Genomic DNA, 115343 nt, shown 5'->3' with positions numbered 1-115343 from the left:
AAATCGCGATCGCCATAAATATCCGGTTCCTTTAAACAGTTAATTAGTTTTCGCGTGCCTCGGCCATGAGAGCCAATTTTGACCGTTTCAAATTCTCGGAGTAAGCGCAAGAATTCCGGGTCTGTTTCATCTAAAGGGTGACCTTGTTTGCGCTGGTAGGCGAGTTGGACACAGTGGCGATCGAAGGCAACTCCGGCCGAATCTAACCCGCGATCGCCTTCTCCATCAAAATAAAGCACCTCCACCTTTTTATCCCCATAAATCCGGCACAGACTCACATCAAAAGTCCCGCCTCCCATATCGCAAACCAGCAAATTACCACTAAACGGAGCAACCCCCTCTTGTCGAGCGCGGCGTTGGATTTCCCAAGCATAATAAGCCGCTGCTGCCACAGGTTCACTCACCAGATGAATCAGGGGTAATCCTAACTCTTTAATTAAAGTTTGGAGCGATTCGCGGCCCCGGTTATAAATATCTCGTTGCCAAATTTCTGGAACCGAAACCACCAACGCATTCACCGCCCCTTGTTGGTTGATGAAACTATAGGGATTCTCCTCAGAAATCAGCAATTCCCGCAGGTAATCTGCCGTCACTGTACTCGGCGTCCGATTCCCGGCAAAATACTCGGAAAAATCAGCCAACGGCAACCGCATTTTAAAATTGCCATAACTTTCTACCTCCGGATGATTCGCTGCCGTGGTGCGTGCCGCCATGCCAATTTCCACAAATCCCTCATCGTAGGCGATAAACGAAGGGACATATTTATGACCGTCTGGCCCCCCATATTGGAAAGCATCCAGTTCTCCAGTCGGACCCATGTAGGAGACGATCGAGTTAGTAGTGCCGAAATCGAGTCCGATATTGTAGCCTGTCATGATTCCTAAAGCGTTAGGGGTGATAGTCCAATCTCGCTGAGCGCTCCCGGGTCACTCTTCCATCAATGGGACTAGAAAGCCGGTTTCTGGCCCTCCTGGGGTGCAAATGGCCACAGCGTTTGTGAAGAACCCCGGTTTCTCACCGCTGTGCCGACCCCATAGAATAGTTTATTTTAAATGGCGACAACGCCTGCTGACTTCCTGGGGTGAGCTTCTGTACTCAAGGACTCGATTGGCGAATCCCTGGGGATGCCTCTTCCCAAACCCCACCGGACGGGGAGAGAACTGACCCAATCTTTAAGATTAACCTTAAAATGTAGCAGCGAGGACTTATGAAATCTTTAATATTAAAACCTAAATATAACTCTTGCAAAATAGTGGTTTTATCCGCCTTTCCTGCTTCCTTAAAAGCCCCCCTTAACAAGGGGGGTTGGGGGGAACACTCCTTTTTTTTGCAAACGGTGTAATGTATTTCATAACGGTGGGAACTGCTATAAAGAGGGTGAATCCCGAAATCGGGTCTAAAGTGGTGTCTAATAGTGGCAGGACTATCGTTGAAGGGGAATCCCCCGTGGCATTTAGTCCCCACTCTCTCTGTTTTGGACTGTTCAGGACTTTCTACCTATGTTTAAATTCCAGTATTGGCGATTTCTGCGGGTGTTCCTACTGAGTCTGTCTCTAATTCCCTTGGCAACGCTACCGACAAGGGCGCAATCTTCTTTTACGGATGTGCAAGGACATTGGGCAGAATCTTGCATTGAAAATCTGAAAACTCGGCGGATTATTAATGGGTATGAGGACCGGACGTTTCGACCGAATGCGCCAGTGACGCGGGCAGAATTTGCCACCATGTTGGATGTGGCTTTTCCCACTGCGACAGCGGGACGGGATGCGGTTACTTTTATGGATGTTCCTAGCAGTTATTGGGCAACTCCGGCGATTCGTAGTGCTTATCAACGAGGATTCTTATCTGGATATCCCGGAAATCGATTTAATCCGACGCAAAATATCCCTCGGGTTCAGGCATGGGTGAGTTTGGTGAGTGGATTGAATTATGCTCCACAAGGAGAACCCCAGAAGTTGTTATCTGAGATGTTTGATGATGCGGGACAAATTCCGAGTTATGCGCGTAATGCGATCGCTGCAGCAACGGAAAAACGCTTGATTGTTAATTATCCTAATCTCCGCCGTTTAAATAGCGATCGCCCTGCCACTCGGGCAGATGTCTCGGCTTTCCTCTGTCAAGCCCTAATGGGACGCACTTCTCCTCTGCCCTCGGACTATGTTGCCCTGGCGCCTATTCCTATCCCCAATTCAGAAATTAGAGGGGTGTGGTTAACCAATATTGATAGCGATGTTCTCTTTTCTACCAGTAATCTGGAGCGGGGGATGAAACGACTGGCTGACCTTAATTTTAATACGGTTTATCCCACGGTTTGGAATTGGGGATATACCTTATATCCCAGTCAAGTTGCGCAACGGGTGACGGGGAAATCTATGCAGTTAGTGCCGCCCATTGATCGCAATCATAACCCCAATTTGGGACAAGGACGGGATATGCTCAAGGAGGCGATCGCCGAAGGAAAAAAAAATGGATTGCGGGTGATTCCTTGGTTTGAATTTGGCTTTATGGCCCCGGCAGATTCTGAATTAGCCCGTCGTCATCCCCACTGGCTTACTCAACATAGCGATGGCACAGAAGTCACGATGGAAGGAGAACATCCTCGGGTTTGGTTGAATCCCTTTCACCCCGAAGTCCAGCAATTTATCCTGGATTTACTCCTAGAAATTGTTACAAATTATGAGGTAGATGGCATCCAACTGGATGACCATTTAGGATTACCTTCGGAATATGGCTATGATGATTATACTGTTAGTCTCTACAAACAAGAACATAACGGCAATTCTCCGCCGCTAGACCCCAAAGACCCGGCTTGGTTACGCTGGCGGGCGGATAAAATTACGGCTTTTAAGCAGCGGATGTTCCGAGAAATTAAAGCGCGCAATCCCAAGGCGATCGTCAGTTTATCTCCCAATCCCCAAGAGTATTCCTATCAATACTATTTAGCAGACTGGGCCACCTGGGAACAAAAGGGATTAGTGGAAGAAATCGTATTGCAACTTTATCGCAATGATATTAATGTGTTTATTCAGGAGTTAGACCGGCCTGAAGTGCAAGCGGCCCGACGTAATATTCCCGTAGGAATTGGGATTCTGAGTGGGTTACGGGGTCGCCCTATTCCAATGAAGCAAATTCAAGAACAGGTAGAAGTGGTTCGGGAAAAAGGATTTGCTGGGGTTTCTTTCTTTTTCTATGAAAGTATGTGGAGGTGGTCCGATGAAACGCCCACTCAACGGGAACGGGGGTTCGGGGAATTGTTTCCGAATCGGGCCGATCGCCCCAGTGTGATTGATAACGAGAATTGGCCATCTAACCCCTAATCGGTTTGCCCTAAAGTCAACATTTGTTGATAATTTCCCCCAATTTTCCAAAGGGCGATCGCCATGCCTTAGATCCTCAAACCCGGGTTTTTGTCCTATCTAACCTACACTGTCCAGGCTTTCTGCCTGGGGGACGGACTGAAGCGAAAACTTGGCTGATCAACCCCTTGGAACTTTTCCGACCCCCTGGGGGTCAATCCCCGAGAAAAGATAGATCCCAATTTGGCTAAATGCCGAAGAGGGATTATTTTGTAATAATTCGTCGATCCTTTTTCCTTAAAATACATGAAAAATTCAGGCAAAATTCAGGCCATTTTATTGGGTATCGGACTGGTCCTCACCTCGGGTTTCAGCTTCCCGCAAGCAGCATCGGCACAAAGACCCCTGGAAGCTTTGACCGAACGCATGATCACCTACCAAGGTGTAGTCTATCCGGTGATTCGCTCTTTACCCGTGATTCTCGATCGCACTGGGGGTGTCGCCGCTCGGGGAAATATTATCACCACCGACAGCAGTTCCGATGGCCGTTATGAATTAGTCGAGTTAATTGGCGATATGAGTTCGCCGAGTATTTTCTCTTATACTGGACGCACCGCCTTCCGCCAAGCCCGCGTGAAAGATACCGTCACCGGAGACACAATGGAAGCTTTAGTTCCCCTGATGGTCCGCTATTTCTAAAATACTGTTCTTGGCAGGGGAAAACCCCTGTGCCTATCTCCTCACCTTAAAAAATGAACCATAAAACCTCAGCACAATGCTGGGGTTTTGTGCGTTGAACCGAAATTATCCCGGGAGTCACCCTTTAAAAATTCACGAGCACATTTGCCACTCGCCGTCCGCGACTGATGGTGAACACTGCTGAATTCGGGCGGGTATTTAAAAACGCCATCAGTTGCTCGATCCGCCGTAAACGAGTGCCATTCACCCCTAACAAGCGATCGCCAGTACGCAACCCTATTTGCGCGGCAGGAGAACCCCGTTCCACAGACTGAATCACTAATCCTGCATTCACCTCCACCCCTAATCGAGGCGGGGGAGAAGTTGACTCAGAGGGCGATGGGGAGGGCGATGGCGTCCTAGAAGTCCCTTGGGCCACGGTCCGCGAGCGATTTGTGGCGATAAAATCCTGGGCAACTGTAGCACTGGTAGCAAAGCCAATCCCAATATTACCCCCACGACCCGGGCTTAAAATTGCCTTATTGACCCCAATGAGTTCGCCATTGGAATTGAGCAAAGGACCGCCGGAATTACCGGGATTGATGGCGGCATCGGTTTGTAAATCCCCGTTATCAGAAATTCGGCTGAGAATTCCGGTTGTAAAGGTTCCAGAGAGTCCAAAGGGACTGCCGATCGCATAAACCCGTTGACCGACCTGGATCCCATCTCGACTCGCTATCGGTAACGCAGGCAAGGGATCGCTGGTTCTGAGTCGGACTAAGGCTAAATCATTGCGGCGATCGGTGGCAATCACATCCCCGGTGTAAGTCTGTCCCGTACTGGTGAGCACCTCCACTCTGCCATTACGCGCCGAACTCACCACGTGATCGTTGGTTAAAACGAGGCCATCAGCACTGATAATACTTCCAGACCCAGCACCTCTGCCCACACGGATGGTCACTACTGAAGGACTCGCCTGCTGGTAGACATTGATGCTGGTTTGTTCATCCGCACTAAAGGCGGTGGCAACGGTGGAGAAAGGAAGACTCACCAAACTCGACGTGGCGATCGCCCCAGCGGTGAGAATACTCAATAATAACCTCTGTGGTTTCATGCCTTTAACTGCTCTCGCGGTATAGACTCAAAATATTAACTCAAAATATAGAATTTGTAGACGTTGCTAGATCCGAGTTGTTCCATCTCCTCAGTGCGATCGCCTCGGAGTTTCAGGTATTATTAAGATTGCCTTTGGCAATTTTCATTACAATTTACTGACCTAGACCGTGAGATCGTCGTTAGATGAGTCAGGGTCACAGTCCCACTCCTGGCTCATGGGCCCGTTCCCTGGCGAGCAGTCCAATCGTTTTAAATTTTAGCCTTTTTAGCCATGACTTTAAACCGGCGAACCTTTAACAAAAACGCGCTGCTCTTTTTAATGGGTTCTTCACTGCCGCCCATTCTACAAGGATGTCGCACCAACAACATCCCGACTGCACCTCCGAGGAATCTGTTACCCACAGTTACCGAAACAGTCAATCAGGCGATCGCCAAACTCTCCCCAGACACCGAATTATTAATCCCAACCTTTCTCGGCAACGACTACCGGAGATTTTATGGCAGAGGAATTCCCCAAGGATTAAATCTCCTCGATAAATTTGCCCTAGGAACCGGCAGAACCCGCGTCGGCACATCCTGGCGAACCTGGAGTGGTGCTGGATGGACGGGACAACCCACCCTCACCCGAGACCAAGGCAAAGTTTATCTCACTATTGGCGCTTATGATCACAGTTTAAGAAAAATTGATATTGCAACCAACGAAGTCTTATGGCGCTATCAGTTTGATGATGTCCTTAAAGGGAGTTCCAGTCTTTATATCGATGAAAAAGCCCCGGAAGAAAATCGCATCGTCATCCTCCAAGGGAGTCGATTAGGCATTCAAAATTCCTCTGCTTCTCCCGGTCCTCTTCCCAGCTTTCGGGCCATTTCCTTTAGAACGGGCAAAGAACTCTGGAAACTGGATATTAGACAAACCGCTAGTTATAGCCGGGATAACGACAGCAGTGCCTTAGATTTAGGCAATGGTATCTTATTCAATGCCGGAGAAAATGGCATCGGGTATTTTCTGAATAGTGCCACCGCTGCCGCTACCCTCAAATCTGGCATTCTTCAACCGGAAATTTTAGGCGAAGTTCAACTCTACGAAGCCCAGGATAGTCGCCGCCAAGGAGGCAATCTCGTCACTGAATCTTCCCCCGCCCGACTCGGAAATCACATCTTTGTAGCCTCCGGTTCCGGTCATATTTATGGCATCAACTTAGAGACAAAAAAAATTGTCTGGGATTTCTTTACCGGGTCTGATATTGATGGTAGCGTCGCGATTTCTAAAGAAAATAAACTTTTTTGTGCCATTGAACGGCAATATATTCCCGGCAAAGGGGGAGTTTTTAAACTGGACCCAAACCAACCGGAAGAAAATGCGGTTCAGTGGTTTTTTCCCACAGGAAATCGCAACTTTAGCGGATGGGAAGGGGGAATTGTTGGGTCCGTTTCCCTCAATGATGAATATAATCCTAATGGAGATTTTCCGGCTTTATTTGCTACCAGTGCGATCGATGGTTACCTCTATATCGGGTCTCAAACTCAAATCACGGGTCAAAAAGTTAAAGGACCTTGGCTAGAAAAAGACTATGAAACGCCTGTGATTTTATTTAAAACAAATATTGGAGGTTCGATTTCTACGCCCATTTTCACCGAAGGGAATAAACTGATTGCAGCGGGATATAATGGAGTATATTTGTTTGAATTACATTTTGAAGAATCCCCGGGCCAACAGGTAAATGCAGTCCCGAATCAACGGGGAGAATTTTATGAGGTTAATGTAAAACAATCGGGACATTTTTTACCGGGGATTTCGTTTGAAGCTACCCCCATTGTCTGGGATGGAATTGTGAGAATTTGCGCCCGAGATGGCTGGATGTATTCGCTTGGATAATTATATTATTGTGTTATAAATAACCCCTGAAATTGTTACGACAAACTTAAGAAAACGACAGCCAGTCGTGAGGTTGAACAGGGAGAACAAAGGGAGGGGTTATTCAGAAATGAAAATTCAAGATATACTGAAGGGGAAAACATGGGATGGTATGGAGGTGGCAAGTTATGATTAAGTCTTGGATGGCGATCGCGGCGATCGGCGTTTTAGTAGCGGGTGTGGGGAGTGCATTGACGGGGGCTGATATTCGCTGGTTTAAGCGATTGCAGCGTCCGCGATGGTTAACCTTTGAATGGGCTATTCCCATCATTTGGACTGTCATTTTTATCTGTGGTGGTTGGTCCGCTTATTTGGTTTGGGAAGCCGACCCGGGAAGTCAACTGACCTGGGTTTTAATGGGGTTTTATTTAGTCTTAGAAATTATCACGATTTCTTATACCCCAGTGATGTGTAAATTGCGAAGTCTCACCGTAGGTACAATTATTGGCGCGACGGGAGGATTACTGAGTTATTTGTTAGGATTAAGTGTTTGGCCGGTTTCCATTTGGGCAGTGGTTTTATTAATTCCTTATATGATTTGGAGTCCGATTGGTACTTATACCACTTGGGCAATGGTTCAGCTCAATCCAGAAGACCGCTAATAAAACAACAGAAAAGAGTCAGGTGCGTAAGCAGGCGTCACGCACCCAGTTTGGTAATTTGAATTAAGCTACAGCAGACTCTTCTCGTTCCAGTTTATATGCTTCAATCTGCTTTTGTTCCGCTAAATATTCAGCTAGTTGACTTTCAATTTGGTCTCGAACAATGGTTCGATATTCGCTGAAATGTTCAAAGAGTCCGCACACGGCTAAATAATGATCCACTACCCGGGGATTATGGCGCAGAAGAGTAACCAAATAAAGCCAGAATTTCCAACGGGTAGGACGCACAATTCCTTGTCGCCAGCAAATGGTTAAAAATGCCCGAATGGTGGGCCAGTTGAGGCGACGCCTCGGGACGGGATTCCGGGGTTTACCCATGATCATAAAATGGCGGTAGGTGCGGTCTAAATAGCGTTGGGCATCGTAGAGTTGCCAAAATCCCTCAATGTATTCCCGGGCAATCTCTTCCAGAGGTCGGGTGGGAATGAAGTTCATTAAGGTGGTTTGGTTCCCGTTGGCAATTTCGGTATTTAAGCGACCTTCTTTTTGTAATCGATGCCAGAGGGCGGTATGGGGAAGGGCTTGCAACATACTGAACATCGCCATCGGAATGGAGGTATTTTCGACAAACTGGACGATGCGATCGCCCGCCCCCGGTTTTTCTCCATCAAAGCCAATAATAAATCCCGCCATCACACGCATTCCCGCTTGGGTAATCGTTTGGACTGAATCACTCAGAGAATCTCGGGTATTTTGAAACTTTTTAGTCAGGGTTAGGCTTTCTTCGTCGGGGGTTTCAATTCCTAAAAATACTACATAGAAATTGCACTCCACCATCATGTCTAGCAATTCGGGATCTTGACCCAAATCAACCGAGGCTTCTGTAATTAACCGGAAGGGATAGCGATTTTTTTCTTGCCAAATTTTCAACTCTTTGAGCAAAAGTTTAACGTTCCGCTTATTGCCAATAAAGTTGTCATCGACCAGAAAAACTGCTTGAGTAAACCCCAACTCTAAGAGGCGATCGAGTTCGGCTAAAATTTGGGAGGGATGTTTAGTGCGAGATTTGCGTCCGTAGAGGACAATAATATCGCAGAATTCACATTGAAAAGGACAACCCCGAGAAAATTGAATCGCCATCGTATCATAGGCATAACGATCCAATAAATCAAAGCGGGGTATGGGGGTTTGCGTCACGTCGGCTTTTTCACCGTTAGCGCTGAAAGTGCCAGTTTTTTCTCCTCGTTTGAGGGCTTCAATAAACAGGGGAAGAGTGATTTCCCCTTCATCTAAAATCAGGTAATCCGCACCGGCTGCAGCGGCTTCTTTGGGGAGGGATGTCACGTAAGGACCCCCAACAGCTACGGGCTTAGAGCGGCGTTTAGCTTCGCGAATCAGGGCCAGAAAATCTTCTTGTTGAACAATCATGGCCGATAAAATTACTAAATCTGCCCATTCCCATTCTTCCTCGGTGATGTCACGAATATTGCGATCGGCGAGTTTATATTCCCATTCCTGGGGTAACAAGGCGGCAACGGTGACTAGACACAGGGGCGGCAGGAGGGCTTTGCGATCGACTAAAGCTAAAGCTTTTTCAAAGGACCAGAAACTTTTGGGAAAAAGTGGATATAAAAGTAAGACACGCATGAGTTGTTTCCGATATACAATAAGGACCCGGAATGCAAAGACTTGAAAAGTGGTTCTTGCCCTTCAATATAGGCGAAATTTTAGAAAATGGCCGGTATTTTAAAAAAGGCTATCTTAAAAATAGGGGTTTTAAGCGGAACATCCTGGGTAAATAGTCTTTTCCAGGTGATGGGAGAGGATGGGTACTGGAGAGTAGAGAAGGGACAAGAAACCCATGCAAAATTAAAAAAGAGCTGAGGATTTACCACTCAGCTCTTAGACAGAAACGGTTAAGGGATCTATTATGGTATGGATTTAGTCGCTTATTTTCTTTTTCAAATCAGGATAGCTGCTGCGATCGCCGGGTCGAACAATCCGACTTTCTCCATCGGTGGCGGTGACATTTTCATAAACCCCATCCTCCCGTTTGACCAACTTGCTGAACCCATGACTTTTTAGTTCACTGTTGCCTGTGGGAAACATCACCGCTGGGGCGCTGATCAGACGTCGCACGGGTGCAGATAGAGGCGTCTGCCCGGGTTCGAGGTTTGCCAACTGGCACAATTCTCCCCAAGTTTGCGCTTTATCTTTAATGGAGTGAGTCACGTCCAGTTTTTGATTGGTACTAGGACAGAAATAAGTATAGAGCGGCATAATCTGTCTGTTGCAGTTAGCGGGTATATGGTTTGGCACTTGAGTGTTAGTTTGCTTTAATCATAGCAGATGGGGGGGTGGGGTATTGGTCATTGGTCATTGGTCATTGGTTATTGGTCCTTTGTTGATGGTTGATGGTTGATGGGGAAGAGACGGGAGAGGTTCAACGTCCCAACTTGCTGTCGTTTCTTCTCCCCCATCCTCCCCATCCCCCCCATCCTCCCCATCCCCCCCATCCTCCCCATCCTCCCCATCCTCCCCATCTCCCCCATCTCCCCCATCCCCCCCATCCTCCCCATCCTCCCCTCCAAGCGCTAAAATTTAAGCGCTCAATACGCAAAGGTGCTATGACGAAACTAATTATTCAAATTCCCTGTTATAACGAAGAACAGACCCTGGGGCTTACTCTCAGTGAACTGCCGCGTCAGTTACCGGGGATTGATAAAATTGAGTGGTTGGTGATTGATGATGGGAGTCGCGATCGCACCCTGGAAGTGGCCAAAGCTTGTGGGGTGGATCACATTGTTCGCCTTGCTAATAATCAAGGTCTGGCAAAGGCATTTATGGCAGGATTGGAAGCTTCTCTAAAAGCAGGGGCTGATATTATTGTAAATACCGATGCAGATAATCAATATTGTGCAGAAGATATCCCGGCTTTGATTCACCCTATTTTATTAGGAAGTGCGGAAATTGTAATCGGTGCGCGACCGATTCAAGATATTGAACATTTTTCTCCCATTAAAAAATTCTTGCAACGCCTGGGAAGTTGGGTGGTGCGTCTGGCTAGTAATACGAGAATCCCCGATGCACCGAGTGGCTTTCGGGCCTTTAGTCGGGAAGCGGCGATGCAGTTAAATGTTTTTAATCAATATACCTATACGTTAGAAACGATTATTCAAGCGGGGCAGAAAGGAATGGCGATTACTTCGGTTCCTATCCGCACCAATGGAGAGTTACGACCTTCTCGATTAGTCAAGAGTATTCCGAGCTATATTCATCGCTCTATTTTAACTATTTTCAGAATTTTCATGACTTATAAACCCCTGCGGTTCTTCCTGATTTTAGGAAGTTTTCCCTTGGGTTTAGGGGTGGCCTTGGGGTTGCGCTGGTTAGGTTTCTTTTTAATGGGAACTGACCGGACCCGAATTCCTAGCTTGATTTTAGCAGCTATTTTAATTCTAATTGGCGTGCAGCTTATTATTTTGGGTTTGGTGGCTGATTTGTTGGCGGTGAACCGCAAGTTATTAGAAGATATTCAACTGCGGATGCGTCGGGCTAACTATGCTAAACCGGAGGAAAAATGAAGGGCGATCGCTGAAAGATTTGCTTTGCGGGTCCAGATTTGCCAGTTCGGTTAAGCCCGGGGGTTATCAAGGTGAGGACGTTGAAGCGCCGGGGAGTCCTCTGTTGATAAGAGGGTACATCGCGGGGTTTAAATATAGCAATAGGACCTAATAAGGGTAAGCCCGATTACTGAACTCAGGGTTCACTTCGGGCTCAAACTCCATTGGTCGGTGGGTATCCGCAGGTGATTTGTTGTTTTACACTTATTGGTATGATGCCTCACCGTGAGCTGGGAGTTTTCACGGCGATCGCCCTCGGGCCAGTTTAATGGACCGGAAGCAGGGTAAGGCAGAAAACTATTTTTTAGGGAGCTGAGTCAAGGGGAATAAATCTCTCCATGAATGAATAATATAGAACAGATTTTTCCAGAAAAAATGTAATCTAAATTACGTTTAGGGGGTGAAATCTAATCATTTTACAGAGACTTGATCAGAATCACGGAAGTGAGAATATTTAAAGAAGTTTAAGATTTAATTAAGCTTTGAACCCTGGGAGCGGGGGTTTAAAATTAGTGGTAAAATTAGCCCAAACCTAAACTATTCGTAAAAAAATAAACAGTAAGCGTCATCTTCCTAACGGTAGATTAAAAGGCTTCCCGGGAGAAATATAGTGCGCCTTTCGGGGTGAGGAGGGAAAACCCGAAGCCGACGGGTATCAAAAGTTGAGGAAAAGGTAGAGAGAAGGACAGGAAGGCTAGAAAGAAGTTCGTGGGCTGTGATCCGGGAAATGTATTCAATATCAAAGTGATTTGTATGCTCCAGGGAATGGGAATCAATCGCTATCGCGAGACGGTGTTAAACGGCAGCTACGATCCTCACATAGTGGGGCTGTCAATGGGGATGGCGATCGCGGTGTTTGATCGGGAGATCGCCTTGGATGGACTAATTCAGACAGAACCGCGATCGCACCGAGGTGAGTTGACAAGGGGTGTCGCCATCCCCTCAACTGGGTTTGCTGGAATGTATTTAACCGGATCCACCCTCGGGAGAGGAACCAGCCCTTTACCGGGGAGGTTAGGATAATGCTGTCCCTGTTGGTGATGGCGATCGCTGCTGGGATAGGTGTTGCGGTTATTAATGGTGAAGTCATGAAACGGGACCTATTGAGAGTTGAGCATCAAATCAGGGGAGGGGCGATGGCGACCCCGGTTCTCTGGATCCTCGCTGTAGCCCCAGGGGTTAGCCTAATCCTCTTCACCATCTTAGATTGGGCTGGAATCGCCCCCCCATTTTTCGGACGTGATGGGGACTCTCTGGCAATCGCGACGGCGATCGGCAACCTGATCCTAGTCAGCACCATCCCTCGTTCCACGTTTGTCAAACCGGACATCAGCGAACCTCCACAAACCCCCATTCCCGAGAAGATGGGCGATCGCCCAGACCCTCCCGACGGATCCGGCTTTGAACTCACCCCCCGTCCAGAAGTTGAAGCCGAATTAGCACAAACCAGAACCTTTCTCAATTCAATCATTGAAAATATGCCCCTCGGCTTATTTATCAAAGACGCCACCACCTTAGAATTTATTCGATGGAATAAAGCCAGTGAACAACAATTTGGCTATTCCCAAGAGGAAGTTTTAGGCAAAACCGACTATGACCTGTTTCATCCAGAAGAAGCCGATTTTTTTACTCAAAGCGATCGGCAAGCACTCTTAACCCAACAAATGGCAGATATTCCCTTAGAAATTGTTCAAACTCCACATCAAGGGATGAGATTGCTTCATACCCGTAAAGTCCCGATTATCGATGACACTAACACCCCAAAATATCTCATGGGAATTTCTGAAGACATTACCGATTGGGTTGAAGCCCAGGAGGAAATTATCAAGCAGAATCAACGGGCTCAACTCTTTGCGGAATTGACCATCAAAATTCGTCAATCCTTAGATATAGGAGAAATTCTTCAAACCACCGTTGAAGAAGTCCGACAAGTTCTCCACGCCGATCGGGCGATCGTCTTTCAACTGATGGCGGATGGCACAGGAATTGTGGTCAAAGAAGCTGTCGTTGAAAGCTGTCAGCCCCTATTAGGAAATCAGATTACCGATAGTTGCTTTCCCAAAACCTATTTAGAACAATACAAACAAGGGCGAGTCAATGCCATTTCCGATATCGAATCGGCAAATATTCACTCTTGCTATCAGGACTTGCTCAGAAGAATTGGGGTCAAAGCTAACCTAGTCGTGCCATTACTCCAACGGGATGCCCCAGAGGAGCCGCTGCGGGAACGATTGTGGGGATTACTGATAGCCCATCAATGCTCCACCCCCCGCCACTGGACACAATTTGAAACCGAACTTTTGCAACAACTTGCTAATCAAGTCAGCATTGCCCTGTCTCAAGCTCAACTGTTGGCAGAGCAAACCCGCATCTCCCAAAAGCTGGCAAAACAGAACACCATTTTAGCGCAGATGAAACAGGCTGCGGTTGCTGCTAATCGGGCAAAAAGTGAGTTTTTGGCCAGTATGAGCCATGAAATCCGCACTCCCATGAATGGGGTACTGGGAATGACGGGATTGCTCCTGGCAACGGAGTTAAATCCGCAACAAAAACACTATGCTCAAACAATTTTTTCCAGTGCAGAAAATCTGTTAACAGTGATTAACGATATTCTCGATTTTTCTAAATTAGAAGCGCGAGAAATGCATCTTAACCCGATTGATTTCGAGTTAGATGAATGTATAGAATCCGTGGTGGATTTGATGGTTGCGCCCGCCCAGGAAAAGGGACTGGATTTGGGAATTTGCATCGATCGCAACGTTCCTCGCCATCTGTTTGGAGATCCGGCGCGGTTGCGGCAGATTTTGCTGAATTTAGTCAATAATGCGATTAAATTTACCGAAGTTGGGGAAGTGGCGATCGCCGTCTGTGCCGTCTCAGAAGATTCCGCCTCGGAAGCAGATTCCGTACCCCCAGCGCAGCGCAATCCCGTCACCCTGCGATTTGCCGTCACTGATACGGGAATTGGGATTTTACCCCAGGATCAAACCAAGTTGTTTCAATCTTTTTCCCAAGTGGATAGTTCCTCAACCCGCAAGTATGGCGGTACCGGGTTAGGACTGGCTATTTCTAAACAATTGGTGGAACTGATGCAGGGTAAGATAGGCGTTGAAAGTGAATTGAATCAGGGTTCTACCTTTTGGTTTACCGTTACCTTGCCGGTACAGCAAAATCGTACAGAACGGGAAAATTCCCGGAGTACACCCTTGGAGATGAAGTCTCTGAAACTGCTGGTTGCGGATGAGAGTGCGATGCATCGTCAGTCGGTGCAGCATTTTGCCGATCGCTGGGGAATTACAGTGGATCAAGTCATGGACCCCCAGAGTGCCGTGAATGCCTTGCGCGCAGCAGCCGCGCAGGGAACCCCCTACCATGCACTCCTAGCGAGTGTGAACCTACTGGAGGGCGATCAATCAATCCTGTTACAGGCCCTCAAGAATGAGCCAAATTTGGCGACAACCCGGACGATCGCCTTAGCTCAGTTTAATCAACGGGCGATCGCCGAAGCCTTAGCACCCCATTGGGTCAGTGCTTATATCATCAAACCCCTACGGGGCTCTCAGTTTATAGCAAGTTTGCAGCAGGTTTTAGAACCCACAGGAACTTTGAGCGATCGCCCCCGAGGGGCGCAGGGAGAGTCCTTCTCCTTGGCCCCTCCCCCTTCGGCCCCCCTGAAAATCTTAATTGCCGAAGATCACGAGATCAATCAACAAGTGATTGTGTTTCAACTCAATACCTTGGGCTACCATGCCGATTGTGTCAATAATGGTCTCGAAGCCCTCGATCGCCTTGCCTGTGAAGATTATGATATCGTCTTTATGGATTGCCAGATGCCCCTGAAAGATGGCTATGAGGTGACCCGAGAACTGCGACGGTGCGAGGGAAACCGCCGTCATACCATCGTCATCGCCCTGACGGCTCATGCGCTCAATAGCGATCGCCAAAAGTGTCTAGCAGCCGGAATGGATGACTACATTAGCAAACCCGTCCTCCTCGAACAATTACAGGCAGCATTGGATCGCTGGATTCCCCAGATCACGCCCCTTCAGCGCCCGGAATCCAATTTGATAACCAACTCCCCAGGGGAAGCCACTTTCAGCCCCGATGTGAGCAGTTCTGACACCTTGGGACCACTCGGATCCCTATCCCCGAGAGATTTACCCCAGGGAACCCTTGAAGATTCCCCCATTGATTGGAATCGTCTACAGCAGATTTCCCGAGGTAAACTGGAATTACAAGAACGCCTGTTAAGAGCCTTTGTCGATAGCCTGCGGGGGGATATTGAGGTGATTCGTTCCGCCTGCGATCGCCAGGATTGGAATACCGTGGAGTTAAAAGCTCACCGGATTAAAGGAGCCAGCCTAAATATGGGGGCGCGGGCGATCGGGGCCATTTCTACCCAAATCGAGGACCAAGTGCGGGACCAGATGTTTGAAGAAATCACCCCCTTATTGTTGAGTTTAGAATCTCAGGTCGATCGCCTAGGAACTTGCACTCAATCTCTCCCCCGGCGCTCCGTTAACCCTCGCTCAGGCTAGGCTTTTTATAACTTGCGCCCTTGAATCAGTGTCAATCTACCTCCGGTCCCCTCCCCGGTGTGTTGGGGAGGGCGATGGGAAACCTACAGTCAAAAAGCTTACTGCCTAAGCTTTACAACATTGTGGTCAAAAATCTAGCCCAGTCAGCAGGGGAGGGGCTTTAATTGCCCATCATCCTTGATAACAGGTAATACAGGAGTCCTAAAATAGAGATACCCTCCGGTTTTTGTGGAGATCTCATTCTCCACCGGAGGGTTAATTACAGGGGTGTAGAAATTGAACCCTTGCCAACAGAATTCCGAGGTGGATGAGCCACTGAATTGATAATCTATGTGTGACCAAACTGTCGTGACCCCATTTAAACTGCCTTCTTGCTTGTCTGTGTTGCGATCGCCTATTTGGATTTTCGATCTCGAACAGTTGCAACTGTGGTGGGCGAACCCTGCCGCTTTGCAACTCTGGGGTGCAGCGACTTTGGAAGAACTCAGACAGCGAGATTTTCGGGAGATTTTAGGGGCAACCCGCCCCCGATTGAAGGGCTATTGCAAACGGTTTAAGTCTGGGGAAACGGCGATCGAACAGTGGACATTTTATCCCCAGGGAGAAGCGGTGCAGATTGCCTGCCTTTGTTCTGGGATGGAAATTGACCAAGGGCGTTTGGCCCTCTTGGTAGAGGGGGTGAGTCCCGGGATTTTCCCTCACACCGGCGTTGTCAACCCAATCCGATCCGAGAAGGCGTTACCGCAGAAAACCGATATAGGACCCCAGGCAATTGTCGTCCGTCAGATTACCGATCCCCTCACGAGCAAAACCATTGCTCTAATTCAGGACAATGATTTTCCTGATACGGGGGGCGATCGCCTGCCATCCGCCCATCCCACCGAGGTGGTGAACCCTCCTGCCACGGATGTGCCCAACCGGGGTAAACAACAGTCCCGTGAGAAGAGCCTGGAAGCAACCATCACCCTGCAACAGGCTATTTTAGATAGTGCCAACTACTCGATTATTTCTACGGGGATGGATGGGATTATTTATACATTTAATGCCACCGCTGAACGGTGGCTGGGTTATACAGCCGAGGAAATCGTGGGGAAAATGACTCCGGCAATTCTCCATGACCCGATGGAAGTGGTCCACAGAGCGCAGGAACTGTCGGAAGAACTGGGGGTGGAGATAGCGCCAGGGTTTGATGTGTTTACGGCTAAAACCCGGGACGGGAAACCGGATGAATATGAATGGTCGTATATCCGCAAAGATGGCAGTCGGTTTCCGGTATTGTTGTCCATCTCGGCCCTGCGCGATGGCACGGGAGAAATTACTGGATTTTTGGGGATTGCCAGCGACATCAGCGATCGCAAGCGGATCGAAGCGCAACAGAACGAAACCGAGGTGGCGTTGCGATCGCTCATTGAGGTGCAAGCAGCGGTAGATTTAAGCCTGCAAGAGCGTCTTGAGCGGATGTTAGTAATGGGTTCTCAGCGATTTAACTTAGAAATTGGGATGTTAGGTCGCGTTGAGGGCGATCGCATCGAGATCCTCGCCACTTGCTATCCTCCAAGCAGTTTGTTTAAACTCTTTCCCGGGGATGCGTTCAATTTAAGTCAAACCTATGACGCCTATCCCCTCTCCCAACAAGCGACACTTTGTATCGAATCCGCTGGACAATCGGAGGTATGGCAAACCCATACAGCCTATCAAGTCCGGAAACTTCAAGCCTATATTGGCACGCCGGTTTTCGTTGCCTCAGAACTGTACGGGACTCTCAGTTTTACTAGCCATACCCCCCGGGATACTGCATTTAAAGACAGCGATCGTCAACTGGTAACCTTAATGGCGCAGTGGATCGGCGGGGAAATCGAACGAGATATGGCTCAGAATGCATTCCGTGCTGAATATCAGCGCACTTTGTTACTGGGGCAGATTACCCGAGAAATTCGCCAAAGTTTAGATACTCAACAAATTTTACAAACTGCCACGGATTTAATGGGTCGGGGTTTTCATCTGAATCGTTGTGTGATTCTCTCTTATAGCCCGGAAGCGAGTACGGTAGATACCGTGGCTGAATATCTAGAGCCTGGGTATCCATCGATGAGGGGTATTCAAATTCCCGTGCAAGGGAATCCTTATATTCAAAAGGTGTTTGCCCTCGATCACGGTGTGGCATCTGATGATGTGAATACAGACCCCTTGCTAAGGGAGGCACTCCCCCTGTGCCATCAAGCTCAAATTAAGTCGATGTTAGCCGTTCGCACCTCCTATCAAGGAGAACCAAATGGGACCATTGGCTTGCATCAATGCGATCGCTTCCGCCATTGGCAACCCCAGGAAATTGAACTACTCGAAGCAGCAGCAGTGCAAGTGGGCATTGCTTTAGCTCAATCGGAATTACTTGAGCGCGAACGAGCAGCGCGATCGCAACTCGCCGAACAAAATCAAGCCCTAAAACAAGCGCGAGAATCCGCTGAAGTCGCCAACCGTGCCAAAAGCGAATTCCTCGCCACCATGAGTCATGAAATCCGAACTCCCATGAATGCCGTGATAGGCATGACGGGGTTATTACTGGATATGAATTTAACCGAGGAACAGCGGGATTATATTGAGACAATTCGCACCAGTGGCGATGCCTTACTGACGATTATTAATGATATCCTCGACTTCTCTAAAATTGAGTCCGGCAAACTCGAACTGGAAAATCATCCCTTTAATTTGCAAAATTGCATCGAAGAAGCCTTAGATTTATTTGCTCCAAAAGCCGCAGAAAAAGGGCTGGAGTTATTATATCAAATGGAAGTCACCACGCCCAAACAAATAATCTCCGATGTCACTCGGGTCCGGCAAATTTTAGTCAATTTAATTGGAAATTCGGTCAAATTTACCCACAGTGGCGAAATCGTCGTATCTGTCGTTGCCACGCCCTTAACTCCTGCTGATTCTCAAGCCCAACTTGCCACTTTTTTAGACAGCGCTAATGGGAAAATTTCTTCGGGTTTACCGCCACTCTCCCTAGATGAGTCCACCCCCGATGCTTATGAGTTCCAGTTTTCCATTCGCGATACAGGAATTGGGATTCCCCCCCATCGTCTCGATCGCCTCTTTCTGCCCTTTTCTCAAGTCGATGCCTCAACCACTCGTCAGTTTGGCGGGACTGGACTGGGACTGGCAATTTGCAAGCGTTTAAGCGAATTAATGGGGGGTCGAATGTGGATTGAAAGTGAGGAAGGGGTAGGTTCTACTTTTTACTTTACCTTAATTGCTCACGCCAACCCCAAGGCGATCGATTTCCCTGAATATGAGCATAGCGATCAGTCCCTGCTGAAGGGTAAAAAACTTTTAATCGTCGATGATAACGCCACAAATCGACAAATTTTGCTCAAACAAACTCAAAATTGGGGAATGTTCCCTCACCATGCTGCATCCGGATCCGAAGCCTTAGCCATTTTAGAAGTCAGCAATCATTTTGACCTCGCCATTTTGGATATGCAAATGCCAGAAATGGATGGACTAACCCTCGCCGCGCGGATTCAAAGCCAACCGCAATGGCAATCCCTCCCTTTGGTCATGTTCACCTCAATGGGTAAACCAGAATTATTAGAAGTCGAGGGAATTTCTGTTAAATTTGCAGCGTTTATTAATAAACCTATTAAACAGTCCCAACTGTATAATACCTTAATTCAAGTTTGGAATGAAACAGCCTCCAACAGTCCGGTAAAATATCACTCTATCCCCCGTTCCAAGAAGCCGCTGATTGATGCGGAAATGGGGAACCGGCTTCCCTTAAAAATTTTATTAGCCGAGGATAATATCGTCAACCAGAAAGTGGCCCTCCGCATCTTGGAACGCATGGGATATCGTGCCGATGTCGCCAACAATGGACTTGAAGTCTTAGAATCGTTGCAGCGGATATCCTATGATGTCATCCTCATGGATGTGCAAATGCCCGAAATGGATGGGTTAGAAGCGACTCGTCAAATTTGCAAAAAATATGGAGAACGTTTGCACTTAAATAAACCAAAAATTATTGCAATGACTGCCAATGCTATGCAAGGCGATCGCGAAATTTGTCTGCAAGCGGGAATGGATGATTACATCACCAAACCCATTCGCATAGAAGAGTTAATCAAAGCATTATCTTTAGTCAAAACAGCATAATAATGAGTAGACCCCTTGCCAAATGCTCTCAAGCCGATTAGCCTTAATAAGGGGTAAAAAGGGGGAGCAATCCTTTTTTTTGCAAGAGGTCTAGTATCAATCCCTGTAGGAAGTCTTCTAATCAATCATGAAATTTTATTCCCAGGTTATTCTACCCAAGCTGATGGATATTACCATGTCCGATCCGCGAATCTCCCAGTATAGAGAAGAGGTTTTATCTAGCGTATCCGGCAATGTGTTAGAAATAGGGTTTGGGACGGGATTAAATTTGCCTCATTACCCAGAAACAGTCCAAAAGCTCACCACGGTGGATCCGAATCCAGGCATGAATCAGTTGGCTCAAAACCGGATTGAGTCCTCGAATATCGATGTAGAAGTTCGGGTCATCAGTGGGGAGAATTTACCCTTTCCCGATGAGAGTTTCGATAGTGTTGTTAGCACTTGGACCTTGTGTAGTATCGCCCAAGTGGAACGGGCTTTAGCAGAAATTCACCGGGTTCTGAAATCCACAGGAAAATTCTTTTTTTTGGAACATGGATTGAGTGAGGAACTGAAGATTCAAGGTTGGCAAAATATCCTCACTCCTCTGCAAAAAATGGTGGGGGATGGATGTCATCTGAATCGTCCGATTCAAAGTTTAGTAGAAAATCAGTTTCAGATTCTGGAACTGGAGCGCTTTTATGCGCCTAAGATTCCTAAAACTGTGGGTTATTTCTACAAAGGGGTTGCGGTAAAAGGATAGGAGGGGAAACGACAGCAAGTCGTTACTAAGAACATGGAGAAATTTTCGTTTCCCGCTTTTTTGGTGATTAAACATCGCGCAAAATTCACTCAAGCCGATTGCCGTTATTAAGGGGGTTGATACCAAATCCGCTTGTTAAAAGTCGTTTTTATCCCATAGCGGGCTGAGGCAGGCTTTGTCCCTGTAGACCCACCCTTGAGGGTGTGGGTTTTTATAGGTCTTTGAAAACCGGATTCCGTATGAATCCGGTATTTTGCCCGATGTTGATTATGATACTCCTGGGATGGGGGGTAATTTTTTTAACTGGGGCTGGATTTGCTTTTGCCAAAAGGGGTTAAAGGTTTCGGGAAAGGCCATTTTCCACATAAAGCCGAGGACGGTAATCATGAATGCTGCCATGACTAGGGCGACAAGTGCGGTACTTAGTTGAGCGAAAATATTGGATTTCTTGGGTTTGACGTAAAATCCGTGTCGGCGATTTTGGAGAGCATAAGCCGAATCATCGATGATTTCTTCCTGGATGGGGATGGGTTTGGGTCGCTTGGCTGCTGCGGGACGTTTGGCGGCAGGTTTGCGGGAGGCGGGGGCTTTTTTGTGGCTTTTGGAGGGCGATCGCGCTTGGGATGCGGTACTCATTCCCGAGGTGTCATCACTTTCTTCCCTTCTCTCCACCTGCTGAGTCACCACCTCCGGTTCCTTATTCGCCCGAGACCACTGTAACAACATCGCTGAGGTAATCCCACAAAGATTATTTTGGCGTAAGGCAGCGATCCGTTTAAGCAGGGGTTGTCCATTGCAGACAAAGACGACGATCGCATCTTCCCGCTCTAGGGCCACACCATAAGCAGCCTCGGCTATTTCTAAACTTAACCGGGCAGTGGAACTCAGGGCAGCCCCTTCAGGGGGTGTTAACTTGCGATGGGTAGCTGTGGCGGTGGTTTGCTGCCATCCACTTTTAGGCCAAAATCTCATAAACTCTTTGGCTGCCTTCTCCTGTCCCGGTTCGGCAGCACTATCGGCGAAATCTTGCATCGCTTCAAAGACAACGTTGGGGACAAAACAACTCCCCACCCGTTTGTAATCTTTCCAAACCTTGGTATCACCGGCTAACAGAGAGGTTGTATCAAAAACAAGTAGTATCTGGGGTCGCGCACTCATGATGTTAAAGGGGGGGTAAAAAAGGAAAAGGAAAGCGGGAAAGCCGGAACGCGATCGGGTCGGTTTTTTAAAAAAAAGAGAACAAGAAACCGGGTTTCTCGCCCAAACTTGTTGCTCATGACGTAAAGATTTTTCAAGAAACCCGGTTTCTAACTTCTAGGGTATCGAGGACCTCAGTATTGTTCTGCGGTCCGGTGCCCTTGCTTTCTCCTTCTATTATTATCCGCCAATTCCTAAACGACCGGCCAAGGAGGTACTCAGGGGGAGTAAGGTTGCGATCGTTAAAAATAAGGCTAACAAAGCCAAGGCTGCCCGGGCGTCATCGGGTTCTTTAATTTCGTTCAAACTGGGGCGTTCTAAACCCCGTTGTAGGAAGAGAATCACGATCGCCCAATATAAGGCCAATGGATTGAAGAAGGCGGCGATCGCCAAGACAATTGCCGTGGCGATCGTGGCCCGTCCCGCAATGGTCCGTCCGTAGACCGCTTGGACAATTCGGCCCCCATCAAGTTGACCCGCAGGCAACAGGTTAAGTGCGGTAATCACTAATCCCAGCCAACCAATCACCATCATTGGATGAACCGGGACCAAGGGCTGATTCAATGCCGGACCCAGCACAACTTTTGCTAAAGAACCGACTAACACAGACCCTTGGAAAAACTCTGCTGGAATTTGGAACAAGCTGCCTTCATGGGACAGAAGTAAACCCAGGATTAACATCCCCAGGGAGACTAATCCACCGGCAGCAGGTCCGGCAAAGGCCACATCAAACAACACTGTTCGGTTCGGCAAGAGGGTTTCAAAGCGATTGATTGCCCCAAAGGAACCTATTTGCCAAGTAGGGATGAAAAAGGGCCAGCTTAAGCGGACGTTATTTTTCTGGGCGATGATCCGATGGGCAATTTCATGAGAAAGCAAGACTGCCCAAATTCCCAAGGTCAGGGGGAGCACTTCCCCAAGGCGTTGGGGATTGGTAAAGAAGTCGAATCCGAGGAATAATCCAGCGGTTTCTAAACTGGTGAGGATAGTAGCGACAAATAACACTACCGCTAGAATTTTTTGTCCTCGGGTGGAGGGTTTGGGGTCGGAGGTACTGGGTAAGACGATCGCCACGGGTTTTTCGTCAGGATTGGGGACTAAAAATAGCCGATAGCGATCGCATAAGCGTTCTTGGAGGGTCTCGGCGAGGCGATGGTAAGCCTCATCCGGATCCCCGCGCAGATTTCCTTTAAAAATTGCCCCTTCTTGATAGGAAATCGTTTCTGTGGCAAAGAAGGTATCAATGCCAAAAATCCCCTGGATCTTTTTGAGGTCTTCTTCGGGAATTCGGACGAACTCCGGGGCGATCGACTTGAGTTGATCTTCCACACCGGGACTCGTTGGGTTCTCAGAGTTGGCCCCCACAGGATTTTGATCAGACTGCAAGCGTTTGGCGGCCCGTTCTCGCAGGACCTCATCCTGACCCGCTGCCCGCAGTTGTTTGCCCAAATAGATGTACAATCCCGCAGAGGCGAGAACCAGCAGCAGAATCCCCACTAAGTTGAGGTAGATTCCGGCGGAGAATAAGCCAAAGAACAACAGCCAAGGGAGCATCAGTACCGCAGACTGTAACCAGGCTAAGATGCCGAGTTTTCCAAAATCCCTAGCACGATAATATCCCCACCCCAAGATTCCGAGGGCGACCAACACGATAGCAATTGTTGCAGCATTCTCTGTTGCGATATCCATGTCCTCAATGTAAATGCTTGTCAGACACCGCCCGGGCGATCGCTCATGATCGTCCCACTCCGACAAATCAGGCGGTTGAACCCGCTATTTGTCGCAGAGGTACGCTGTGAAAAACGCCGGGGGATCGATTCCATCTTACCGAGTCATCTACACTCCCCGATAATCCCCCGCACAAATTCTCTACAGGGATGAGTTTTAAGGGATCAGTGGGTGTTTATAGACCCTGGTGATTCTCCGGTCCCCTCCCCTGTGTCTTGGTCCGGGTTAGGGTGGGGTTCTTCTTGGGCGATTCCCTACGGGAGAGCTTCCGCTTACCGCTACCTCACACACTCATAAGGAGGCGATTCCCTACGGGATAGCTCCGCTTACCGCACCTTTCTGGAGGCTGGTCCAACTTCTTTCTACGCGCAAGCGCGATTGTGCGTGGACCCTTTGGACCCTTGACCCACCCATTCTACGCGCAAGCGCGATCGCGCGTGGACCCCACCCTAACCCGGACCAAGACACAGGGGAGGGAACCATCAGGTGCAGTTAATAGTAAGGCAAATCACCATGAGCGTAAAAACCCTGCCGTTGTAAGCTCTTGCCCCCTGGGGTTCCGAGAACCCCATTGTTTTGGATAATGGAAAGGCGAACCTCAACCCTTTGTTTTTGTAAGTCTTATGGCTGATCAAACTCCCGATTCCCCTACCGGGTCCTCCCGCAGTTCGGATCCCACCCGCCCTCCTTCTGGCAACCCTACACCCCGGGGTAAAGAATCCCTCCCGCCGGAAAAATATGCTCGGTTAAGGGCTGAAGCTGCTGCGCCCTATAAGGGACTGCGTAAATTTGTTTACCTAGTCTGTGGAGCCTCCGGTGGCATTGGCGCTTTTGTGTTTCTGGCGCAACTATTAGCAGGTCGGGAAGTTGGTTCGGCACTGCCTAATTTTGCTTTGCAACTTGGGATTATCGCCCTAATGGTGTGGCTCTTTCGGTTAGAAAAGTCAGACTGAAGTCGCTGCCAATGCTCGATTGTTCCGCTCCAGTGGGGAGGACGATCGCGCTTTTACTCTACCGTGCTGGGGACCATTTGTGCGGATCAAGTCTTTTTCTGGCTTAGCGCTGTTAATGCTCCCCCGGTGGGTTTCTCTTAAATGTTTCTGATCCCTTGATAAGAATATCTAATTTCTCCTGCACTTGCCCGTGAGGTAAAATCTTCCTAAGAACACTATCCATTGAGGGCAATGGAGCTTATAATTAAAAATTTTTTAAAAATCGGGAGTGGTTCCCTGAGTATAAATCTAAAGAAAAGATTACGAAATTCTAGGTCTACCAAAATTTCGGTCATAATCAAATCCATAAAGTTCAAATGGGGTCAGCCAATATAAAGACCCTAAACATAAAACCTTAAAGATAAGGAAAGCGCCGGTTGCTGCGATCGCAGCAACCGGCGCTTTCCCTTTGAACCTGTTGGCCCAAATTAAGGAGCCATCACCAGATAAGGAGAGGCGATCGCCTCGGCTTGACCGGCATTAACTAAAGCTTGGTAAACAAATGCCGCAACATCGGCGCGGGTTGCCTCTTGGCTGGGATTGAGGCGATCGCGAATCGGATAATTTACGACTAAGCCGCTTTCCGTCGCCCCGGCGATCGCCGACTGCGCCCAATCCGGAATCCCACTCGTATCCGAAAACACCGATAACACCCCCATATTCTCAGAACGTAATCCCAACCCACTGGCTAGGGCCACAAGCACCTGAACCCGAGGAATCTGCTGTTCCGGGCGGAACTCATTTCCCGGGTATCCCGCTAAAAACCCTCCTCGACAAGCCGTTTGAATCGCCTCAAAGCCCCAGAAATTACTTCGGACATCGGAAAACGCCGAACAAGCCTGATTCGATCGCGGGGTAAATGCCTTATTCACGATCGCCGCAAACTGCGCACGGGTCACCCGCTCATTCGGACGAAATGTCCCATCATTAAATCCCGCAATCACCCCTTTAGCCGCCAACGCTTCAATATAAGGTTGCGCCCAGTGACCCCCAATATCTCGAAATCCTGCGGCGATCGTTGTCGCTACAAACTCCACCGCCCCGGAGATTCGACTACCATCAATATCATTCCCCACCGCCAAAATTGTATTGGTGCGGGTGGCATTATAAAGGTCATAGCGGGTGTTACCCCGGATGTAATTTTTGCCTTCCGATTCGGCAGTCCCTAAATCGGGCAACGCATCCCCGATCACCACAATCCCATCCCGTTCATTATTCTCAATCACGTTATTGCGAAAGATCGGTTTTGCCGAATTGGACACCACCACCCCATCAATATTTTGTAGAATCCGGTTATCCACAATCATTGGGGCGGATGAATCCCCGATCGCCAAGCCAAAACCCGTGTCCTGAAAGACATTTCCCCGAACTTCCCCTTTTGCCGATCGCGCAATGGAAATCCCATTCCCATCGTTTTCGCTAAAGACGTTATTTTCAATCAAGGGCGTGGAAGTCCCCGTGACAAAAATGCCCTCGCGCAGATTACTGGTAAAGGTACTATTACGAATCGTTGCTGCTCCCGATTCGATCCAGATGCCAGTTCCCCGGGTGTTAGGGTTGGTTACCCCGACCCCGGCGATCGTGCTATCGGTGGCGGTGACAATTGCTACACTTTGAACTGCAAAGGTGGGACTGCTAAAGCTACCACCGCCAATAATCCGCACGTTCTGCCCTTTCTTATCTTCATCCCCGCGCAGAATGACCCCCGGGCGGAGGGTCAGAGGAAAAGTTTCGGTGTCCTTGGTGTAACTTCCAGGGGCCAACTGAATCACCGTGCCCGGGGTGGCTTGGGAGAGGGCATAAGTAATACTCTGATAAGCAGCCTCTTCAGTGGTGCCTGCATCAGGGCGATCGCTCCCTAAGACCGGATTAACATAGACAACTCTAGCATTCGCCGGAATTTGGGCCGTCTGCACTCCCGAGGACTGTGGCATCCGGGGGACCATGTTGGCCCAGGATCCGGGAACAGCCACTACTCCCACCCCCAAAACCAGGGCGGTTACCAGGGTCAGGCTAAATTTCTGGGTCACGGGACCCTGCTCCAAACTCGCGGGTTGTAACCTGAAAGAAGAAAGTCGCTTGATCATCTGCTGATGAGTCCTACTCTGGTAAAACATGAAAGTTGTTAGACTTAGGTTAACCCCACAGGCGCTTACATTAACGCAGTGGCCATGAAATTAAATCCCTAGGAGGCCGCTACAGTAGAGGGAAGACCAACCCCGGTTTTTCACAAGATTCAGGCTGGCTTGGCCGCAAATAAATGGCCAAAAAGCCGCTTTCTTCTGCCGGTTATCCCCTCCTGCCTGGATGTATCTCCTTCAGACTTAATTCTGATTCAATCAACTCGTTCATTCCTGTTGTTTTCCGGGAAATTTGACTGGGGGTTTTAGGAAAATTCCAAGCGGTTTAGGGGATTAAAACTCAAAGGGAATCTCCTTTACCAAGCCCGAAACCTCTTCTATCAATTCCTCGTCTTTAGTCGGTAAACTCATCTATTAAAATGGTAAAAATGCGCCTATCCATGTTGTCTGTTTTGCGTCGGATTATCCAGGTGGGAACTCTGGGGATTGCTCTAGTGGGAGTGGGGGAAGGAATGCTTTCCCCAAACAGCGCTACTGCGGCTGAAGAAATTATTCTCAAGTATGGACCCATGCGTGCACCTGTCTCTGTGGCTGACTTATCTAGGTTTGCTGAGACGGGAGATCTGTCTTTCTCGTTGCGATCGTATATCCGGTTATCTAGTCAAAACCCGGATGAGGTTCGGAATCATTTAAACCGCTCAATTTCCCTGAGTCCAGAATTTTTGGATCAGGCGCTGAATCATCGTCTGGGTAAGCGCGTGTTAGATGAAATGGGGGACATGATTCAGACCCCTTCGGGCCAGTTGAGCGGGCAGGCTCTGCGTGCTTCCTTGGTTCTGTCAGCAGCAGAAGATGGGCAGATTAGTGTGGTGGAATTGATTGAAAATTACCCCGCACAGACTATAGAAGTGGATGTGGCGAGTTTAATACGAGTCTATGACAAGCTGAGTTTTCTGGACAAGTTACCGTTTTAAAGGGGAAGAATAAAATTAATTTAGGCTGAAGAAACCCGAGTTTAATTTCAAGGTTTTAAACCTTTTTAGAGACGCTAAATTTGGCGGCTCTACTTTTTTATCGGGGGGCATTTATAGAGTCGTCTAAGTCATGAGGAAGGATGAAGAAGTGCCAGCATCGGGTTCACTACGGTTGTAGTCAGCGAAGCACGATGCTCACACTCCTTTGAAACAGCATCTGACGAAGTGCCATGTGGGGTTAGGGTTCCGAATTTTCAGGGGGAACCGGAGAGTCCACCGGGGGCGGGATGGGGTCAGAAAGGGGTTGAGGGGAAGCCAATTCGACCGGGATGGGGGGTAGGGGTAAAATTTTCTGGACTTTCCATCCGGGGATTGTAAAGGTCCGGGGAAGTTGGTCCACAGGAACGGGGGATGTGGCGGCAAAGATAGGTTCTGGGGTGAGCAAGACGGCGAGGACGCTAATGGGGACCTGTAAAAAGAGATTAGCGCCGAAAAAGCCAAGGGCTGCGATCGCCAGTCCTAAAAGATGCGATTGGGGTAAATAAGCAGCAATCCCCGCAGCAACGGGGGACCACAGATAAAGATTCCAGAGAATGGCCACTAATCCCACCGGAACCAAGAGGGCCAGCCAACGGTTCCGGGCTCTTAAAAATAAGCTGAGGATCCGTCGTTGTTCTTCGGTCAGATACTGGGGGGCGATCGCCACAAATAGCAAACTAAAAATATAGAAGGGGCGCGTCCATTGCATCCACAACAGGGGCAACAGGCCCACTGCCGCAACCAACAGCAATTCCAAACCACCCGAGAACAGAGGGTCACCCACGGACAAACCGACCCAAGTCAGTTCCAGAAACAGGGGGACCGCCGCCACACCCGCTAGATGAATCCAAAAATAGGGATCAGAACGAAAAGACACCATGAACCGATGTTAAAGATGAGGAACGACGAATCAGGGATGAAGGATGAAGGGGGAAGGATGGCAAATGACCCGATGTCATTTGTCATTGGTCTTATGTCTTATGTCCTTTGTCCTTTGGATTGTTGAAGACTCACCAACCCCGAACCAATGACATAAGACCAACGACCAAGGACCAACGACCAATGACCAATGACATAAGACCAATGACCAATGACCAATGACCAATCTCCTTTACCCTTCACCCTTAAGCGGTGACACTGTCTGTCCACCGTTAAGCGGGAGTAAGAGTGCGGCGCTTGGTGACCATCCGATAGGCTTCGATCGTGTCTCCTTCGAGCCAGGTACTGAACTTATCAATACCGATACCGCATTCAAAGCCACTATTGACTTCCTTGGCATCATCCTTAACCCGTTTGAGAGAGTCGAGAGCACCTTCATAGATGACCTCTCCCTTGCGATGAACCCGCACCTTACAGTTACGGATCATTTTACCGGAGAGCACATAACAGCCTGCGACGGCACCGCGACCGATTTGGAAGACCACCCGGACTTCTGCCTGACCGAGGGGTTCCTCAATCAATTCAGGATCCAGCAGACCTTCCATTGCTGCTTGGATATCATCGAGCAGGTTATAGATGATGTTGTACTCGCGAACATCAACCCCAGCGCGGTCAGCTGCCTGACGTGCACCGCTGGCGAAGGTGGTGTTAAATCCAACAATGACCGCATCAGAAGCGGCAGCCAGGTCAACATCTGTTTCGGAGACTTCTCCAGGAGCAGCCAACAGGACGCGAACTTGCACCTCATTTTGAGGAAGTTGTTTTAAGGAGCCAATGATGGCTTCGATGGAGCCTTGAACGTCGGCTTTTAGAATCAGGTTGAGTTCTTTCAACTGACCTTCTTGAGCACGAGCGCTGAGGCTGTTGAGGGTGACCCGACGAGAGTTGAGGGCTTGATTGAGACGAGTTTCGCGATTGACATCGGCGCGATCGTCGGCAACGGCCCGAGCATCTTTTTCATTCGGGAAGACATCGAACTCATCCCCGGCAGAGGGGACCTCGTTTAAGCCCAAGACTTCGACAGCAAAGGAAGGGGTAGCGACTTCTACGCGATCGCCGCGATCGCCCACCATTGCCCGGACTTTACCCATTGTGGAGCCTGCGACCAAAATATCCCCTATATGCAGGGTGCCATTTTGTACCAGCAGGGTAGCCACCGGACCCCGAGCTTTATCCAAATGGGCCTCAATCACGGTCCCTTTCGCAGCGCGATTGGGGTTAGCCGAGATTTCTTCGATTTCTGCCACCAAGATAATCATCTCTAGCAGAGTATCCAAATTCTGCCCTTGAATCGCACTCACGGGAACCATAATCGTGTCGCCGCCGAATTCTTCGGGGACCAGACCGTAATTCATTAGTTCCTGCTTAACGCGGTTTAAGTCGGAGTCCATCTTGTCAATTTTGTTGATGGCGACCACAATTGGCACTTGAGCCGCTTTCGCATGGCTGATGGCCTCAATGGTTTGAGGTTGGACCCCATCATCGGCAGCGACCACCAGAACGGCAATATCCGTCACCCGGGTCCCGCGAGCACGCATGGCGGTAAAGGCTTCGTGACCTGGAGTATCCAGGAAGACGACTTGGTGCATCTTGCCTTTATGTTCCACATCCACATGATAGGCCCCGATATGTTGGGTAATCCCACCAGCTTCTCCTTGGGCCACCTTCGTTTTGCGGATGGAGTCGAGGAGGGTAGTTTTCCCGTGGTCCACGTGGCCCATAATCGTGACCACTGGCGGACGAATCTGGAGGCTTTCCAGGTCGCTGATATCGATCATCTCGCTGACCTTTTTCGCTTCGGATTCGGCGACAGCGATCTCGACGGTGACCTCTAGTTCTTCGGCGACCATTTTGGCCGAGGGAATATCGAGGGTTTGAGTAATGTTAACCGCAATTCCTTTGAAGAAGAGGGTTTTGACGATATCGGTTTCCGGAACAGCCAGGGCATTAGCCAGTTCTCGCACGGTCATCGCTTGAGTGATGACAATATGGTCTGGACGTTCTTTTTTCTCAGTTTTTTCTTGACGACGGCCCCGAGATTTACTACTGCCCGAAGAGTCGCGATTGGTATTCGGTTTTTTGGTTTGACGGGCGGTGATGATGGTGCTAGTCCGGGGAGCCGGGGCAGTTTTGGGTTTAGGCGGACGGGCGATCGACAGGCTCAGAGCGGTATCTGACGATTCATCCGTATCTAAATCGCTTTCATAATCATCATCATCTTCATCGGCCAGAGGCTTGAGTCGCCGCTTAGATTTGGTAAGGCCCTTACCTGCTTTTTCATCTAAGTCTTGCATCTCGTCTTCTTCTTCCTTGCGTTTTTTCAAACGCTTGGGAGGACGAGGGGGAGCTTTCAGTTGAGGACGTGGAGTTTCGTTATCGTCCTCTACGAAGGGTTCGGCCTCAGTGGTAGAGATATCTTCATCCGACGAGGCGCGATCGCGCAAATCCTTGGCTTTGGCAATAGCCGTATCACCTTCCCCGGAGCGACGGGGGCGGACGAGTTCCGTTACAGGTTTAGGCTTAGGTGCAATTCCAGCCTGGGGACTTTCTCGACGGGAATCGCCTTCCTTACTGACCGAGGGGGTCGGCGCAGAGGGCGCGGAGGGAGAGGGACGAGAGGGAGCAGCGGGCTTGGCTGCACGCGGCGCTCCTGGGCTAGTGGGGCTAGGAGTTTTCGCCACCACTGGGGAGGGGCTGTCGTCTTTCTTGGACAGGGGTTTGAGTACAGGTCGGTCCAATTTACCAGACTCAATTTTCCGGTCAGAGGAGCGGACGGGGCGGACGGGGGGAGCTTGCAGTTCTTGCAATTCTTCCTCAGAGAGCGGATTATTTCCGTCTCTGTGGTCCCCTTGGGGTTCCGAGACCCGCTCTGGATTGCGCTCTGGGGCGAGGGCCGGGGTATTGGCCTCATCCTGAGCTGAGAATTCCTCTTCGAGGTTTTGGGAGTCCGGTAGACTGGGATCGCTGTCGTTACTACGCACAGGTCGATTCAACATCATCTGCTTATTTTGATTGGCATCGGATGAGCTGTGGGCATTGGGGAAGGCACTGTCTTCTAATAGGGTTTGTCCCCCAACTTGATTGTTATTATTGCGGTAAGGTTGTTTTCGGATTTCCAAAATTTCCTGTTTTTTCTTAGCGTTTGAGGGGTTTCCCAGTTCGGAGGCCGCTTGTTTTTCTTTGGTTTTGGCGGCTCCATTCGCTTTTTCTGGATGATTCATGACAAATTTTTCGATGCGCTGGGCCTCATCTTCTGAGATGGTACTACTGTGGCTTTTAACTGGAATGTTCAGTTGTTCGCAAACTGCCAAAATGTCTCTGTTTTCCAAATTCAATTCCCGTGATAACTCGTATATTCTCACTTTTCCGTTGTTCATAAAACCTCCGAACGGCGGATCCCGCCCTTCGATTGTGGATTCTTGGATTTTTAACGCTGAGTTTTCAGGTTTTTCCCAAGCTTAATGTTTGAATCGAAGAGGGTCGAGCCGGTCTTTTAGTGCGATCGCCGCCGGGAGACCGACAGAACCCGTTAATGGCATCGGCTTTTTGGGCGTTATTGTTGACCGGCTGGGATACCAACGGACAACCGCATATCGAGAGAGCCGCACGCTCGTCTCCCACATCAGGCACGGCACGCCGGTTGAGGCGAAACCGTGTCTTCTGTTCTAGTCTTGCACGAATTTCTATAGAACTGGGGATGTTAGGGTCTATAGGGGGGGGTTGTTTTTTGGGGTTCAAAGGAGGGGGATAACTCCGGGAGGTCTAATTGAGTTGGGGTTGTTATTAGGTTGGGGTTGCTGCCCGGTGCTCGGATTGAGCGCTCAGGGGTAACCGTTGCCATAGGTTGGAATACAGTTCTGGGGGAACCGCCGCTTTAAGCGATCGCCCCAGTCTATTTTTCTTTTGAGCCGTTTTCAGGCAAGAGGCTTCTGGACAAAGATAAGCCGAACGCCCCATACCCGTATCTAATTGTACCTGATCCGATGGGTAGAGTTTGACGATACGCCAGAAGGCTTCTTTCGGTGCAACTTTACGGCAACTAATACAACGTCGGTAGTTTGGTTCCATGAGATGACGGTGAGTCGGTTTGTCCTTCCGACGGCTTGAATCGGATTTGCCCCAGACGCTTGCGGGATCAACTCCCCCTGGAGCGTCTTTCGCCAATGCTTTACTCCAAGCTCCCTTGGGAGTTGTCCCTCCCCCAGTTCCCCTGGATGCCTTTTAGTTATCCCGGAGGCTGCCCCCAGACTGAAAGCGCCCTGGGCGATTTTCCCTCAACCTCAAGCCGTTCTTTGCACTGAAGTGGCGGTTGAAGTTTCCTCTAGCTCGTCTAGCTCCTCTGCTGCCTCCTCCATGTCCTCTTCTTCCTCATAGGAAGATTGAACCCTAGCGGAATCGTAAGAAGAATCGTAGTCGTACTTCGCACTATCCTTGATGTCGATTTTCCACCCCGTCAAGCGGGCTGCTAGACGGACATTCTGGCCTTCTTTCCCGATCGCCAAACTTAGCTGATCCTCGGGAACCAAAACATGAGCCTGTCTGGCTTCAGGATTCACCAAGCGCACTTCATCCACTTTAGCGGGACTAAGAGCATTTGCGATATAAGTCGCCGGATCCGGTGACCACCGAATCACGTCGATTTTTTCCCCCCGTAATTCGTTCACCACGACTTGGATCCGCGATCCCCGCGCTCCAATACAGGCTCCCACCGGGTCCACATCCCGCTCTAGGGTATCCACTGCAATTTTAGTCCGGGGTCCGACATGACGGGAGGGGGGATTGGCTTCCCGCGCTACGGCAACAATCCGCACCACCTCATCCTCAATTTCCGGCACTTCGTTGGCAAATAGATAAACCACTAATCCAGCATCGGCCCGAGAAACCAATAACTGAGGGCCTCGGCTGGGGCCTTCCCGCACTTTCTTCAAGTAAACCTTGATGGTGGTGTTGGCGCGATAATTATCATTCGGTAACTGTTCCCGTTTAGGCAGTTCCGCTTCAACTTCCGGTTGTCCAAACCCACTATTCACGGCCAGAATCACCGACTGGCGATCGAATCGCAGGACTCGCCCTTGCAACACTGTGCTTTCTAAGTCCTCAAACTCTTCCTGCACGATCTTGCGCTGCTGATCCCGTAGCTTTTGCTGGAGCACCTGCTTAGTCTGAATCGCGGCCATCCGACCAAATTCTCGTTGGTCTGGGGTCACGTCCAAAACCACTGTATCGCCCAGTTGAGCTTCATCGGCGACTTCCTGAACCTCTTTTAAGGAAATCTCATGGTCCCCACTACTGACCAATTCCACAATGGTCTTCGTGGAGAGGACCCGAAAGCCTTCTTCTGCAATATCCAGTTCGATTTCAAAATTATCAAAAAAGTGTTCATCGAAATGGATCTTTTCCATGCTAATCGTGCGCCTGTAGCGCTCGTATCCTTTCAAAAGCGCTTCCCTCAGTGCCGCTTGCACGGCTTGCTTCGGTAAATTCCGCTCTTGAGAGATACTGTCGATCATCTCCCGGAGTCCGGGGAGGCTGACCATTGCCATAATACTTGCCTCCGTTGTTCTATTTAGAGTTAGAGATAACAGGACGAGGATTCCAAACGCTCTTTGTTCAGGATCTCCTAGGGCCTCGGTGATGAGATCAATCGGACAAGAAACCGGGTTTCTGGCCCAAAGAAAGTTGCTCATGAGTAGAGATTGGGTCAAGAAATCGGGTTGTCTTCCCTCTCCTGTGCCAACCCCCTAGGGATCTGCCTACCTTTGCTGATGCGAACCTGTCCTTGGTTATTCTTCTCGATCTACGAGTTGCACTTTATTGATGAGGGGTCGCGGAATTGCTGTTACTCGACCTTTACGGTTGAGATAAACGGCAGTTTCGTCCCGCTTCACGAGTCTACCTTTCCACTCTGTATGCCCCTGATAGGGTTCTAGGGTTTCCACGACTGCGGGAAACCCTTTGAAGGAGATAAATTCTCGGTCTGTGGTGAGCTGCCGCGAGATTCCAGGACTGGAAATTTCTAAAACGTAGGTATCCGGGATTAACTCCCGTTCGTCTAAGCTGCTTTCCAACGCCTTGCTCATGCGTTCGCAGTCATCCAAACTGGTATCTGTGCTGTAGTTGCGGATGTCCACTCGCAGTACGGGCGGATTCAGGTTGGTATGAAAGACCGCTGCCACCACTTCTAATCCGAGAGAGTCGGCGATGGGGGTAGCGATTTCGATAATTTGTGGGATCAGGGGATGAGTCATGAGACAGATTTGAACAAAAAAAGTGGGGGTTGACCCACTTCAAAGCGAAATAACTCTTCACAGAAGTTTGGGAATGAACGGTGTTCTCTTCCCTTTGGCGGCAGGGATTTCTTGGGTCTATCACGGGTTGGTGCTTAGACAGTAAAAATCAACTTGCACGCTCTGACGGCAAGCCTTTGGGGTGGCTTTCCGGGGAAGGAGGGCGCGATCTAACCGCTGGTGGGCCAGGGACCAACAGAGTTTAGATCGGAGTCTCTGTCAGTTTAGCCTGGGCGATCGCGGCTGATTTGGCTTCCCCTATTGCATATTCCAATGCCCTAGGGACTGCTTCAGTCGAGTTCAACCGTTCGGGGGCCTTCCAGCTTGAGCGGTTTCTGGCGGCCCGGGGGGAACCGTTTCCCCTCCGGTTCGCACTAAACCTGCCCGCTTTCCTAGATGCCCCACTCCAATTTTACGGTTACTCTTTTGGAGATGCCAGTCTTTTAGGAGCGAGCTTGCCGGTTAGACAGGGGCGATCGCCATCCCACCTCTGACGGAATGCACTTAACGCACCCTGGGGGAAGTAGACGATTTCCGATAGTCAGGCCATTCGGCCCCCTATTCTCGACTATCTAGTGGTTGAATGCCTTTGTTGTTCCATTTTACACGATCTCCCCAGGGATTGACCGATATGGTCTCAACTGGTCGTTGGTTGTTGGTCATTGGTTGTTGGTCATTGGTCGTTGGTCATTTGTCATTGGTTGTTGGTCATTGGTCGTTGGTCGTTGGTTGTTGGTTGTTGGTCATTGGTTGTTGGTTGTTGGTCGTTGGTTGTTGGTCTCTTGACAAATGACAACCGACAAATGACCAAGGACCAATGACCAACAACCAATGACAACCAACAAAATTCACTCCTCTACCCCCTGTTCTCCTTTCCAGGCAGCTTGATGTTGCTACTCGCCCGTTTGCGAAGGGCTTCGGTTTCCTCAAACAGGTCCTCGGGGTCGGATTCTTCCATTTGTTGAACGTAGTTAACCTTAATTTCTTCCAGTAAAGACGCCAGCAAATATTCAAATTCCCCGATCGTATCTTCTCTTCGCAATTCTTTTCGCAAAGCACTTCCAAAATGTTCCACCAGTTGCTGAGTCAATTTTTCCCCAACGGGGTCAGGGGGTGCATGAACGATCGCCTCATAGGCATTTTCTGGCCCCTCGGTTACCAGTCTGGATACCCGCTTGACTAACTGTTCCGCCATTTGATGAGATAAATCCCCAAACCCCGGTAACTGCTGAATCCTCTGATACAACTCGGAGGATTTCATCGTATTTTCCATCTGATGAGACAGCAGCGCCTGTAAATCCGGCTGGACTTCCGGCAGAACTCGACAAACGGTGATTTCTAACAATCGATTAGAAATCGCTTGCACTTCGTTAATATCATTAATATTGATATACTCTTTCTCCGCTGGTTCTAATAAACTCCGGCTCAGTTGTCCACTTTCTACACTCCCTTTCATCTGATTAATGGTTTGAACCACTACTACTTCTGTCAGTTCTTTGGCAAAGTTAGCCACAAACCCCAAACGGGCTTGCTTTTGCACCCACTCTATGTTCAAAATATTGGCTTCGTTGAGTCGAATTACCACAGGAATCACCCGCAACCATCGCCAAAAGGGGATGAGCAAAATTAAATCATACCATCGCCATAAAATCGCCCCTTCTAACGTCATGTTAGGATGACGCCGCACGATTAACCAACTTCTAAATAATAAGTCTACCAAAAAGATAGCCATAAAAAAGATATCAATCAGCCAAAACCGATCAATATATTCATTGGCTATCCCATAATGTCGAAAATAATTCGATTGCATGGCGAAGCGAATCTCTTCGTTAAAAAAGGCTAATTCATTTTCCCATCCGTTGGCCTGGAAGTTTTCCTGACTCCAGAAAGTTCGGAAAGCACCAGTAGAGGATTTATCCGCCCAGAGGACTTCCGGTGCTAACAGTTCGATGACATCCAGAATAAATCGCGGACCTTGGGGACGCTTTTCTGTGCGTGAATAAATATGCCGCCGCATATTATTTTTAATCTCTTCTAATGTGCCGTTCTTATGCGCACGCTCAAAGAAATTTTGGTTAATCATGGCTGTACTGCGCTCTCGCAACTGCCCCAGTAAAGGTTCTACTCGGTCCGATCGCAAGCCATCCCGCTGTAATTCAACCGTCAGACTATCGACGAGTTGTAGATAGGCTTGGGTGTCGCGATAGGGTTCAATTCCTTTAACGGCATCATAAAACAGTTGGGGTTCATAAAAGGTCATTAAAAATCGGATATCCCGATTAAAAAAATCCATTGCTTGCCGCCATCCCACGGCATTTAAGTATTCACGATTCCAAAAGGCTAGGAAGGCTTGGGGGGCATTTTCCGCTCCCATTTCCCTTTCCATGCGACTTTTGATTTCTTCTAAGGCTCCATAACTGCCAGTCACCCGAAATCGTTCTTCATCAACGAGTTGAATACTCTGTTCCCTTAACTCGGCTAATAAGGGTTCTACCTGGGGGTCGTCTAATCCATTTTCCTGTAAGAGGGCTTGGAGGCGATCGACTTTGGCTAAATATTTTTCCCGTTTGGTTGTTCTAAATTGTTCTAGAAATAAATCGCCCCGGAGGTAGAAGTCTCGCCCGGGAACGTAGCTGAGGTCAAATAGGACGAGGACTAAGTTAACTAAGGCGATAATGGCGACTAATTTCTCTAGTAAACGGAGCCCAGGGGGGAGGTTTTCACGATCGCGTTTTTTGGAGGGCATAATTTCAATGGAAGGGGGGATGGGATGATTTTGAAATAATTTTTGAAGTGGGTTTTAAAGTCGCCAAAATGTTGGCAGGGGTGTTAAAACTTAATGCTTAGCAGGTATAGGGTAGCTGAAATCGGTGGGTTCTGGCAAGGACCACCGGGGGGAGAGGGTTGGGGCGATCGCCACCCGGAGGACCCCACCCTATCCCTCCCCTTGCCAAGGGGAGGGGACAAGAGGTAGTTAAGGGTAAAAAATCTACTGTATCGCCACCCGGAGGACCCCACCCTAACCCGGACCAAGAATCAGGGGAGGGGACAAGAGGCAGTTAAGGGTAAAAAACTACTGTTGTCAGGGGAGAGGGGTGGGCGATCGCCATGACACAGAAACCGGCAGGGGTGACAAACCCTCGCCGGTTGTAGGTTTTTTAAAAATTTTTGAGGGTTAATTTCTAATCTGAGTAGTCCTCGGTGGGTTCGTCCGGATCTTGGGAAAGGGAATAGGGTTGGGGGGTGGATCGCTCGTTGAATTCTAAGGGTTTGCGCTGGGAGGGGGGTAAGCGATCGGGGGAACGGCGATGGGAACTGCTGGGTCGTTCTGAGGTGTTCTTAAAGGTTTTCCAGGCGGTTTTCATCCCGGTAAAGAGGCTGCGGGTGGTAATTTGGACTTTTTTGGCTTGCTGTTTGGCGCTGCCGAGACTGCGATCGACTTCTTTAACCATGTTGCTGGCACTTTGAACCCCTTCGGTGACATCATCGGTAAGGTCACTGATTTCCATGCCGGTGAGTCGAATCGCTTCGAGGGTGGGGGGAAATTCCCGCGATAGGGTATCGGCTAATTTCTCCACGCTGCGCGCGGCGCGGGCGATCGCCTGCAATGTCGGAAGTGCCGCCAGCAATACAAGAATCAGGCTGACAGCAACGAGTAAAAACGAAAGTCCAAGCCAAAACAAAGGGTCTGTCACAAGTCGGGTTCTACTAGGAAGGATTCAGGGTAGACAGAATCGGGAATCGGGCTTGTTAGGGACAACATTAGGGCTGACGATCGCCCACCTCGGAGGATACCTCGACTTCCGGTTTAGTTAGGATTTCCCGCTCTTGTTGGGTGGCTTCAATCCCAGCGGCGATCGCATCTCGGAGGCGATCGAGGGTTTCATCCCAATTTTTCAAGGCAGATGCTCCGAGGCGATCGGCTTGGATCTGGACACTGCTGGAGACATCTTCTGCGATTTCTGGCAGGGCCTGGGCCGATTTTTTCAAGATGCGCCTCGTCTGGCGTGAGGTTTGGGGGGCCACCAGCAACCCGCTGAGGGTCCCGATCGCTGCTCCGAGGAGCATTCCGCCCATAAAAATTACCGAACGATTCTTGCCCATTTTAGTTAGTTTCTAACCTTATTGACATTCTAGGTGGCTTTTGCCGGAATAGTCAGCCCTTGTCTTAACTTACGGGTCTGTTTACTGTTATTTCTATCTTTTGGGGTAGGTTTATAAGGTTCTGGATAGCTTTTGCTTTCGGGGTCGGCGCTTGAGGATGGACTGACGCACCCAGGCGGCTTGTCCTAAACTCAGCAGTTGCAGGATTTGTCGCCAGCGCAACAGTTGTAACTCGACTTGCTGATATTGGGTTCGCAAGTTGCGTGTCCCCCGTTCTCCTTGGGCTAAGGTAGCTGGGGTGGCGTGGAGGACATTGTAGGTGACGCGATCGGCATTGAGGATCGATTTGGTAGCCTGGTTGATTGTGTGTTTGAGTTTCCACAGTCTCCAGGCCACGAAGAAGAATACTAGCGATAAGATCAGGTTAATGATGATGACTGCGATTAGCATCTTTTTGGGTCTCCCCGCCGAGTCCGAGTTGAGTTGAAGATCATCTGACTAACTCCCTGAGTTTATCAATATTTTTGCTATGATTGCTAGGGTCTAACCTCTCATCATTGCGATCGCAATTTAACCGTTTTAATGAGCCAATTTATCCCCGGAATGATTGCCGCCGGTCACCCCTGTACCGCAGAAGCTGGAATTGAAATGTTGCGATTGGGTGGCAACGCTTTTGATGGGGCGGTTGCGGCTATGTTAGCATCTTTTGTGGCTGAACCGGGCCTGACTTCGGCAGCCGGTGGGGGTTTTCTCCTCGCCCATACGCGCGATCGCAATCTGCTGTTTGATTTTTTTGTTCAAACTCCTCGTTCTAAACGCAATGCTCAGGAATTAGATTTTTATCCCGTTCCGGTGGATTTTGGCGGCGCGGTGCAGGAGTTCCATATCGGCTTAGCTTCGATGGGAGTTCCGGGTAACCTCGCCGGAGTTTTGGCCGTTCACCAAAAGTTAGGACGCTTACCCTTTAAGGTTGTGGTTGAACCGGCAATTCAGTATGCTACTGAGGGCGTTATCCTGAATTCTTTTCAAGCCTATTTATTAAAAATTCTCAATCCGATTTTAACCGCCTCCCCAGAGGGAAGGCAGATTTATGCTCCCCAGGGAACCGGCTTAGAAGCGGGGGATAAACTTTACCTGAAAGATTTGGCGGCGACTTTACAGTATTTAGCCGAAGCCGGAATTAAGGAATTTTATCACGGGGCGATCGCCGAACAACTCGTTAAAGATTGTCAAGAGAAGGGCGGTTACTTAACTCGGGAAGATTTAAGTGCGTATCAGGTGATAGAACGAGAACCGTTAGTCACTCAGTATCGGGATGAAACGTTTCTGACGAATCCTCCCCCAAGTTCGGGGGGGGTTCTGATTGCTTTTGCTTTAAAGTTATTAGAATCGGTTGATTTCCAAGAAGTGGGCTTTGGGAGTGTTCGCCATTTACAAATCTTAGGGGATGTCATGCGTTTAACTAATCTGGCTCGCAGCAATGGCTATGATGAAAATCTCTATATCCCCGATTTTGGCAATCAGTTTTTATCCCCAGAGCATTGCACCGAATATGTGAGGGTTTTGGAGTCGGATTGTAATCGATTGGGCAGTACCACGCATATTAGTATTATCGATGGAGAAGGGAATGCGGCCAGCGTCACGACTTCCAATGGAGAAGGGTCTTCTTACATTATTCCGGAAACGGGAATTATGGTGAATAATATGCTGGGAGAAGCCGATTTAAACCCTAATGGATTTCATCAATGGCCGTCCAATAGACGTCTTTCTTCGATGATGGCTCCCACAATAGTTTTGAAAGACAATCGCCCAGAAATTGTTCTGGGTTCGGGGGGGTCTAATCGGATTAGGACGGCGATTTTACAAGTGATTTCTAATGCGATTGATTTTAATATGGATCTTTCAAGGGCGATCGCATCTCCTCGGGTTCATTGGGAAAATGGGGTGTTTCATCTGGAACCGGGCTTTGAGACAGAGGAACCGGAATCTTTATCCAATGTCATGCCGAACCAGACCCAAGAGGTCATAAAATGGCAAGAAAAAAATATGTTTTTTGGAGGGGTAAATGGGGTTAGAATGAGAGGGGATGGGGAGATAGAAGCAGCCGGTGACCCCCGGCGAAATGGGGCGATCGCCCAGGGTGAACGGGGAGGGGACTGACGACGCACCCATCCCTGTAGTTTCGGGCCACCCCTGCCAACCTTCAAGGCGGGTAAAGAAATTGTCCCCTTGATTGAGTCGCATGAAAACAGGATTTTTGGGCATAATTTCCGAGAAAATTTGCGCCCTTAGTTATCGGTACCTTTCCGGGTGGAGCATCAAGAAATGGCGATCGCCACCCGCATCGGGTTCGGATTTTATCCCCAAGATGGTGCTGATTCTGATGCTCTCCTCGAAAAAGCCAAAACTGTAGGCTTCCTTGATGGTATAGACAAAAATCCTAAAAATATGGCCCTGACTGAGGCTATCATTCAAATGGCCCATTCTCTCCATCTTCAGACTCGGGTTCAAGGGGGTGAAACTCTTGCTCAATAGACGTTTTTATGTCAATCTAACTCTAATGCAATGCCAGGTTATTTTGTCAGTAAGCCCTTAAAAGCTGATGACTTTCCACAGTGACTTGTTAGCAAAAAGCAATTGCCAATCCCGGGCTGACTCCATAAATAAAGAAACAATTAAGTGGACTTTAAGGGATAAAACAGCCTGAGTTAAATTATATTTAAAGCCAGATAAGCAACTGGAGTGTAACCGATGAAAACAATTTTGGTGATTGAAGATGAACAAGCCGTCTTGACTAATATCTTGGAAATCCTTGAAGGGGGGGGATTTAAGGCCATTGGGGCGGAAAATGGACTCGCAGGCATCGCTCAAGCTCAGAAATATCTGCCGGATTTGATCCTCTGCGATGTGATGATGCCTGGACTAGATGGACATGGGGTATTAAGTCAACTGCGAGAGTCACCGCCGACGGCAACAATTCCGTTTATTTTTCTGACTGCCAAAGCCGATCATGCAGATTTGCGCCAAGGTATGAATTTAGGAGCAGATGATTATATCACAAAACCGTTCCGCCGTAAAGATTTGTTAGAAGCGATTAATACCAGGCTAAATAAACAAGCGGCGGTGATGCAGCAATATGCAACGGAGCGTCAGAGGGCGGAAGGATTGCAGGCTAAAATGTATGAGCTAGAAGAACTCAGTCAGACGAAAGACGGCCTGTTGAAGAAGTTAGTCGAAGATTTACGAAATCCGCTTTCCAAGATTAATTTGGCGATTCATATGCTAAAAAATACCCCCCAGGGCACATCTACGGAACGGTATCTAGAGATTTTACAAGAAGAATTCGAGCGAGAAATTCACTTAATCAATCAAGTATCGGAGTTGCAAGACTTGTTGACGGCGGATAATTTTACTCTGTTACGGAAGTTCAACCTATTGGGAGGCAATTTGGAAAACCCACCTAATAAACGCTACTAAGGGTGAGGCAGAGGGAGCCATCAGGACTAAATTATCCCCCCGGGAGAATTTCGCGCCAAAATCTGGGAAAATCTAATCACCAGAATGATCGGGATTGTCCCAGCTCTAACCACCGGATAGCAAACGAAGTCCCTCCCAAAATACAGGATGTTAAAGCTCTACTGAATGGGTTATGAAAAAAATTTTAGTGATTGAGGACGAAGAGTTAGTCCGTAACAACATTCTCGAAATTCTGGATACGGTGGATTTCAGGGTGATTGGAGCGTGCAATGGGGGCATGGGCGTCCAATTAGCAGAGGAACACCTTCCTGACCTGATTTTGTGCGATGTGATGATGCCGGAACTGGATGGGTATGGGGTACTGGCGGCCCTGCGGAACAATCCGGTAACGGCGACGATTCCTTTTATTTTTTTAACGGCAAAAGGGGATAAAACGGATATCCGCCAAGGGATGAATTTGGGAGCGGACGACTATTTGACGAAACCGTTTCGGCGCAAAGAGTTGTTAGGGGCGATCGAGGCGAGGCTGATCAAACATGATACCTTATATCAGGGTTACACTCGGGAACCGAGCCGTGCAGTGGCCCCAGTGCGGGACCTACGGCCTGAGCGCCCTGACTCGCTTTATTATGATCAGCTCACAAATTTGCCGAATCAACTGTTAGTCCGAGAGCAGTTTGATCCGTTGCGCGATCGCACCTCTCAAGAAGGGGGCTGGATCGCGATTTTATGTATTGGATTAGACCGATTTAAGCGGATCAATCAGACCCTGGGCCATGAGTTTGGCGATCGCCTCCTGATGGAAGTTGCCCAGAGATTGAGCCAAGGGGTCCGTCGGGGGGATATTCTAGCCAGACTGCATACGGACCAATTTGCGATCGTCCTAGCATGGGGTTCTGACAAGGGCGATCGCCGAAGTGTTTCAGCCCTTCAAGACTATTCCTCAAGATCCACTGCCAAACCCCTGCCGGAGGCGATCGCCCAACCCATCCTGGACCGACTGACCCAACCCTTCTGCTTAGAAAACCGGGAAATCTTTATCACCGCCAGCATAGGCATTAGCATTTATCCCCAGGACGGGGAAGATGTGGACCAATTGATGAAAAATGCCGGGGTTGCTATGTCTTATGCCAAGCAACTGGGCGGCAATCAATATCAATCTTATACCCCCACGTTGCACAGCGAGTCTCTCGATGACCTCACCCTGGAAACAAGCCTGCGCTATGCCGTAGAAAGACAAGAATTGCAACTCTATTATCAGCCCATTGTCGGGCTCGAAGAAGGAAATATAGTGGGAGCGGAAGCTTTAGTCCGCTGGCACCATCCTCAACAAGGAATGATTCCTCCGGTTAAATTTATCCCCTTGGCCGAGCAAACCGGCTTAATTTCTGCGATCGGGGAATGGGTACTCCAAACCGCCTGCAACCAAACTAAATCCTGGCAAGCTGAGGGGTTGCCCCCGGTGCGAGTGGCAGTTAACCTGTCCTTTCGGCAGTTTAATCAAGTCGATCTGAGCGAACGGTTAGTTCGGATTTTAGATAACAGTGGACTTGACCCTAGGTATTTAGAATTAGAACTCACGGAAAGTATCTTAGTTCAAAATGTTGAGTTAACTATTTGCAAATTGAAAGAATTAAAATCTATGGGGGTGAAAATTTCTTTAGATGACTTTGGCACGGGCTATTCTTCTTTAAGCTATTTACAACAATTTCCGTTTGATTTATTGAAAATAGACAGATGTTTTGTTCAGGATATAAATACAAATGCCACTAATGCGGCCTTAACCCATGCAATTATTCAAATGGCGCACTCTTTAAATTTAAAAGTTATTGCTGAAGGAGTGGAAACTTCAGAAGAATTGGCGGTTTTGTATGAAAATAAATGCGATAATATTCAGGGCTATTTATTCAGTCGTCCCGTGAAAGCTGAGGAATTTAAACAAATGCTCCAAGAAGGGAAACGATTGGACTTTCAACCTGAAAGGGTACGCCATCTTACGGAGTAAAGAAACCAGACAGATCGGGCGATCGCGCAACAGTCGGGACGATTTCCTCTTTCTCATTTGATTCTGTGGATCCATCACGCCGGTGTCTTAAGTGATTTGCCTTTCCGGGATTCTAACAGGCTGGTCCAGCATTCGCAAAAGGGGACTGTTACCGGGTTTCACCCCACAACAGCAAGTTGCAGAGCAAGCAGAGATTTTTACAAGAAACCCGGTTTGACTTTCCCATACTGTAGCGGCTTTCTAAGATGCCGCGACTGTTTGAAATCCAAAGCACTGTTACGGGGTTGGTTGAGAAAATTTTTGCTACTTAGCACCTGTCTCGGGGGAAAAAATTCGGTAACAGTTCTACTTATTGAATAGGGGACGAATGCCCGAGGCAACCTGTCCGGAAACTGAAGACTTCAAAACACCTTGGTCCGCTAGAACAAACCTGTTTGTCACATTTCCTGAAGATGAGCGATCGCCTAAATGTCCGATTGAATCAAAGCCTCGACTGTCACCCGGTGAAAGTTCCAGCAAATCTCCCTTTAAAAAGTGCGATCGCCCTGATGAATCGAGCGCGATCAAGCTATGTTTTAGTCACAGACTATTTCCTCCCACATCAGCCCCAAATAGGCTATGGTCTCTTTACGGAGGGGGATTTAGTCACCTTGGCTGCGGCTGGACTCGGGGAAGAATCCCGGCCCATTTCCGAAGTGCTGACTCAATCGATTATCCCGCTCAAAGTGACGGATTCGGTAGATCCGTTTTCCCTCTTCTGTTATATGGAAGGGCATCAAATTCGGTATTTGCCCATCCAGGATAGGGAAGGAAAACTCCTGGGCGTTGTCACCCATGAAAGTCTGCACCAAGGGTTACAACGCAGGGAGTTGAGGAAACAGCGACTCGCGTTTGAAGGGATGAGTCCGGCGATCGCAACTGCTTCCCCCAGGGCTTCCATTTTAGAAGTGATTGAACAGATGGCCACTCATCGCAGCAGTTGTGTGGTGATCTGTCACCGGGGGGAAGAGATATCCGGGCAGGAATTGACCCGAAAGAACCGATTAAATCCCTCATTTCCTATTGGTATTATTACCCGAAGGGATATTGTCCAATATCATGCTTTGGGATTAGACTTGGCAAATACTCCGGCATCTCAGGTGATGAGTCAACCGTTGTTATTTGGAAACCTTAATGATTCTCTTCAACAGATTCATCATCAAATGCAGGAGGGTTGGGTCCGGCATTGGGTGATTGTTACGGCAAGGCGGGAATTAGTGGGGATCGTGACTCCCGCTGAGATTCTCCAAGGGTGGAGTGGGAGTCGCGAAACTGATAGCAATCAGGGGGGGCAAGGGAAGGGGATAGAGGACAAACCGCCGACCGAAACTCGCTTACCACCGGGGGATTCGGGATTCGACATCAGGCAAGCGGGGAGTTTCCAGGAGCAACAGAGACAGAAAGCGGCATTTCAAGAGGCGATCGCATTTTCTACCTTAGCCTTACAACAGGCATTGGAACAGCAGCAAGCAGAGATTTTTCATCGGCAACTGGCCCAAAAATTACTGCAATTTAGTGAGGAACGATTCCGTCAGCTTGCAGAAAGCATTGAGCAAGTGTTTTGGCTGGTTTCGAGTGACTTGAAACAGTTGATTTATATGAGTCCGGCTTTTGAGACGGTTTGGGGGATTTCCCGAGAGCAATTAGAGAGAAAAAAAGCCGGGGAATCGGGGAATTATCTGACTATCTTGCAAGGGAGTTTTTATTGGGAGGAGGGGCAACCCACTTGGGAGAATTGGCCCCAGCAGGTTCTGGCTGCAGGGGAACTGGAAAATCGCATTATCCACCCCGATGGCACTCTGCGGTGGGTGCATTCGCGAGGGTTTCCGGTTTATAACGATCACGCACAGGTGTACCGGATTGCGGGGATTACCACGGATATTACCAGTCGCAAGGCGGCAGAAGCGGCAAGACAAGAGAGTGAAGATCGGTATCGTCAGTTAGTGGAAACGACGACGGATTGGGTGTGGGAGATAGATGAGAAAGGGGTCTACACCTATAGCAGTCCCAGAATTCGGGATATGTTAGGGTATGAACCCAAGGAGGCGATCGGGAAACGGCTGGATGCCTGGATCCTGCCGGAATGGGCTCAGGAAGAACGGCGCTGGGTTGAGCAACTGGCGACTCAACCGGAACCGTTTAGCTGCAAGGAACGGGTGAATCTGCATAAACATGGCTCAGTGGTGGTGTTAGAAAGCAGTGGGATACCAATTTTTGATCAGATGGGGAAATTAGTGGGCTATCGGGGAATTGATCGGGATATCACGGCGAGAAAGGATGCGGAAGCTGCGCTGCAACAGATTAATCAAGAGTTGGAACAGCGGGTGCAAGTGCAAACGGCGGAACTGCGAGAGTTAATTGGACAATTGCAAGGGGAGATTGCCCGTCGTCAGGAGGTAGAGTCGGCCCTCAGACAGAGTGAGGAGCGCTTGGAGAGTATTTTGGGGTCTCTGAATGATGTAGTCTGGTCCGCTTCAGCCCAGAGTCGGGAATTGTTGTATTTGAATCCAGCTTTTGAGAGAATTTATGGCAGGTCTCGCCAGGAGTTTTTTGAAAATCCGGAGTTATGGCGTGCGGTGGTCCATCCGGAGGATAGCGATCGCGTTCGCCAGTTTTTCGAGGCTTTGCTGGTCCAGGGGTCACAAGATGTAGAGTATCGGATTATCAGACCCGATGGGGAGGTCCGGTGGTTGGAGGACCGCGCTCATTTACTTTATGACCCAACTCGCCAAGGGTTCCGCATGGATGGGGTGGCCCGGGATATTACGGAACGCAAACAGGCGGAAGAGGCGATCGCTCTGTCGGAAAGACGGTTTCACGCCATTTTTAACCAAACGTTCCAATTTATGGCCTTGTTGAGTCCCGAGGGGATGATTCTGGAAATGAACCAGAGGGCATTGGAGGTCTGGGGGTTGGCGGGGACGAATCCCATCGGACGCGCATTTTGGGAATGTCCCTGTTGGCAACCTACGGATCCGGAGAAACTGGCAGAGAGTCTGGAGGAGTCTGAGGGGGAAGGTCAGTTCTGTTCAATTCAAGGGGCCAATCGCTTTCGCTCGGCGATCGCCCAGGCAGCGGCGGGAGAGTTATGGCGCGATGAGGTGGAAATTTTTGGACCCCAAAACCAACGGGTGACTATTGATGTCTCGATTAAACCCGTCCGAGATGATGGCGATCGGGTGATTCAGTTGATTGCCGAGGGTCGGGATATCAGCGATCGCAAGCGCTTAGAAACGGAAATTTTTGAGCGCGAACAACTGCTTAATTCTTTTTTTAAAGCCAGTTCCAGCGTCTCTCTCGGACTGGGAATTGTTAATGATCAAATGCAGTTTATCCAAGTCAACGAAGCCCTGGCTGAAGTTCACGGTTTATCCCCCCAGGAACATATCGGTAAAACCGTCAATGAAATTATGCCCGATGTCACCCACCAAGTTCAATGCTTAGTGCAAGAATTATTGCAGTCGGGGACCCCAATCCTCAACTTGGAACTCTCCAGTGAAAAGCCTTGCCAACCCGGAGTTATCCATCATTGGCTCACTTGCTACTTTCCCGTTCCCCTGAAAAATGGTCTGGCGCGAGGGGTGGGCTTCATCGTCCTCGATATCACCCAGCGCAAACAAGCGGAACAAGCTCTGCGCCAGATTCAAGAACGGCTAGAATATTTGCTGTGTACAAATCCCACGATTATCTATAGTTGTAAGCCCACCGGAGACTATGCCTTGACCTTCATCAGTCAAAATATCCTACGCCAGTTCGGTTATGAGGCGCAGCAACTATTAGAGAATCCCAACTTATGGTTTGAGTGCATCCATCCCGACGACGCAGAACGGCTTTTTGCCCACATCTTTCGCCTACAAGAACGCACTCAGGAGATTTATGAATATCGAGTGAGACACCAAAACTCGACCTATCGTTGGGTGCGAGATGAACGCCGTCTGGTTTGCGATGACCAGGGCAATCCTTTAGAGATTGTCGGTTCGATGTATGATATTACCGAGCAAAAAAAAGCCCTCGGACAACTTAAAGCGTCTTTGCAAGAGAAAGAGGTCCTCCTCAAGGAAATTCACCATCGGGTGAAAAATAACTTGCAAGTTATTTCTAGCCTACTTAATCTTCAATCCCGAAGCATTCAGGATGCAGAAACCCGGACTCTATTTCAAGATAGCCAAAACCGCATTCAATCCATCGCTTTTATCCATGAAAAACTGTATCAGTCTCGGGACCTCGCTCAGGTGGATTTTTCTCAATATATTCAAACCTTATGTATCCATTTGTTTCGGTCTTATGGGACGAGTCCCCAGCGCATTAGCCTAGATCTTCAAATTGATGATATCTTTTTGAGTGTAGATACGGCAATCCCTTGTGGTTTGATTGTAAATGAACTGGTGTGTAATGCCCTCAAACATGGATTTCCCCCCCATGGGACTGGGGTGATCGAGATTACCCTCCATCGCACCTTCCAAGAGGGGGGTGATCACAGCAAACGAGATTTTATGATGAGGGTTCGGGACAATGGGGTTGGCTTTCCCAGTGAGGTAGACTTTCGGAAAACCCGCTCTTTGGGGATGCAGTTGATTAATACTTTAGTGAAACAACTTAAAGGAACGATAGAGTTGGATCGAAGTAGTGGGACTGCTTTTCAGATTGTCTTTTCGGCCAAACATCATCCGTTGGGAGAGGAGAGACATGAGTAACGAGAAAATTTTGGTGGTCGAAGATGAAGGGATTGTTGCCTTAGATATTCAAACGATTTTAGAAGATTTAGGCTATCAAGTTCCCGTGGCGGTTGCTTCCGGTGAGGAGGCGATTCAAGCAGCGGCTGAAATCCATCCGGATTTAGTCTTGATGGATATTCATTTGGAAGGCAGTATTGATGGGGTAACGGCGGCGGAACAAATCCGCGATCGCTTTAATATTCCCGTGGTGTATTTGACGGCTTATAGTGATGAGGATACCCTACAACGGGCTAAGCTCACCACGCCTTTTGGGTATTTAATTAAGCCCCTGGAAGCCCGGAGTTTAAAGTCTACGATTGATATGGCGATTTACCGTCATCAAATCGAACAGGAACTCAAACAAAGCAAAGAGTGGTTTGCGACAACCTTGCGTTCCATAGGGGATGCGGTGATTGCCACCGATGAAATCGGACGAATTCGGTTTATTAATCCCGTGGCAGAAACGTTAACGGGGTGGAAACAAGCCGAAGCATTGGGGAAGGATATTGGGAAAGTCTTTCGGATTACCCATGAAATGTCAGCGGCGATCGCCCAACAGTTGGGAACTCCGGAAATTCCCACGGAAAACTTGGTAGAAACTCCCAATGAACGAGTTTTAATTGCTAAAAATGGCACCAAGATTCCTATTGATGATACCGTTGCCCCCATTGGCGGAGAAAATGATAAAATCATTGGGGCGGTCTATGTGTTTCGAGATATTACTTCTAAAAAAGCCACAGAAGTTTTACAAAAAGAGAGAATTCGTTTAGAAACAGAAGTTAAAGAAAGGGCATTAGCCGAAGCCGAAATCCGACGATTATTAGAAATAGAAACAGAATTAAGTGAATTTAAAAGTCGATTAATTACGACGATTTCTCATGAGTTTAGGACGCCGATGAGCATTATTTTATCCTCCGCTGAATTGCTGCAAGTTTATAGTGATACCTGGCCGGAAGAGCGGAAAGAGACCCATTATCAACGGATTAAAACGGCCATTGAATATATGACAGGAATGATAGAAGATGTGACCTTAGTCGGGCAAGCCGAAAGCGGAGAATTGGAGTTTCAACCCCATCCCATCGAGTTAGTGGATTTTTGCACAAGGGCAGTGGATCAAATGAAAGTGACAACGAGCGATCGGCATCACATTCGGTTAATCGCCCACACTGACAAAATTTCCGCCCTCATGGACTCCCAACTTCTGCGACAAATCCTCAACAATTTATTCTCCAACGCCATCAAATACTCCCCTCAAGGCGGCGAAATCACCCTAGAACTTAGCACTGAATCCGAACCCGTCTCCCCTCATATACATCAGCCTTCTAGCCTCGTTGTCTTTCGGATTAAAGACCCCGGAATTGGCATTCCCCAACAAGACTTACAACAACTTTTTGAGTCCTTTCAGAGGGCTACAAATGTGGGGTCCATTCGAGGGACGGGATTAGGGTTGGCGATCGTCAAAAAATGTGTAGAATTACATGGAGGTCATATCGAAATCGAAAGTGAAATCGCCCGAGGCAGCACCTTTATTGTCAAAATCCCCCTCCAAACCCCATCCTACGAGGTGATGTTAGCGGAAATATAAAACAGACTTTACTACAACCCGATTTGAAATTCAACTCATTCCCAGGCAGAGTCTAGGAATCGAAAAAATGACGACCTCCCTCCTCTTAAAAACCCAATACTTATCCCTTAACCCTCTCATTTCATTTTACCTTAAATGCTGAAAAACCCCCTATCTCAAATCCTAAAACCCAACTTTTCCTTGACCCCCTATTTATTTCTCTTCCCCGCCCTTTTCATCTTAGGATTAACCGTATTTTGGCCAGCCTTGCAAGCCTTTTATCTCAGCTTCACCCGCTATGGATATGATATAACCGAAGCCCCTAACTGGATTGGACTTGCCAACCTGCAACGCCTCTGGACCGACCCCATTTTTTGGCAAACCCTGCGCAACACCCTACTCTACCTCGCTTGCGTCGTGCCCATCCTCGTTATTGCACCCCTCGGACTTGCCATCCTAGTCAATGGAAAACTCCCCGGAATGAACTGGTTTAGAACCGCCTATTACACCCCGGTTGTGATTTCCATTGTCGTTGCTGGAATCGCCTGGAAATGGCTCTATGCAGAAAACGGATTATTGAATCAAGTCCTACAAACCCTGAAATTAGTTCAACCGGGTTCCGGCATTCCCTGGCTAACTATTCCCGAACTTGCCCTCTTTAGCGTCATGGCAGTAACTATCTGGAAAGGACTTGGATATTACATGATGATTTACCTAGCGGGACTGCAATCCATCTCCCCAGAATTATACGAAGCTGCCGCATTAGATGGGTCCGATGGCGCACGAAAACACTTGGATATCACCGTCCCCTTAATGACCCCTTATCTTCTCTTAGTCGCCGTCATTTCCTCCATTTCCGCTACCAAAGTCTTTGAAGAAGTCTTCATCATGACCCAAGGCGGACCGAGAAATAGTTCCAAAACTATCGTTTATTATTTATATGAAAAAGCTTTTGAAGAGTTGGAAATTGGCTACGCCTGTAGCATTGGCCTAGTCCTATTTTTACTCATTTTTGTTTTGTCTATCTTACGATTCATCGTACCCACTCACAATAGAGAACTGGATTAAGTCCCCCCCTCTTAGTCAAAGACTTCACTCGTTATCCCAACCATAGCAGGAGACCCAAGTAAAAGTATCTAACACAAGATAATCATCTTTGGGCAGAGCGGCGAGATAGCGTTTTATAATTTTGAAAAAGTTATAAACTATTTTTACGGCTCGAATATAGGGTTTTCTTCGACTGTTTATTATAGTTGATTTGCGAAATTTTAGCAATTTTTTCTATCATGCAATGCTTGGAGAATGGGGGGTATTAACTGGGAGGAATGGGGATTTAGAGTTTTTTCGGGGGCAGGGAGACTATGGATAACCAATAGTTACATAAGCTTTGCATGGCAACTGCCAATTGGTCGAAGGTTAAGGGGTTAACGATAAAGGAGTTAGCACCGGCATCGTAGCACTTAGAGATATCTTCTTCATGATAGGAACTACTCAGGATAACGATGGGGATTGTCTTGAGTTTGGGGTCGGCTTTAATTTGGACTAATGCCTCTCGTCCGTCAAGTCTGGGCATATTTAGATCCAGCAAGAGGAGATCGGGAAAAGGTGAATTGAGGGGGTCCTGATAAGGACCGCGCCGATAGAGATAGTCGAGGAGTTGCTCTCCGTCTTCTACAAAAAATAGGGAGAGGTTGGCGCGAACTTCGTGAAATGCTTCTTCAATCAGCAGACAGAAGGAGGAATCGTCATTAGCGATTAAAATAGTGTGGGGGTTTAGGGCTGAATTCATGGTTGGGGTCACGGTAAGATTTTGGATTGAGGGTTTCGGCATAAAAATTAGGTCTTGCTATGATTTAGGCTCTTCCATCAAGGGATTATCTTGGGGTTTTTGAGCGGGTATGGTAAAGTAGAATGTTGAACCCTGGAATGGACAAGATTCGACCCAAATTTTTCCCCCATACAATTCGACAATTTTTTTACAAATGGCTAGTCCGATGCCTGTTCCGGGGTACTCTTTGTCGGAATGGAGGCGCTGAAAAATTTGAAATATCCGTTCTAGGTGCTTGGTTTCTATTCCAATTCCATTATCCTGAATCGAAAAGCTCCACATATCCTCCTTGAGAGAGACACTAATATGGATGCGAGGGGAAATGTGGGGGTGACGGTATTTCAGGGCGTTACTGATTAAGTTTTGAAACAATTGCAATAACCCCATGCTACTGCCTGCGATCGCGGGTAATGGGTCCTGGGTAATCTGGGCTTGAGTTTCGTTGATTTTGGTTTCGAGATTTGCCAGGGCCAGGGATAATACCTGATCGCAGTTGACAGTTTCAAAGACTTGTGCCATTCTTCCTACTCGGGAATATTGGAGTAAGTCATCAATTAAGTGCTGCATCCTCAGACTACCCGTGATGATGCGCTCAATAAACTGAAGGGCTTTGCCATCGAGTTGATCTTGGTAACGGGTTTGTAACAGTTGGGCAAAGCTGGCAATGGTTCCTAAAGGGGCTTGTAAGTCGTGGGAAACCACATAAGCAAACTGTTCAAGTTCTTGATTAGACCGTTTCATTTCCCGGTTTAATTCCCGTAACTGCTGTTCGATGGCTTGGCGATCGCGAATTTCCTTTTCCAGTCGAATATTTTGCTCTTTGAGCTTATTTTGCAGTCGCAAAATTTGCAGTTGGTTTTCCACCCGCGCCACCACTTCTTTGACTTGAAATGGTTTGGTAATATAGTCCACCCCTCCGACATTAAAGGCATGGACCTTCTCGGTAGCCTCTTCAATCACGCTTAAAAAAATCACGGGAATTCCAGCAGTTTCGGGATCGGCTTTGAGTTTTTCACAGACTTGATAGCCGTTCATTTCCGGCATTTGGATATCGAGCAAGATCAAGTCAGGAGGATGTCTGTGACAGACTCGGAGGGCCATTGCACCAGTGGTCACGCACCGGACTTTATAACCCTTGTCTTTCAGAATATTTAAAAGCAAGCGCAGGTTATCCGGGCGATCGTCTACTAATAAAATATCTCCGATGGGAGCGGTCATATTGCGGATGCTAATGATATTTTCTTTATTATCCCTCATGGAATCCCTTGGCGGGTCAATACTATGGGGATGCAGTGGCAAATTTCAAATTAAGTTGTTTGTCCTGCCGCTTATATTCAAGGAAATTTTATACCCTCAGACTCTTGACTAGAACGGCTAACTGTGAATCAGCCTCTCCCGATCCCCTGGGGGTAGCAGGGGCCCGAGAAGGTCAAAACTGTATTCGCACAGGATAAGCAACCCGGTTTCTAGGCTAGATTTGTTGGGGATGGCTACAGATTGGCTATAGAAACCCGGTTTTTAAGCAATCCTATACCCACGTCCTAAAATAAATATAGACTCTTCCTGCGCCGGAGAAAAAGCCCAAGGGGGTTGAAAATTTCCGGAGTGGGGGGATGATTTTCCCTGTTGCCGTAGCCGAGAATAAAACTATGAGCAAAATTTCTGAAATCGGCTTGTTAGTTCAGCAATTTGGGGTGAGGCGCTCTCCCAAATGGTGGGGTTCTCTGAAAATTTTACTCGGGATTGGGGTGCTGGGGGCGACAGTTCGGATGTTGCCTTATTTAGCGCCGATCCGCGCCGAAGATATTGCCCAAAGTGAACAAGCGGTGAGCTTTAGCGATCGCAATGGACTCCCCCTGGGGACCCTGCTCACCCGGGACCAAGATCATACTGCTGTGGTGGCGATGGATCAGGTTTCTGAATCGTTTCTCCAGGCGATTATTGCGGCAGAGGATAAGCGCTATTATCAACATGGGGGGGTGGATTTACAAGCTGTGGCCCGGGCGGTGCTGGAAGCGGTGCAAGCGCGATCGCTGGTTTCCGGCGCATCCACGATTACGATGCAATTGGCGCGGATGCTGGAACCGGCCCCTCGCACTTTGCCCCATAAGCTGGGTGAAGTATGGCTGTCTTGGCGATTGTTTGCGGGGATGAACCGAGATGAAATTCTGCACGCTTATATTAACCGCCTACCGATGGGGGGTAATATATATGGTGTAGAAGCGGCGGCTCGGACTTATTTCGGACTACCGGCTTCGGAACTGAACCTAGCTCATGCGAGTATTCTAGCGGCAATTCCCAATGCACCGAATTATTATAATCCCTATTCTAATTGGCGATCGCTGAAAAAGCGGCAGCGCTATGTTCTTGATCGCATGGTTGCGGATGGTTATATTACCCCAGAGGAAGCGACTCGGGCAGAACAAGAAGATATCCAGGTTTTATTCCCCGATCGCGGTATTATCGCCGCCCCTCACTTTCTGTTCTGGCTCGCCAGTCGCTTGCCGGACGGGGTTTCCACGGTCCAAACGACTCTGGATCGCCCATTACAGCAGTTTGTGCAAACCCAGGTTCAGGAGGTGGTCCGTTCCCTAGTGGCTCATCAGGTGAATCATGCGGCAGCTTTAGTGATTGATAATCATACTGGGGAAGTGTTGGCTTATGTGGGGTCTCCCAATTACTTTGCGGACGCGCAACAGGGGCGAAATGATGGGGTACAGGCGTTACGCCAACCGGGTTCGGCGCTTAAACCGTTTTTGTATGAGTTTGCCTTAGAAATTGGGGCGATCGCCCCGAATCAGATTTTAGCGGATGTTCCCACTCATTATGCCATACCCGGGGCGCAGTTGTATAGTCCGGTGGATTATAGTGAAAAGTTTTTAGGGCCAGTGCGGGTGAGAGCGGCTTTGGCGAATTCCCTGAATGTACCGACGGTGAGGGTTTTGGAACAGGTGGGGGTGGAGCGGTTTTTGGGACGGTTGCATCAATTGGGCTTTGAGCATCTCACGAAATCTCCTGAATATTATGGGTTAGGGTTAGCTTTGGGGAGTGGGGAAGTGAGTTTATGGGAGTTGGCGCGGGCTTATGTGGCGATCGCCCGCAATGGGGATTTGATTCCGTTGTCGGTGACTCCGGGCAGTCCCCTCCCGGCTTCCTCTGCCGATTCCCTCCCTAAATCGTCCTATTGGGCGCTGATTGGGGATATGTTGAGCGATCGCTATGCGCGATCGCAGGCGTTTGGGGTGGATTCGGTGCTGAGTTTACCCTTTCCAGCAGCGGTGAAAACGGGAACTTCTTCCGATTACCGGGATACTTGGACGGTGGGATATACGGTGGATTATACTGTGGCCACTTGGGTGGGGAATTTTAGTGGCGATCGCATGAGAAAAGTATCAGGGGTTACGGGTGCGGCCCCCTTGTGGAATCGGATTATGTTGCATCTCCATGAAACCCGGGAACCTGCTGCTTTACCGACTCCGGAACATCTGGTTCAGCATCCCATTTGTGCGGTAACGGGATTAAAACCGACGGCAGATTGTCCTTCGGTGGTTCTGGAATATTTGGCCCCGGAACATTTGAGGGAGTATAATCGGAAGGAGGGATTTGAGTTATCTAGGGAGTATAATAGCTGGTTGGCAAGGCAAAGTCAACCTCAAATGGCGGGCGATCGGCTGAAAATTGCTTTTCCTGAAAAGGACGACTATTTTATCTTAGATTCAAGAGACTCTACACCGCGCATTCAATTTAAGTTAGCTGTTGCACCAAAGACGCCGATAGAATGGTGGTTAAGCGGTCCATCGGGTAAACAACAACTGCACCCGGAGGCAAATCATGCTTTATTTTGGCCGATGGAGGTGGGGGAATGGACGTTAGAAGTGAGAAGTGGAGACTTGAGCGATCGGGTCACCTTTCAAGTGCGGACCCCGGAAAATGGCCCCATTCGGCAAGGATTTCGGGTTAGAAGTGAGGAGGAAGAATAAGATTTATCGCGCCTTTGTGCCATGCTAATCCCCGGAGTTGCTACAGTTTTGAATACAGTTATAGCAGTTCCCACACTCATGGGCGAACGCACTGCTTTAAAAATATGTCGGTATCTCATAATTCCGGGACTCTAGGGCGTGGGTACAGTAGAGGGAAGACAACCCGGTTTCTTCACTTAATTGGTGGCGTTGTACCCACATTTTTGTTCAGAAACCTGGTTTCTTGTGCTAAATTATCTAATCCGATACCAAGTCCTAGTAAATCTGCCGAATGTTCAATCATTTTAAAAGCCGAGGATAAAGCTTATAAAAGCTCCATCCTCGGCTATGGTTTAGAAAAACAAAATTGAAATTAAAGGGGGAATTTAGTCAGAAGTTAAGTCACCTTATTTTTAGAGGCTGAACTCATTACTGGAGCTGACAAGGAATTGGGCATTTCTTGCCAACAAGTTGAACAAAACCAGTAAGAACCGCCTTTGCGGATATGGTGTAATAAAGAGCCATTACAACAAGGACATTGATTGCTGACTTTCATGTAAATACACCTCCTATTTTGTTGAAAAAGTTTTAGGCAAGGACTGTTAATTTATCCTTGAGATGACCATTTTGGTGAATAGTTTTCGAGAGTGCAAGACGGTAGGCGGCTTCGTATCCATCAACCATTGTAGCAATGCTAAACTGGCTAACGACGCGATCGCGACAAGCTTGGCGATCGAGCTTCATAGCGGCAGGAATTGCGGCTATCATTTCTTCGATGCTGTTGCAGACGATGCCGGTTTTACCGTGAGCAATGACTTCAGGAACAGAACCCAGATTCATGGCAATGAGTGGGGTTCCCGTGCACATGGATTCAATCATCACCAAGCCAAAGGGTTCTCTCCAAGTAATCGGGAACAGGGTGGCTACGGCATTTCCGATTACGTCTACCTTTTGTTGGTGGTTGGTTTCGCCTAAATATTGAATTTGGACGCCATCAATCTGGGGTTTAATTTCATTTTCGTAGAATTTTTGGTCTACGGAATCGACTTTACCGGCAATTTTCAAATGCCAGCCGGTTGCTTTGGCGATCGCGATCGCATGATGAATCCCTTTCTCCGGGGAAATTCTCCCTAAAAATGCCAAATAGGGCGGGTCCTGGGGTTTCGGAAAGAACGGATAGGCTTCGATATCAATGCCATTATAAACTGTATCCAGATAATTCAGTTCCGGTCCACCTTCTCGTTGAGCGTGGGTGATACTAATATAACCCTGGTTACCATACTTTTGATACAATTTGCGGCTGTCAGCGCTAAAGTTTCCATGCAGGGTATGCACCACAGAAGTCTTCATCAGTTCCGCCAAAGGCAGTGCCGTATATCCATTGTGAAAGTGGATAATATCAAACTGGGAAGCCATTTCATAAATTCGGTTGAGTTGCAGCATATCATACACCGCAGGCTCTTTCACCGTGGGGTCCAGACGTAAAGCTCGCGGAACCACCGATTCCAATTTGGCTAAGGTGTGGGAATCTCCTGACGCAAATAAGGTAACATCATGACCCCGACGGACTAATTCATCCGTCAAATGGCTAACCACTAATTCGATACCCCCATAACCCGGTGGGGGAACTCGTTCTGCTAACGGTGAAACTTGAGCAATCCGCATATTTTTCTCCTCGGTGGTAAATGCAGTTGAATTGAATCAATAAGGAACAGCTAATCTAGCAATTGACGCATCTATCTGTAGGTAGATTCTGTTGCTTCAACTGGAAGGCTTTTGCGAAGTTTAATCCCTATTCAGGGTGAAATAATTGCTATTTCGTAAAAACGACCCATAGCAAGTATTTTTACCTCGTTTATTGCCTACGCTCAAAACTTAACCTGACTCTTCAGGAGATGGGTAGTAGTATTAACCGTACCAGCCTTGGGAGAGGAGTCCACCTCAGAGTCGAAATTGTCCCTCGGCACTTTTCCCAATAACATTAAGAGTTCAATGCTTTGACACCTCAGAGATTGACCAAAATTTCTCCTGGAGGAGTTGGAGGAATCACAACCTTAAGATGATCAAGGGTTTACGCTATTCCCATAATCGGTTATCTTGATTCGGTTTAGGTTTTATTAATATTATTTCTGTCCGCTAAAAATCACCAACCGGAGTAAGTTCGGTAAACCCTACTTAATCCCGTCTTGATTTCTGGGAATTTCAGGTTTTAGCTGGAACACGAGCCGTGACTGAATGAGTGATTTGAACGAATCTATAATCGAGGGTTAAAATGCAAAATCAGCGTAAATTTGGACCCCTTTCCAATGGGAAAGAGGCAGAAAACTTGGGGTTAATGCTGTGCCATAGCTTCAATTTTACGGGGTGGGAACTGTTTCGCGATCGCATTGGTATCAAAAACTACCGAGCCATTTGGCAAGGCAACCAAATTATCGGGGGATTAGGACTGTATCCGATGGCACAATGGTGGGGTGGTAATCCCGTTAAAATGGCCGGAATTGCTGCCGTGGGAGTCTCTCCCGAACATCGCGGGACTGGGGTGGCAGAGGAACTCCTCAAAAATACACTCCAAGAAATCTATAATAATCAGATCCCGCTTTCGGTTCTCTATCCCGCGACTCAGGTGGTTTATCGCAAAGTAGGATATGAGCAGGCGGGAAGTCTGTGTAAGTGGCAACTTCCCATCCACAGCATTCAGATGCGCGATCGCACCCTGGCAATGCACCCCGTCGAACCGATATTATCCGAGACGATTGCAGCACTTTATCAGCAACAGGCGCTTACCTGTAATGGCAATCTCGATCGCCACCCTGGAATCTGGGAAAACATCTTTAAACCAACCCCGGAAGAACCCCTCTATGCGGATTTAATCGGCGAACCCGATGACTGGCAAGGGTATATTATTTATAGTCAACGCCGAGAAGGCAACTCCCAAACCATTGCGATCGCCGATTGGGTTGCCTTAACTCCTGCTGCCATCCGTCGCATCTGGACTTTCCTCGCCGATTTTCGCTCACAATTTGCCAATGTCATTTGGAAGAGTTCTCCAAGAGATCCGTTTCTGTTATGTCTCCCGGAACAAACCGGACAAATTACTGAATTCTCTCACTGGATGTTACGCATCGTCAATGTGCCTTTATCTCTACAACAACGGGGTTATCCCAGCGGCATAGAGGCAGAATTGCACTTAGAGGTCGAAGATAATATCTTAGCTGAAAACAAGGGTAAATTTATCCTAAGCGTATCCAATGGCAAAGCTGAAGTAACACCTGGAGGACGTGGAGACTTACGCCTAGATGTGCGAGGATTAGCACCTCTTTATACGGGCTTTTTTACCCCTCACCAACTCCATTTAAGCGGTCATCTTCAAGGGAACTCTAGTGCTTTATCTGTAGCAACGCAACTCTTTTCGGGACCGCATCCCTGGATGGCAGATATGTTTTAAAGGAAAACAACAACCGGACCGATTATACTCATCAGAGTGCCGAAACCCTGCTATCGGCGATTCCACCGCCACCGGATTAATCTCGCGACTACCCAAACTAAAGCAGCAGCGGCGATGCTGAGTAATACGGCAATGATGAAGGGATGGAGGCGATCGCCATGCTGTTCTTGCCAGGGGAATGTCATGGGATGGTCAAAAAGTAAGGGAGAGAGGGAGGCGACAAGGGCCCCAAAGGCGATCGCCGTCCCAAAGGTTTGGATTTGCTGTTCTAGGTGGCGATCGCGTTCCGCTTGGTCAATTTCCACTAAACCGCGAATGGTGGCAATGGCTTCATTCAGCAGGTTTGAACCGGGATAAAAGTAGTTTAGATCAGCACGGATTTGTTCTTGAAAGGCGATCGCTTCTTTGTCGTGAAATAACCTCAAACCCTCCATCCCTGTATGCGCCTGTTTTTCCATCCGTTCTAAACTGGTTTGATAGTTCTTACTATTGATGGCAATTGTATTGTGTGCATATTCCAGATTCCGCAGTTCTTTCGTATAGTTTAGAGAAGTTTTTAGCAGAATTTTTAAGGTGGTTTTCAAATTTTGTAGTTCCGTGGCCGAGAACGGGGATTTTTTTTGAAGATTGAGATAGGTTTGAATCGCCGGATTTAATGTCGTTTCATAGTGCGTAACCAGGCGATCAACACCCTCATAATACATCCGACTATCTTGAAAACTCTTCGAGATTTTGTGATAGTATAGTAACAATTCCGGCAATTCCCAATAACACTTTTGCAGCATTAAAGTCGGATATTCTTCAAATAAAAACCAAATCAATAAATGACCATAAGGATTTTTCTCTAAATTGGCCTTCGGACTGCCATATTCATAGAGATATCCCCCAAACAGGTTATAAGCGCGATAGAGAGGCGGTAAGGGTTTTCCATTTTCTAAGTGAAAAAACTTAATCCAGCATTGTTTCGCTAAGGGTTCTAAATCTCGGATGTTCTCCGGAGCAGTTGTGTTTAAATAACCACTCAGGAGCAAAGTTTGACCTAAATTTGAGGCGAATTCCGGTTCAGGCTTAAAGCAATTTTCGGGGTTAAATTTAGCTAAATCTTCTAGTTTATATTCCTTTTTTCCGCGACTTTCGGGGTGGTAAATATTAAAATTCAGGGCATAACTATCATGAAGAGATTGGGGATAGATAAACCCTTCTAAATGCTGGGGAGTAGTAAAAAATGCGATGGCTCTTTCATCATCAGAACCCCTAAGCAAATCAAAATCTTGGGCGGATTCATCTTGACGAATGTCTAACTCTAAGTCCACCTCAAACTTTTTTAGAATCCTGTCATATTGGTTCCGCACCCATTGGGGATTAATTCCACCTAAAATTTTTGCAGTAGTACCCTCAGAGGAAGTCACCAAACCTCGATGATATTGATAGGCAAACCAATATAAACTTGGGGCATAAATTGAGGCTATTTTTTGGCTCATGAATCACTCGCTTAAAGATGAGGAAAAGATTAAGCAGGGTCATTTTTTGCCTGGTGCACCTTTTCCAACAGAAAGGCTTTATTATAGACGGTTTCCGGTCGTTCTCCCTCCGCTGGCTTAGGGATTTTCTGCCCTTGTTTAATCATATTGGCGCGAATAGTTGCCAACTCTTCTCGGTTGAAGCTAATCTGATACTCTTTACACCAGGCTTTAATGAGTTTAGCCAGTTTCAACGTTTTATCTTCGGCGGCATTCAATTGGGTTTCTAAGGTTTGGAGATTTTCCCCGAGTTGGGGTGGCGTTTGCGAGTCGGTTTTAGCTTGTTCCAGAAAGGTGAGGAAGTCTTCAATGATTTGTAAGAACTCCGACGGAATGCGATCGCTCATGGGATACTCTCCTAAGATAAATACACCGAGTTTCTAGCAGCATCTTTGCTGTCCTACCCAATTGTACCAAACTAAGCGCGTTTCTGGGTCCTGAGTTGTGTGGGTGGGGTGGAAGGGAATGGAACCCAAGATTGGCTAGGGTGTGGGGTTTCGCTGCAGCCAACCGACAAATGTTTTTACAAACTATGCTAGACTTATCCAAACCCCAGTGATGCTGCCACTCAAATGAGGCTAGTTAAATGGAGTCCGCCCCCACATCCCACTCGAAACTATCAAAAACCTTTCTATTGAGGATGTTTTGAGCTTATTAAGACCAAAATAAACTCTAATTGTGCAAGTTTCTAGCAGTGAAGGGGTGAGAATTAAAGCCAGCCTAAAACTCCCCCCTTTACCAAAACTCGATGGGTATGTGACCCAAAGGGGGAAAAGCTATTTACCCTGAGTAAAACCGATATCAAGAAAGACTATGAATCCAGGTATTTCTTCCGAAAATGATTTAATCAAAAAAATCAGAAACTTACCTCCTGATAAAATGACAGAAGTCGAAGATTTTGTAGATTTTCTGTTAGAGAAACAGGACCAAATTCGCTTAAGTCGTGCAGCAGCAAAACTATCGGAAACTGCTTTTTCTAAGATTTGGGACAATGAGGAAGATGCCGACTATGACCAGTTATAGCTTCGGCGATATTATCTTAATTCCATTTCCCTTTACAGACCAAACGAGTGCCAAAAAACGTCCGGCAGTAGTAGTTAGCTCAAATCTGTACAATCAAGAACACTCCGATTTAATAGTTATGGCTATTACCAGTCAGCGATCTCTTGCCAGTAGGGTAGGCGATCGCACTGTAGTTTACTGGAAGGAGGCGGGTTTACTAAAACCTTCTGTCATCAAAGGCATTATTGCTACAGTGGAAAAAGGACTGGTGTTAAGACAACTTGGACAACTGCAAGAAACGGATAAAGAAGCACTACGCAATGTTTTACAGATTATTTTAGGCGAATAAATCGAGTAAGAATCTCATTCAAAAATATCCTCTCGTGCCGGGATTTGAGGTTGTTCTCGAACTTCTAAAAAGTCCGGGCTAAACTGAGATAAGTTATTCCACCAAATGTCATCAAAACATGGCTTTGCCTGAGAGTCTGGTTCCTGAGTTTTACCCTCCTGGGCCCTGACTTGATTAATATAGGCTAAAACCTGATCCACCTGGGATTCAGGGAGGGTTTGAATGGCTTGAATCAGATTTTCTCTAGCTGTCATCTGTTATTCACCTCGGGGATTTGCCTCATATTTAACTCCACCTCCGGTCCCCTCCCCTTGCCAAGGGGAGGGCTAGGGTGGGGTCCTCTTTTCTCTAGCTGTCATCTGTTATTCACCTCGGGGATTTGCCTCATATTTAACTGAACCTCCGGTCCCCTCCCCTGTGTCTTGGGGAGGGTTAGGGTGGGGTCCCCTACAAACCGATCGCCACAAAAGCCGACCAATAACGCCGATCGCCAAACGGACAACTCTCATCATAATCCATCAACTTAAAATCAATCATCTCACACTCCTCCTCCGTCATCTTCAAACCCTGACTACACCACTCCAAAAACCCCTGAACCGAAACCCCCCTCAGCCAATTTTGAGATCGATGTAACGCCATCACCACCCGCTCATCTTGGCGCAATTCATAATAGAAACGAATCGCCAAACAAGCCGTGGCAAAATCATCCACACACCATAAACTACTCACCACCGCAGGAGTTCCCGCATACAAAAACCCACTGGCTAACCCAATATATTCATCGGTCAACAAACTCCCGATTAGTCCCGTCTCACAAGCCGAAAGCATCACCAGACGACAGGCGGGAATTTCCAGATTGCGATAAATTTCCCCTAGGGTTAAGCCTTGGTGTGCCGTGTCGAAGCGGCGACCATCCCGGAGAGTGAGAGTCTGGGGTTCCGGCTCCCGGGAGGCCGATTCCAGGGGTGCATCCCCCGCCAAAATCACAGCGGAATTCAGGGGATTTTCGCTATCAAATCCCCCGTGACAGGCAAAATGAATAATATGACTCTTGCGCAGTTTCTCCAGAGTTTCCCGGCGATTGAGGGCGGATTTCGTCGCCGCTTGCTGGGTGAGGATATAGCAGTTGGGGTCGAAGTAGGGGCGGATGAACTCCACCTCCATTTGGGCATAGCTGAGGTCTTCCGTGGGGTTCTGTACGGCGAAGAATTGGGGTTCCGTGGCCGGTTGGGGGCGGTTGTGGATGTAGTCCAGAATTTGGCAACTGGGGGCGTAGCTGACCCCTTGGCTAAAGCGCTCCAGTAACGGGGTAGCGGGGGCGTTGAGCTCAACGGATAAGGCGTGGAGGGGGAACAGGTGCAGGTAGAGATGGGGAATCAGAATCAGCCTTTGGCAGGTATCCGGGAGGGCGGCGATGATATCGGACAGGTGGAGATGTTCGGCGAGGTCATCCAGGCGTCGGTCTAGGGCTTTATACCAACTGGGTTGGCGGTAGTCGGCGAAGTAGGTTTGGTTGAATTGGTCGAGGCTGTGGCGTTCCTCGGCGCTGTAGCTGTAGGGGTGAATCTGGGGGCGGTCCTGGTCCAGGGTGACGGTGAAGGCCCAGGCTCCCAGGTCCGGGTCTTGGGGCAGATACCATTCGATGAGAGCGGTTTCCGGAGTGAGGAGTTGGCGAAAGTCCGGCAGTTGGGCGCGCACATTCTGGAAGGCGTTGAAGTCCGGGTCATTGATTTGCGCCAGCAGGCTGTCCCGTTGTTGCAGCAGGCTTTGCAGGAGAGCGGTTCCCGGTGTCTCGGAGGGTCTGGCTATCTCCCGGTTTCCCCGGGTTTCCCCCGTTCCCCCGGTCCCCGTCTCCCCGTCTGCGGCGCTCTCCGGTGCTGCGAAAGATTGTTGCAGGGCGGCGATTTCCCGGTTGAGTTGGCGATATTGTTCCTGTTGTTCGGGGGTGGCGTTTTTGGGAACCAGGTCGGCGCTGGTGAGCATTTCCATCAGGGTGCGGGACTTACTGCGCTCCACGGTCAGCAGGGCTTGGTCGTAGCGTTCCAGGTGGATGCAGGCTTGTATCATTTTGCCATAGATGGGCAGGGCATCTTCCAGGATTTTCCGTTTGCTGTTGGGGGAGGTCGCCCAGTTGCGGCTTTGTTCCACGGCGCGGATGGCGTTGTCGTAGCCTTCAATGGCGATTTCCCAGTAGTGGATGCGGTAGCCGAGGTTGCCGAGGTTGCTTCCGGTTTGGAGGCAGTCTAGGGGGAAGGATGAGGGGGTGCGGATTTCTAAGGCGGCTTTGTAGCAGGCGATCGCCTGCTCTATATTCTCCTCTGGCTCTCCTTGGATGCGCGTTCGGTAGGCTTCTCCCAAGTTATTTTGAGTCCTTCCCCAATTTTCGGGAAAGGCGGTGCGGGTGCGGACTTCTAAAGCGGATTGGAAGCAGCGAATCGCCTCCTCGATATTGTCGGCTTGCTCTCCCCGGATGCGGTCCTTGTAGGCTTCTCCCAAGTTATTTTGAGTCCTTGCCCAATCTTCGGGAAAGGCGCTGCGGGTGTAGACTTCTAAGGCGGCTTGGAAGCGGCGAATCCCCTCCTCGATATTGTCCGCTCGCTCTCCCCGGATGCGGTTATTGTAGGCAACCGCCAAGTTATTTTGAGTCATTGCCCATTTTTCGGGAAAGGCGGTGCGGGTGCGGACTTCTAAGGCGGCTTGGTAGCAGGAAATCGCCTGCTCGATATTGTCCCCTCGCTCTCCCCTGATGCGGTCATTGTAGGCAATCGCCAAGTTATTTTGAGTCATTGCCCAATCTTCGGGAAAGGCGCTGCGGATGCAGACTTCTAAGGCGGTTTGGTAGCGGCGAATCGCCTCCTCGATATTGTCCGCTCGCTCTCCCCGGATGCGGTCCTTGTAGGCATTCCCCAAGTTATTTTGAGTCGTTGCCCATTTTTCGGGAAAGGCGGTGCGGGTGTAGACTTCTAAGGCGGCTTGGTAGCAGGAAATCGCCTGCTCGATATTGTCCCCTCGCTCTCCCCTGATGCGGTCATTGTAGGCAATCGCCAAGTTATTTTGAGTCATTGCCCAATCTTCGGGAAAGGCGCTGCGGATGCAGACTTCTAAGGCCGCTTGGTAGGCAGCAATGGCAATTTCCAGATTATTGGCTCGACTGCCTAATGGGAACCCCCAAATATGAACAGCAAAATAATGAAGATTTTTGGCTAGGTCTTTATTTTTATCAAGATCCTCGGGGTCGAGTTGGGAGTGAAACCATTGGGTAACGGTTTCGGCAAAATCGAGGTCGAGTTGGTCTTGGTATTTTTGGAAAAGGGGATAAATTTGTTTCTCGCTTAATCCTCTTTTTTCCGCTTTCAGTATTTCTAACCAAATTGCTAAGTATTCTTCACGGATGACATTAACTTGAGGGTGGGAGGTTCTGGGGGGCTGAGGCTGGGAGTGGAATAAAGGGATGTTGAGCCTCTGCCATAGGTTTTGCCATCTCTCACGCCAAATCGACATTGTTCCGCCTCCATGAGTCTTGGTTAGGTGTTGTCGGTGCGGTGAAGCCTCGCGCCACCCAACAGCCACACAACCCCAACTCGATTATACCCCACCCCCCGACTCCGAGAAACCGGGTTTCTTTGAGATGTCTTCGGGTCTCCACAGAGAGACAGTTAGAAACCCGGTTTCTTTTCCCACCCACAGACCCTAAAACCTCAAATTCTTAATTCACCGGAGTCGTTTGGTCTTTTTGCAACAGAAAATCCAGGTATTCTTCTAGTTGTTTTTGTTGATGTTCTGACAGGTTGCGAAATTTACTTAAAATTGCTTCCTCTCTCAAATAGTCACTCAGGGGCATAATCTGTGATGCCGTCACTTCAATGGTAATTTGAGGAACATCAAATCCTTCTAAACTATACCCATCTTCTGGGGACTCGGGGTGATGATAATGTTCAACAATCGTGGCAATATCACCCCGTTTGAGGTGATATTGGGGCAAATCTCCCGTGAGGGCAACTTGGGAAAATAGAGGATATTGAGGTTTCATTGATTTTCTCCTTTGTCGGGGACTAGGGTTACAAATCGGGTTTCATTATTATTGACCATCCATATTGTTAATATTTTCAGTTTAATGCCATTTTGACCTCGCAAAATTGCACGAATTATATATTTTTGACCATAAGGAGTGGTTTCAATGGGTTCAGCGGGTTGAGTGAGGACTTGGGTTCTTAAATCTTGTTCTAGTTGTTGCCAGTTCTCTACTGTATATCCTGCCTGTGCTAAGAATTTAGATTTATCATCTTTAGGAAGTTGGACGAGTAAATAGTGAGTTAGTTTTGATGGGTTAATAATGGAGTCTTCTGGTAAAAAAACCATATTTTATTTCCAGTTTCAGCACAATCGGCCAGTTACGCTGCTGACCCCTCAAACAAATGGGAATCCTGGGTTAATACATCCAGAATCACATTGCTATCCACGAGGAAATCCGTCATTCCTCACCCCGCGTTAAATTTAGAATCTCATCAGTAGTCATGTCCCCTGTGGCTTTTCCCCGCAGACTGGCGATTAAATTTGCTCCTTTGGGCGAGGGGTTTTGATACCGCCAAGCTAAAAAGTCTAAGAATATTTTGGCTTCTTCCAAGGCGGGTTGGGGGAGGTTGCGAAGGATAGCTAAGAGTTCAGTTTCCGTGGTTAGCATAGTGCATTTTAGGATAGTACCCCCATTTTACCTCATCCCCGCGACGGGTGAAACTGGGTTTCTTTCTTAAATTTTGGTGAAGAAACACCAGATGCTGCTAGAAACCCGGTTTCTTTTACCAGACTTTTTCCCCCTTTCCCCTCCCAAAGTAGTACAATCAAAGAAACCCCAAGGTTGAGGTCAATGATGAGTCCCCTCCTAGAAAAAGTCTTAGCAGAAGTCACCCAACTCGATCCAAAAGAGCAGTTGCAACTCGTCTCCTACTTAGTTACCCGTTGGCAACAACAGCCGGAACTATTTGTAGAGAAAAAAATCAGCCGTAAAAATTTATTTGGTTGTATCCCTGGCAAAATAAAGATGGCCGAAGACTTTGATGCACCCCTTAATGATTTTGCTGAGTATATGTGATGCGCTTATTATTAGATACCCACATCTTTATTTGGCTGATAGACGGCAACCCCAATCTTAGCCAAACTGCAACAAATTCCACGTCACGAGGAAAAATAATTGTTTCTTGTAGGGGCGTATTGCATACGCCCCAGGGCGCAAGCATTGCGCCCCTACAAATCAATACTTGACAGAACTAGGGTTTGAACCCCCGCCGGTGTTTAGCTTCGCCCTTCGCCCAGGGTGTTTGCTGCACAAGAGTATTATTTCCCCCCAGTTTTAGGAATCAAAATTGTTCGGTTTCCTAACTTTTCCTCAAACCCTAGATTGTTTTTCAAAGCAATTAAATCCCAGTATTCAAAGCTATCAAATCCAAAGGCTTTCTGAGACAATTGCGGTAAGCTATCTCCGGATTCAGGTTGATAGGAAACCCAAGTATAAGTTTTGCCATCCAGGGTAAAACTGGGAGACTTTTGCAACCATTGCTGATATCGGTTATCCCGATTGAGGTCTAAGCGAGATGTCATCTGATGCAGGGCTTTTTGCCAGAGTTGGTATCCCGCTTGGCTCAAATGGATTCCGTCGGTGGTTAACTCGCGCTGTAACCTATCTTCGTCGTTGGTAAAGCCGGAATTGAGGTCGAAATAGATTGCGCCTTCGGATCGGGATATCGCCGCGAGTTCGAGATTAATTTTACGAATTCTACTATTAGGAAGTGCCGCCAGTCGGGTGGGTAGAATCGATTGCACCACCACTTTAGCTGGGGGGTGAATGAGTTGCAGTTCCCGGACTGTATAATAAATATTATCTGCAATACTGGCATCGGGTTTACCCTGACGCAAATCGTTAATGCCTGCTAGGATATAAATGGTATGAGGTTTGGTCTCGGAAAATGTCCACAATCGCTTTAAAATTCCGCTGGTATTATCCCCGGAAATTCCTTGATTGAGCCACAGTCTCCCCGGCGGCAGTAGTTCGGGGGGAAACCACATCGAAATCGAATCCCCTAATAAAATGGCCAGAGGATTAGTACCTTGTCCTTTAGCGACTGCCTGGGCTTCCCAAGCTAAGAGATTAGTCCATTCCTGATAGGTAGGTTGACCGATCGCTTTTTCCCATACTGATTTAAAACTATCCGGTGGGAGGAGGGTGTAAGTCCTACCAACTTTCAACCCTTCCATCCTTTGTAAATACATTTGAATTCCAGAAGCCGGTCGATTCATGAGTAAACCCTCACTATGCCTGGAATTCTAAGATAAGAGAGTAAAGGGGGATTGAGTGAAGGAGGTGGACATTTTCTAAAGCGGCTGTTTTTAGGGCGATCGCCAAGAGGGAACCCCACCCTAACCCTCCCCTTGCTAAGGGGAGGGGATCGGAGGTGCAGTTAAGTGTAAAAACCTCCTGTTGTACGTCTGAAACTCCCCCTATTTTTTCAGTTTATAAGCCTGTCGCAATTCAATTAAGGCAGTCTGGGATAGGCCAGATTTCAGCAAACGAATCAACAATCCCCAAGCCTGCAACTGTTCTAATTTCTGGGATTTTTGGAGTTGAACCTGATAAAATTGTGTCCAAAACTCCGGTGCATAATGACTCCGCCACCCCTTACGCCAGCGCTTGTGCCACTGCGCCAAATCCGGCAGGGTCGGTGATGCCACTCCCAAAATGGGCGGGAAGTCGGCATAACTCACAAACCGACTCACGCCTTTGCCATGCACATAAACAACATGGCGCATACAATCAATGCGATAGATATCCGCTTCTGAGATGCCGAACATTAGGGCCACGGTTTCTTCTGTGACAAATCGCGCCAAGGGATGCAGGATGTCCGAGGTGTGGTTAATTTTAGATTGGCGGATAACTGGCGAAGAGGGTTGAGAGTTTGATATCATAGTAGATGCCTTGGATAGTGGCTGACTAAAAGAGTTACTGGCTTCTATAGCAAGTAGCTTGAACACCAGCGAACTGTCCATATAGGTTTTAGGAGCGATCGCCCGTTAGTTTTCCAGACCTGGGGGCGATCGCTTTTATCTCTGTGTTAAATCTATTAAAAGATATCCTCTTATCGTTTGTCAAGTAAATTGTGGGTTTAGTTAGATTACGAATTCGTGAGTTTGCGAATGAGAAGGGATGGAACCTCAAAGAAGTGTCTGACCGTTCGGGTCTGGTGTACAGTACGGTCCGGCATTATGCGCGATCGCCAGGACTGGCGCTGGTAGATTTTACCGCGATTCACAAGCTGGCTCGGACTTTCGACGTTCTCATCGAAGACTTGGTGGAAATTGTCGAAGAATAGGAAACCGGCAGGGGTCTTCCTAGACCTCAGTCTGGGATGTTGCAGCGCCAGGGGTTTTTTCCAGGGTTTTATCAGGGGATGCCAACGCATTACTTGTCAAGTATGGGTTTAGTTAGGTTAAAAATTCGGGAATTAGCGGAAGAGAAGGGCTGGACCCTCAAAGAAGTCGCCGATCGCTCCGGTATTGTGTACAGTACCGTCCGAAGCTATGCAAGGCGTCCGGCGATCGCCACCGTTGATTTTACCGCCCTCCACAAATTAGCCCGAACCTTCGATGTTCTGATAGAAGACTTGGTGGAAATTATCGAAGAATAGGAAACGGTAGCGGTGTTCGCCGCTGAGAATATCCCCTATGGGTTGACAGGACCAGGATTCGCCAACGGTGGGACTTTCTGCGCTCCAAATTGAACAGGTGCAATCATGGCACTAAACCCCGATTTGTGGTGTTTTTCTCGCCAATGATGGGATCAGCAGGCAGAGGCTGGTATTGCTGAAAAATAGACAGAATTACTCCTAGCTCTACTGAGGCAGATCGCTTAATATATGGGTTAACTCAGAAAAACACCCGGGGTTCAGGTTTGTGAATTCTAGGGGGGTTGGGTATCCAGGGGGTACAGCTCAGGAGGTACGGACCCCTCACTATAACCGGCGTTACATGGGAACCGGCGGGAATTGTCCCATCGAGATCCAAGCCAGTCTAAGCAAAAGAACCTAGGCGATCGCCAGCCACCCCTCGGACCTCATCAATGCCGGTTCATCTCTGAGTCATGTTAAACAGGAAACTCCCTTAACAATCCAACCCAATAAATCGCCATGCCTACTATTCAATCTGGGACTACTCAAGTGGAGCATCAAGAAAACCTAGTTGCACTCAAGTCATACTTTATGACTTTGATTTCCCATGAACTGCGAACTCCCTTAACCACTATCTTATTATCCGCTGATTTACTGGAATGTTATAGCAATAGCTGGTCTGATGAGAAAAAACTTAAGCACGTTCAGCAAATCCAAACCGCTGCGCTTGAAATCACTAAGCTGATCGAGAGCGAACACTTTACACAAACGCTCCAAAAAGTAGCCAGTGAAATTCACTAAGTGTTTTAAGAAATTTTAAGCCTCTTCTATTCTCTTTTGTTGTAGGCAAGTTAACGGCATTAGTTGAAAACCGCTGCTCTAAAATTTCCTTGAAATGGGAATAACCCGAAGCGATCGCCCCGATGATGTCTGTCACGCCAAAGACTCAATTCCCGGTGACCCGCATGATTAGGGCGCTCTCGACGGTGAAGCAGCGATCGCACAAAAAAACCCCCATAAGGGGGCAAATCGCATCAACCAGGAGGGATAACATCCCGATTAGAACAAATACAGAATTGTAAACAGCACAATCCAGACCACATCAACAAAGTGCCAGTAAATTTCGGCGGCTTCTGGTCCAAAGTGACTGGCGCTGGAATAATGACCCGCCTTCAGAGATTTCCATAAGACCGCCAAAATTAACAGCAACCCAAAGGTAACGTGCAATCCGTGAAAGCCCGTCAGCACATAAAACGTGCTGGTAAAGATATTATCCGTCAGACCAAATCCGGTATGAAAATATTCATACAACTGTCCGGCTAGGAACACTGCCCCCATGAGTGCCGTTAGCCCGAACCAAAATCTTAGCCCATTAACATCATTCTTCTTAATCGCCGCATTGCCGCGATTCATCACAAAACTGCTGGAAATCAGGATAATCGTATTCACCCCGGGCAGCAACAGTTCCATTTCCGGCGTACCTTCCGGGGGCCACTCTGGGGAAACGGCGCGAAAGGTGAGATAAGCGGCGAATAATCCCAAAAAGATCATCGACTCTGCCACCAGAAAGATAATGATCCCAAAAATTCGATGATCCGGATGGTCACCGTGGTGACCTCCGTGGGTTCCCGCCCCATGTTCAGCTTGTATAGCCGCCTTGCTTGTATCAATTGTCCCTTGCATAAGCAATCGTCTGTTGTAGAGTTTACAGTTTGAGTCTGGGGTGAGTGGGGTCGAGTCAAGCCCAACCCCAAAAAACGTAGTGACCCGGCTTAGGAAACAGTCGGTCCCCCGGATAACATGGGAGTATTCGCTTGGGACTCGGGCATTGGGACACCCGAGTTGCGATCGCCCATGCCGTAATCATAAGGCCCTGTCAAGCGCACAGGTTCCCCAATAAAATTCTCCACCGGCGGAGGGGAAGCCGTCTGCCACTCCATCGTTAAAGCATCCCAGGGATTGCCCGATGCTTTGGTACCCCCGATCCAACTCCACACCGCATTAATAATCAATGGGACTGTAGAAACGGCAAGGATATAGGACCCAATAGTACAGACTAAATTGACCGTGGCAAATTTGGGGTCATACTCCGCCACCCGGCGAGGCATCCCTTGCAGTCCCAGATAATGCATCGGCAGGAAGCAGAGGTTAAAGCCCACCAAGGTTAGGACAAAATGTAATTTGCCCAGGAATTCGTTCATCATCCGCCCGGTCATTTTCGGGAACCAGTGATAAATCCCCGCATACAGACCGAAGACGCTGCCGCCAAAGAGAACATAATGCAAGTGGGCGACAATGAAATAGGTATCGTGAACGTGAATATCAAACGGGACCGAGGCGATCATAATCCCACTGAGGCCGCCGATCACGAACATGGAGACGAAACCCAACCCGAACAGCATGGCGCTGTTGAGGCGAATTTTGCCCCCCCAAACCGTGGCTAACCAGCTAAACACTTTAATTCCCGTGGGGACGGCGATAATCATGGTCGCCACCATGAAGAACATCCGTAACCAACCGGGAGTACCGCTGGTGAACATATGGTGCGCCCAGACAATTAAGCCTAGAAAGCTAATTGCCATACTGGAATAGGCGATCGCCTGATAGCCAAAAATTGGCTTGCGGGCGTGCACCGGCAAAATATCAGAAATCATCCCAAAAATCGGCAGAATCATGATATAAACTGCCGGGTGGGAATAAAACCAGAACATATGCTGGTAAACCACCGGGTCCCCGCCTCCCGTTGGGTTGAAAAAGGCGGTTCCCGCAATCAAGTCAAAGACCAGAAGAATTAACGCCCCAGCCAAAACCGGAGTCGAGATTAAAATCAAGGCCGAAGCTGCCAGCATTGCCCAGCAGAACAAGGGCATATCATTTAATCCCATTCCGGGCATCCGCATTTTCAGGATCGTGGTCAAAAAGTTGATCCCGCCCAAAATGGAGGAGGTTCCCAGTAACAGAACGCTCAAAATCCAGATAAATTCTCCCGCTTTGTCCCCGGTCGTACTTAATGGGGGATAGGAGGTCCAACCGGCACCAGCAGCACCGACAAAGAAGCTAGATAATAGCAGGATTCCGCCGGGGGGGATCAGCCAAAAGGCGATCGCATTCAACCGGGGGAAAGCCATATCCCGCGCCCCAATCATCAGGGGAATCAGGTAGTTGCCAAAGGCCCCGGTCCCCGCAGGCACGATCCACAGAAAAATCATGACCGTGGCATGGATCGTAAACAGACCGTTATAGAGTTCGCGACTGACAAAATCTGAGTCTGGGGTTGCCAGTTCCGTGCGAACAGCGGTGGCTAATGCACCGCCAATCAGATAAAAAATGAAGGTGCAGACCAGGTATTGAATCCCGATCACCTTATGGTCTGTACTAAAGCCAAAGTAGTCTCGCCAAGGGGTCTGTCCGCCTGCTTCTACAGCAAGGGTTTCCCCTAGGTTATCGGTTTCCGGTTCGGTTACTTGTGCCATAAATCAATTGTTATTACTGATGCGTCTGAGTTCCCCTGCTGCTTGGGGATGATGGGTCATTCGTTCCAGGTTAAAGGGCAAATTGCATCTCCCCTCCGCAGCTAAAGACATTGCCGAGGTTAAATCGCCCGATCGCCCCGATGGTGTTCCGCATGGAGTTGGTTGAGCGTCTCTCCATCAATTCCCATCTCAGCGGCTAAAGGTTGCAGATAGTCCGTTTCCGATAAATCTGCCGGATTCAGGGCCACAGTTTCCAGTCCCTCAGATTGGGCCACAATCTGACTCTGTAACCAAGATTGGAAATCTTCTTCCGTCTGCACAATCACTCGGGTTTTCATCCCGCCATGATAGGACCCACAGAGTTCGGCGCAAACCACGGAGTATTCCCCAACTTTCTGGGGAACGAAGCGCAACTCGCTTGCTCGTCCGGGGATAGCGTCTTGTTTGAGTCGAAATTCCGGAATCCACAGGGAGTGGATCACATCATTGGCGCTAATCGTCAGTTCCACCTCTTTTCCCGCAGGCAGATGCAATTCCGCAGAGGTGACGCCACTGTTCGGATAGGTGAAAATCCAGGCAAACTGGAGTCCGAGGACATTGACACTGACAAAGGGGTCTTGGCCTTGGGTGCGGGGAGAGGCCCCAACTCCCAGGGCGACCAGTTTACCCGCTGCTTTACTGGGGGCAATGGTGGGTTCGTCCGAGGGTAAGGATGCGGCGATCGCAGCGCCAGCCTGGTGTTTATGGGCAACATGAGACTCATGGGAGGCCATTGGGTCTAGGCCCCCCATTGAGTTGTAGATTTCAAAACTGTAGACCCCGATCCCCATGATGATGATGGCCGGGATCGCAGTCCAGAGAATTTCTAGGGGAACGTTGCCATGAATGGGTGGCCCATCGGTATTGTCATCGGCACGTTTTTTAAATTTGAAAATGGCGATCACGATGACCCCCTGCACGATCAGGAAGAGACCTGTGGAAATGGTCATCATCGTGTTAAATAGTGCATCAATCCGAGGCGCTTCTTCGGAGGCGGCAACGGGCATGAGACTATGATTCTGGCCGACCCACAAGCTCACCAGCGTGATGGTGATGCCTGCTATCATCGTCCAAATAGCACTGGGTACTTTCACTTCAACCTCCTTGATGAGAAATTTTGCCGCAGTCGGCGACTCCGAGTGCTGTCTTGCAACAGTTTTTTGTGACTCCAATTGCTAAGTTAGCAATTTTTCGGGTTCTCTGTATCAGTTGTGGGTATATTCCGTCCCTCAATTTGTCACAGATAGGGGATAAATAGGGAGATTTTTTGGCAATGTTTCTTCGATCGCCTGGGAATTGCACAGTTGTTATCGCTGAATGTTTTCGGCAGTGAACGGGGATGACGGTGAAAACCGTCACTAGACTTCTTCCAGAAGTATCTTAAGCCCCCCTTGGGAAGGGGGGTTGGGGGGATCAATCCGGAATGAAAGCAAAAGGTCTACTACGAAAGGGGATAACGGTGAAAACCGTTACGAGAAACGCGCATTTATTAAGAAAGGTTAACTTTCCCGTAGAGATTGTCAGGAAATCCCGGCAATTTTTAGGGGAGGGAAAATCAGGGAAAAGGCTTGTCGCTCTCGGTTCTGACTCGCTACTGTAGAAAAAGAGCTTCCTTGTCGGATTTGGGGAAAGGATAAACTACATCAGAGTAATTACTCAGTGTTAATTTAACATAAGGAACGAAAATGACGCGAAGGAGTAGCAATTATGGCGAACTCAGTCGTTGATCGGCATCCGGCGATCGCACCCACGGACTCCCCCCCTCGGGATCGGATTCGTCGCTTGGTCTGGAAAATCGCGATCGCGACCCTGCTCTTAATGGCAGTCGGCAGTGCAACAAGGGTGATGAATGCGGGTCTGGCTTGTCCAGATTGGCCGTTATGTTACGGAAAGTTAGTTCCCACCCAGCAGATGAATTTTCAAGTGTTCCTGGAATGGTTTCACCGCTTAGATGCGGGATTAATCGGCCTCAGCGCGATCGCCTTAGCCGGTTTATCCTGGTGGGATCGCCGCGAACTCCCCGGTTGGCTACCCTTTGCCTCCACCGGCGCATTGGGTTTAATCGTCTTTCAAGCCGTATTAGGCGGACTCACCGTCACCGAACTGCTGCGATTTGACATTGTAACCGCTCACCTGGGAACTGCCCTGTTATTTTTCACCACCCTGTTAATCATCGGTATGGCACTGTTACCCTATCAAGGGACTGGCAGTGTGGGTAAACTTCCCTGGATTGGCCTGTTCGGAGCAATTTTTGTCTACGTCCAAAGTTTACTCGGGGGATTAGTGGGTTCCCAATGGGCGCTTCACCAATGTTTCGGCTACAATCAGCTATGCACAGTGATGAACAGTCACATTGTTGGGGTTGTTCCCCCCACCGTCACGATCCTCGCTTTAGTGGTTTTGGCATTCCGAACTCCGGCATTGCATCCTAAATTACGACAACTCGCCAGGTGGGCCGGTATTTTGTTGCTCTTGCAAATTGGATTAGGGATTGCTACATTTTACGAACATCTGCAAGTGGAACTGCTAACGGTGTCTCACCAAGCGACGGGTGCAGCCTTACTCGGAACCCTGGTGGCGTTTACAGTATTAGCACTGCGCGATCGCGCCGGAAGTGTTCGGGTTTGAAATTTCCATCGTCAACTGTATTTCGATGCAATGGCCCAGCCTCTTGACTGCTGAAAGGAAACAAAATATTTATCATGCAAGAAATCATCGCAACTGGTACACAACGGCATCATGAAACTCTGTTGCAAGTGCTAAAAAGTTACTACCAGTTAACCAAACCTCGAATCATTCTGCTGCTGCTGATTACCACGGCATCCGGACTCTGGGTCGCGGCTCATGGAGAAGTCGATCCCCTGTTAGTATTAGTGACAATGGCGGGCGGGGCTTTAGCTGCCGCCTCAGCGAATACGATTAACTGTTTGTACGATCGCGATATCGATTACATCATGGAACGCACCCGTCATCGCCCCTTACCCTCGGGTCGGGTGCAACCTCGGGATGCGCTGATTTTTGCGATCGCCTTAGCAGTCACTTCGTTTACCCTGCTGACGGTGTTTGCGAACTTACTCGCCGCACTTCTCGCCATGTCGGGAATCGTTTTCTATGTCGCCATCTATACCCATTTACTCAAGCGTCACAGTACCCAAAATATCGTCATCGGAGGCGCTGCCGGGGCGATTCCCCCGTTAGTCGGTTGGGCGGCTGTTACGGGAGACCTGAGTTGGGCACCGTGGGTGATGTTCGCCATCATTTTTCTCTGGACACCGCCCCACTTCTGGGCATTAGCCATGATGATTCGCGATGACTATGCCGCCGTCAATGTCCCCATGTTGCCGGTGATTAAGGGAGATGAAGAAACCGCCCGTCAAATCTGGTATTATACTTTATTGCTTTTGCCATTAACCCTAGGGCTGACTTATCCCTTGCATACCAGTGGAATGGTCTATGCAGCATTGGCGGTGTTTTTAGGGGCGATTTTTGCCAAGAAAGCCTGGGAATTGTTGCAAGCCCCCACAGACCGAGACAAAGCGCGATCGCTGTTTAAATATTCGATTTTATATCTGATGTTATTATCTGCCGGAATGGTGGTGGATAGTTTGCCCGTGACTCATCAGGTAACGACGGCGATCGGTCAAAATGTTCAGGTTTTAATCAGTGCAACGGGCGTGATGTAATTATCCCGATTTGACTCCGGTGAATTCCTCAGTTAATCGCCAATAAAACTAACCTAAATCGGTTAGTAAACCACAGAGATTGTGGGATGGGGTGGGCCAATTGCCTACCCCTAATTTTTGGGGAAATTTTTAACTCAACCCGCACCCTAAAGGGTGGGGCTATACAGACAAATCCCGCCTGTGCGGGCTAATAGAAAAAATAGGTTTTTGATAAGCGGATTGGGTATCATCCTAATTCCCCTCACTTGGACAACTCGGAATAAAATGTTAAAATGAACAGAAATTAACATCACAGGAGGTAATGTGGAAGTCAAAGCTAAGCTGACCCTAGAAGAATTTTTCGCTTTACCGGAAGGGGATATTACCTACGAATTGGTTGATGGAGAAGCTAAACCTAAAATGTCACCCAAACGATTTCATTCTAGATTAACCATTACCCTATGTTTACTGCTGACGCACTGGAATCAGGACCGGGGTGAGGTGGGGATTGAGTGGGCCATAAGACTGAAACGCAAGGGTCAAGACTGGGTACCCATCCCGGATTTGCTGTATATCTCAGCCGATCGCCTCTCTCGCGATCGCATCCTGGATGAACCTTGTCCCATTCCTCCCGAATTAGCTATTGAAATTATTTCACCGGACCAAAGTTTTGGCGAAATCAGTGGCAAGGTGATCGATTACTTAAATGCGGGAGTTTCTCGCATCTGGATTGTCGATGCTAAAGTCAAAACCCTCACTATTTTCTATCCCGATTCTCCCCCACAAACCAAACAGGGGGATGAAGTTATTACCGATGAATTATTGCCCGGATTAGAATTCACTCCCGCCCAGATTTTTGATGACGCTAGAATACCTTAATCCCCGAAAAAATTGGTAGAAATTTAGCAATTTAAGCGTTATTCACGCCATCCACCTCTCCCGATTCACCCCATCTACTGCCAACCCTTGATCCAGCCTAATCCCTCGGACTGAGAGGCCCTATTCTGAAATTTTTACTCCGGACATACCATAAAGCGTTTAAAATGAAATTACAGAGTATGTAGATTTGTATCAAGTTCGGATTAAGAAACTCATGGCCCCTGCTGTTTTAATCGAAAACCTTCAAAAGCGTTACGGAACCGTGGAAGCGGTGAAAGATGTCTCCTTCCAAATTGATCCGGGTGAAATCTTCGGGCTGTTGGGTCCCAATGGTGCAGGCAAAACCACCACCATTCGCTGTTTATGCAGTCTGGTCACTCCCGATGCCGGTCGTCTGGAGGTTTCGGGCATCGATGTGGTGGCAAATCCTAAACTAGCCCGAGGGCGTCTGGGTTATGTGGCCCAGGAAGTTGCTTTAGATAAGGTGCTGACAGGTCGGGAACTCTTGGAATTGCAAGCGGCATTGTATCATATTCCCAAATTTTTGGCAAGAGATAGAATTAAGACGGTCCTAGCCTTATTGGGTTTGGACGAGTGGGCCGATCGCCAAACGGGCAAATATTCCGGGGGTCTCAAGAAGCGTCTGGATTTGGCTGCCGGATTATTGCACCAACCGGATGTTTTAGTCTTGGATGAACCCACGGTGGGATTAGATATAGAGACTCGCATGGCGGTGTGGGGATTTCTGCGGCAGTTGCGCGAGAATGGGACAACGGTTTTGATTACCAGTCATTATCTGGAAGAAATTGATGCCTTGGCCGATCGCGTGGCAATTATCGATCGCGGTCACGTGATTAATACGGGGACCCCTTCTGCCTTAAAAGATCAAGTCGGAGGCGATCGCATTACCCTGCGAATCCGGGAATTCTCTCCCTTGGAAGAGGCGCAACAAGCCAAATCCTTACTCGAACCCCTCCCCTTTGTAGAAGAAATTATCATCAACAATGCTCAAGGAAATTCCCTGAATTTGGTGGTGAAATCCCAAAGTGATGCCTTGTTAACCATTCAACAAGCCTTACGAGATGCCGGTTTACCCACCTTCGGAATTGCCCAATCTCGACCCAGTTTAGATGATGTTTATCTCACGGCAACAGGTCGCACCCTGTTAGATGCAGAAATTGCTGCAGCAGGAACTCGGGACCCGAAAAAGGAACGCAAACAGAATATGCGATAACATCATTCACGATTGGTTATCCCCCCTTCTAATTCAACTGCAAAAAATACCATAAACAATCAGATTATGAGTCAAACTGTTACACCCAACCCAGCTACAGTCTTAACTACCCCAAGGGTTGAGACCAGTCCAGGTAACCCCATCGGGGAATTTACTCAGGAAACCTTGGCCCTGACCAAACGGCTATTTATTCAATTAAAACGCCGTCCCTCTAGCTTAATTGCCGGGGTGATTCAGCCTTTGATGTGGTTGATTCTCTTCGGCGCGTTGTTTCAAAATGCTCCCCAAGGAATGTTTGGGGAGAGTGTGAATTATGCCCAATTCTTAGGGGCGGGGGTGATTGTGTTTACTGCCTTTTCTGGGGCGTTAAATGCGGGATTGCCGATTATGTTCGATCGCGAATTTGGCTTCCTGAATCGGCTACTGGTTGCCCCCCTCTCGACTCGGTTTTCGATTGTGGTAGCTTCAGCAATTTATATTTTGCTATTGAGCTTCATTCAAACTGCGGTGATTGTAACTGCTGGTGCCTTTATGGGTGCGGGATTACCGGGGGGATTAGGATTAGGGGCGATCGCCTTTATTACCCTGCTGCTGGTTTTAGGCGTCACCGGATTGAGTCTGGGATTAGCCTTTGCCTTACCGGGACATATCGAACTGTTGGCGGTGATTTTCGTGATTAACTTGCCGCTATTGTTTGCCAGTACGGCATTAGCGCCGCTTTCCTTTATGCCGAAATGGTTGCAAATAGTTGCTACCTTAAATCCCTTGAGTTATGCGATCGAACCCATTCGCTATCTGTACCTCCATTCTGACTGGACCCTCAGCAGTATCGTCATGCAGGCCCCTTGGGGAGAAGTCAGCTTTGGCAGTGCATTGGGAATCCTTGCTGGATTTGCAGCAGTGGCATTATTGAGCATTCAACCCCTACTCCGGAGAACTTTTGCTTAGTAGAATGGTCGGTATAATCAATGGTTCACCTGACAAACCTATGAAATCGACGTTCACCTTTAACCCAATGGCTCGAATTTCACTCGGAACCCTCGCCGCGATCGCCATGACTGCCGTAATGTTACCTGAGTCGGCGACAGCAGAAGAAACCAACCGCGCCAGCGATTTACTAGAACCCCAAATTCAGCTTCAAAAGAATCCCTTTGAATCGACTGCTGGGGATGGGCAGCAGTTGGATGTATTTGATCTGATTCATCGCGCTCAATTCGGAACCTCCCGCAGTATGCAGGAATTTAATCTCCAGCAACGGGAAATCCTCAATGATGCAGCAGCCGATTTTCGTTCCCGACAATTGCAAATGCTGGAGAAAAATCAACAACCGGAAATTTCTGAAGAAGAACCCCTACCCAACTCGGATTCCCTTCCTGGGGATACTCCTTAACTAAGTTCCCTTTGGGACGGAGTAATAAACGCTGATGGAGTCAGTTCCATCGGCGTTTATGGTTTTAAGTGAGGATTTAGTGGGTTGATCGCACTTGCGCCAAGACTAACCCAAACCAATTATTTGGATCGGTCCAAGTTTTCACCGTCGTCAACCCTTGTTTCTGCAAATACTGCCGCATTTCCTCTAAATCAAATTTCCGGGAAATTTCCGTCAGGATGGTTTCTTCCGGTTCAAATTCAACAGTTAAGTCCAAAGCGCGCAGTTGCACGGTTTGAGCGCGCCGACTGCGCAAGTGCATTTCAATTTGATGTAGTTCTTGGTTATAAAATGCCCAATGTTCAAACTGTTCGGGTTTAAAATTACCATCAAAGCGCCAATTCAAATGATTTAACACATTTTGATTAAATTCGGCGGTTACCCCTTGAGCATCGTTATAAGCAGGCTCTAAAATGGTTGGAGATTTATGCAGATCAATTCCTAACAGGAAATATTCCCCGACTTCTAATGCCTGAACAATATCGGCAAAAAAGCGATCGCATTCTTCGGGGTTCAAATTTCCCAAGGTACTGCCTAAAAAGCAGAGGGTGCGGGTGGGCAGAATCGCGGGAGTCAAATTGGCTAGGGCTAATTCATAAGTGCTGACTAGCCCATGCACCTGCAATGACGGATAATCTAGTAATAACTGGTTGGCGCTACTTTCTAAAATTCCGCCACTGACATCAATCGGCAGATAGCGCAGGGGATATCCCAAATTTTTGTAGGCATCTAAGAGAATTCGAGTTTTGGTGGAACTGCCACTGCCGAGTTCTACAATTTCGCTAGACCCCGTGATTTGGGCAATTTCTGCCGAACAATCCTGCAAAATTGCCGCTTCTGTCCGAGTGGGATAATATTCGGGTAAGTCGCAGATTTGCTCAAATAAATGAGACCCGCGATCGTCATAAAAATAGCGGGGGGAAAGGGTTTTTTGCGTCTGGGTTAACCCCTGAATGACATCAGAACCGTTATCAATTTCGGCAGGAGAAAGAGTGGGGCTGACTAATCGTTCTAGCCGCAAGCGTTCCGATAGAATAGCCGGTTCAAAGTCAACCCGGGTGGCTAACTCTGGGGTATCAGACGGTTTTGCAAATTTCATCCGTATTTTTTAGGTGTGAGGCATAAACAAATCGGGTTCACGGTTCTATCAGCTATCTCAGGGTATGGGAGACTGATAGAATCGCGATCGCCGTTCTTATATTGTCTCATTGTCCGCGAAAACCGGGCGGAAAAGTTCCTGCTTTAGGAATAAATTTTCTCACTAATCGCGAACTCTAATTAATCGCAGAGATTTGCATAATTCCTATTAATCACTTCCCCCAGCACAGCGAAATCCTGCTAAAATCAGTCGCATCCAAGGGTGATACCAGTTACGGAAACTGCCGCGCATCGCCCAAGGACGAGTCGCCCAACTGCTGCCGCGTAAGACGCGATGCTGTTGGTCAAAATAGGTTTGGGAGTATCCCGGGTAGGGATAGGGTTTGAATCCCGGATAGGGCGTAAACCAGCTAGAGGTCCATTCCCAGACATTTCCCATCATGTCATAACATCCGTAGGCGCTAACACCTAGGGGATACCGATTAACCGGGGTGGTTTGCGCTTGTTGATTATCATGATTGCAGCGATCGCCCGTGGGAAATTCATCTCCCCAAGGATAGATGCGCTTTGTCTGGGTCACCGGGTCCCAACAGGCCGCTTTTTCCCATTCTGCTTCCGTCGGGAGTCGTTTCCCCACAAATCTTGCATAAGCTTCCGCTTCATAGTAACTGACGCCACAGACGGGATGATGATTAAACGCCGGTTCATCTCGCCAGTACAGCGGTTGAGTCACTTGTGCACCTTGTAACCAGTCCCAACCCGCCTGAGACCACCAATCCCGCGTTTGATATCCTCCGCATTGTATAAATTGCCGATATTGTTCACAGGTGACGGGATAGGGGTCAATGGTGTAATCTGGCAGGTACAATCGTTGGGGTGACTGCTCATTATCCAGGGTATCGGGTCCATCGTTTCCCATCCAAAACTCTCCGTCCGGAATAAGGACAGTTTGAGTCGGCAATTCTGAAGCATCGGCGATCGCCTCCTCTCCTTTTCCTTTCGCCCAGTTCTGTAATTGCAAAATAAAGGCAATGGTTTCTGTATGCTGACTTTCATGTTGCAGGATAAACCGCCAAATTCGCTCTTGTTTTTCCAAGTCAGCGATTTTTAAATACTCTAAAACCTGCGATCGCACCGCCGAAATATAATCCAAAATCTCCGGCAACGGCGGTAACTCAACTCGTTGATGTTTCGGCAATCCATCCTGTGCCATCAATTGCCGATACTGGGGAAATAAAGGCGCTATTCCTGCACCTCGTTCCAGCAACCATAATCCTTCCGTAAATCCAATATGTCCTAAGTGCCAACCCACGGGACTAAACTCAGGATGGACTTGACAGCGAAAGGTCTCGTCATTCATCGATTCAAAGAGTTTGAGGGTGCCCAGGCGACATTGATGCATCGATTCGCGGAGTTCCTCTCTCACAGCATCCGGGTCACGGACTACCCCAGAGGCGATCGCCTTAGATTTGATGGATATTGATCTCAAGATTCTCCCCCACCGTAATAATACTTTCTTCCGGACATTTATGCCAATCTCCCTCGAACAAAGGTTCCGAGGCAATCATCACCGAGTCGGGAAAGTTCGGATCATCCCGCAACCAGTACAAAGTCGGTGCACCTGTCTGATTTGCAAAGCGTGAAGCAACCAATTGATGTCCGTCAGTGATGATCAAATTGGCCGAAAATTTCACCCCTTCGGGTCTAGCGAGTTCCGTTAAAATGGTTAAGGTACTGTGCAATGCGGAAGTGAGGGGGGGATGCGCTTGCGGGTGATGATCTGCCGTGACATCTAAGAGGGAGAGAAATAGGGCAAAAATATGTTCGGTGTCTGTCGTCCCGCTAATGTGTTGGTAAATCTCATCCCCTAGCTTGTTGCGAATTGGACGATACAGGGTTTTGCGGAAGTTATCGATAAACCCGTTGTGAATCGCCATAATCCGGCGATCGCCAAAAGGGGGACAATTGTTTAAGGTCACCTCCTGTCCTACGGTCGCACTGCGGACACATCCGAGGAAGGTTCCGGTTTCAATATACCGACTCAGATGCGGCAGGTTCGTATCATTCCAAATCGGCAGCAGATTTTTGTAAGTAAAGGGGTCAACCTCCCGGTCTGGATCATACCATCCGATGCCAAATCCGTCAGCGTTGACGACTCCGGAGGTCATTTCTCGCGGTTGATAGCTTTGCGCCAGCAGGGAATGTTCAGGTTTCAGAAGTAGGCGATCGAGTTGAATCGGTCGGCCTAAGTAGGCAAGTAAACGACACATAGTAAATTTTGTATTTGACTCTGTAAAATTATAGAACAAATTAGTCCCGAGTGAAGTTCAAACCTTACTCGGGTGACTCAAAAATCTTGGAAAGACAGGTAACCTACACAGGACTATGAAGTATATTGTTCTATTTACCATTTTGGGGACCGGACTCCTCACCCTGGGAGAGCAATTAGGCGGATTTGGATGGGTGTTCGCGTGGTTAGGGCTGGATTTTTTAATTGTGGCCGCCGCTTATTTGAAACTGGGGTATAAAATTTTTGGCAAGCGCTCCACCGATGGACAATTGGGACTGGCTTCAGTTATTTTATTATTCCCTTACCTGTTATTCTGTTGGGGTTTTTGGCATTTACAGCGCCGATTTTTGAAAGAAGACTGTTATAATTATATAGCACCGGGTTTGTGGATGGGAAGACGGGCTTTTGTTGATGAGTTACCGGCGGATATTAGTTTATTAGTGGATTTAACCGCTGAGTTTCCCGAACCCAAAGGGGCGCTAGATGGGAAAGACTATCTTTGTTTACCCACGTTAGATGCTCACGTTCCCAATGAGGGAGAATTCCGCGCCTTAGTCCAAAAAATTGCGGATTGGCCGGGAAATGTTTACATCCACTGTGCGATCGGACATGGGCGATCGGCCACCGTCGCTGCTGCAGTTTTGATGGCCCGAGGATTGGCAACTAATGCTCAGGAGGCGGAAGCGATGTTGAAGAAAGCGCGACCCTGGATTAAGTTAAATCAAACCCAGCGCCAGTTATTAGAAACGGTGGGGTTTTAGTTCAGGAATAGACGGGGCATCTGCTGTATTCTCCCCTGCCTCAGATTTAAAAGTTAAGAATTTTCTCGGCCAGTTCCCCCGAGTCCGGTCCAACCTCGGGGGAGTTTAATGGGGTGATGAATGAAATACTCAATTCACTCGGATTGATGAATCCCCCGAGGGAGATTTAATTATTTGTAAATCGATTATTTTATAGCCGTCTAAAAATATGTAAACATTTTATTGTAATTCTGCGTCTTGGCTATTTATTAGAACAAAAACAGGAGTCCAGGCTTTATGAAATCTGAAAAAATTCTTTTTTCGTTGGTGTTAATGGGGTTGATTGGATTAATCGCCCCTTTAGGGGGATTCAACGCTGCTGAAGTGACCGGGCAAGGGTTAGGCGTAGAGTCGGCCACCTTGATGGCAAAGGGCGATCGCCAGATGAATTTGGATAATGTCCCCAGAGGTGTGCAAAGTGCCGTGATTAGTGACCTGTCCCGCCGCCAAAACATCCCCGAACGACAAATTCGGATTACGGAAGCAACCCGCCAAACTTGGCCGGATTCTTGTCTCGGTTTGTCGGGACCGAACGAATTCTGCTCTCAAGTGCGAACCGAGGGCTGGCGGCTTGTGCTCACGGAAAACAATAATCGGTGGGTATATCGCACGGATGAAAACGGTCGGACGGTCCGGTTAGAATCGGGACAGAATGCGACGAGTACGGAGTTACCGCGATCAGTGTCCGATGCTGTCTTACAAGCAGTTTCCAGTCGGGGGCAAATGTCTATCAATAACTTTCGGATTGTGAAAGCGGTGCGGCAAACTTGGCCCGATGGCTGTCTGGGAGTTCCCCAAGCCGGGACAAGTTGTACTCAAGCGCGGGTTGAGGGATGGGAAGTGACTGTGATCAGCGATCGCGCTGCGGGTCAGCGGTGGATTTATCGCACGGATAACTCGGGTCGCACGGTTGTTTTATCCGAAGCTTACGATGGTCGATCCAGCTTACCGCGATCGGGTCCTAATCCTGTCTTACAACCGGGTACAAATCGGCCTGTCCCGAATTCTTCCCAAATTCCGCCTCACGAAATGCCGCAACCGTTAACCCAGGGAATCATCTTCCGCGCCATTTCCAGTGGGGGAATCACCGGACAGACTTATGAAACGGTACTCATGAATAATGGTACATTGATGCAGGTCTTACAAGGACCGGGCAATGCCAATGATTCCGGGCGGCGCGTGGGTCGGATTTCGCCCCGAGAAGTGCAGGAGTTTCGACGGTTGCTTTCCCAGCAGCAATTTGATCGCTATAACGGTTTGAATGTATCTCCCTCTGGGGGGAGTGCCGACTATATCACGGTTATCCTTTCTAGCCGTTCGAGTACGATTCGCTATGCCGATATCAGCCAACAACAGCTTCCCTCCAATTTACAGCCGGTGATTCAATCCTGGAATCGCATTGTGAGTCAAATTGGACGGTAAAGGGTGCGAAATGATAGGGAATCCATTCCGATGAGTTGAGATAAAAATGAGGCGGTTCCGGAGGAGTCGGGGTGACTCAGAAGGAGGGGAAAAAGAAAAGTTAGAAACCCGGTTTCTATTCCGATCGGGTGATTAATTGGCCTAAATCTTGTCAAAAAAGCTGGGGTTTTGGCGGACTGATTTCAAAGAGAATCACGGGTTGAGAGCAACGAGATGAAAGAGGGTCCCTGGGATTTAAACCGGGGTAAATTGAATCAAGGTAGCCTGGGCTACAAACGGGCAGAACGATTTGCGTATGAGCGCGATCGCTCTGCCCGTCTTGATTTAGGGGACATCTCCTGTTACAGTTAAAAATATACCCGTAGCGGGTTTTACCTAAACGCCCCATCAAGATTGGGCCAGGTTCGGAGAAAAGCGCGATCGCCAATTCCCTTCAATTACCCTGATCCCTGTAAGGAAAAGGATGGGTTACCAGGGAGTTCTGGTGATTTGAAGCCCCCTTAAATGACCGGGGAAAGTCTTTGATTTAGGTTGCGGTTGTGGGATTATCCCCAAACTCGCAATCTCGCGATTAAAGTAGCGTTTGCGGAACTTACAGCCGGGGTGTTGTTGTCTAAATTCACATCTGAGGTTTGGTGCGATCGCAGAAACTCCATTGCGATCTTTCCCCCAGGATGCCCCGTGCAATCCGGGTTAATTCCAACAGGCATTTAGGCATCGCGAATAACGGAGCAGTGCTATGAACCACGACGAACAACGCCGTAAAAAACAGCCTAACCCGCTGGTACTCGCCGTCATGCTGACAGGTGTCTTACTCCTAGAGGTACATCCCAAAGCCACTTCTAGTGCGAGTGCAGTGAGCGATCCAATGGCGATCGCGGGGCAACTCGTTCGCAACACGCGCAATCTTCTGCGTCAAACGATTCACCCGTACCCTCTCCCCGAGGCGGTGATCCAGGCGGTTCAACAAGACCTTTCCTTTAAACTGGGAATTCCTGCCTCTGAACTCCCGATTACTGAGTACAGTCTGGAATCCGAGCCTCCTCAGTGTCAGGAGAACTCGGATCCCCCGGGGAATTGTACCGATACCAGCCTAAAGCAATGGCGGATTGTCGTCTCCGATCGCTGGGTGTATCGCAGCGATCCCCAGGGACAGAGCCTGACACTGGAAACCCCGGCTGTGCCGGTTAGCTACCTCCCCACAGAGGTTGCTAATGCAGTTTTAGAAGCCTCGGCCCGTCGTTCCCGCTTGGACATCGCGGACCTCAGCATTACCGATATTCAGGTCCGGGATTGGCCGAATCTCTGCCTAGAGGTAGAGATTCCTGGGCAAGAGTGTCATTTGGGCACTACCCCGGGTTGGCAGATTGCGATCGCTGCGGGTCAGGAACGTTTAGTTTATAACGTCGATCGCTCAGGGGAGGTCCTCTTATTCAATTCCGCCTTATCTTCAGCCCTTGCGCCTTTGAAGCAGCCCCCTTTGCCCTCGGGTTTAGCAACCCTAGTCAAAGCTGACCTCACTGAAAAAGTAGGGATTTCAGCGGAACAATTAGACATCGCCGAATATAGCCCCCAAACTTGGACCGACAGTTGTCTGGGATTGCTCCATTCCCAAGCCGTCTGCGATCGCAACACAGTCAACGGCTGGCGAATCGTCCTCTCTAATGGTGGCACTCGCTGGGTTTATCGCACTGATGCTACCGGCAAAACCCTCGGCTTAGAAACCTCAATTTCTGAACACCAGCACCCTAAAAACTAAACATTTAAAACTTAATTCAGACTGAATCTATCACCTTAACCCGTCAATTCTGACCCTGCTCCCGCCTGCTAAACCCTGCAAAGGGAACCTACCCCCACCAAGGTCCCGCTCGGAATTTCCTCCCGAAGCGGGCCTATTTTACTTCCCTTGGAAGTGAGCTTGACCCGGCGAAGTTTTTCCGGGATCATCACTTAGGGAACTCCGGAAAAAAGGGGTTCCTCGACTCGGAAAAAAGTCTTAAAAGAGTGCTAACCTAACTATCACCAGAGGGGTATTTCATTTTTTGGAAGATCCCGAATCAAGCTGCCTTTGCTCCAAGCCGCTTTACCTTTTAAACTAGGGTATTCTACACAAAAAGAAGCGCTTTCTTTCCTATGGAGTTTCAGTGGCTAAATCGGAGAGGAAGCGCTTTCCTTGTCAAGGGATATCGAACTCCAGGAGGATTTTGCCATGTTATTGCCCAAAAACCTGTCGATCGCAATCTGCTCTTTGCTCTTGGGCTTCACGGGTTTCAGTCTGGCGGGATGTCAAAACTTAGGGGTGGTTTCATCCGGGGATCTCAGGGTTAACCAGCCGGTAAGGTTAATCGCCGAAGCCGATCGCCAAGCTGTCTTCGTCAGTCTGCCCTCCCCTCGACGGGACCCGAACCCCGACTTTTCTGCCGAAGTTCTGGAAATCGACCTGAACGGTAAGAAGCGCCGCATTGAGGCAATCCGTAAGCAAATTAAATATCCAGATTCGGTGACGGGGGAATCCAACCTGTTATATTTGTTGGGCTTTAATTGGGGCGGAACCCAACGCTGGATTCCCGATCCCCAGCATCCCTCACCCGAATTCTGGCAGAATCCCCAAGACCCCTCGGTGCTGTTGTTTCAACCTCAATCCAACCTAGGGAGCTTATATCTGCTGGATACGAACACCCTCGAAGTGAAGGCGATCGGCAACCATCAGGCCCTACGGGAGGCGATCGCCAAAACTAGAGCATTGCCCCCAACGCCCCCACCCCCGAATTGCCAGGAATCCGAGTGCGAAGCGGGGGCGAAAATTCTCTACTGGGCTTCTGATCCCAATTGGTCCCCCGATGGTCGGATGATTGCCTTTACCTCGAATCGGGAAACTTTGGGAGCCTCTTCCGATATGAGTGTTTGGGTGTTGGATGTGGCAACGGGTAAAGCCTCTAAAACCCTGGGCCGCACTGGGGACAAATATCGCATTTTCGGATGGACGGCCCAAGGTCAAATTTTGGCTTTGGAGTATAATCAATTGCCCAATTCATTAGTTGCTATCTCCCCCACCACAGGAAACAAGGAAGTTTTATTACAAGGTCAATTCCTGGAATTCCTGGCCCTGAGCGATGATTACAAGACGTTGCTCTATGCCAGCCGCCCCCCGGGGGAAAACTCCACAAGCAGCTTTGCTAAACTCTACGCCTTTTCAGCGGATACCCGAGAAAGTCAACTTCTGTTTGAAGAAACTCCCATTGAACGGTTGTCTAGCATCCGCCCGGATTTCTCAGAACAAAGCGATCGCGTGGTGGCGGTCCTCAGCGATGTTGAAGGCGGTCACACCCTCTGGGTTTATGACTTACCGCGACAAATCAGTCAGCGGGTTTCCCTGCCTTCGGGTAAACGCCTCTTTGCCACGGAACGCAAGCTAGAGTGGGCCGGAGACCGCCTGGTTGTTCCCCTGGAAGATGTCGAAACTCAGTCCTTCAGCACCCTCCTGATGACCGTTGACTTGTAGGGTCCCGCCTCTGAGTCCCGGGAGAATTTTAAAGATTTCTTGAATCTACGGTTCCCCGGTCGGGATACGCTTGTTTTTTTATCTAACCTTTGATAGAATTCCTTCATACCTAGCAACTGGTTAGCCAAAAAATGAGCGTTCAGCCTAGACATTTACAGGGTTTGCAGACCCAACCGTCCCTGAGCAAAAGGTCAGCCCGATTAGAATCTCCTAGCGAAACCTTTTATTATTTCGCTTATGGTTCTTGTATGTGTCCAGTGGATTTAAAACGATCGCTGGGGGAACCTACCCATCAGTATGCGATCGGTCCTGCTACTCTCAAAGGCTATCGCCTGCAATTCTCCGGGTATTCAACCTTACGCAATTGCGGCGTTCTCGATGTGGTCAAAGACCCCACGGCCTCTGTAGAAGGCGTTCTCTATCAACTCCCTTGGCGACTGTCCGATCGCCTGGATGAACGGGAAAAAGGCTATCATCGCGAGGCGATCGAAATCTTCTCGGGTCACCAAGTTTACCAAAATGTTCGCACTTATACCGTCGCCCATAAACTCTCCGAAGAACTCCCCCCCAACGATTGGTATTTTCAGGTTGTCTTACGCGGGGCAGTCACCTGCGGACTTCCAGAATCCTACTGCTGGCATTTATTTAACTATATGTATCAATTGCAAACCCGCCCTGCTCAGAATACGCTGCTCAAAACTGCCTCAATTTCTACTTCTTGCCCGGAATGAAAGCGGCGCTTTTTGGAGCAAGCAATTCGCCGAACTTTCTCATCAAAATCCCTAGAGATATCTCTCCCCTAAAACCTTAAAAAACCCGTTTTCAGGACAGAAAACGGGTTAAAAGGGGGGGTTTTAATCTCTACCACACCAGCAAAAGCTCCAGGGGTTCAACTCACCTGGGCAGTGCGTTGTTCTAACGGAATCTCTATGCGATCGCCTGGTTTGGGGTCGATCGCCCGGGTAGAAATCTGGTGCTTTGCCAACAAAGAGCGAAAATCTTCAATCGTTCCTTGGTCGCGAATCAGAGACATTAACAGCCCCTCAAATATCACATCCCCTCCCGCTGCAGTTGGTAACATCACTTGAGGTTGCAGCATTTTAGCCAGTTCTAAAGCACTTTCTTTCCCTTTAATAATTGACCCCACAAGTGGTAGGGATAAATCAACAATTGGGGCGATCACCACATCTATAGGGCCTTCATTTTTTAGGGTGGGAGAATGAGAACCGTGGGGTTCGTAATATAGACTCGTACCCGTTTCTAAATCTCGGAGAATATAGGCATTTTCCACCACAAAAGGTCCAATAGGTGAACCGGGAATTGCTTTAATTTCGAGTTGATTTCCCAAGCAAAAAATTTGCCCATGTGCCAGGGGGGTGATTTGAGTATAATTCAACTCCCGGACTATCTTGGCTGCATTAACAGAAGCGACAACGGGAATTTGGCGATCGAGTTGTTTTAATGTGGGCGGATGTGCATGGTCTTCCAAACCCTGGGACAGTAAAATCAGATCGATATTGCCCGGGATGGGGCGCTCCCTACGGCGATCGCTTTTGAACAACCAAGGCTGGTTTCCAAATACTAATGGACCCACGAGCCAGGGGTCAAGTAGGATCCGCTTAGAGGCTAATTCAATGAGCCACGAATTACTGTCTAACCAAGTCAAATACATAATCCGAACAATCTTATCTTATTGATAACGCCTTTCAATATTTTACGTCTTTGTTACAATTGCTTATCAGATTTTCAGGAATTGCCTTGGGGTAAGGGCTTGGAGCAACGGGACAGGACTGTAATAAAATCACCCATTCTTAAACCCTCGCATCTAGCGCCGAGGGAGGAGTAGGGTGGGTGAGCTATCCTCTGGGTCTGTTGGCGATCGCCGCTCCTAATGAATCTCAATAGGCTGGAAGTGCAGGAGCAGGGAAGGCAGAAAATTGAGGAAGCGAATAAGGCTAGTAAATTATACGTTCCAGCCTGCCTTGAGTGGTGCAAACCGGGCCTTTGAAAGGACTGCCTATTGTCATAAGAATCAATATCCCTTTTTTGAGCCGCGATCCCCCCTAAAAAAGATTCGATCCCCGTTTCTATTCTCCCTAATTTTTTCCAGCGATCGCCTAGGCGCAAGAACGCTCATAGAGCAATGGTTTTCCGGCGGGGGCCTAAAAAATTATCGGAATTTAGGACTCAAATCACACGAGTCCGGAGCTTTAAATCACAAATTGACTTGATAAAATACCCCATACTTGAGATAATAAAGTTAAAGAAATCATTACGTTTTCACGAGGGGAGAAAATGGTAATTCAGGGAAATTTCTACAAATTGACAATTTCTGAAATTTTTTGTCAAATCTGGCGCTCTGGAAAAATCACTTACCTAGAACGCTGGGGTTTGATGAGAGCGCTGCTCAAGGATTCACTAACCGAAGATGAAATGGACGCCATCAACCGCCTGCTTCATGCAGTCCGGCGCGGATGGTTACGAGTTGAAGAGTAAACGCCCTTGGGCAAGCCTCAGTTGTCATCCATATCGCGATCGTCCAGATGAAGCCTGGTTAAACAGTCATCTGGGTTCCATCTAAAAACAAATAAATTTTAGGTCTAAAACGATTCCTTACAGGGAGACCCCGATCGGTTTTCTTCAGTTTATGAGGTATATTTTGGATTTTTTTTAAGCCTAAACCCCCCCATGATGCGCCAGTAGAGAGCAAGCGCGCCTGATACCAAATCCGCTTGTTAAAAGTCGTTTTTATCCCATAGCGGGCTGAGGCAGGCTTTGTCCCTGTAGACCCACCCTTGAGGGTGTGGGTTTTTATAGGTCTTTGAAAACCGGATTCCGTATGACTTCCTAGCCGACACAGCCTAGAACCCCCAAAGCATACCCACTGCCCTATCCCGATCCACTCCTATACTCCAGCAATCGCGAAAAGCCAATTGATTGTTCGGACAACTGGATTTGTGTACAAAATTTTAGATAATTCGCAATAAATTATACTCCCTCCCCTATCTATCCCCTAGTGCTGGGTTAAATGACTCTTCCCTCACCCAATTGAGTCGAGCAGACCGACAAGAAACCCGGTTTCAGGTCCTGCCTTGTGGCGAACACCCCCAATTTTTTCAAGAAACCGGCTTGCTAACCTGACATTTTAGGTGCGGGCTTTTCCATTGGGTTGAATTACCCCTTTTAAAGTGGCTCCGCGAAGGTTGACATTCACTACATTAGCTTGAGAGAGATTCGCGCCGGAAAGATTGGCTTTTGTCAAATCTGCATCCATCAAATGAGAACCCATCAGATTTGCCTCACTTAAATTCGCTTCGCTCAGATTGGTTTGAATTAGATAAGCTCCACTCAAGTTAGCCAGACTGAGTTCAGCACCACTGAGGTTTGCGCCAGTTAGCAGTTTATGGCTCAAGTCAACCCCGGTTAAATTGGCCCCACTAAAGTTAATCCCACTTAATTGGGCATCCTTGAGGCACACTTCTGTCAAATCTGTTTGGCTGAGGTTGGCTTTGCTGAGATTCGCACCACTGAGGTTAGCTTCCCGAATATCGGCTTTAGTTAGGTTAGCCCAATTGAGATGAGCTTGACTGAGGTTGGCTTGCTTGAGATTGGCGGCACTGAGGTTGGCATGAGTTAGATCGGCGAGGTTTAAGTTGCTTTGCTTGAGTTTGGCCCCACTAAGATCCGCTTTATGCAGGTTGGCTTCGGTTAAATCGGCTTTATTGAGGCTGGCTAGACTTAGATCGGCTTCTCGCAGATCCGCAGATTTCAGATTCGTTCCGATTAAATAGGTTTGATTGAGTTTGGCGTTATTGAGGTTGGCTCCACTCAGGTTAGCGCCGCTCACGTCGGCGTTGGTGAGAATGGCTCCGGTGAGGTTGGCCCCACTGAGGTCGGCCCAATTCAGGTGAGCGCCCGCTAAATTGGCTCCACTGAGGTTGGCTCCGGTGAGGTTGGCTCCACTGAGGCTGGCTCCGCTTAAATTGGCTCGACTCAGATTGGCTCCACTCAAGTTGGCTTTGGTGAGGCTGGCTCCACCTAAGTACACGCCACTGAGGTTGGCTTCGCTTAAGTCGGCTTTGGCTAGGCTCAGACGATTAAAATCTCGGGTTCCTCCTGCGTATTGCTGCAGGAGTTCTTCTTTGGAAAAGCTAAGTTTGGGTGCGCTCAGGAGGTCCGCCGTCATAGCTAAAATACTTTCTTATAATTATTTAATCTTTCTATTAAAATTTTACTCAAATTTACGGAGTCTGTGAAACCGAGTATTCTCTGAAGTATCATTACGTTTTGTAACAGATTCCCTCTGGCGACTCTAGGGGCGTTCAATTCTGATGAATTTCGATGAGATTTTCCGAATAATTTTGGTAGAAAAAAGGTTTAAAAGTCTTGGTATAAAAGGGTTTTACCTCCTATTTTTCTGAGTAAATAATTTGAAAGACTCTCTTAGAGAGTACAACATTCTGGGGATAGGTTTGGGTTAAAAAAAGAATGTAGGTTACCGGCGCATTTCGATCGCCCTCAAAAACCAGCGATCGCCTACGGTTACAGTTTTCTTATCCGAGTTTACAGGGGTTCATTTCATGGGTTGCATTTTACACTCATAAAAAATTTACGAAAATTTACGGTTGACAAATCAAATGTATTATGATATTGCACCCTTAAAGGGACGGGAAGTTAAGGGGGAATTGCCCTAGGCGGAGATTTGAACCGAGGGCCATTCCTGACCGATAATAAACGCCTGAACCCCAACTCTTGAAAAACCCCGGAGAAAAAATGGCCTTAACCCCTTCAACTATGCTGGCACTGGGAACCCCAGCACCGGATTTCAAACTCCCGGATGTGGTGACCAACAAGACAATCTCCCTGGAAACCTTTGGGGACAAAACTGCACTGGTTGTCATGTTTATCTGTCAACATTGCCCCTTTGTCAAGCATCTCCAAGAAGAACTTGCCAATATTGGATCTGATTATCACGATCGCGGGGTGGGAATTGTAGCCATTAGCTCTAATTCCGTGGAGACTCATCCCCAGGATGCCCCGGAACATCTTAAAGCAATGGCGTTAACTTTAGGATTTTCCTTCCCCTATTGTTATGATGAAACCCAAGAGGTGGCGATCGCCTATACTGCCGCTTGCACCCCAGATTTTTTTGTCTTTGATCGCAGTCGCCGCCTGGTGTATCGGGGTCAACTTGATGACAGTCGTCCGGGGAATAATCAACCTGTGACGGGAAAAGACTTACGTGAGGCGATCGATGCCGTATTGGCGGGAGACCCCATCTCGGAAGACCAAAAACCTAGCATTGGCTGCAATATAAAATGGAAACCGGGCCATGAACCGGCTTATTATGGAGCAGGGTAGGAACAGATCCCACGAGGGCAGGGAAACGCCTATCCAGGGGCGATCGGCTATTTTTTCTCGCTTTTGATATATAGCGGTTCCTGGACTAATCCGGTAAACGAATCCGCCCTTGTGCTTGACCCTACCTGGAAAGTGAGATATAATGTAACGCCGATTATTGAGCCGCCCTGACCGGGACTGGGAGAGGGCAAGGGCTATGGTGAAGAGTAAGTAGTGAGCATAACATAACGCCTAACACTTCGCATCACTCCTACGGTAGAAGCCATAGAACAGCGAAGCCCGTAAATTTAGAAAGAGAACAACGGAATGCGATCGCCAACAGACCCCTCAACTAGCGGGCCCAACTCGCGATCGCAATTTTTGATTCTTTTTAAAAATTCGTGTGGAGTGAACCTATCAATATGCATTTAGAAGTATGGCCCGGTCAAGTCTATCCCTTAGGTTCCTACTGGGATGGGAAAGGAACAAATTTTGCTTTATTTAGTGAAAATGCCACCGCCGTAGAGCTTTGTTTATTTGACAAAGACGGGAAAGAGCAACGAGTTTCTATAACCGAAGTCGATAACCAGGTGTGGCATGGCTACGTCCCCGGAATCTCCCCGGGACAGCGCTATGGATATCGAGTGCATGGGCCCTACGACCCCGGTGCCGGTCATCGGTTTAACCCTAACAAACTCTTGATTGACCCCTATGCCAAAGCCATTGAAGGGGATGTGATCAACGGCCCAGAACTTTTTTGTTATAACTGGGAAGACCCTGCCGAAGACCTCTCCTTCAGCGAAACCGATAGCGCTCATTTAATCCCCAAATCCATCGTGATTGATGAGTCCTTTGATTGGGAAGGAGACCAACTCTTACGAACCCCTTTCCATGAAACAATCATTTACGAAACCCACGTTAAAGGATTTACCCAACTTCAACCAAATATCCCCGAAGAAGTGCGGGGAACCTATAGTGGACTAGCGCATCCGGCAGTGATTTCTCACCTGCAAACCTTGGGAATTACAGCGATCGAACTGATGCCAGTTCATCACTTCCTCGCCTATCCGGGACATTTGTCCGATAAAGGACTCAAAAATTATTGGGGTTACGACTCCATCAACTTCTTCGCCCCTTATTCTGGTTATAGTTCCGCGACTGTACCGGGAGAACAGGTGCAGGAATTTAAAGAAATGGTCAAGGCCCTGCATAAAGCCGGAATCGAAGTCATTTTAGATGTGGTGTACAACCACACCGGGGAAGGGAATCACCTCGGTCCCACGGTGTCTATGCGGGGGGTAGATAATGCCTGCTACTATCGCCTCGTCGATGACAATCTCCGGTATTACATGGATTTCACCGGATGCGGCAATTCCCTAAACGTGCGCCATCCGCAAATCCTAAAATTAATTATGGATAGTCTGCGCTACTGGGTGCTAGAAATGCACGTCGATGGGTTCCGATTTGACTTGGCATCGGCCCTGGCGCGAGAACTGTATGACGTCAATAATTTGGGTTCTTTCTTTAATATCATCCATCAGGATCCGGTCCTTTCGGATGTGAAACTGATTGCTGAACCCTGGGACGTGGGCCCCGGAGGCTATCAGGTGGGGAATTTTCCCCTGTTATGGTCTGAGTGGAACGGGCGATATCGCGATACCGTGCGTGACTTCTGGCGGGGAGAACACCAGACGTTAGGTGAATTTGCCTATCGGTTTACCGGGAGCTCGGATTTATATGAAACCACAGGGCGCAGTCCTTATGCCAGCATTAACTTTATCACGGCTCACGATGGCTTTCCGCTCTACGATTTAGTCAGCTACAACGAGAAGCACAATGAAGCCAATGGGGAGAATAACTGTGATGGGGAGAGTCACAATCGGTCCTGGAATTGTGGTGCAGAAGGGGATACGGATGATCCACAGGTGTTGGCGTTGCGAGAACGGCAAAAGCGGAATTTTCTGGTGACTCTGATGCTGTCCCAAGGTATCCCCATGCTGTTGGCGGGGGATGAAATGGAACGCAGCCAAGGGGGGAATAATAATGCCTACTGTCAGGATAGTGAAATTTCTTGGCTGAATTGGGAGTTTCCGGAGGAAAAAGCCCAGTTGTTAGATTTTACTCGGCAACTGATTTATTTTCGTCGCAAGCATCCGGTGTTTCAGCGGCGCAAGTGGTTTCAGGGCCGCCCAATTTATGGGAAGACGGTGAATGATATTGCCTGGTTCAATCCCGATGGCAGCGAGATGGAGGATGAAGAGTGGGGTGTGGGCTTTGCCAAGGCGATCGCCGTCTTGTTGAATGGCCAGGAAATTCCTCGGCGCAATCGGTATGGTCAGCGAGTCATTGACGAAACTTTCCTCTTGTTCTTTAATGCCCATTGGGAATCAATCGAATTTAAGTTACCCGAGGGCTTAAATGAACAGCAGTGGGTGGCCGTGATTGATACCAAGGAACCCAGTTTTTTGGAAGATGGACCCACCTATAGTGGGGATAAGCCGGTCTCCGTTTTCGGGCAATCGGTGGTTGTGTTAAAGCGTTCCGAGTAGGGACTAAAGGATAAAGCGTCGGGGCAGTCTGGGAATTGTCCCGACATCCTCTGAGAGATATTTCCTTTTGGGGTTGATCTCAGAAATGCCGGATTTGTGTTGCCTGTAGTTTTGGGGAAAAGAGTGCGTCACGGAAGCCACCGTAACGCACTAGAGCACCTGCCTTTCTGGATGGCAAGACGATGTAACAGGATAGTAAGGAATAGTAGACTACCATATCGTCTGCATCAAAAATTACAATATTTTCAAATCGGTTTGAATTTAAGGAAACCTTTGGGGAAAGGGAGATGTTCAAAGGCCCGGTTTTGCAGGTTTCCTCCGCTGTGGGGACCCCATTGGGAAGACCAACCGGAGGAAACCTGCAAAATTGCTGCCCAAAAAGCACCCCATTGGGCCAGAAATCCGGTTTCTTGTCCTTAGGCTCTAGGACTGTACCCTAGGACTAGGGTAGACTCGGCCCGAGTCGTAGTTTGTTTGTAAATTTATGTAAAATTGCGTCATGAAGTCATTTAGATAGAACCGATGGATACGACTCTCTCATCAACGTTTTTTTTAACCCTACTCATGACGATCGGGTTGTTTTTCTTTATTCGGGCTTCTGTGAAAGACCGAACGGAGGAACTCCACTGGGTAACCGAACAGCCGGAGGAGTCGATTCTGCCTGAGTTGCAAGGGTATTTCGATCGCCGCGCTTATCGGGTGAAGGCGGTGGACGGGGAACGCAATCAGGTCACGTTTGAAGGATATGTTCGTCCGAGTTGGTTTCTGGCGATTTTCTTGACGCTGTTGGCGGCAGTGGGGATGCTCTGTTTGGCCCTTATCCTCTCAATGGTCATCCCACAAGGGGGGAATTTATTTCTGGGGTTGATTCTGTTGTCTCCAGTGGCTGGATGGTTTTACTGGCAAAATTCCGGTCGCATGGAACAGGTGTCTCTCCAAGTCAAGTCAATGGAGAGTTCGGGGAATAATCCGACCCAAAATAGAATTACAATCACGGGTCATCGAGATGAGTTGGCCGTGCTGAAGCAAACCTTGGGACCTCGGTACAGTCAAGGTTAGAAACCGGGTAACCGTCCGGGTTATTTTATCCGGTAGTGACCTCCGAGGGCGATACCTTAGCAGAAATTAGCCCCATGCAAACCCGTGAGCTTGTCATAGAGCTAATTTCCAAAAAGCGTGGTATTTTAATCGGTTTGTTTCCTTATTGAGCCAATGAGGTCAAGTCCGACGTAAAGTTTAGTTTGAGCGGCCAAACGCTTTTTCCCTGGTTCCTGGTTAGGATGAGGGGTCATTTCGGCAGTGGGATAGCTCCGATTGAGACCGAAACTTTTTGTGACTGTGGCGCAACGGAATCGCCCGGGAACAGTTCAGGTTTTAGAACTCGCGGCGATCGCGACGGAACGCGGGTTTCCCTAATCGCCAAGGAAACTGGACGCGCCTAAGAGATCGCGACTCCTGATGCGGGACTAAAACCGTTCTTTTCCCATAACAAGTCAACCGACTGACGGAACATTTGTCGTTACGGGCCTCTCTATTACGCCAGCTTTGGCCAAAACCGGGTTAATGCCCCTGTAAATTTGCTAAATTTACTAGGCACTCTGTTCGAGTCCGCTATGAAGCGAACGCACGCACCGACGGGTCATCCGAGGCGATCGCCAGCCCAGTATAATCCCTCGCCGTAGCCCGGTTCTTTGAACCGATAGTTCTCATGACTCACAGAAAAACCCTTTTACCGGACTGATAAGGCCACAGGGGGTACTTCTGCTTTGCTCTCAAAAAACTTTAAGCTGGGGAATAAGAAATGATTTTCTTCTACATATTGAGCACCGAACAATCCTTTTTCTGCCCAGAAGTATCGATCCGTGGTATGCTCGTTTCTCTTGACTAACAACAAAGCCGGGGGCACGATGCCTTCTGCCTTGATGAATTTACGGGCGGCTGTGACTGGCTTATCTTCACCGCTTTCGATACTATACTGAGGCACGTGCTCTAAAATCCTGCGCCCTTCTTGGCGGCGACGGCTCTTACGCTTACGTCTCCTTGCCAAAATCCTTACCTCCTATTTCAGCCGACAGGTGTAGTGATGGTTACAAAAGTCGTGCTGATTATATCCGCTGTAATAAAAAAAATCAATCCCTCTTGCTAACTTTGTTACAAAAAGCTGCATCTCTTATCTCATAAGCCTTTTCAGAGTTTTTTTCCTCGCGTTTCGAGAGGGAGACGGGAAATATTCACAAAACTATAAAGTTTGTTACAAAAATCAATAGAGTGGATCCCAGGCAGGAGGTCAAAATTCCCCAGCCCGGTTTACCCGAGGAAAGCGGCGCTCTATTCCTGTGGTGATTGTCCTTCCTCAATCCCTGACGCCCGGAGATTGCCATAAAATTGCCACAAAATTGCCACAGAATTGCCCGAAAATAAAAGAATGCTCAACGGGTTTTATCAATGCTGCTAAAGTATCTTACCCCAGAAGTAAGCAACCGGACCCAATTTCTGCCAACATGAACTATTAGGGTCCGGTCCTAGGGTGAAGCGAGTCAGCATAAACAGGGTGCGGGGGAAAGAGGCAGGCGCCGGACAGGGTTACTGTATTAAATCGAATAAGGGAAGATGGGAATGGGAGCCAGTTCAGAATTTGTTGCCCTGTGCAAATCACAGGTGGGTTTGCTCTCGAAAGGGCTAGGATCCTCCGTGAGCGTGGTGTATTTAACAGAAGAACTGGCCGAAGATCGGGAAGCCAAGCTAATTCCGATTGTGACCTATCCCGAAACCGCTGTGGTGTGGGAAGGAAATCCCGCCCGGGCGATCGCCGGTTCAGAGATTGCCACGGAGATTCCCGGACGTCCGACCCCCGACTTTCCACCCACGGCAATTCCCGGGGAAACCCAGACAAGGGGAACGAAGGCCCCCCTGGCTCAAGGTCCGCCGTTAATCTCCCCTTCCTCCCAAAGACCCGTGACGGTTCATTTAGTCGAACCCATCCGGTATTTAAACTCGGAGGATGAACCGATCGCCGAGGGGGAAGATTTGGCGCAACCCCGACAAATTGTCTTACCCCTGATCCATGAAGAAATCGTGATGGGACTGTTGGTGACGCGGCGCGAGGACCGACCCTGGACCGATCGCGAACGGATGCAGATTGAATGCATTGCCCAAACCATCGCGATCGCCTGCATTTTGGATCGGCGGCAGCGGTGGTTAAGTCAGCAACTGCGCCAACACCAACGCCTCCAGGCGGAACAACATGATTTGCTCGATAACCTCCTGCATCAGGTCCGCAGTCCCCTCACCGCCTTACGCACCTTTGGGAAATTGTTGTTAAAACGCCTGCGGGAACCGGACCCGACCCGAGATATTGCCGGAAGTATCCTGCGCGAGAGCGATCGCGTTCAAGAGTTGCTGCAACAGATGAATTTGGCGATTGAACCGGAAGAAATAGAAGCGGTTCCCGATGAGCAAACTGAGGTTGCTTCGGAAACGCCGAGGTTGGAGAAGCGATCGCCACAATTGTTACTTCCCGCCTTTGATTTAGAACCCTGCGATATCCTTGCTGTACTGGAACCGTTGCTAATTTCGGCCCAGGCGATCGCCAGCGAGCGTCATCTGGAATTCACTACCGAGATCCCGTCGGAATTGCCTGCGGTTTTGACCTATCCCAAAGCCCTGCGGGAAGTCCTGAGCAATTTGATTGACAATGCCTTGAAATATACCCCGACTGGGGGCCAAATTTATGTGAAAGTGGGGGATAAGCGCCAAATTGAGGGGGTGACCTTGATGGCGATCGCTATTAGTGACACGGGAATGGGCATTCCCCCCCAAGACTTAGAACAGTTATTTCAAAGATATTATCGCGGAGTTAAAGCGCAGAGTGATATTCCCGGTACGGGATTGGGATTGGCGATCGCCCGCGAACTGATTACCCAAATGCAAGGCAAAATCGAAGTCTTTAGTCCGACTCCCCCCCAATGGCGAGATCCCAATTGGAAGAACCAACCCAGTTCCAATCATCCGGGGACAAGCTTTATTGTTTGGCTGCAACTCTAAGAGCAATTCCCCCCTCAATATTCTCAATCCTTTCATCTGCTCTATGAATTTATCTTTACTCTTTGTGATCGCCTTAGCGATCGTTCATATTTGCGCCAAAAATCTGCTTTTTCTGGATTCGGTTCCGCGTAACTGCTGGCTGTCGATGGCGGGGGGTGTATCGGTAGCTTACACTTTTATTCACATTTTTCCTGAACTAAGTGAAGGACAAGCAACAGTTGAGGCGTCGGAGCTCAACGGGTTGGAGTTTTTAGAACATCATGTTTACCTGATCTCCCTGTTAGGATTTTCCCTATTTTACGGATTAGAAAACCTGGCGAAAAAATCGCGGCAGCACCAAGTGAAAATCGGGCGAAGAGATGCGACTAGCGAGAAGGTATTTTGGCTACATATTATTTCTTTTGCTCTTTATAATGCTCTTATTGGCTATCTGCTGGCCCATCCCGAAGAAGAATCGAGTGTTTTAAGTTTGTGGTTGTTTTTCATTGCAATGGGGTTGCATTTTCTAGTCAATGACTTTGGCTTACGCGAACATCACAAATGGGTTTATAACCACATTGGGCGCTGGGTATTGGCAGCAGCGGTGATTACAGGATGGGCGATTGGCCGTGCCACGACCATTTCCCAGGAGGCGATCGCGCTGCTATTTGCCTTTTTAGCCGGAGGCATTATTCTGAATATCCTGAAGGAAGAACTACCGGAAGAACGGGAAAGCAAATTTTGGGCCTTTGCTGTCGGTGCTGCTGCTTATGCTTTACTATTACTAATCATCTGATAGCCCGGAGGGCGATGGGATTGATTTTGGAGGAGGAAGTTCCAAACAAGCAGAGGACCCAGAAGGTTTTTAGGTATTTATTCTGATTAAAAATTCCCGGCTTAGGGACCCGAGAGTCCCCCGGGGAAGTTATGGATGGAACTGAGTCTAGAGACAGATGCTCCCAGGGCCCTAAATTGGGTTTTTACAGGATGTTTCAGGGCTTAATTTAAGAAAGGAAAACCCTCAAACTCTTGCCCGGTGGGGAGTGGAAAATTATTTTAACCAATCTATTGCGGAAACTAAATCTAGGCGTTATCATTTCCTAGGAACTACCTCTAAGGGTAGAGACGTCGGACTCTTCCTCTGAGCGTAGAAAGTTTCTGACTCCCGCTGTTGAGATTACCAAGAGGCTAATCCTAAAAATGTCCACAATTAGGCCATTTCAGGCCAGTCACCTGCTATTTTTAGCGTAAAAACCTGTCAGGGAATTTAGATAAAGGGACTGAGACGGATTTGGTATTCGGTGCTACATTGGATTGAGTAGCAATTTTGTAGCGTTAGTTACTTTTACGAGCTTTCAATAGGAGCGAACCCAAAATGCATCCGGTATATATAATTCCTCTAAGCATTTCAGTCTGTGCCTTTCTGATTAATCGACGCTCCTCTGAGGAAACCGTGGGCGTGATGACCATGACCCTAGCCGGACTTTTAGCAGTTGTAGCCTTAATCTTGGCCCCCTGGCAGATTCAGATGCTGGGCGCTTTGGCTTTACTGTTAGATCGCTGTGATTGGTTGAAGGTTCGCGGGTAGGGGAGAGACGGGAGAGACGGGAGATAGGGGAGAGACGGGAGATAGGGGAGATAGGGGAGATAGGGGAGATAGGGGAGAGACGGGAGAGACGGGAGAGACGGGAGAGACGGGAGATAGGGGAGATGGGGAAGGGTATAGAAATTTTATCAACAGTGCGATCGCTGCAAAAGTTCCGTTGATAGCTGATTTCAACCCAGGGGATGATTCTTCCCCCATCCGGGGGACAATGTAGAAGGGGGATTAACCCCTAGCTGGCACAGGTTTACTGCTTCTCACCCACTTTAGGCTGATTCGCTTCAGGGGATGGGGAGAATGGGGGAGATGACTCTAAAATTACGGGGTTGAGGTAACGGAAACTGGACTCAATTTTCCCATCCTGGGCAATCAGGGATGGGAAAATTTGGGTAATTGTAAATATTTGTAAAATTAAAGGGTCAAAAGGTAGAATCCGGTGGAAATCTGGCTCAAAATAGAAAGTTGAATTGGTCGTCAATACCACAAATGCCAGAAAAACCCTGGACAATTTGGGAGTAAAGGCGATCGCTGCTGTCGATTCAACGGGCTTTCCCAGCCATCGATAATCCCTATCCCTTCACGCTTCCTAAACCCCTGGGGCGACTGCCCTTTTATGAGTAAGCCTGATTAATATGATTCCCTTAGAACTGAGTTTAAAAAACTTTCTGAGCTATCGCGAAGCTACCTTAGACTTTCATGGATTGCATACCGCCTGTATTTGTGGACCAAATGGTGCGGGAAAATCCTCTCTCCTGGAAGCCCTCGCCTGGTCCCTCTGGGGAAATAGTCGTGCTGGAACTGAGGATGATATTATTCATACTGGGGAAATGGAAGCGCGGGTTGATTTTACCTTCCAAACCAATCAGCAAATTTATCGGGTAATTCGTTCTCGCCAACGGGGTCAATCCAGTTCTTTGGAATTTCAAGTGGCTACCACGGCTGAGGATTTGACTCCGAATCAACTGGAACATTTAGAGTTCCGCGCGCTGACTGAGAAAGGTTTACGAGCCACTCAGGATAAGATTATCCAACATATTAAACTCGACTACGAAACTTTTACTAATTCATCTTACCTGCGCCAAGGGCGAGCCGATGAGTTTATGCTAAAACGACCCTCGGAACGGAAGCAAGTTTTGGCAACTCTGCTGAGGTTGGACCATTACGATGAGTTGGCAGAACAAGCAAAAGACCGATCGCGAGAAGCGAAGGGTCAAGTCCAGTTGCTGGAACAAAGTTTAGCCTCGTTGCAGGAACGATTACAAGAAACCATCGCGATCGCCCAAAATCTGGACGAGGTGGAAGCGCAAATTTTCAAGGGTCAAGAGCAAGTGAACCATCAGCGATCGCAATTGCAAGAGTTTCAACAACTCCAACTCCAGCGGCAAAACTGGCAACAGCAAATCACCCATCACCAGGACCGCGATCGCTTTCTTAAGGACGACTGCGATCGCACCCAACAAGAACTTAATCTCAACCATCGTCGCCGCCAAGAATTAGAGGCACTCCTCAAACAAGAGGGGGAAATTTTGGCGGGATATCATCAATATCAACAATTACAAGCGGCTGAAGAAGTTCAAGCCTCCAAGTTTCAATCCTATCAACAAGCCAGCCAACAGCGTCAGCAGTTACAGGACCAGGAACGCAAAACCCTGGCTTCCCTGGAATCCCAAATTTCTTCCACGCAAGGAGAATTGGAGTATATTCGCCGCCAGGAAGCGGAACTGGTGGAGATTCTGAATAAAGCGCCGGAAGTGGAAGCGGCGATCGCCAAATTACAACAAGCACGCGATCGCCTCACTTATTTGGATGAGCTACATACGCGAGTCAAACCCCTGATGACGCGGCAACAAACCCTGCAAGTGGAACTTGAGCGCCTTCGGACTCGTTTATCGGCACGTCTGGAAGAAATTGCCGGTCAAATTCATCGCCTGGAAGTGGAACAAGATCATAGCTATGTTTTAGAGGATAGTCTCGGAGAGGTGGCGATCGCGATTGATGCCTTAGAGAAAAAACGCGTCTATCAACAACGGGTGCGAGAAAAAGGCTTAGAACGCCGCAACTTTATGGAACGGCTGATGGCACAAACCTCCGATTATGAAACTCAACTGGCAGCGGTGACGCAAAAAATCCAGATGTTGCAAGTCCCGGATGCACTTTGTCCCTTGTGTGACAGACCCTTGGGTGAACATCACTGGGATTTAGTCATTGAAAAGCAGAAAGCCCAGGAACAAGGGCTGATCAATCAGATGTGGGTGTTGAAAGAACAACTGGCAACGAGCGATCGGGAAATTCAGATTCTGCGGCAGGAGTATCGGGAACTGGAGGAGGAGTTAAAACACTACAATGCCTTACGAGAACGTCGGGGACAATTACAGGCTCAAATTGATGCCACTTTAGCCTCCCGCGATCGTTTACAACATCTCACTTTGGAAAAACAACAGTTAGAACAGGCTTTACACACGGGAAGTTATGCCGGGGAATTATACCATGAACTGCAACAGGTGGAGCACTCTCTCCAACAGTTAAATTACAATGATCAAGACCGCAGTTTGGCCCTAAATGAGGAAAAACGCTGGCGTTGGGGGGAAATTAAGCAAGGGCAAATTCAGCAATCCCAACGGCAAATGGCACAATTACAAGTGCGAAAGCCCGAGTTAGAACAACGACTGGCGCAATTACAAGCGGCATTACAGGAGCAACAAACGAATTCCCCTTTGCAACAGCAGATTGCTTTGCTCGATCGCCACTTACAAACCATTGGCTATGACCCCCAGGAACATAACCGCCTGCGAGGTGCGTTAAGAACCGCCCAACTCTGGTTGGGACGACTGGAGGAGTTAAAGCAAGCACAGCAACAATATCCCCAGATAGAGCAGCGGATTGGAGGGTTAACTCGTCAGTTGGAGGCGCGAGTAGGCGATCGCACTGCGGTCCGTCAGCAGATTCAAGCCCTGCATCAGCAACTTCAGGACATCCCCGACCCCGGCGATCGCATCAAAGCGACAGAAAAACAAATCCAGCTTTTGCGGTCCTCTCTTGACAGTTTGCTGGCAACCAAAGGACGTTTGCAACAACAACAACAGCATCTCGCGGCACTCCAAAGTCAGTTTGAAGAACAACGCAAACAACTAGAAACCTCTCGTCGTCAAGAACGGGTTTATCGGGAACTGGCAACGGCATTTGGCAAAAATGGCATCCAAGCCTTGATGATTGAAAATGTGCTACCACAGTTGGAGGGAGAAACCAATCAGATTCTCTCTCGCCTCAGTGGCAATCAACTTCATGTGCAATTTGTGACTCAGCGCGCCACTCGCGGACGCAGCAAAAAAGCGACCAAATTAATTGATACCTTGGATATTTTAATTGCCGATGCCCGAGGGACAAGAGCTTATGAAACCTATTCTGGGGGGGAGGCATTTAGGATTAATTTTGCCATTCGGTTAGCATTAGCACGCTTACTTGCTCATCGGGCGGGAACTTCATTACAAATGTTAATTGTGGATGAAGGATTTGGAACCCAGGACCGGGAAGGGTGCGATCGCCTGATTGCAGCAATTAATGCGATCGCCTCGGAATTTGCCTGCATTCTCACGGTGACCCATATGCCGCAATTTCGCGAAGCCTTTCAAGCCCGCATTGAAGTCAGCAAAAATCAGAATGGTTCTCAACTGAGTTTATCAGTTTAATCACGATCTCCTGACAACTCCTCCGCATAAATCTCATCCCCCACTCTGTTGGGGACCAGTTGTCAGGGGGATTCACCCATCGCCTCTCCAGGTACGGTTGAAGTTTAAGAACTGCGAAAGTCCTCTTCCACTCACCCCCAGTGCGGAATCTTCTATCCCCATCGCCGCCCCCTCCCAGGCTATCGGATTTGTTCTCCCCAGCACTTCAGGGTATGGTATCATTTTTTGTAGCGAAAGGAGGCTTTATTTTAAGTAATCGTATTAATTAAAACATCCGAATTTCTCAGTCTAATCAGCTTCGTCAACCCCTAACCCCAGTCATCCAGAATCGGTCAGTAACTTCACTTAAATATCTGGCAGTTTCCCCTGGGATTTCTGACTCTGAAATGAGATTACTTCGGTAAAAATACGGATTGACAGAAACCGGATGCCTCCCTCGCCGACTCAATGTAACCGACGTAATCCTTAGCATCTTGCGAATTTAAAATGGCAGTCAACTTGGATCGCTTACAAGAAATTTCCGGAGGGGATCGTGAATTTGAACGAGAAATTTTACAGGCATTTATCGAAGATGCTTGGGTCAGCCTCAATCTGTTGAAGAATTTCTTAACCCTAAATGATTATGACGCTTTTAGCCATCAAGCCCATCAACTCAAAGGGTCTAGCGCCAATATGGGCATTACCATGATCCAAAATATTGCCTTAGAACTCGATACAAAGGGACAGCAGCAAAATATCCAGGGAACTGAACCAGACCTAGAAAACATAGAAAAAATTCTGCATGAGCTAGAAGAGTATCTATCTAAAATTTGAGAGATTTATGAAGGGTAACAATCACTCAGAATTGTTACCCAATTCCAATTGGAATCACGGCTTGAGCAGGTGCGGCAAAGATCTCCCCCTTCATCAGGCTTCGGCGGGATGTCCCGGTTACTCCCAGGGTTTCTAGGATGTGATTACATTTGTAAAACTCAAAAATCCCCAGCAGCCGGACTTACGTTTCTTTTTGAGAATCTACCCAAAATGTAGAGGTGATTCGCCCAAGAGGGTTCTACCTTTAGGAGTTCATCTTAAATATTGCGTAAGTCCTGCTCCGAAATGTGAACGGCGGCTAGTCTTGCCTTTGGGGAATCATTGCCGTTGCAGTAGCACCCCGAAGTTTATTGCTCCCCCTATGCTCAAGGGTGACAAATCTTGACGCAATGGGGTGAGCATGGTAATATATAAACCTTTTTCAAGTCAATTCCAAAATTTTTATAAATTAAATCCCCAGGAAGACAAAACTGTGCAGAAGCTAAAACGGTAGTATAAGCTACAATTTTAGGTTGAAAACCCGCCTAAATTTAAAGCCGTACCTCGTCCTAAAATTGAGGAATTGATGATAATTTTTACAAAAGTTAAAATATCAGGGGATAAAAATAAATAATAATAGAAGCTGAGAAAACCCCGAGTTCTGTGCGGGGTACAGTCCCTCGTCAATTTAAGAAATTACAATCTAAGCGGCCCACCATGAGTATCGGTGAGGTGTTGTCCATGTTAAATAGTTTTTTTTTGCTTCCCCGCGTTATCCCTACTGTCTCCCTGAGTAATCCTTTGGAACACACTAAGATAGAAGACCCCCAAAAGCGCAGCGCCTTGTTGCGAAAAGTCATCGACCAAATCTGGCAATCCCTAGATCTCAAAACCATCCTCCAGACAGCGGTGGATGAAATTGCCGCGATGCTTAACTTAGATGCCTGTAGTTTCTTGTGGTACTTTGAGCGTACGGAACGGGTGCAAGTGGTCTGCAAACGGACCCGGAATCAGGAATTAGCAGCATTAGAGGGGACGAAACCCCTGGCTGAGGTGGGATATCATCCCTTAGACATTTTTGGGACGGCTGCCAGCGCGATCGCCCAAGGACAAATGGTGATCAGTTGTGGTCCCCTGAACGAGTCGAGTACCTTTGGTGCCATGACGCGCCTCATCGCAAATTGTCCTGTAGCACGTCCCCCTCAAAACTTGATACAGGGTCACGAAAATCAGCCCCCGGAAATGGGTCAGCCCACCCCGGGCACTGCAACACTGGATGCCCTTGCCAATTTATTAGTGCCGGTGAAAGGACAAGAGGGATGGATCGGCTTTATCGCTTGTCTCTCACAGAATCCCCGCACTTGGTCAACTGCCGAGGTAGAATTTGTCCAACTGATCGCCCAACAACTGGAAATTGCCATTCGGCAAGCGCAACTGTACGATCGCGTTCAAAAACAAGCACAAAGAGAGAGATTGGTCAATCAAATTGTTAATCAAACCAGGCAGAGTTTCGACCTGGAAACGATTTTAACCCAGGCGATCGCCCAACTATTAGAAGCCTTAGAAGTCGATCGCTGCTTGATCCACCTCGTCGAAGATCGAGAAGAAGGGCTCACCGGCGAACATCACCGCGAAGGCAGTTTCTGGAATGCTGCTAACGATGTAGCCTTCCGTAGAGAGCATCTGTTTGAAGTCTGTCGCCCCCCCTTTCCCTCCTCCATCGATGACTTTGATACCCACGGACCCATCACCCAATGGACGATCGCCCATCGAGAAGAAGTCGTTATCTCCGATGTCAGCGAAGACCCTCGCATCGGCAAACAAAACGAAGAATACGACAAAGCCGAGATTAAATCCTCAATGGTGATGCCGGTACAAGCCAATGGCCGACTCCACGCTATCCTCTATATTAATCAATGTTCCCGAGTCCGCCAATGGTCCAAACATGACCGCGAACTCGCCCGCGCCGTAGCCGATCAACTCGCCATTTCCATCCAACAAGCCTGTTTATATGCCCAAAAAAGTGCTACAATGGAGCGAGAATCTCTCTTACGATTAATTGGGGAACATATTCGCCGCACTTTAGATATTAACACGATTCTCCAAACCAGTGCGCGAGAAGTGCGGCAATTATTGGGAGCCGATCGCGTGGCTATCTATCAGTTTAGCACAGAAACCGCAGGCAAAATTGTTGTCGAAGAAAGTACCTCCCAACTCTGTCTGCGCGAAGCCGTCAAAGAACATGATTGCTTTTACCAGGAATGTGCCGACCAATTGCAATCGGCACAACAGCCTTTAGTCCGAGCGGTGGAAGATGTGTATAAAACCCACTGCAATGACGAATATCTCGCCTGTTGGCAACATTTACAAGTTCGTGCAAGTTTGAGCGTCCCCATTTCTCGGGGTAGCGAAGTTTGGGGACTGCTGATTGTCCATGAATGCCATAAACCGAGAGGATGGCGGACGAACGAAATTGAACTGTTGGAGCAACTTGCCGATCAGTTGGCGATCGCCATCCATCAAGCGGAATTATACGATCGCGCCTGTGCCAATGCGATCGCTGCCGAAACCAAAGCAGCCGAACTCGAACAAGCCTTACGCCAACTCCAGGAAACCCAAGCACAACTGATTCAAAGCGAAAAAATGTCGAGTTTGGGTCAATTAGTCGCCGGAGTCGCTCACGAAATCAACAATCCGGTTAACTTTATTTATGGGAACTTATCTCATGTGGATGGATATGCCCAAGATATGCTGAAATTGATAGAAGCCTATCAGAAACGTTATCCTGATCCGGGACCCGAAATAGAAGAAATCGCTGAAGAAATTGACCTCAACTTTCTGCGAGGAGATATGCCGAAAGTCCTCAATTCCATGAAAATTGGGGCCGATCGCATCCGAGAAATTGTCTTATCCTTGCGGAACTTCTCCCGCCTAGACCAAGCTGAAATGAAATTGGCCAACCTTCATGAAGGCATTGATAATACCTTGCTCATTCTCCAAAACCGCTTGCGAGCCAAAGCCGGTCATTTGGGGATAGAATTGGTCAAAGACTATGGGAAACTCCCCCGAGTTGAGTGCTATCCCGGACAACTTAATCAGGTTTTGATGAATATCATCAGTAATGGGATTGATGCTTTAGAGAGTTATAATGAAAGCCGCTCCATTGAAGAAATTAGTCAAAACCCCAGCCGGATTACCATTCGGACCCAATGGGTGAAAAAACAGGGACATAATGACCGAATCATCATTGCGATCGCGGATAATGGCCCTGGAATTCCTCACCACATCAAAGCGCGATTATTCGACCCATTTTTTACCACAAAAGCAGTCGGTAAAGGCACGGGACTGGGACTATCGATTAGTTATCAAATCGTCGTGGAAAAACATAAAGGAGCGATCGAGTGTATTTCTGAACCGGGACAGGGAGCAGAATTTGTGATTGAAATTCCCGTCCGTCAATCCGAGCATACTCTGGTTCCTAAACCCCAACTTATGGCAGTCGGTTCCTAACACCAAGAAACCGGGTTTCTGCCACAACTGTTGCGAATTGTCAAAAATTCAGGCAAGCAACCCGGTTTCTGAGTCTGGGGTTGGAGTAGAATGGGGATGCTATCGTAAAACGGTTGCACTATGCTAACCCCGGAAACCGAAATCCTAGCTATCCTTCGCAACCTCCCCCGACCCGCCCTTGAAGGAGTAAACTTAATCGCCAGTCTGCGGGGGAAAGCCACAGGGGACATGAACACTGATGATATCCTAAATTTAACCCGGGGTGAAGAATAACGGGTTTCCTGGTGGATAGTAATGTGATTCGGGAGGGGTTAACGGAAAATGTCCCTGGGATTCAATCTCAAAATTAACTCGGCTGTACCTTGAACTCAATTACTCAGGAAAAAAGGTTATGAAAGGAATTCAATTTGTTGTGAATGAAGCTGGAGAAAAACAGGCTGTATTAATTGATTTGACTCAGTGGGGTGAGTTATGGGAAGATTTCTATGATGTGTTGGTGGCTCATACTCGTCAGGATGAAGAAGAGGTATCTTGGGAGGAGTTAAAACAAGAAATCCAGGCAGAAGCGAATGGCAAATGAAGGGTATGCTATCCGGTTTAAGAAGTCGGCGGCTAAGGAACTGCGATCGCTTGATATCAATCTCCAGCTACGCATTGGGGAGGCGATCGATACTCTGAGTTTCGACCCTCGTCCGCCAGGAGTAGTGAAGTTGAAGGGGGACGATAATCTCTATCGAATTCGCATCGGTGATTATCGTGTGGTTTACGTGATTGATGATCAGGAGAATGTTGTGCGGATTGTGCGCGTGAAGCATCGGCGGGATGCCTATCAGACTTAATTTAAGGATGGCGAATATTATTAAGTAACAATGGGTGGGATGGGATTTATTTTAACCGACTGTAGCCGAATTGTGCAGGTCAAATCCCTAAAACAGCAGGTGGGGTCAAAGAAAGCGGGTTTCTGACAGCATCTGTGTTGCTTCACAAAGATTTAAGAAAAAACCTGGTTTCTGAGTCTCGGGAATGGGGTAAAATCGGGGTGCTATCCCCTACCCGGTGCGCGGCTATGGATGAACAGCGATCGCAGGCTTATCTCTCCCTGATTCAAGAACTCTTGAACTTTTCGCGGGGAGGAACTGCAAATCCTCATAGACGCAAGAAACCTAGTTTCTGAGTTGTGGGCAAGATGTTCCGTGCCATTTACGGGACGACTTTCTTTAGTTATCCGGGATCCACTACAGAGCCAACAGGGAGGAACAGCGACAAACAGGCTAACCAACCATTGACACAACTGCGTGGGGATATGGTACAATCTGGAAAATGGATTTGGGCAAAAAAACTTGACAGATCCTTATTTGTATTCACGGTTTAGGGGTTGGGTGTGAGCATCAAGTTTTTAGACTGAGAAAATCAGGATATTAAAAACCTCGTTCAAATTGCGTGGGAACACTTAGAGGACCATCGCAATGAGGTGCTGTTGGTTCCCGAACGAACTGAGCAATTTCACGAACTGATAAACGATTCTGAAAAAGCGACCCATCGAACTCCATCAGATCATGAATCAGATTTAAAGCTAGAACGTTTAAACGAAGTCAGTCGTATGGGACGACCCAAACGACTTCATCCACCTCCAATCATTGCTGTTGATGCGGGTGTAGTCAATTTAGGAAGTTTGCCGAAGGGCGGTACAGTGTTTGCTGTTAGAGGAGCAGCTTGTTGTTATACTTCCGAAGGGGAGGTTATCATATTACGCTACAATACAGGGGCGATCCCTATCGATCAAGAAAACAAGCTCAAAGTCCTACACGCGATGGGAAAGCGACTAGGGGAACCCGAATTTTTTGTCAAAGAGGTCGATGAATATCCATATCTCCAAGAAAAAAGCGGAGTTATTGAAGCTACAGATCAACTTCAAGATCGCTTTCGTAATTTCGTAGAGCGGATTATTCAAGCTGAAGCTCTAGCAATTTTGAAAAAATATAACGGAGGCATTCTTCTTATAGATGGGGCGCTCCCAGATAGGAGTTATGATACCCCAAAAAACTATCTTTTGAATCAATCAAAAAAACTTGGGATGCTATATGAAGCAGATCAAAATAGTATAGACGTAGTAGCCATTAGCAAAAAAACCAGAATTACTGTTGAAGGAATCCCAATTCAAAAGTTTTTGACGGAAAAATATGGAGCTGATTTTATCGGTTTCATTCCATTAAAAGATGTAGTCAGCCAAGAAAGAAAAGAAACGCGATCAAAACAGTCGGGAACCAAGCCAAGGCTTAGAGTAACAATGGCGAAAGAAATGTATGCTGCTCGGTTTGGGTTTGGTCCGTCGAGTATGACTTTTAGGGTTGATGTGCATAATTGTAAAGGAAAAAGAGCGAGGGAGGTGATCAATGATGTTTATAACTATTGTCGAATTTACGGAGGATATCCTAAACCCTTAATAGAAACTCATCAAAACAGTTGTTTTTTATTTCAAGACTTTCAAAATTTGTTGGCTGATGTCGCTGTCAGATTAGGAGTCAAGCCAGAAGAGCAGCCAAGTATGGAAGTTTTGTTTCAACCTTTTGGATCTTTCGGCAAATAAATCATAAGTTGAGCGAGGAAAAAATCAATTATGGCACGTAGTAATTTACCTGAACCCAGTGGCTTTACAACTCCCTATGTAGATCTTGATAGGATCATAACTGATAATTCTGAAGCGGTTGCTAAATGTTCTCTGTCTAGTGAAATAGCTGTTGAATCTGCGCAACTTTTGGAATTGTCTGGAAGTGAGGGCAGTATTATTTTTTATCCTAAAGTTCGTGACTTTGATGTGGGTGATGTTCTTTACTTGAGGGAAAGAGGACAAATTACCAGTCAAGCAGAAGAATCACAAGTTATTGAAAATGGTATTATCGTTCAAATTATTTCAAAAGGAATAGCAAACTACCCACAAGCAGATAGTAAAGCGTTATTTAGACTTCTGACCAGCGCTCATAGTACAACAGTTAAATATAGATCATATAATGAGCCAAAAGAAATTATCGACGAGTTTTTGATTGGTGAATTTGTAGTGCGTGCTTCAGTTCAAAGGGGAGAATGGAGAGAACCAGAGGGTAAAGTTGTTACCCGAAATGTAGATATATTTCCAATTTCCCCAGAATTTCTAACTCGAAATATTATAGATCATCAAGAAGGAATTAATATTTGGTTGGGGGAATATAAGGAACGTCCAGTAGAAGTTTACGCTGGCGGTTTTGAAAAAGTTAATCTGATCACTGGCATGAAAGGAGGTGGAAAATCTCATATCACAAAGGGAATAATTCATCTTCAGCGCCAGCTTGGAATGCCATCAATTGTCTTTGATATAAATGGTGAATATAAATCATTGCCTACAGGGTAAGCTCATCTAATTTGGTATAAATTGTACTTGACAAGGAGAAATTATAGAGTTAGAGCACAGCCGTCTGGG

91 protein-coding genes (1 of these 91 running past the window's edge) are annotated in these 115343 nt (G+C 48.2%); 53 read left to right on the top strand and 38 right to left on the bottom strand.

The window, feature by feature from the left end; translation table 11 throughout:
• A protein-coding gene (locus NG792_RS11125) for an Hsp70 family protein (RefSeq protein WP_261235480.1) crosses the window boundary here: on the bottom strand, nt 1-875 show its 5' portion. It extends 736 nt beyond the left edge of the window; 875 of the gene's 1611 nt are visible here — the first part of the coding sequence; it begins with the start codon at nt 873-875; the stop codon falls past the left edge of the window.
• Nucleotides 876-1499: 624 nt separating this feature from the next.
• Here NG792_RS11125 and NG792_RS11120 point away from each other — a divergent pair.
• Together NG792_RS11120 and NG792_RS11115 are read left to right on the top strand one after the other, a co-directional pair.
• Entirely contained in the window at nt 1500-3317 is a 1818-nt protein-coding gene (locus NG792_RS11120) for a glycoside hydrolase family 10-like protein (protein WP_261198220.1), read from the top strand.
• Nucleotides 3318-3602: 285 nt separating this feature from the next.
• Nucleotides 3603-3995: a hypothetical protein gene (locus tag NG792_RS11115; protein ID WP_261198219.1), complete on the top strand. Its 393-nt coding sequence runs from the start codon at nt 3603-3605 to the stop codon at nt 3993-3995.
• 124 nt (nt 3996-4119) lie between these two features.
• Here NG792_RS11115 and NG792_RS11110 read toward each other — a convergent pair whose 3' ends face one another.
• The gene (locus NG792_RS11110; protein ID WP_261198218.1) at nt 4120-5088 is read right to left on the bottom strand and encodes a S1C family serine protease; all 969 of its coding nucleotides are present in this window, start codon (nt 5086-5088) and stop codon (nt 4120-4122) included.
• Nucleotides 5089-5361: 273 nt separating this feature from the next.
• On the opposite strand from NG792_RS11110, the gene NG792_RS11105 reads away from it, so the two are divergent.
• A complete protein-coding gene (locus tag NG792_RS11105; RefSeq protein WP_261198217.1) occupies nt 5362-6966 on the top strand; it encodes a PQQ-like beta-propeller repeat protein in 1605 nt (534 codons plus the stop codon).
• A gap of 167 nt (nt 6967-7133) precedes the next feature.
• Nucleotides 7134-7607, top strand: coding sequence for a TspO/MBR family protein (locus NG792_RS11100; RefSeq protein ID WP_261198216.1), 474 nt, complete (start codon nt 7134-7136; stop codon nt 7605-7607).
• 63 nt (nt 7608-7670) lie between these two features.
• On the opposite strand, the gene NG792_RS11095 is transcribed toward NG792_RS11100, so the two are convergent.
• Both NG792_RS11095 and NG792_RS11090 read right to left on the bottom strand, forming a co-directional pair.
• Nucleotides 7671-9254 (bottom strand): B12-binding domain-containing radical SAM protein, encoded by a 1584-nt coding sequence (locus tag NG792_RS11095; RefSeq protein WP_261198215.1) that lies wholly within the window; start codon nt 9252-9254, stop codon nt 7671-7673.
• Between the two features lie 294 nt (nt 9255-9548).
• Nucleotides 9549-9887: an FmdB family zinc ribbon protein gene (locus NG792_RS11090; RefSeq protein WP_261198214.1), complete on the bottom strand. Its 339-nt coding sequence runs from the start codon at nt 9885-9887 to the stop codon at nt 9549-9551.
• Nucleotides 9888-10234: 347 nt separating this feature from the next.
• On the opposite strand from NG792_RS11090, the gene NG792_RS11085 reads away from it, so the two are divergent.
• From NG792_RS11085 to NG792_RS11065, 5 genes are all read left to right on the top strand, one after another.
• The gene (locus tag NG792_RS11085) at nt 10235-11191 is read left to right on the top strand and encodes a glycosyltransferase family 2 protein (protein WP_261235479.1); all 957 of its coding nucleotides are present in this window, start codon (nt 10235-10237) and stop codon (nt 11189-11191) included.
• 792 nt (nt 11192-11983) lie between these two features.
• On the top strand, nt 11984-12253 hold the full coding sequence (locus NG792_RS11080) for a hypothetical protein (RefSeq protein WP_261235478.1): 270 nt from the start codon (nt 11984-11986) through the stop codon (nt 12251-12253).
• Complete coding sequence (locus NG792_RS11075) at nt 12253-15768, top strand: response regulator (RefSeq protein WP_261235477.1); 3516 nt, start codon at nt 12253-12255, stop codon at nt 15766-15768. Before NG792_RS11080 ends, NG792_RS11075 begins: the two co-directional genes overlap by 1 nt.
• 330 nt (nt 15769-16098) lie before the next feature.
• Nucleotides 16099-19917, top strand: a complete 3819-nt coding sequence (locus NG792_RS11070; protein ID WP_261235476.1) for a response regulator — start codon at nt 16099-16101, stop codon at nt 19915-19917.
• Nucleotides 19918-20044: 127 nt separating this feature from the next.
• The gene (locus NG792_RS11065) at nt 20045-20659 is read left to right on the top strand and encodes a class I SAM-dependent methyltransferase (RefSeq protein ID WP_261198208.1); all 615 of its coding nucleotides are present in this window, start codon (nt 20045-20047) and stop codon (nt 20657-20659) included.
• A 267-nt stretch (nt 20660-20926) separates the two neighbouring features.
• Here the strand turns inward: NG792_RS11065 and NG792_RS11060 are convergent, their stop codons facing one another.
• A complete protein-coding gene (locus NG792_RS11060; protein WP_261235474.1) occupies nt 20927-21817 on the bottom strand; it encodes a PIN domain-containing protein in 891 nt (296 codons plus the stop codon).
• A gap of 219 nt (nt 21818-22036) precedes the next feature.
• Nucleotides 22037-23545 (bottom strand): site-2 protease family protein, encoded by a 1509-nt coding sequence (locus tag NG792_RS11055; RefSeq protein WP_261198206.1) that lies wholly within the window; start codon nt 23543-23545, stop codon nt 22037-22039.
• Between the two features lie 662 nt (nt 23546-24207).
• On the opposite strand from NG792_RS11055, the gene NG792_RS11050 reads away from it, so the two are divergent.
• Complete coding sequence (locus NG792_RS11050; protein ID WP_261235473.1) at nt 24208-24537, top strand: DUF3493 domain-containing protein; 330 nt, start codon at nt 24208-24210, stop codon at nt 24535-24537.
• Between the two features lie 467 nt (nt 24538-25004).
• On the opposite strand, the gene NG792_RS11045 is transcribed toward NG792_RS11050, so the two are convergent.
• The gene (locus NG792_RS11045) at nt 25005-26606 is read right to left on the bottom strand and encodes a DUF1565 domain-containing protein (RefSeq protein WP_261198204.1); all 1602 of its coding nucleotides are present in this window, start codon (nt 26604-26606) and stop codon (nt 25005-25007) included.
• Between the two features lie 470 nt (nt 26607-27076).
• Between NG792_RS11045 and NG792_RS11040 the strand changes: the two genes are divergently transcribed.
• Nucleotides 27077-27631, top strand: coding sequence for an alpha/beta hydrolase (locus NG792_RS11040; RefSeq protein WP_261235472.1), 555 nt, complete (start codon nt 27077-27079; stop codon nt 27629-27631).
• A gap of 238 nt (nt 27632-27869) precedes the next feature.
• Here the strand turns inward: NG792_RS11040 and NG792_RS11035 are convergent, their stop codons facing one another.
• From NG792_RS11035 to NG792_RS10990, 10 genes are all read right to left on the bottom strand, one after another.
• Nucleotides 27870-28550: a low-complexity tail membrane protein gene (locus NG792_RS11035; protein ID WP_261198201.1), complete on the bottom strand. Its 681-nt coding sequence runs from the start codon at nt 28548-28550 to the stop codon at nt 27870-27872.
• A 271-nt stretch (nt 28551-28821) separates the two neighbouring features.
• Nucleotides 28822-31986 (bottom strand): translation initiation factor IF-2, encoded by a 3165-nt coding sequence (infB, locus tag NG792_RS11030; RefSeq protein ID WP_261235471.1) that lies wholly within the window; start codon nt 31984-31986, stop codon nt 28822-28824.
• A gap of 64 nt (nt 31987-32050) precedes the next feature.
• Entirely contained in the window at nt 32051-32347 is a 297-nt protein-coding gene (locus NG792_RS11025) for a hypothetical protein (RefSeq protein WP_261198199.1), read from the bottom strand.
• A 45-nt stretch (nt 32348-32392) separates the two neighbouring features.
• Nucleotides 32393-32773, bottom strand: coding sequence for a YlxR family protein (locus NG792_RS11020; RefSeq protein ID WP_261235470.1), 381 nt, complete (start codon nt 32771-32773; stop codon nt 32393-32395).
• 116 nt (nt 32774-32889) lie between these two features.
• Nucleotides 32890-34152, bottom strand: coding sequence for a transcription termination factor NusA (nusA, locus tag NG792_RS11015; RefSeq protein WP_261198197.1), 1263 nt, complete (start codon nt 34150-34152; stop codon nt 32890-32892).
• Nucleotides 34153-34392: 240 nt separating this feature from the next.
• A complete protein-coding gene (gene rimP, locus NG792_RS11010; RefSeq protein ID WP_261198196.1) occupies nt 34393-34857 on the bottom strand; it encodes a ribosome maturation factor RimP in 465 nt (154 codons plus the stop codon).
• Nucleotides 34858-35752: 895 nt separating this feature from the next.
• Nucleotides 35753-37642 carry a hypothetical protein gene (locus tag NG792_RS11005; protein ID WP_261235469.1) on the bottom strand — a complete coding sequence of 630 codons (1890 nt, stop codon included), beginning with the start codon at nt 37640-37642 and terminating at the stop codon, nt 35753-35755.
• Between the two features lie 436 nt (nt 37643-38078).
• Nucleotides 38079-38591 carry a DUF948 domain-containing protein gene (locus NG792_RS11000; RefSeq protein WP_261198194.1) on the bottom strand — a complete coding sequence of 171 codons (513 nt, stop codon included), beginning with the start codon at nt 38589-38591 and terminating at the stop codon, nt 38079-38081.
• 67 nt (nt 38592-38658) lie between these two features.
• A complete protein-coding gene (locus NG792_RS10995; RefSeq protein WP_261198193.1) occupies nt 38659-39000 on the bottom strand; it encodes a YtxH domain-containing protein in 342 nt (113 codons plus the stop codon).
• A gap of 111 nt (nt 39001-39111) precedes the next feature.
• Nucleotides 39112-39450 carry a hypothetical protein gene (locus NG792_RS10990; RefSeq protein ID WP_261198192.1) on the bottom strand — a complete coding sequence of 113 codons (339 nt, stop codon included), beginning with the start codon at nt 39448-39450 and terminating at the stop codon, nt 39112-39114.
• Nucleotides 39451-39582: 132 nt separating this feature from the next.
• On the opposite strand from NG792_RS10990, the gene ggt reads away from it, so the two are divergent.
• The 7 genes from ggt (at nt 39583) to NG792_RS10955 (ending at nt 51868) form a co-directional block, all read left to right on the top strand.
• The gene (gene ggt, locus NG792_RS10985) at nt 39583-41160 is read left to right on the top strand and encodes a gamma-glutamyltransferase (protein ID WP_261235468.1); all 1578 of its coding nucleotides are present in this window, start codon (nt 39583-39585) and stop codon (nt 41158-41160) included.
• 150 nt (nt 41161-41310) lie between these two features.
• Nucleotides 41311-41535: a hypothetical protein gene (locus tag NG792_RS10980; protein ID WP_261198190.1), complete on the top strand. Its 225-nt coding sequence runs from the start codon at nt 41311-41313 to the stop codon at nt 41533-41535.
• Between the two features lie 216 nt (nt 41536-41751).
• On the top strand, nt 41752-42477 hold the full coding sequence (locus NG792_RS10975; protein ID WP_261198189.1) for a response regulator transcription factor: 726 nt from the start codon (nt 41752-41754) through the stop codon (nt 42475-42477).
• Between the two features lie 172 nt (nt 42478-42649).
• Nucleotides 42650-44482 carry an EAL domain-containing response regulator gene (locus NG792_RS10970; RefSeq protein ID WP_261235467.1) on the top strand — a complete coding sequence of 611 codons (1833 nt, stop codon included), beginning with the start codon at nt 42650-42652 and terminating at the stop codon, nt 44480-44482.
• 434 nt (nt 44483-44916) lie between these two features.
• A complete protein-coding gene (locus NG792_RS10965) occupies nt 44917-49215 on the top strand; it encodes a PAS domain S-box protein (protein ID WP_261235466.1) in 4299 nt (1432 codons plus the stop codon).
• Nucleotides 49208-50821, top strand: a complete 1614-nt coding sequence (locus NG792_RS10960) for a hybrid sensor histidine kinase/response regulator (RefSeq protein ID WP_261235465.1) — start codon at nt 49208-49210, stop codon at nt 50819-50821. The genes NG792_RS10965 and NG792_RS10960 overlap by 8 nt, the downstream gene beginning before the upstream one ends.
• Nucleotides 50822-50956: 135 nt before the next feature.
• Complete coding sequence (locus NG792_RS10955) at nt 50957-51868, top strand: carbohydrate ABC transporter permease (protein WP_261235464.1); 912 nt, start codon at nt 50957-50959, stop codon at nt 51866-51868.
• Nucleotides 51869-52133: 265 nt separating this feature from the next.
• Here NG792_RS10955 and NG792_RS10950 read toward each other — a convergent pair whose 3' ends face one another.
• A complete protein-coding gene (locus tag NG792_RS10950; RefSeq protein ID WP_261198184.1) occupies nt 52134-52631 on the bottom strand; it encodes a response regulator in 498 nt (165 codons plus the stop codon).
• Nucleotides 52632-52646: 15 nt separating this feature from the next.
• On the bottom strand, nt 52647-53885 hold the full coding sequence (locus tag NG792_RS10945; protein WP_261235463.1) for an ATP-binding protein: 1239 nt from the start codon (nt 53883-53885) through the stop codon (nt 52647-52649).
• A 392-nt stretch (nt 53886-54277) separates the two neighbouring features.
• Here NG792_RS10945 and pbpC point away from each other — a divergent pair, with 392 nt between their 5' ends.
• Entirely contained in the window at nt 54278-56608 is a 2331-nt protein-coding gene (gene pbpC, locus NG792_RS10940) for a penicillin-binding protein 1C (RefSeq protein WP_261235462.1), read from the top strand.
• A 567-nt stretch (nt 56609-57175) separates the two neighbouring features.
• Here pbpC and NG792_RS10935 read toward each other — a convergent pair.
• Nucleotides 57176-58252, bottom strand: coding sequence for a glycosyltransferase family 4 protein (locus NG792_RS10935; protein ID WP_261198181.1), 1077 nt, complete (start codon nt 58250-58252; stop codon nt 57176-57178).
• Between the two features lie 607 nt (nt 58253-58859).
• On the opposite strand from NG792_RS10935, the gene NG792_RS10930 reads away from it, so the two are divergent.
• Nucleotides 58860-60032 (top strand): GNAT family N-acetyltransferase, encoded by a 1173-nt coding sequence (locus NG792_RS10930; RefSeq protein ID WP_261235461.1) that lies wholly within the window; start codon nt 58860-58862, stop codon nt 60030-60032.
• Nucleotides 60033-60082: 50 nt separating this feature from the next.
• On the opposite strand, the gene NG792_RS10925 is transcribed toward NG792_RS10930, so the two are convergent.
• Together NG792_RS10925 and NG792_RS10920 are read right to left on the bottom strand one after the other, a co-directional pair.
• Nucleotides 60083-61513, bottom strand: a complete 1431-nt coding sequence (locus NG792_RS10925) for a hypothetical protein (RefSeq protein ID WP_261235460.1) — start codon at nt 61511-61513, stop codon at nt 60083-60085.
• Between the two features lie 29 nt (nt 61514-61542).
• On the bottom strand, nt 61543-61899 hold the full coding sequence (locus NG792_RS10920; protein WP_261235459.1) for a hypothetical protein: 357 nt from the start codon (nt 61897-61899) through the stop codon (nt 61543-61545).
• Between the two features lie 466 nt (nt 61900-62365).
• On the opposite strand from NG792_RS10920, the gene NG792_RS10915 reads away from it, so the two are divergent.
• Both NG792_RS10915 and NG792_RS10910 read left to right on the top strand, forming a co-directional pair.
• Nucleotides 62366-62575, top strand: a complete 210-nt coding sequence (locus tag NG792_RS10915) for a DUF2281 domain-containing protein (RefSeq protein ID WP_261198177.1) — start codon at nt 62366-62368, stop codon at nt 62573-62575.
• Nucleotides 62562-62903, top strand: coding sequence for a type II toxin-antitoxin system PemK/MazF family toxin (locus NG792_RS10910; protein ID WP_261198176.1), 342 nt, complete (start codon nt 62562-62564; stop codon nt 62901-62903). Before NG792_RS10915 ends, NG792_RS10910 begins: the two co-directional genes overlap by 14 nt.
• 14 nt (nt 62904-62917) lie before the next feature.
• Here NG792_RS10910 and NG792_RS10905 read toward each other — a convergent pair whose 3' ends face one another.
• The 5 genes from NG792_RS10905 to NG792_RS10885 form a co-directional block, all read right to left on the bottom strand.
• On the bottom strand, nt 62918-63157 hold the full coding sequence (locus NG792_RS10905) for an AbrB/MazE/SpoVT family DNA-binding domain-containing protein (protein ID WP_261198175.1): 240 nt from the start codon (nt 63155-63157) through the stop codon (nt 62918-62920).
• Between the two features lie 193 nt (nt 63158-63350).
• Complete coding sequence (locus NG792_RS10900) at nt 63351-66404, bottom strand: CHAT domain-containing protein (protein ID WP_261235458.1); 3054 nt, start codon at nt 66402-66404, stop codon at nt 63351-63353.
• A 205-nt stretch (nt 66405-66609) separates the two neighbouring features.
• Nucleotides 66610-66933 (bottom strand): DUF4926 domain-containing protein, encoded by a 324-nt coding sequence (locus NG792_RS10895; protein ID WP_261235457.1) that lies wholly within the window; start codon nt 66931-66933, stop codon nt 66610-66612.
• The gene (locus tag NG792_RS10890) at nt 66930-67262 is read right to left on the bottom strand and encodes a DUF6883 domain-containing protein (RefSeq protein WP_261235456.1); all 333 of its coding nucleotides are present in this window, start codon (nt 67260-67262) and stop codon (nt 66930-66932) included. Before NG792_RS10890 ends, NG792_RS10895 begins: the two co-directional genes overlap by 4 nt.
• 112 nt (nt 67263-67374) lie before the next feature.
• The gene (locus NG792_RS10885; RefSeq protein ID WP_261235455.1) at nt 67375-67584 is read right to left on the bottom strand and encodes a transcriptional regulator; all 210 of its coding nucleotides are present in this window, start codon (nt 67582-67584) and stop codon (nt 67375-67377) included.
• A gap of 183 nt (nt 67585-67767) precedes the next feature.
• On the opposite strand from NG792_RS10885, the gene NG792_RS10880 reads away from it, so the two are divergent.
• A complete protein-coding gene (locus tag NG792_RS10880; protein WP_261235454.1) occupies nt 67768-67992 on the top strand; it encodes a DUF2281 domain-containing protein in 225 nt (74 codons plus the stop codon).
• 242 nt (nt 67993-68234) lie between these two features.
• On the opposite strand, the gene NG792_RS10875 is transcribed toward NG792_RS10880, so the two are convergent.
• Nucleotides 68235-69194: a GDSL-type esterase/lipase family protein gene (locus NG792_RS10875; protein ID WP_261235453.1), complete on the bottom strand. Its 960-nt coding sequence runs from the start codon at nt 69192-69194 to the stop codon at nt 68235-68237.
• A 201-nt stretch (nt 69195-69395) separates the two neighbouring features.
• Nucleotides 69396-69860 carry a hypothetical protein gene (locus tag NG792_RS10870; RefSeq protein ID WP_261235452.1) on the bottom strand — a complete coding sequence of 155 codons (465 nt, stop codon included), beginning with the start codon at nt 69858-69860 and terminating at the stop codon, nt 69396-69398.
• 191 nt (nt 69861-70051) lie between these two features.
• On the opposite strand from NG792_RS10870, the gene NG792_RS10865 reads away from it, so the two are divergent.
• The 3 genes from NG792_RS10865 (at nt 70052) to NG792_RS10855 (ending at nt 71359) form a co-directional block, all read left to right on the top strand.
• Complete coding sequence (locus tag NG792_RS10865) at nt 70052-70264, top strand: helix-turn-helix domain-containing protein (protein ID WP_015151896.1); 213 nt, start codon at nt 70052-70054, stop codon at nt 70262-70264.
• Between the two features lie 102 nt (nt 70265-70366).
• Nucleotides 70367-70579 carry a helix-turn-helix domain-containing protein gene (locus NG792_RS10860; RefSeq protein WP_261198170.1) on the top strand — a complete coding sequence of 71 codons (213 nt, stop codon included), beginning with the start codon at nt 70367-70369 and terminating at the stop codon, nt 70577-70579.
• Between the two features lie 498 nt (nt 70580-71077).
• Nucleotides 71078-71359 (top strand): histidine kinase dimerization/phospho-acceptor domain-containing protein, encoded by a 282-nt coding sequence (locus NG792_RS10855; protein ID WP_261198169.1) that lies wholly within the window; start codon nt 71078-71080, stop codon nt 71357-71359.
• 258 nt (nt 71360-71617) lie between these two features.
• Here NG792_RS10855 and NG792_RS10850 read toward each other — a convergent pair whose 3' ends face one another.
• From NG792_RS10850 to NG792_RS10840, 3 genes are all read right to left on the bottom strand, one after another.
• Nucleotides 71618-72241 (bottom strand): cytochrome c oxidase subunit 3, encoded by a 624-nt coding sequence (locus tag NG792_RS10850; RefSeq protein ID WP_261198168.1) that lies wholly within the window; start codon nt 72239-72241, stop codon nt 71618-71620.
• 89 nt (nt 72242-72330) lie between these two features.
• Nucleotides 72331-74031, bottom strand: a complete 1701-nt coding sequence (ctaD, locus tag NG792_RS10845) for a cytochrome c oxidase subunit I (protein ID WP_261235451.1) — start codon at nt 74029-74031, stop codon at nt 72331-72333.
• Nucleotides 74032-74150: 119 nt separating this feature from the next.
• Nucleotides 74151-75164 carry a cytochrome c oxidase subunit II gene (locus tag NG792_RS10840; RefSeq protein ID WP_261235450.1) on the bottom strand — a complete coding sequence of 338 codons (1014 nt, stop codon included), beginning with the start codon at nt 75162-75164 and terminating at the stop codon, nt 74151-74153.
• A 613-nt stretch (nt 75165-75777) separates the two neighbouring features.
• Between NG792_RS10840 and NG792_RS10835 the strand changes: the two genes are divergently transcribed.
• The 6 genes from NG792_RS10835 to NG792_RS10810 all read left to right on the top strand — a co-directional run bounded on the left by NG792_RS10835 (nt 75778) and on the right by NG792_RS10810 (nt 81235).
• The gene (locus NG792_RS10835; protein ID WP_261235449.1) at nt 75778-76698 is read left to right on the top strand and encodes a COX15/CtaA family protein; all 921 of its coding nucleotides are present in this window, start codon (nt 75778-75780) and stop codon (nt 76696-76698) included.
• Nucleotides 76699-76772: 74 nt separating this feature from the next.
• A complete protein-coding gene (locus NG792_RS10830) occupies nt 76773-77753 on the top strand; it encodes a heme o synthase (protein ID WP_261235448.1) in 981 nt (326 codons plus the stop codon).
• A gap of 303 nt (nt 77754-78056) precedes the next feature.
• Nucleotides 78057-78611: a Uma2 family endonuclease gene (locus NG792_RS10825; RefSeq protein WP_261235447.1), complete on the top strand. Its 555-nt coding sequence runs from the start codon at nt 78057-78059 to the stop codon at nt 78609-78611.
• Between the two features lie 214 nt (nt 78612-78825).
• On the top strand, nt 78826-79845 hold the full coding sequence (locus NG792_RS10820) for an ABC transporter ATP-binding protein (RefSeq protein WP_261235446.1): 1020 nt from the start codon (nt 78826-78828) through the stop codon (nt 79843-79845).
• A 66-nt stretch (nt 79846-79911) separates the two neighbouring features.
• A complete protein-coding gene (locus tag NG792_RS10815; protein ID WP_261235445.1) occupies nt 79912-80793 on the top strand; it encodes an ABC transporter permease in 882 nt (293 codons plus the stop codon).
• 67 nt (nt 80794-80860) lie between these two features.
• Nucleotides 80861-81235 (top strand): hypothetical protein, encoded by a 375-nt coding sequence (locus NG792_RS10810; protein ID WP_261198159.1) that lies wholly within the window; start codon nt 80861-80863, stop codon nt 81233-81235.
• A 76-nt stretch (nt 81236-81311) separates the two neighbouring features.
• Here NG792_RS10810 and egtD read toward each other — a convergent pair whose 3' ends face one another.
• The 3 genes from egtD to egtC all read right to left on the bottom strand — a co-directional run bounded on the left by egtD (nt 81312) and on the right by egtC (nt 84642).
• The gene (gene egtD / locus NG792_RS10805; RefSeq protein WP_261235444.1) at nt 81312-82373 is read right to left on the bottom strand and encodes an L-histidine N(alpha)-methyltransferase; all 1062 of its coding nucleotides are present in this window, start codon (nt 82371-82373) and stop codon (nt 81312-81314) included.
• Nucleotides 82374-82580: 207 nt separating this feature from the next.
• Nucleotides 82581-83861 carry an SUMF1/EgtB/PvdO family nonheme iron enzyme gene (locus NG792_RS10800; protein ID WP_261235443.1) on the bottom strand — a complete coding sequence of 427 codons (1281 nt, stop codon included), beginning with the start codon at nt 83859-83861 and terminating at the stop codon, nt 82581-82583.
• The gene (egtC, locus tag NG792_RS10795) at nt 83836-84642 is read right to left on the bottom strand and encodes an ergothioneine biosynthesis protein EgtC (protein WP_261235442.1); all 807 of its coding nucleotides are present in this window, start codon (nt 84640-84642) and stop codon (nt 83836-83838) included. Before egtC ends, NG792_RS10800 begins: the two co-directional genes overlap by 26 nt.
• A 115-nt stretch (nt 84643-84757) precedes the next feature.
• Between egtC and NG792_RS10790 the strand changes: the two genes are divergently transcribed.
• The 6 genes from NG792_RS10790 (at nt 84758) to NG792_RS10765 (ending at nt 91117) form a co-directional block, all read left to right on the top strand.
• Nucleotides 84758-85423: a dual specificity protein phosphatase family protein gene (locus NG792_RS10790; RefSeq protein ID WP_261235441.1), complete on the top strand. Its 666-nt coding sequence runs from the start codon at nt 84758-84760 to the stop codon at nt 85421-85423.
• 276 nt (nt 85424-85699) lie between these two features.
• Nucleotides 85700-86884, top strand: a complete 1185-nt coding sequence (locus NG792_RS10785; protein ID WP_261235440.1) for a DUF8738 domain-containing protein — start codon at nt 85700-85702, stop codon at nt 86882-86884.
• A gap of 213 nt (nt 86885-87097) precedes the next feature.
• The gene (locus NG792_RS10780; protein ID WP_261235439.1) at nt 87098-87235 is read left to right on the top strand and encodes a hypothetical protein; all 138 of its coding nucleotides are present in this window, start codon (nt 87098-87100) and stop codon (nt 87233-87235) included.
• A gap of 388 nt (nt 87236-87623) precedes the next feature.
• Entirely contained in the window at nt 87624-88643 is a 1020-nt protein-coding gene (locus tag NG792_RS10775; protein WP_261235438.1) for a DUF8738 domain-containing protein, read from the top strand.
• Between the two features lie 450 nt (nt 88644-89093).
• Nucleotides 89094-90386: a hypothetical protein gene (locus NG792_RS10770; RefSeq protein WP_261235437.1), complete on the top strand. Its 1293-nt coding sequence runs from the start codon at nt 89094-89096 to the stop codon at nt 90384-90386.
• 131 nt (nt 90387-90517) lie between these two features.
• Complete coding sequence (locus NG792_RS10765; RefSeq protein WP_261198149.1) at nt 90518-91117, top strand: gamma-glutamylcyclotransferase; 600 nt, start codon at nt 90518-90520, stop codon at nt 91115-91117.
• 158 nt (nt 91118-91275) lie between these two features.
• Here NG792_RS10765 and NG792_RS10760 read toward each other — a convergent pair whose 3' ends face one another.
• A complete protein-coding gene (locus NG792_RS10760) occupies nt 91276-92058 on the bottom strand; it encodes an MBL fold metallo-hydrolase (protein WP_261235436.1) in 783 nt (260 codons plus the stop codon).
• A 623-nt stretch (nt 92059-92681) separates the two neighbouring features.
• On the opposite strand from NG792_RS10760, the gene NG792_RS10755 reads away from it, so the two are divergent.
• Nucleotides 92682-92882, top strand: a complete 201-nt coding sequence (locus tag NG792_RS10755) for a hypothetical protein (RefSeq protein WP_261198147.1) — start codon at nt 92682-92684, stop codon at nt 92880-92882.
• 649 nt (nt 92883-93531) lie between these two features.
• Here NG792_RS10755 and NG792_RS10750 read toward each other — a convergent pair.
• The gene (locus NG792_RS10750) at nt 93532-94572 is read right to left on the bottom strand and encodes a pentapeptide repeat-containing protein (protein WP_261198146.1); all 1041 of its coding nucleotides are present in this window, start codon (nt 94570-94572) and stop codon (nt 93532-93534) included.
• Nucleotides 94573-95159: 587 nt separating this feature from the next.
• Between NG792_RS10750 and NG792_RS10745 the strand changes: the two genes are divergently transcribed.
• The 3 genes from NG792_RS10745 to NG792_RS10735 all read left to right on the top strand — a co-directional run bounded on the left by NG792_RS10745 (nt 95160) and on the right by NG792_RS10735 (nt 99334).
• On the top strand, nt 95160-95747 hold the full coding sequence (locus tag NG792_RS10745; RefSeq protein ID WP_261198145.1) for a thioredoxin family protein: 588 nt from the start codon (nt 95160-95162) through the stop codon (nt 95745-95747).
• A gap of 401 nt (nt 95748-96148) precedes the next feature.
• Nucleotides 96149-98275: a glycogen debranching protein GlgX gene (gene glgX, locus NG792_RS10740; RefSeq protein ID WP_261235435.1), complete on the top strand. Its 2127-nt coding sequence runs from the start codon at nt 96149-96151 to the stop codon at nt 98273-98275.
• A 522-nt stretch (nt 98276-98797) separates the two neighbouring features.
• Complete coding sequence (locus NG792_RS10735; RefSeq protein WP_261235434.1) at nt 98798-99334, top strand: cofactor assembly of complex C subunit B; 537 nt, start codon at nt 98798-98800, stop codon at nt 99332-99334.
• A gap of 670 nt (nt 99335-100004) precedes the next feature.
• On the opposite strand, the gene NG792_RS10730 is transcribed toward NG792_RS10735, so the two are convergent.
• Nucleotides 100005-100322 carry a DUF3155 domain-containing protein gene (locus tag NG792_RS10730; protein WP_261198143.1) on the bottom strand — a complete coding sequence of 106 codons (318 nt, stop codon included), beginning with the start codon at nt 100320-100322 and terminating at the stop codon, nt 100005-100007.
• A gap of 569 nt (nt 100323-100891) precedes the next feature.
• On the opposite strand from NG792_RS10730, the gene NG792_RS10725 reads away from it, so the two are divergent.
• The 11 genes from NG792_RS10725 (at nt 100892) to NG792_RS10675 (ending at nt 115274) form a co-directional block, all read left to right on the top strand.
• The gene (locus NG792_RS10725; RefSeq protein ID WP_261235433.1) at nt 100892-102319 is read left to right on the top strand and encodes a GAF domain-containing sensor histidine kinase; all 1428 of its coding nucleotides are present in this window, start codon (nt 100892-100894) and stop codon (nt 102317-102319) included.
• 43 nt (nt 102320-102362) lie between these two features.
• Complete coding sequence (locus tag NG792_RS10720; RefSeq protein WP_261235432.1) at nt 102363-103094, top strand: hypothetical protein; 732 nt, start codon at nt 102363-102365, stop codon at nt 103092-103094.
• Between the two features lie 579 nt (nt 103095-103673).
• Nucleotides 103674-103886 (top strand): hypothetical protein, encoded by a 213-nt coding sequence (locus tag NG792_RS10715; RefSeq protein WP_261200085.1) that lies wholly within the window; start codon nt 103674-103676, stop codon nt 103884-103886.
• Nucleotides 103887-104533: 647 nt separating this feature from the next.
• Entirely contained in the window at nt 104534-107587 is a 3054-nt protein-coding gene (sbcC, locus tag NG792_RS10710; RefSeq protein WP_261235431.1) for an exonuclease subunit SbcC, read from the top strand.
• Nucleotides 107588-108073: 486 nt separating this feature from the next.
• On the top strand, nt 108074-108400 hold the full coding sequence (locus NG792_RS10705) for an Hpt domain-containing protein (RefSeq protein WP_261200088.1): 327 nt from the start codon (nt 108074-108076) through the stop codon (nt 108398-108400).
• A gap of 720 nt (nt 108401-109120) precedes the next feature.
• Nucleotides 109121-111889, top strand: a complete 2769-nt coding sequence (locus NG792_RS10700; protein WP_261235430.1) for a GAF domain-containing sensor histidine kinase — start codon at nt 109121-109123, stop codon at nt 111887-111889.
• A 120-nt stretch (nt 111890-112009) separates the two neighbouring features.
• A complete protein-coding gene (locus NG792_RS10695; RefSeq protein ID WP_261235429.1) occupies nt 112010-112162 on the top strand; it encodes a transcriptional regulator in 153 nt (50 codons plus the stop codon).
• A gap of 118 nt (nt 112163-112280) precedes the next feature.
• Complete coding sequence (locus NG792_RS10690) at nt 112281-112469, top strand: hypothetical protein (RefSeq protein WP_261235428.1); 189 nt, start codon at nt 112281-112283, stop codon at nt 112467-112469.
• Entirely contained in the window at nt 112459-112728 is a 270-nt protein-coding gene (locus NG792_RS10685; protein ID WP_261235427.1) for a type II toxin-antitoxin system RelE family toxin, read from the top strand. The genes NG792_RS10690 and NG792_RS10685 overlap by 11 nt, the downstream gene beginning before the upstream one ends.
• A gap of 638 nt (nt 112729-113366) precedes the next feature.
• The gene (locus tag NG792_RS10680; protein ID WP_261235426.1) at nt 113367-114476 is read left to right on the top strand and encodes a DNA double-strand break repair nuclease NurA; all 1110 of its coding nucleotides are present in this window, start codon (nt 113367-113369) and stop codon (nt 114474-114476) included.
• 30 nt (nt 114477-114506) lie between these two features.
• Nucleotides 114507-115274: an ATP-binding protein gene (locus NG792_RS10675; protein WP_261235425.1), complete on the top strand. Its 768-nt coding sequence runs from the start codon at nt 114507-114509 to the stop codon at nt 115272-115274.
• Nucleotides 115275-115343: the final 69 nt, after the last annotated feature.

The sequence above is a fragment of the Laspinema olomoucense D3b genome, assembly GCF_025370785.1.
Classification (GTDB): domain Bacteria; phylum Cyanobacteriota; class Cyanobacteriia; order Cyanobacteriales; family Laspinemataceae; genus Laspinema; species Laspinema olomoucense.
Note: the sequence above shows the minus strand (reverse complement) of the source record. Positions and strands in the feature narration are given on the sequence as shown.

Coding starts and splice junctions, on each gene's coding strand:
- ggt (WP_261235468.1), top strand. CDS start 39,583: ATGAGCCAATTTATCCCCGGAATGATTGCCGCCGGTCACCCCTGTACC.
- NG792_RS10880 (WP_261235454.1), top strand. CDS start 67,768: ATGATGAGTCCCCTCCTAGAAAAAGTCTTAGCAGAAGTCACCCAACTC.
- NG792_RS10930 (WP_261235461.1), top strand. CDS start 58,860: ATGCAAAATCAGCGTAAATTTGGACCCCTTTCCAATGGGAAAGAGGCA.
- NG792_RS10905 (WP_261198175.1), bottom strand. CDS start 63,157: ATGACAGCTAGAGAAAATCTGATTCAAGCCATTCAAACCCTCCCTGAA.
- NG792_RS10835 (WP_261235449.1), top strand. CDS start 75,778: ATGGCGAACTCAGTCGTTGATCGGCATCCGGCGATCGCACCCACGGAC.
- sbcC (WP_261235431.1), top strand. CDS start 104,534: ATGATTCCCTTAGAACTGAGTTTAAAAAACTTTCTGAGCTATCGCGAA.
- NG792_RS10830 (WP_261235448.1), top strand. CDS start 76,773: ATGCAAGAAATCATCGCAACTGGTACACAACGGCATCATGAAACTCTG.
- NG792_RS10685 (WP_261235427.1), top strand. CDS start 112,459: ATGGCAAATGAAGGGTATGCTATCCGGTTTAAGAAGTCGGCGGCTAAG.
- NG792_RS10910 (WP_261198176.1), top strand. CDS start 62,562: ATGACCAGTTATAGCTTCGGCGATATTATCTTAATTCCATTTCCCTTT.
- NG792_RS10975 (WP_261198189.1), top strand. CDS start 41,752: ATGAAAACAATTTTGGTGATTGAAGATGAACAAGCCGTCTTGACTAAT.
- NG792_RS10725 (WP_261235433.1), top strand. CDS start 100,892: ATGGGAGCCAGTTCAGAATTTGTTGCCCTGTGCAAATCACAGGTGGGT.
- NG792_RS11090 (WP_261198214.1), bottom strand. CDS start 9,887: ATGCCGCTCTATACTTATTTCTGTCCTAGTACCAATCAAAAACTGGAC.
- egtC (WP_261235442.1), bottom strand. CDS start 84,642: ATGTGTCGTTTACTTGCCTACTTAGGCCGACCGATTCAACTCGATCGC.
- NG792_RS10895 (WP_261235457.1), bottom strand. CDS start 66,933: ATGAAACCTCAATATCCTCTATTTTCCCAAGTTGCCCTCACGGGAGAT.
- NG792_RS10900 (WP_261235458.1), bottom strand. CDS start 66,404: ATGTCGATTTGGCGTGAGAGATGGCAAAACCTATGGCAGAGGCTCAAC.
- NG792_RS11075 (WP_261235477.1), top strand. CDS start 12,253: ATGCTGTCCCTGTTGGTGATGGCGATCGCTGCTGGGATAGGTGTTGCG.
- NG792_RS11055 (WP_261198206.1), bottom strand. CDS start 23,545: ATGGATATCGCAACAGAGAATGCTGCAACAATTGCTATCGTGTTGGTC.
- NG792_RS10705 (WP_261200088.1), top strand. CDS start 108,074: ATGGCAGTCAACTTGGATCGCTTACAAGAAATTTCCGGAGGGGATCGT.
- NG792_RS10810 (WP_261198159.1), top strand. CDS start 80,861: ATGGCTCGAATTTCACTCGGAACCCTCGCCGCGATCGCCATGACTGCC.
- NG792_RS10820 (WP_261235446.1), top strand. CDS start 78,826: ATGGCCCCTGCTGTTTTAATCGAAAACCTTCAAAAGCGTTACGGAACC.
- NG792_RS11110 (WP_261198218.1), bottom strand. CDS start 5,088: ATGAAACCACAGAGGTTATTATTGAGTATTCTCACCGCTGGGGCGATC.
- NG792_RS10780 (WP_261235439.1), top strand. CDS start 87,098: ATGAAAGAGGGTCCCTGGGATTTAAACCGGGGTAAATTGAATCAAGGT.
- NG792_RS10755 (WP_261198147.1), top strand. CDS start 92,682: ATGGTAATTCAGGGAAATTTCTACAAATTGACAATTTCTGAAATTTTT.
- NG792_RS10765 (WP_261198149.1), top strand. CDS start 90,518: ATGAGCGTTCAGCCTAGACATTTACAGGGTTTGCAGACCCAACCGTCC.
- NG792_RS10970 (WP_261235467.1), top strand. CDS start 42,650: ATGAAAAAAATTTTAGTGATTGAGGACGAAGAGTTAGTCCGTAACAAC.
- NG792_RS11100 (WP_261198216.1), top strand. CDS start 7,134: ATGATTAAGTCTTGGATGGCGATCGCGGCGATCGGCGTTTTAGTAGCG.
- NG792_RS11095 (WP_261198215.1), bottom strand. CDS start 9,254: ATGCGTGTCTTACTTTTATATCCACTTTTTCCCAAAAGTTTCTGGTCC.
- NG792_RS10990 (WP_261198192.1), bottom strand. CDS start 39,450: ATGCTAATCGCAGTCATCATCATTAACCTGATCTTATCGCTAGTATTC.
- NG792_RS10785 (WP_261235440.1), top strand. CDS start 85,700: ATGAAATCTGAAAAAATTCTTTTTTCGTTGGTGTTAATGGGGTTGATT.
- NG792_RS10745 (WP_261198145.1), top strand. CDS start 95,160: ATGGCCTTAACCCCTTCAACTATGCTGGCACTGGGAACCCCAGCACCG.
- rimP (WP_261198196.1), bottom strand. CDS start 34,857: ATGACTCATCCCCTGATCCCACAAATTATCGAAATCGCTACCCCCATC.
- NG792_RS10675 (WP_261235425.1), top strand. CDS start 114,507: ATGGCACGTAGTAATTTACCTGAACCCAGTGGCTTTACAACTCCCTAT.
- NG792_RS10855 (WP_261198169.1), top strand. CDS start 71,078: ATGCCTACTATTCAATCTGGGACTACTCAAGTGGAGCATCAAGAAAAC.
- NG792_RS10920 (WP_261235459.1), bottom strand. CDS start 61,899: ATGAGCGATCGCATTCCGTCGGAGTTCTTACAAATCATTGAAGACTTC.
- NG792_RS11035 (WP_261198201.1), bottom strand. CDS start 28,550: ATGGTGTCTTTTCGTTCTGATCCCTATTTTTGGATTCATCTAGCGGGT.
- NG792_RS11065 (WP_261198208.1), top strand. CDS start 20,045: ATGAAATTTTATTCCCAGGTTATTCTACCCAAGCTGATGGATATTACC.
- NG792_RS11085 (WP_261235479.1), top strand. CDS start 10,235: ATGACGAAACTAATTATTCAAATTCCCTGTTATAACGAAGAACAGACC.
- NG792_RS10790 (WP_261235441.1), top strand. CDS start 84,758: ATGAAGTATATTGTTCTATTTACCATTTTGGGGACCGGACTCCTCACC.
- NG792_RS11005 (WP_261235469.1), bottom strand. CDS start 37,642: ATGCCCTCCAAAAAACGCGATCGTGAAAACCTCCCCCCTGGGCTCCGT.
- NG792_RS10750 (WP_261198146.1), bottom strand. CDS start 94,572: ATGACGGCGGACCTCCTGAGCGCACCCAAACTTAGCTTTTCCAAAGAA.
- NG792_RS10915 (WP_261198177.1), top strand. CDS start 62,366: ATGAATCCAGGTATTTCTTCCGAAAATGATTTAATCAAAAAAATCAGA.
- nusA (WP_261198197.1), bottom strand. CDS start 34,152: ATGGCAATGGTCAGCCTCCCCGGACTCCGGGAGATGATCGACAGTATC.
- NG792_RS10850 (WP_261198168.1), bottom strand. CDS start 72,241: ATGCAAGGGACAATTGATACAAGCAAGGCGGCTATACAAGCTGAACAT.
- NG792_RS10950 (WP_261198184.1), bottom strand. CDS start 52,631: ATGCCGAAACCCTCAATCCAAAATCTTACCGTGACCCCAACCATGAAT.
- glgX (WP_261235435.1), top strand. CDS start 96,149: ATGCATTTAGAAGTATGGCCCGGTCAAGTCTATCCCTTAGGTTCCTAC.
- NG792_RS10935 (WP_261198181.1), bottom strand. CDS start 58,252: ATGCGGATTGCTCAAGTTTCACCGTTAGCAGAACGAGTTCCCCCACCG.
- NG792_RS10955 (WP_261235464.1), top strand. CDS start 50,957: ATGCTGAAAAACCCCCTATCTCAAATCCTAAAACCCAACTTTTCCTTG.
- NG792_RS10870 (WP_261235452.1), bottom strand. CDS start 69,860: ATGATATCAAACTCTCAACCCTCTTCGCCAGTTATCCGCCAATCTAAA.
- NG792_RS10860 (WP_261198170.1), top strand. CDS start 70,367: ATGGGTTTAGTTAGGTTAAAAATTCGGGAATTAGCGGAAGAGAAGGGC.
- NG792_RS10695 (WP_261235429.1), top strand. CDS start 112,010: ATGCTAACCCCGGAAACCGAAATCCTAGCTATCCTTCGCAACCTCCCC.
- ctaD (WP_261235451.1), bottom strand. CDS start 74,031: ATGGCACAAGTAACCGAACCGGAAACCGATAACCTAGGGGAAACCCTT.
- NG792_RS10995 (WP_261198193.1), bottom strand. CDS start 39,000: ATGGGCAAGAATCGTTCGGTAATTTTTATGGGCGGAATGCTCCTCGGA.
- NG792_RS11120 (WP_261198220.1), top strand. CDS start 1,500: ATGTTTAAATTCCAGTATTGGCGATTTCTGCGGGTGTTCCTACTGAGT.
- NG792_RS10885 (WP_261235455.1), bottom strand. CDS start 67,584: ATGCTAACCACGGAAACTGAACTCTTAGCTATCCTTCGCAACCTCCCC.
- NG792_RS10700 (WP_261235430.1), top strand. CDS start 109,121: ATGTTAAATAGTTTTTTTTTGCTTCCCCGCGTTATCCCTACTGTCTCC.
- NG792_RS11060 (WP_261235474.1), bottom strand. CDS start 21,817: ATGAGTGCGCGACCCCAGATACTACTTGTTTTTGATACAACCTCTCTG.
- NG792_RS10715 (WP_261200085.1), top strand. CDS start 103,674: ATGCATCCGGTATATATAATTCCTCTAAGCATTTCAGTCTGTGCCTTT.
- NG792_RS11105 (WP_261198217.1), top strand. CDS start 5,362: ATGACTTTAAACCGGCGAACCTTTAACAAAAACGCGCTGCTCTTTTTA.
- NG792_RS10960 (WP_261235465.1), top strand. CDS start 49,208: ATGAGTAACGAGAAAATTTTGGTGGTCGAAGATGAAGGGATTGTTGCC.
- NG792_RS11050 (WP_261235473.1), top strand. CDS start 24,208: ATGGCTGATCAAACTCCCGATTCCCCTACCGGGTCCTCCCGCAGTTCG.
- egtD (WP_261235444.1), bottom strand. CDS start 82,373: ATGAAATTTGCAAAACCGTCTGATACCCCAGAGTTAGCCACCCGGGTT.
- NG792_RS10925 (WP_261235460.1), bottom strand. CDS start 61,513: ATGAGCCAAAAAATAGCCTCAATTTATGCCCCAAGTTTATATTGGTTT.
- NG792_RS10890 (WP_261235456.1), bottom strand. CDS start 67,262: ATGGTTTTTTTACCAGAAGACTCCATTATTAACCCATCAAAACTAACT.
- NG792_RS10760 (WP_261235436.1), bottom strand. CDS start 92,058: ATGTATTTGACTTGGTTAGACAGTAATTCGTGGCTCATTGAATTAGCC.
- NG792_RS10875 (WP_261235453.1), bottom strand. CDS start 69,194: ATGAATCGACCGGCTTCTGGAATTCAAATGTATTTACAAAGGATGGAA.
- pbpC (WP_261235462.1), top strand. CDS start 54,278: ATGAGCAAAATTTCTGAAATCGGCTTGTTAGTTCAGCAATTTGGGGTG.
- NG792_RS11115 (WP_261198219.1), top strand. CDS start 3,603: ATGAAAAATTCAGGCAAAATTCAGGCCATTTTATTGGGTATCGGACTG.
- infB (WP_261235471.1), bottom strand. CDS start 31,986: ATGAACAACGGAAAAGTGAGAATATACGAGTTATCACGGGAATTGAAT.
- NG792_RS11080 (WP_261235478.1), top strand. CDS start 11,984: ATGCTCCAGGGAATGGGAATCAATCGCTATCGCGAGACGGTGTTAAAC.
- NG792_RS10720 (WP_261235432.1), top strand. CDS start 102,363: ATGAATTTATCTTTACTCTTTGTGATCGCCTTAGCGATCGTTCATATT.
- NG792_RS10735 (WP_261235434.1), top strand. CDS start 98,798: ATGGATACGACTCTCTCATCAACGTTTTTTTTAACCCTACTCATGACG.
- NG792_RS10945 (WP_261235463.1), bottom strand. CDS start 53,885: ATGAGGGATAATAAAGAAAATATCATTAGCATCCGCAATATGACCGCT.
- NG792_RS10775 (WP_261235438.1), top strand. CDS start 87,624: ATGAACCACGACGAACAACGCCGTAAAAAACAGCCTAACCCGCTGGTA.
- NG792_RS10770 (WP_261235437.1), top strand. CDS start 89,094: ATGTTATTGCCCAAAAACCTGTCGATCGCAATCTGCTCTTTGCTCTTG.
- NG792_RS11070 (WP_261235476.1), top strand. CDS start 16,099: ATGTGTGACCAAACTGTCGTGACCCCATTTAAACTGCCTTCTTGCTTG.
- NG792_RS11040 (WP_261235472.1), top strand. CDS start 27,077: ATGGTAAAAATGCGCCTATCCATGTTGTCTGTTTTGCGTCGGATTATC.
- NG792_RS10690 (WP_261235428.1), top strand. CDS start 112,281: ATGAAAGGAATTCAATTTGTTGTGAATGAAGCTGGAGAAAAACAGGCT.
- NG792_RS10815 (WP_261235445.1), top strand. CDS start 79,912: ATGAGTCAAACTGTTACACCCAACCCAGCTACAGTCTTAACTACCCCA.